This is a genomic window from Rhodoferax ferrireducens (assembly GCF_031458075.1).
Classification (GTDB): domain Bacteria; phylum Pseudomonadota; class Gammaproteobacteria; order Burkholderiales; family Burkholderiaceae_C; genus Rhodoferax_B; species Rhodoferax_B ferrireducens_A.
Genome location: NZ_JAVDXT010000002.1, coordinates 229,679 through 344,689, shown reverse-complemented (window position 1 = coordinate 344,689; position 115,011 = coordinate 229,679). Strand labels below are relative to the sequence as shown.

General features: G+C 62.5%; 103 protein-coding genes, 1 tRNA gene and 1 riboswitch (2 of these 105 only partly in view). Of the genes, 69 read left to right on the top strand and 35 right to left on the bottom strand.

What is annotated here, in order from left to right; translation table 11 throughout:
• Positions 1-851, bottom strand: partial view of an MFS transporter gene (locus J2X19_RS10620; protein ID WP_116604262.1) — the 5' portion only. The gene continues 442 nt to the left of window position 1, outside the view; 851 of the gene's 1,293 nt are visible here — the first part of the coding sequence; it begins with the start codon at positions 849-851; the stop codon falls past the left edge of the window.
• A gap of 212 nt (positions 852-1,063) precedes the next feature.
• On the opposite strand from J2X19_RS10620, the gene cyoA reads away from it, so the two are divergent.
• From cyoA to J2X19_RS10570, 10 genes are all read left to right on the top strand, one after another.
• A complete protein-coding gene (cyoA, locus tag J2X19_RS10615) occupies positions 1,064-2,134 on the top strand; it encodes a ubiquinol oxidase subunit II (protein ID WP_116603860.1) in 1,071 nt (356 codons plus the stop codon).
• An 85-nt stretch (positions 2,135-2,219) separates the two neighbouring features.
• Entirely contained in the window at positions 2,220-4,226 is a 2,007-nt protein-coding gene (gene cyoB, locus J2X19_RS10610) for a cytochrome o ubiquinol oxidase subunit I (RefSeq protein WP_116603861.1), read from the top strand.
• Positions 4,219-4,842 carry a cytochrome o ubiquinol oxidase subunit III gene (gene cyoC, locus J2X19_RS10605; protein WP_310373111.1) on the top strand — a complete coding sequence of 208 codons (624 nt, stop codon included), beginning with the start codon at positions 4,219-4,221 and terminating at the stop codon, positions 4,840-4,842. The genes cyoB and cyoC overlap by 8 nt, the downstream gene beginning before the upstream one ends.
• Positions 4,839-5,237: a cytochrome o ubiquinol oxidase subunit IV gene (cyoD, locus tag J2X19_RS10600; protein ID WP_310373110.1), complete on the top strand. Its 399-nt coding sequence runs from the start codon at positions 4,839-4,841 to the stop codon at positions 5,235-5,237. Before cyoC ends, cyoD begins: the two co-directional genes overlap by 4 nt.
• Positions 5,234-6,052, top strand: coding sequence for an SURF1 family protein (locus tag J2X19_RS10595; RefSeq protein WP_405048635.1), 819 nt, complete (start codon positions 5,234-5,236; stop codon positions 6,050-6,052). The genes cyoD and J2X19_RS10595 overlap by 4 nt, the downstream gene beginning before the upstream one ends.
• Complete coding sequence (locus J2X19_RS10590) at positions 6,036-7,379, top strand: ATP-binding protein (protein ID WP_310373109.1); 1,344 nt, start codon at positions 6,036-6,038, stop codon at positions 7,377-7,379. Before J2X19_RS10595 ends, J2X19_RS10590 begins: the two co-directional genes overlap by 17 nt.
• Positions 7,369-7,905: a response regulator transcription factor gene (locus J2X19_RS10585; protein WP_092756500.1), complete on the top strand. Its 537-nt coding sequence runs from the start codon at positions 7,369-7,371 to the stop codon at positions 7,903-7,905. Before J2X19_RS10590 ends, J2X19_RS10585 begins: the two co-directional genes overlap by 11 nt.
• 77 nt (positions 7,906-7,982) lie before the next feature.
• Positions 7,983-10,643 carry a DNA mismatch repair protein MutS gene (mutS, locus tag J2X19_RS10580; RefSeq protein WP_310373108.1) on the top strand — a complete coding sequence of 887 codons (2,661 nt, stop codon included), beginning with the start codon at positions 7,983-7,985 and terminating at the stop codon, positions 10,641-10,643.
• A gap of 30 nt (positions 10,644-10,673) precedes the next feature.
• Entirely contained in the window at positions 10,674-11,501 is an 828-nt protein-coding gene (locus J2X19_RS10575; protein WP_092756504.1) for a proteasome-type protease, read from the top strand.
• 85 nt (positions 11,502-11,586) lie between these two features.
• Positions 11,587-12,429, top strand: a complete 843-nt coding sequence (locus J2X19_RS10570; protein ID WP_310373107.1) for an alpha/beta hydrolase — start codon at positions 11,587-11,589, stop codon at positions 12,427-12,429.
• Here J2X19_RS10570 and J2X19_RS10565 read toward each other — a convergent pair.
• The 6 genes from J2X19_RS10565 to J2X19_RS10540 form a co-directional block, all read right to left on the bottom strand.
• Positions 12,383-13,039 carry an HAD family hydrolase gene (locus J2X19_RS10565; RefSeq protein WP_310373106.1) on the bottom strand — a complete coding sequence of 219 codons (657 nt, stop codon included), beginning with the start codon at positions 13,037-13,039 and terminating at the stop codon, positions 12,383-12,385. The two genes, J2X19_RS10570 and J2X19_RS10565, sit on opposite strands and share 47 nt — an antisense overlap.
• A 142-nt stretch (positions 13,040-13,181) precedes the next feature.
• Positions 13,182-14,006 (bottom strand): undecaprenyl-diphosphate phosphatase, encoded by an 825-nt coding sequence (locus tag J2X19_RS10560; protein WP_310373105.1) that lies wholly within the window; start codon positions 14,004-14,006, stop codon positions 13,182-13,184.
• Positions 14,007-14,189: 183 nt separating this feature from the next.
• Positions 14,190-15,710, bottom strand: coding sequence for a trypsin-like serine peptidase (locus tag J2X19_RS10555; protein ID WP_310373104.1), 1,521 nt, complete (start codon positions 15,708-15,710; stop codon positions 14,190-14,192).
• 154 nt (positions 15,711-15,864) lie between these two features.
• Positions 15,865-16,101: a hypothetical protein gene (locus J2X19_RS10550; protein WP_310373103.1), complete on the bottom strand. Its 237-nt coding sequence runs from the start codon at positions 16,099-16,101 to the stop codon at positions 15,865-15,867.
• A gap of 126 nt (positions 16,102-16,227) precedes the next feature.
• Positions 16,228-18,201, bottom strand: a complete 1,974-nt coding sequence (locus tag J2X19_RS10545) for an ABC transporter permease (protein ID WP_310373102.1) — start codon at positions 18,199-18,201, stop codon at positions 16,228-16,230.
• Positions 18,198-19,523 (bottom strand): efflux RND transporter periplasmic adaptor subunit, encoded by a 1,326-nt coding sequence (locus tag J2X19_RS10540; RefSeq protein ID WP_310373101.1) that lies wholly within the window; start codon positions 19,521-19,523, stop codon positions 18,198-18,200. The genes J2X19_RS10545 and J2X19_RS10540 overlap by 4 nt, the downstream gene beginning before the upstream one ends.
• Positions 19,524-20,568: 1,045 nt before the next feature.
• On the opposite strand from J2X19_RS10540, the gene J2X19_RS10535 reads away from it, so the two are divergent.
• The 4 genes from J2X19_RS10535 (at position 20,569) to J2X19_RS10520 (ending at position 23,349) form a co-directional block, all read left to right on the top strand.
• The gene (locus J2X19_RS10535) at positions 20,569-21,288 is read left to right on the top strand and encodes a hypothetical protein (RefSeq protein ID WP_310373100.1); all 720 of its coding nucleotides are present in this window, start codon (positions 20,569-20,571) and stop codon (positions 21,286-21,288) included.
• A 203-nt stretch (positions 21,289-21,491) separates the two neighbouring features.
• Complete coding sequence (locus J2X19_RS10530) at positions 21,492-21,914, top strand: MarR family transcriptional regulator (protein WP_310373099.1); 423 nt, start codon at positions 21,492-21,494, stop codon at positions 21,912-21,914.
• Positions 21,915-21,975: 61 nt separating this feature from the next.
• Positions 21,976-22,824, top strand: coding sequence for a DUF5677 domain-containing protein (locus tag J2X19_RS10525; RefSeq protein WP_310373098.1), 849 nt, complete (start codon positions 21,976-21,978; stop codon positions 22,822-22,824).
• A gap of 147 nt (positions 22,825-22,971) precedes the next feature.
• Complete coding sequence (locus J2X19_RS10520; RefSeq protein ID WP_092756522.1) at positions 22,972-23,349, top strand: PH domain-containing protein; 378 nt, start codon at positions 22,972-22,974, stop codon at positions 23,347-23,349.
• Between the two features lie 133 nt (positions 23,350-23,482).
• On the opposite strand, the gene J2X19_RS10515 is transcribed toward J2X19_RS10520, so the two are convergent.
• Positions 23,483-24,130: a response regulator gene (locus tag J2X19_RS10515; protein WP_310373097.1), complete on the bottom strand. Its 648-nt coding sequence runs from the start codon at positions 24,128-24,130 to the stop codon at positions 23,483-23,485.
• On the bottom strand, positions 24,127-26,088 hold the full coding sequence (locus J2X19_RS10510) for a PAS domain-containing sensor histidine kinase (protein ID WP_310373096.1): 1,962 nt from the start codon (positions 26,086-26,088) through the stop codon (positions 24,127-24,129). The genes J2X19_RS10515 and J2X19_RS10510 overlap by 4 nt, the downstream gene beginning before the upstream one ends.
• 150 nt (positions 26,089-26,238) lie before the next feature.
• Between J2X19_RS10510 and J2X19_RS10505 the strand changes: the two genes are divergently transcribed.
• From J2X19_RS10505 to J2X19_RS10475, 7 genes are all read left to right on the top strand, one after another.
• Positions 26,239-27,606 (top strand): GH1 family beta-glucosidase, encoded by a 1,368-nt coding sequence (locus tag J2X19_RS10505; RefSeq protein ID WP_310373095.1) that lies wholly within the window; start codon positions 26,239-26,241, stop codon positions 27,604-27,606.
• Positions 27,607-27,698: 92 nt separating this feature from the next.
• Positions 27,699-28,940 (top strand): ABC transporter substrate-binding protein, encoded by a 1,242-nt coding sequence (locus tag J2X19_RS10500; protein ID WP_116603881.1) that lies wholly within the window; start codon positions 27,699-27,701, stop codon positions 28,938-28,940.
• 90 nt (positions 28,941-29,030) lie between these two features.
• Positions 29,031-29,945: a carbohydrate ABC transporter permease gene (locus J2X19_RS10495; protein ID WP_310373094.1), complete on the top strand. Its 915-nt coding sequence runs from the start codon at positions 29,031-29,033 to the stop codon at positions 29,943-29,945.
• A gap of 2 nt (positions 29,946-29,947) precedes the next feature.
• A complete protein-coding gene (locus J2X19_RS10490; protein ID WP_310373093.1) occupies positions 29,948-30,847 on the top strand; it encodes a carbohydrate ABC transporter permease in 900 nt (299 codons plus the stop codon).
• Positions 30,848-30,856: 9 nt separating this feature from the next.
• The gene (locus J2X19_RS10485; RefSeq protein ID WP_310373092.1) at positions 30,857-31,936 is read left to right on the top strand and encodes an ABC transporter ATP-binding protein; all 1,080 of its coding nucleotides are present in this window, start codon (positions 30,857-30,859) and stop codon (positions 31,934-31,936) included.
• A 180-nt stretch (positions 31,937-32,116) separates the two neighbouring features.
• Positions 32,117-33,559: a sensor domain-containing diguanylate cyclase gene (locus tag J2X19_RS10480; protein ID WP_310373091.1), complete on the top strand. Its 1,443-nt coding sequence runs from the start codon at positions 32,117-32,119 to the stop codon at positions 33,557-33,559.
• 98 nt (positions 33,560-33,657) lie between these two features.
• Positions 33,658-34,287 carry a LysE family translocator gene (locus tag J2X19_RS10475; RefSeq protein ID WP_116603884.1) on the top strand — a complete coding sequence of 210 codons (630 nt, stop codon included), beginning with the start codon at positions 33,658-33,660 and terminating at the stop codon, positions 34,285-34,287.
• A gap of 73 nt (positions 34,288-34,360) precedes the next feature.
• Here the strand turns inward: J2X19_RS10475 and J2X19_RS10470 are convergent, their stop codons facing one another.
• Positions 34,361-35,935, bottom strand: a complete 1,575-nt coding sequence (locus J2X19_RS10470; RefSeq protein ID WP_310373090.1) for a methyl-accepting chemotaxis protein — start codon at positions 35,933-35,935, stop codon at positions 34,361-34,363.
• A 444-nt stretch (positions 35,936-36,379) separates the two neighbouring features.
• On the opposite strand from J2X19_RS10470, the gene J2X19_RS10465 reads away from it, so the two are divergent.
• The 9 genes from J2X19_RS10465 to J2X19_RS10425 all read left to right on the top strand — a co-directional run bounded on the left by J2X19_RS10465 (position 36,380) and on the right by J2X19_RS10425 (position 45,826).
• Positions 36,380-37,333 (top strand): sugar ABC transporter substrate-binding protein, encoded by a 954-nt coding sequence (locus J2X19_RS10465; protein ID WP_310373089.1) that lies wholly within the window; start codon positions 36,380-36,382, stop codon positions 37,331-37,333.
• Between the two features lie 54 nt (positions 37,334-37,387).
• Entirely contained in the window at positions 37,388-38,920 is a 1,533-nt protein-coding gene (locus J2X19_RS10460) for a sugar ABC transporter ATP-binding protein (RefSeq protein WP_310373088.1), read from the top strand.
• 16 nt (positions 38,921-38,936) lie between these two features.
• Entirely contained in the window at positions 38,937-39,902 is a 966-nt protein-coding gene (locus J2X19_RS10455; RefSeq protein WP_116603888.1) for an ABC transporter permease, read from the top strand.
• Positions 39,903-39,909: 7 nt separating this feature from the next.
• On the top strand, positions 39,910-40,914 hold the full coding sequence (locus J2X19_RS10450; RefSeq protein ID WP_310373087.1) for a LacI family DNA-binding transcriptional regulator: 1,005 nt from the start codon (positions 39,910-39,912) through the stop codon (positions 40,912-40,914).
• Positions 40,911-41,315 (top strand): D-ribose pyranase, encoded by a 405-nt coding sequence (gene rbsD, locus J2X19_RS10445; protein WP_116603890.1) that lies wholly within the window; start codon positions 40,911-40,913, stop codon positions 41,313-41,315. The genes J2X19_RS10450 and rbsD overlap by 4 nt, the downstream gene beginning before the upstream one ends.
• Positions 41,316-41,642: 327 nt before the next feature.
• Positions 41,643-42,344 carry a hypothetical protein gene (locus tag J2X19_RS10440; RefSeq protein ID WP_310373086.1) on the top strand — a complete coding sequence of 234 codons (702 nt, stop codon included), beginning with the start codon at positions 41,643-41,645 and terminating at the stop codon, positions 42,342-42,344.
• Complete coding sequence (locus tag J2X19_RS10435) at positions 42,341-43,258, top strand: hypothetical protein (protein ID WP_310373085.1); 918 nt, start codon at positions 42,341-42,343, stop codon at positions 43,256-43,258. The genes J2X19_RS10440 and J2X19_RS10435 overlap by 4 nt, the downstream gene beginning before the upstream one ends.
• Positions 43,259-43,438: 180 nt before the next feature.
• Positions 43,439-44,623: an MFS transporter gene (locus J2X19_RS10430; RefSeq protein ID WP_310373084.1), complete on the top strand. Its 1,185-nt coding sequence runs from the start codon at positions 43,439-43,441 to the stop codon at positions 44,621-44,623.
• Positions 44,624-44,713: 90 nt separating this feature from the next.
• Complete coding sequence (locus tag J2X19_RS10425; protein ID WP_310373083.1) at positions 44,714-45,826, top strand: endonuclease/exonuclease/phosphatase family protein; 1,113 nt, start codon at positions 44,714-44,716, stop codon at positions 45,824-45,826.
• Between the two features lie 72 nt (positions 45,827-45,898).
• Here the strand turns inward: J2X19_RS10425 and J2X19_RS10420 are convergent, their stop codons facing one another.
• Together J2X19_RS10420 and J2X19_RS10415 are read right to left on the bottom strand one after the other, a co-directional pair.
• The gene (locus J2X19_RS10420; protein WP_310373082.1) at positions 45,899-48,724 is read right to left on the bottom strand and encodes a DUF349 domain-containing protein; all 2,826 of its coding nucleotides are present in this window, start codon (positions 48,722-48,724) and stop codon (positions 45,899-45,901) included.
• A gap of 178 nt (positions 48,725-48,902) precedes the next feature.
• Positions 48,903-52,661 (bottom strand): DUF748 domain-containing protein, encoded by a 3,759-nt coding sequence (locus tag J2X19_RS10415; RefSeq protein WP_310373081.1) that lies wholly within the window; start codon positions 52,659-52,661, stop codon positions 48,903-48,905.
• Positions 52,662-53,639: 978 nt separating this feature from the next.
• Here J2X19_RS10415 and J2X19_RS10410 point away from each other — a divergent pair.
• From J2X19_RS10410 to J2X19_RS10310, 21 genes are all read left to right on the top strand, one after another.
• Positions 53,640-54,473, top strand: a complete 834-nt coding sequence (locus J2X19_RS10410) for a lytic transglycosylase domain-containing protein (RefSeq protein ID WP_092756560.1) — start codon at positions 53,640-53,642, stop codon at positions 54,471-54,473.
• A 14-nt stretch (positions 54,474-54,487) separates the two neighbouring features.
• Positions 54,488-54,653: riboswitch (ZMP/ZTP riboswitch) on the top strand.
• 36 nt (positions 54,654-54,689) lie between these two features.
• Positions 54,690-55,934 carry a serine hydroxymethyltransferase gene (gene glyA / locus J2X19_RS10405; RefSeq protein ID WP_310373080.1) on the top strand — a complete coding sequence of 415 codons (1,245 nt, stop codon included), beginning with the start codon at positions 54,690-54,692 and terminating at the stop codon, positions 55,932-55,934.
• A gap of 24 nt (positions 55,935-55,958) precedes the next feature.
• Positions 55,959-56,402, top strand: a complete 444-nt coding sequence (gene nrdR / locus J2X19_RS10400) for a transcriptional regulator NrdR (RefSeq protein ID WP_116603897.1) — start codon at positions 55,959-55,961, stop codon at positions 56,400-56,402.
• A gap of 94 nt (positions 56,403-56,496) precedes the next feature.
• Positions 56,497-57,123, top strand: coding sequence for a GspH/FimT family pseudopilin (locus J2X19_RS10395; protein WP_310373079.1), 627 nt, complete (start codon positions 56,497-56,499; stop codon positions 57,121-57,123).
• 11 nt (positions 57,124-57,134) lie between these two features.
• Positions 57,135-57,914: a prepilin-type N-terminal cleavage/methylation domain-containing protein gene (locus J2X19_RS10390; protein ID WP_310373078.1), complete on the top strand. Its 780-nt coding sequence runs from the start codon at positions 57,135-57,137 to the stop codon at positions 57,912-57,914.
• Positions 57,911-59,002 carry a PilW family protein gene (locus J2X19_RS10385; protein ID WP_310373077.1) on the top strand — a complete coding sequence of 364 codons (1,092 nt, stop codon included), beginning with the start codon at positions 57,911-57,913 and terminating at the stop codon, positions 59,000-59,002. Before J2X19_RS10390 ends, J2X19_RS10385 begins: the two co-directional genes overlap by 4 nt.
• Before the next feature lie 45 nt (positions 59,003-59,047).
• The gene (locus tag J2X19_RS10380; RefSeq protein WP_310373076.1) at positions 59,048-59,740 is read left to right on the top strand and encodes a pilus assembly PilX family protein; all 693 of its coding nucleotides are present in this window, start codon (positions 59,048-59,050) and stop codon (positions 59,738-59,740) included.
• A gap of 60 nt (positions 59,741-59,800) precedes the next feature.
• Positions 59,801-64,930 (top strand): pilus assembly protein, encoded by a 5,130-nt coding sequence (locus J2X19_RS10375; protein ID WP_310373075.1) that lies wholly within the window; start codon positions 59,801-59,803, stop codon positions 64,928-64,930.
• Positions 64,927-65,412, top strand: a complete 486-nt coding sequence (locus J2X19_RS10370; RefSeq protein WP_310373074.1) for a type IV pilin protein — start codon at positions 64,927-64,929, stop codon at positions 65,410-65,412. Before J2X19_RS10375 ends, J2X19_RS10370 begins: the two co-directional genes overlap by 4 nt.
• A 711-nt stretch (positions 65,413-66,123) precedes the next feature.
• The gene (gene ribD, locus J2X19_RS10365; RefSeq protein ID WP_405048665.1) at positions 66,124-67,209 is read left to right on the top strand and encodes a bifunctional diaminohydroxyphosphoribosylaminopyrimidine deaminase/5-amino-6-(5-phosphoribosylamino)uracil reductase RibD; all 1,086 of its coding nucleotides are present in this window, start codon (positions 66,124-66,126) and stop codon (positions 67,207-67,209) included.
• A 61-nt stretch (positions 67,210-67,270) separates the two neighbouring features.
• Positions 67,271-67,915, top strand: a complete 645-nt coding sequence (locus J2X19_RS10360) for a riboflavin synthase (RefSeq protein ID WP_116603903.1) — start codon at positions 67,271-67,273, stop codon at positions 67,913-67,915.
• A complete protein-coding gene (ribBA, locus tag J2X19_RS10355) occupies positions 67,912-69,051 on the top strand; it encodes a bifunctional 3,4-dihydroxy-2-butanone-4-phosphate synthase/GTP cyclohydrolase II (protein ID WP_310373072.1) in 1,140 nt (379 codons plus the stop codon). The genes J2X19_RS10360 and ribBA overlap by 4 nt, the downstream gene beginning before the upstream one ends.
• Positions 69,052-69,079: 28 nt before the next feature.
• Entirely contained in the window at positions 69,080-69,556 is a 477-nt protein-coding gene (gene ribH, locus J2X19_RS10350) for a 6,7-dimethyl-8-ribityllumazine synthase (protein ID WP_310373071.1), read from the top strand.
• Entirely contained in the window at positions 69,553-70,110 is a 558-nt protein-coding gene (gene nusB / locus J2X19_RS10345; protein WP_092756580.1) for a transcription antitermination factor NusB, read from the top strand. The genes ribH and nusB overlap by 4 nt, the downstream gene beginning before the upstream one ends.
• A 10-nt stretch (positions 70,111-70,120) precedes the next feature.
• Positions 70,121-71,305, top strand: coding sequence for a pyridoxal phosphate-dependent aminotransferase (locus J2X19_RS10340; RefSeq protein ID WP_310373070.1), 1,185 nt, complete (start codon positions 70,121-70,123; stop codon positions 71,303-71,305).
• A 5-nt stretch (positions 71,306-71,310) separates the two neighbouring features.
• On the top strand, positions 71,311-71,715 hold the full coding sequence (gene ybgC, locus J2X19_RS10335) for a tol-pal system-associated acyl-CoA thioesterase (RefSeq protein WP_116603907.1): 405 nt from the start codon (positions 71,311-71,313) through the stop codon (positions 71,713-71,715).
• Entirely contained in the window at positions 71,712-72,422 is a 711-nt protein-coding gene (tolQ, locus tag J2X19_RS10330) for a protein TolQ (protein WP_116603908.1), read from the top strand. Before ybgC ends, tolQ begins: the two co-directional genes overlap by 4 nt.
• 5 nt (positions 72,423-72,427) lie before the next feature.
• Positions 72,428-72,847, top strand: coding sequence for a biopolymer transporter ExbD (locus tag J2X19_RS10325; RefSeq protein WP_310373069.1), 420 nt, complete (start codon positions 72,428-72,430; stop codon positions 72,845-72,847).
• Positions 72,848-72,854: 7 nt separating this feature from the next.
• Positions 72,855-73,814 (top strand): cell envelope integrity protein TolA, encoded by a 960-nt coding sequence (tolA, locus tag J2X19_RS10320; protein ID WP_310373068.1) that lies wholly within the window; start codon positions 72,855-72,857, stop codon positions 73,812-73,814.
• A gap of 13 nt (positions 73,815-73,827) precedes the next feature.
• Positions 73,828-74,523 (top strand): fumarylacetoacetate hydrolase family protein, encoded by a 696-nt coding sequence (locus tag J2X19_RS10315; RefSeq protein WP_310373067.1) that lies wholly within the window; start codon positions 73,828-73,830, stop codon positions 74,521-74,523.
• 7 nt (positions 74,524-74,530) lie between these two features.
• Positions 74,531-75,079, top strand: coding sequence for an NUDIX hydrolase (locus J2X19_RS10310; RefSeq protein ID WP_116603912.1), 549 nt, complete (start codon positions 74,531-74,533; stop codon positions 75,077-75,079).
• Here the strand turns inward: J2X19_RS10310 and J2X19_RS10305 are convergent.
• Complete coding sequence (locus J2X19_RS10305) at positions 75,076-75,669, bottom strand: lytic transglycosylase domain-containing protein (protein WP_310374504.1); 594 nt, start codon at positions 75,667-75,669, stop codon at positions 75,076-75,078. The two genes, J2X19_RS10310 and J2X19_RS10305, sit on opposite strands and share 4 nt — an antisense overlap.
• Positions 75,670-75,709: 40 nt before the next feature.
• Positions 75,710-77,467 carry a proline--tRNA ligase gene (locus J2X19_RS10300; RefSeq protein ID WP_310373066.1) on the bottom strand — a complete coding sequence of 586 codons (1,758 nt, stop codon included), beginning with the start codon at positions 77,465-77,467 and terminating at the stop codon, positions 75,710-75,712.
• 102 nt (positions 77,468-77,569) lie between these two features.
• Between J2X19_RS10300 and J2X19_RS10295 the strand changes: the two genes are divergently transcribed.
• Complete coding sequence (locus J2X19_RS10295) at positions 77,570-78,199, top strand: RNA pyrophosphohydrolase (protein WP_310373065.1); 630 nt, start codon at positions 77,570-77,572, stop codon at positions 78,197-78,199.
• Between the two features lie 37 nt (positions 78,200-78,236).
• Here the strand turns inward: J2X19_RS10295 and proB are convergent, their stop codons facing one another.
• From proB to rplU, 4 genes are all read right to left on the bottom strand, one after another.
• The gene (gene proB / locus J2X19_RS10290) at positions 78,237-79,400 is read right to left on the bottom strand and encodes a glutamate 5-kinase (RefSeq protein WP_310373064.1); all 1,164 of its coding nucleotides are present in this window, start codon (positions 79,398-79,400) and stop codon (positions 78,237-78,239) included.
• A 53-nt stretch (positions 79,401-79,453) separates the two neighbouring features.
• A complete protein-coding gene (cgtA, locus tag J2X19_RS10285; protein WP_092756602.1) occupies positions 79,454-80,530 on the bottom strand; it encodes an Obg family GTPase CgtA in 1,077 nt (358 codons plus the stop codon).
• Between the two features lie 146 nt (positions 80,531-80,676).
• Positions 80,677-80,937 (bottom strand): 50S ribosomal protein L27, encoded by a 261-nt coding sequence (gene rpmA / locus J2X19_RS10280; RefSeq protein ID WP_092756604.1) that lies wholly within the window; start codon positions 80,935-80,937, stop codon positions 80,677-80,679.
• 12 nt (positions 80,938-80,949) lie between these two features.
• The gene (gene rplU, locus J2X19_RS10275) at positions 80,950-81,261 is read right to left on the bottom strand and encodes a 50S ribosomal protein L21 (RefSeq protein WP_092756606.1); all 312 of its coding nucleotides are present in this window, start codon (positions 81,259-81,261) and stop codon (positions 80,950-80,952) included.
• A 148-nt stretch (positions 81,262-81,409) separates the two neighbouring features.
• Here rplU and J2X19_RS10270 point away from each other — a divergent pair, with 148 nt between their 5' ends.
• A complete protein-coding gene (locus J2X19_RS10270) occupies positions 81,410-82,393 on the top strand; it encodes a polyprenyl synthetase family protein (RefSeq protein ID WP_310373063.1) in 984 nt (327 codons plus the stop codon).
• A gap of 16 nt (positions 82,394-82,409) precedes the next feature.
• Positions 82,410-82,486, top strand: a tRNA-Pro gene (locus J2X19_RS10265).
• A 43-nt stretch (positions 82,487-82,529) separates the two neighbouring features.
• On the opposite strand, the gene J2X19_RS10260 is transcribed toward J2X19_RS10265, so the two are convergent.
• From J2X19_RS10260 to J2X19_RS10245, 4 genes are all read right to left on the bottom strand, one after another.
• Positions 82,530-83,246 carry an LrgB family protein gene (locus J2X19_RS10260; protein WP_310373062.1) on the bottom strand — a complete coding sequence of 239 codons (717 nt, stop codon included), beginning with the start codon at positions 83,244-83,246 and terminating at the stop codon, positions 82,530-82,532.
• The gene (locus tag J2X19_RS10255; protein WP_310373061.1) at positions 83,239-83,604 is read right to left on the bottom strand and encodes a CidA/LrgA family protein; all 366 of its coding nucleotides are present in this window, start codon (positions 83,602-83,604) and stop codon (positions 83,239-83,241) included. Before J2X19_RS10255 ends, J2X19_RS10260 begins: the two co-directional genes overlap by 8 nt.
• Positions 83,605-83,685: 81 nt before the next feature.
• Positions 83,686-85,026 carry a sigma-54 dependent transcriptional regulator gene (locus tag J2X19_RS10250; protein ID WP_310373060.1) on the bottom strand — a complete coding sequence of 447 codons (1,341 nt, stop codon included), beginning with the start codon at positions 85,024-85,026 and terminating at the stop codon, positions 83,686-83,688.
• Between the two features lie 11 nt (positions 85,027-85,037).
• Positions 85,038-86,072, bottom strand: a complete 1,035-nt coding sequence (locus J2X19_RS10245) for an acetate kinase (RefSeq protein ID WP_310373059.1) — start codon at positions 86,070-86,072, stop codon at positions 85,038-85,040.
• On the opposite strand from J2X19_RS10245, the gene J2X19_RS10240 reads away from it, so the two are divergent.
• The 5 genes from J2X19_RS10240 (at position 86,058) to J2X19_RS10220 (ending at position 89,815) form a co-directional block, all read left to right on the top strand.
• Positions 86,058-86,453 carry a hypothetical protein gene (locus J2X19_RS10240; RefSeq protein WP_310373058.1) on the top strand — a complete coding sequence of 132 codons (396 nt, stop codon included), beginning with the start codon at positions 86,058-86,060 and terminating at the stop codon, positions 86,451-86,453. The two genes, J2X19_RS10245 and J2X19_RS10240, sit on opposite strands and share 15 nt — an antisense overlap.
• 482 nt (positions 86,454-86,935) lie before the next feature.
• Positions 86,936-88,132: a hypothetical protein gene (locus J2X19_RS10235; protein ID WP_116603936.1), complete on the top strand. Its 1,197-nt coding sequence runs from the start codon at positions 86,936-86,938 to the stop codon at positions 88,130-88,132.
• Positions 88,133-88,234: 102 nt separating this feature from the next.
• A complete protein-coding gene (locus tag J2X19_RS10230) occupies positions 88,235-88,588 on the top strand; it encodes a hypothetical protein (RefSeq protein WP_310373057.1) in 354 nt (117 codons plus the stop codon).
• A gap of 10 nt (positions 88,589-88,598) precedes the next feature.
• A complete protein-coding gene (locus J2X19_RS10225) occupies positions 88,599-89,279 on the top strand; it encodes a C39 family peptidase (protein WP_310373056.1) in 681 nt (226 codons plus the stop codon).
• Complete coding sequence (locus J2X19_RS10220) at positions 89,279-89,815, top strand: hypothetical protein (protein ID WP_310373055.1); 537 nt, start codon at positions 89,279-89,281, stop codon at positions 89,813-89,815. Before J2X19_RS10225 ends, J2X19_RS10220 begins: the two co-directional genes overlap by 1 nt.
• Positions 89,816-89,904: 89 nt before the next feature.
• Here the strand turns inward: J2X19_RS10220 and J2X19_RS10215 are convergent, their stop codons facing one another.
• Positions 89,905-90,822 (bottom strand): LysR family transcriptional regulator, encoded by a 918-nt coding sequence (locus J2X19_RS10215; protein ID WP_310373054.1) that lies wholly within the window; start codon positions 90,820-90,822, stop codon positions 89,905-89,907.
• A 128-nt stretch (positions 90,823-90,950) separates the two neighbouring features.
• Between J2X19_RS10215 and J2X19_RS10210 the strand changes: the two genes are divergently transcribed.
• The 5 genes from J2X19_RS10210 (at position 90,951) to hppD (ending at position 95,754) form a co-directional block, all read left to right on the top strand.
• On the top strand, positions 90,951-91,883 hold the full coding sequence (locus J2X19_RS10210) for a hydroxymethylglutaryl-CoA lyase (protein WP_310373053.1): 933 nt from the start codon (positions 90,951-90,953) through the stop codon (positions 91,881-91,883).
• The gene (locus J2X19_RS10205; RefSeq protein ID WP_310373052.1) at positions 91,880-93,013 is read left to right on the top strand and encodes a CaiB/BaiF CoA transferase family protein; all 1,134 of its coding nucleotides are present in this window, start codon (positions 91,880-91,882) and stop codon (positions 93,011-93,013) included. The genes J2X19_RS10210 and J2X19_RS10205 overlap by 4 nt, the downstream gene beginning before the upstream one ends.
• A gap of 35 nt (positions 93,014-93,048) precedes the next feature.
• Entirely contained in the window at positions 93,049-94,026 is a 978-nt protein-coding gene (locus tag J2X19_RS10200) for a Bug family tripartite tricarboxylate transporter substrate binding protein (RefSeq protein WP_310373051.1), read from the top strand.
• A gap of 17 nt (positions 94,027-94,043) precedes the next feature.
• Positions 94,044-94,568, top strand: a complete 525-nt coding sequence (locus J2X19_RS10195; protein ID WP_116603943.1) for a gamma carbonic anhydrase family protein — start codon at positions 94,044-94,046, stop codon at positions 94,566-94,568.
• A gap of 109 nt (positions 94,569-94,677) precedes the next feature.
• On the top strand, positions 94,678-95,754 hold the full coding sequence (gene hppD / locus J2X19_RS10190) for a 4-hydroxyphenylpyruvate dioxygenase (RefSeq protein ID WP_310373050.1): 1,077 nt from the start codon (positions 94,678-94,680) through the stop codon (positions 95,752-95,754).
• Positions 95,755-95,948: 194 nt separating this feature from the next.
• On the opposite strand, the gene J2X19_RS10185 is transcribed toward hppD, so the two are convergent.
• The gene (locus J2X19_RS10185) at positions 95,949-96,782 is read right to left on the bottom strand and encodes an IclR family transcriptional regulator (protein ID WP_310373049.1); all 834 of its coding nucleotides are present in this window, start codon (positions 96,780-96,782) and stop codon (positions 95,949-95,951) included.
• 163 nt (positions 96,783-96,945) lie between these two features.
• On the opposite strand from J2X19_RS10185, the gene J2X19_RS10180 reads away from it, so the two are divergent.
• The 4 genes from J2X19_RS10180 to maiA are packed head-to-tail and all read left to right on the top strand — an operon-like array spanning position 96,946 to position 101,152.
• Positions 96,946-97,926 (top strand): Bug family tripartite tricarboxylate transporter substrate binding protein, encoded by a 981-nt coding sequence (locus tag J2X19_RS10180; RefSeq protein WP_116603945.1) that lies wholly within the window; start codon positions 96,946-96,948, stop codon positions 97,924-97,926.
• A 10-nt stretch (positions 97,927-97,936) separates the two neighbouring features.
• Positions 97,937-99,232, top strand: a complete 1,296-nt coding sequence (hmgA, locus tag J2X19_RS10175) for a homogentisate 1,2-dioxygenase (RefSeq protein WP_310373048.1) — start codon at positions 97,937-97,939, stop codon at positions 99,230-99,232.
• A complete protein-coding gene (gene fahA, locus J2X19_RS10170; protein WP_310373047.1) occupies positions 99,229-100,503 on the top strand; it encodes a fumarylacetoacetase in 1,275 nt (424 codons plus the stop codon). The genes hmgA and fahA overlap by 4 nt, the downstream gene beginning before the upstream one ends.
• A gap of 7 nt (positions 100,504-100,510) precedes the next feature.
• Positions 100,511-101,152: a maleylacetoacetate isomerase gene (gene maiA / locus J2X19_RS10165; RefSeq protein WP_310373046.1), complete on the top strand. Its 642-nt coding sequence runs from the start codon at positions 100,511-100,513 to the stop codon at positions 101,150-101,152.
• On the opposite strand, the gene J2X19_RS10160 is transcribed toward maiA, so the two are convergent.
• Complete coding sequence (locus tag J2X19_RS10160; RefSeq protein WP_310373045.1) at positions 101,149-102,390, bottom strand: MFS transporter; 1,242 nt, start codon at positions 102,388-102,390, stop codon at positions 101,149-101,151. The genes maiA and J2X19_RS10160 overlap by 4 nt on opposite strands.
• A 78-nt stretch (positions 102,391-102,468) precedes the next feature.
• On the opposite strand from J2X19_RS10160, the gene J2X19_RS10155 reads away from it, so the two are divergent.
• Positions 102,469-103,305, top strand: coding sequence for an AraC family transcriptional regulator (locus J2X19_RS10155; protein ID WP_310373044.1), 837 nt, complete (start codon positions 102,469-102,471; stop codon positions 103,303-103,305).
• 87 nt (positions 103,306-103,392) lie between these two features.
• On the opposite strand, the gene aspS is transcribed toward J2X19_RS10155, so the two are convergent.
• The 10 genes from aspS to serA all read right to left on the bottom strand — a co-directional run.
• Complete coding sequence (gene aspS, locus J2X19_RS10150; RefSeq protein ID WP_310373043.1) at positions 103,393-105,201, bottom strand: aspartate--tRNA ligase; 1,809 nt, start codon at positions 105,199-105,201, stop codon at positions 103,393-103,395.
• 96 nt (positions 105,202-105,297) lie between these two features.
• A complete protein-coding gene (locus J2X19_RS10145) occupies positions 105,298-105,924 on the bottom strand; it encodes a DUF502 domain-containing protein (protein ID WP_116604271.1) in 627 nt (208 codons plus the stop codon).
• Between the two features lie 7 nt (positions 105,925-105,931).
• Positions 105,932-106,282, bottom strand: coding sequence for an FmdB family zinc ribbon protein (locus J2X19_RS10140; protein ID WP_310373042.1), 351 nt, complete (start codon positions 106,280-106,282; stop codon positions 105,932-105,934).
• Between the two features lie 71 nt (positions 106,283-106,353).
• Positions 106,354-107,934 (bottom strand): ubiquinone biosynthesis regulatory protein kinase UbiB, encoded by a 1,581-nt coding sequence (gene ubiB, locus J2X19_RS10135; RefSeq protein ID WP_310373041.1) that lies wholly within the window; start codon positions 107,932-107,934, stop codon positions 106,354-106,356.
• On the bottom strand, positions 107,931-108,473 hold the full coding sequence (locus tag J2X19_RS10130) for a ubiquinone biosynthesis accessory factor UbiJ (protein WP_310373040.1): 543 nt from the start codon (positions 108,471-108,473) through the stop codon (positions 107,931-107,933). The genes ubiB and J2X19_RS10130 overlap by 4 nt, the downstream gene beginning before the upstream one ends.
• 60 nt (positions 108,474-108,533) lie before the next feature.
• The gene (locus J2X19_RS10125; protein ID WP_116603954.1) at positions 108,534-109,514 is read right to left on the bottom strand and encodes a Tim44 domain-containing protein; all 981 of its coding nucleotides are present in this window, start codon (positions 109,512-109,514) and stop codon (positions 108,534-108,536) included.
• 41 nt (positions 109,515-109,555) lie between these two features.
• On the bottom strand, positions 109,556-110,287 hold the full coding sequence (gene ubiE, locus J2X19_RS10120; protein ID WP_310373039.1) for a bifunctional demethylmenaquinone methyltransferase/2-methoxy-6-polyprenyl-1,4-benzoquinol methylase UbiE: 732 nt from the start codon (positions 110,285-110,287) through the stop codon (positions 109,556-109,558).
• A gap of 133 nt (positions 110,288-110,420) precedes the next feature.
• The gene (locus tag J2X19_RS10115; RefSeq protein ID WP_310373037.1) at positions 110,421-110,834 is read right to left on the bottom strand and encodes a gamma-butyrobetaine hydroxylase family protein; all 414 of its coding nucleotides are present in this window, start codon (positions 110,832-110,834) and stop codon (positions 110,421-110,423) included.
• On the bottom strand, positions 110,834-114,724 hold the full coding sequence (locus J2X19_RS10110) for a DUF3683 domain-containing protein (protein ID WP_310373035.1): 3,891 nt from the start codon (positions 114,722-114,724) through the stop codon (positions 110,834-110,836). The genes J2X19_RS10115 and J2X19_RS10110 overlap by 1 nt, the downstream gene beginning before the upstream one ends.
• A gap of 121 nt (positions 114,725-114,845) precedes the next feature.
• On the bottom strand, positions 114,846-115,011 hold the final stretch of the coding sequence (gene serA / locus J2X19_RS10105) for a phosphoglycerate dehydrogenase (RefSeq protein ID WP_310373034.1). 1,064 nt of this gene lie beyond the right edge of the window; 166 of the gene's 1,230 nt are visible here — the last part of the coding sequence; the start codon falls outside the window, past its right edge — the gene reads right to left on this strand; it ends in the stop codon at positions 114,846-114,848.

The following is a 115,011-nucleotide window of genomic DNA, read 5'->3' as shown; positions in this document are numbered from 1 at the left end:
AGCACATCGTTGATCGGCTGGGTCGCATGGATGGCAATCCAGGACAAGGGGAACACGGTGATCACATGGAACAAGGCATAGCTGGCCAATGCCACGAACGCACCAATAAACACGTTGTAGCCCTGGCTGCGGACCAATTCGATGGTGCCGGTGGGCTCCAGTGCGCGGTCTTCCAGCAGCTTGGTGTATTCATCGGTCACCACCAGCTGCAAACGGGCAAACAGCGCCACCACGTTGATGGCGAAAGCCACGTAAAAAGGATAGCGCCAGCCCCATTCCAAGAAATCCGCCAGAGGCAAACTGGAATGCAAGAAGAGGAACAAGCCGCTGGCCACCATAAAACCAATCGGCGCCCCCAGCTGACCCAGCATCGCATACCAGCCACGCCGCCCCGGAGGTGCACTGAGCGCCAGCAAAGACGGCAGACCATCCCAAGACCCGCCCAAAGCAATACCTTGCAGGAAGCGCAGCACCGACAACAACACAATGGCCGTGAAGCCCAAGGTGGCGTAGCCTGGCAAAAAGGCCATGCCTGCCGTGGAGAAGCCCAACAAGAACAGTGCCGAGGTCAGCTTGACACCACGCCCCCAACGCCGCTGGATCGCCATGAACAATGCCGAACCCAGCGGACGGGCAATGAAAGCAAACGAGAAAACCACAAAGGCCAGCAGCGTTCCCTGCAGCCGTTCTTCAAACGGAAAGAACACCGAAGGGAACACCAGCACCGAAGCGATGCCATAGACGAAGAAGTCGAAGTATTCAGAGGTACGTCCAATAATCACCCCGACGGCGATATCGCCGGGAGCTACATTGGCGTGGTCGTCGTTGCCATCCGGAACATTGGACTCCATATTGCGTAACGGCGTGGAGGGATATTCCTGGGCGATGCTTTGCACCATACTGGCTCCTTGCTATATTGACACGGTGCGAATGAGGGATATCGCAGCTCACACCGTTGCAGATATGTTGCCACAGGGATAGGACAAAATGTCCAGCGTCCATGGCGCTTGTATCAGGGAAAATACTTAATTCTTTTTGTTTTCGCTTTTCATACTTGCCTGGCATGCCATCCTCTAAAACACTTCGCGGACTGCTTCTGTTGCCAGCTATCGCTCTACTGGCGGGCTGCAAAGCGGTACTACTGAGCCCGTCTGGCGATATCGCCACACAGCAACGTGATCTGATCATCATCTCAACGCTGTTGATGCTGCTGATCATCGTACCGGTGATCGTATTAACCTTGCTGTTCGCTTGGCGTTACCGCAAGTCCAACACCGCCGCCACTTACGACCCCGAGTGGAACCACTCCACCAAGCTGGAACTGATGATTTGGGGCGCACCGCTGCTGATCATCGTTGCATTGGGCGCACTGACCTGGATCAGCACGCATACCCTGGACCCCTACCGTCCCCTGCAACGCCTGGATTCCGAACGCGAGATCCCTGCCGGCGTCAAGCCTCTGGTGGTGGAAGTGGTCGCGCTCGACTGGAAATGGCTGTTCATCTACCCAGAGCAAGGGATTGCGGTAGTGAATGAGCTGGCTGCCCCCGTAGACCGCCCCATCACCTTCAAGATCACGGCTTCGTCGGTGATGAACTCGTTCTTCATTCCAGCTCTGGCGGGCCAAATCTACGCGATGCCTGGTATGGAAACAAAGCTGCACGCCGTGATCAACCAGCCTGGTGAATTCGAAGGTTTCTCGGCCAACTACAGCGGTGCGGGCTTCTCCGACATGCGCTTTAAGTTCCACGGCATGCCCGTGGCCGACTTTGACAACTGGGTCAAGACAGTCAAAACCGGTGGCGGCGAACTCGGCCGCGACCGTTACCTGCAACTGGAACGCCCCAGCGAGCGCGAACCCGTCAGCCGCTATGCCAGCGTTGCCGCCGATCTATACGATGCCATTCTCAACCGCTGCGTTGAGAGCAACAAGATGTGCATGAAAGAGATGATGGCCATCGATGCCAAAGGTGGTCTGGGCATGCCCGGCGCCTACAACCTGGCTTCGCTGGACCCCGCCACACGCAATCGACTGGGCCTCAATGGTGCCCCCGTCCGCACCTACGTGGGCGCGATGTGCACAGTAAACGACCCTAGCGGCACAAGCTCCTCGCCTGTCACCCAGCCGATGTAGGGCATGGCCCGGCATCTTTTAATCCAGCGCCGCTAATCACGGCATTTCGGCCTTCGCCGCATCACTTTTGGCATCCGGAATAACGATGTTCGACAACCTCGACCTTACTAAGCTCATATTTGGCCGTCTCACCTGGGACGCGATTCCATTCCACGAACCCATCCTGCTGGCCACCTTCATTGCGGTGGCATTGGGTGGTGCTGCCGTTCTTGGCGCTCTGACCTACTACCGCGCCTGGGGCTACCTGTGGCGCGAGTGGTTCACCAGCATCGACCACAAGAAGATCGGCATCATGTACATCATCCTCGGCCTGGTGATGCTGCTGCGCGGCTTCGCGGACGCGATCATGATGCGCCTGCAGCAGGCCATTTCCTTCGGCGATTCGACCGGTTTCCTGCCTCCGCACCACTATGACCAGGTGTTCACCGCCCACGGCGTGATCATGATCTTCTTCGTGGCCATGCCTCTGGTGACCGGGTTGATGAACTTTGCGGTGCCGCTGCAGATCGGCGCACGTGACGTGGCGTTTCCGTTCCTGAACAACTTCAGCTTCTGGATGACCACCAGCGGCGCCGTGTTGGTGATGATGTCGCTGTTCGTAGGCGAATTTGCGCGCACCGGCTGGTTGGCCTACCCGCCGCTGTCCGGTATTCTGCACAGCCCGGATGTCGGGGTCGACTACTACATCTGGTCGCTGCAGATTGCGGGGGTGGGTACGCTGCTCTCGGGCATCAACCTGATTGCCACCATCGTGAAGATGCGTGCACCCGGCATGACCATGATGAAGATGCCGGTGTTCACCTGGACCTCCTTGTGCACCAACGTCTTGATCGTGGCCGCCTTCCCGGTCCTGACCGCCGTGCTGGGCCTGCTGTCGCTGGACCGCTATGTCGGCACCAACTTCTTCACCAACGACTTCGGCGGCAACGCCATGATGTACGTGAACCTGATCTGGATCTGGGGCCACCCCGAGGTCTACATCCTGATCCTGCCGGTCTTTGGTGTGTTCTCTGAAGTGGTATCCACCTTCTGTACCAAACGCCTGTTCGGCTATGCGTCCATGGTGTACGCCACCGTGGTGATCACCATCCTGTCCTACCTGGTGTGGCTGCACCACTTCTTCACCATGGGCTCAGGGGCCAGCGTCAACTCGTTCTTCGGCATCACGACGATGATTATTTCGATCCCTACCGGGGCGAAGATCTTCAACTGGCTGTTCACCATGTACCGCGGCCGCATCCGCTTCGAAGTGCCCATGATGTGGACCATCGGCTTCATGGTGACCTTCGTCATCGGTGGCATGACCGGTGTGCTGCTGGCCGTGCCACCCGCCGACTTTGTGCTGCACAACAGCCTGTTCCTGATCGCCCACTTCCACAACGTGATCATTGGCGGCGTGCTGTTCGGCCTGCTGGCCGGCATCACCTACTGGTATCCCAAAGCCTTCGGCTACAAGCTGGATCCGTTCTGGGGCAAGTGCTCGTTCTGGTTCTGGCTGATCGGCTTCTACTTCGCGTTCATGCCGCTGTACGTGCTGGGCCTGATGGGCGTAACACGCCGGGTCAGCCACTTTGAAGACCAGTCCCTGCAGATCTGGTTCCAGATTGCCGCCTTTGGCGCCTTCCTGATCGCCATCGGCATCGCCTGCTTCCTGATCCAGCTGGTGGTCAGCTACATGCGCCGCGAGTCGTTGCGCGACGTCACCGGCGACCCATGGGATGGCCGGACTCTGGAATGGTCGACCTCGTCGCCACCTCCGGCCTACAACTTTGCATTCACACCCGTGGTGCACGACCTGGACGCATGGTGGGACATGAAGAAGCACGGCTATGTACGTCCGCTGGAAGGCTTTATCGCCATCCACATGCCCAAGAACACCTGGGCGGGCGTGGTCCTGGCCGGCCTCAGCACGGTTCTCGGCTTTGCCTTCATCTGGCACATGTGGCCGCTGGTCGTGCTGTCCTTTGTGGCACTCGTCGCCACCGCCATCTTCCATACCTTTAACTACAAACGCGATTACCACATCGATGCGCACGAAGTTGTTCGCACCGAAGGCGAGCGCACACGACTGCTGGCTACCAACCATGTCTAACACCACCACCCTCCCCTCGGCTGGCAGCGCGCGCTTCTATCTGCGCGACGAACACCATGTAGAAAACGGCACTCTGCTCGGGTTCTGGCTCTACCTGATGAGCGACTGCCTGATCTTTGCCTGCTTGTTTGCCGTGCACGGCGTGGTGGGCCGCAGCTATGCAGCAGGTCCAACAGGTGCCGATCTGTTTGACCTGCCCCTGGTAGCGCTCAATACGTCGATGCTGCTGCTGTCGTCCATCACCTACGGCTTTGCCATGCTGGAGATGCAGAAGAACAAAGTGCGCGCTACGTTGGCTTGGCTGGCCGTGACCGGTCTATTCGGCCTGGCCTTCATCAGCTTGGAACTGTACGAATTTGCCCACCTGCTCCATGAGGGTGCAGGCCCACAGCGCAGCGCCTTCTTGTCGTCCTTCTTCACGCTGGTCGGCACCCACGGCCTGCACGTGACCTTCGGCATCATCTGGCTGGTCACCCTGATGGTGCAGGTGAGTCGCCATGGCCTGGTCCCTGAAAACCGGCGCCGCCTGATGTGCCTGTCGATGTTCTGGCACTTCTTGGACGTGGTCTGGATCGGCGTATTTACCTTTGTCTACCTGATGGGAGTTTTGCCATGAGCGCACCTCACGAAACCCATGGCCATGCGGGCCATGGCGACCACCATGACCACCATGACGGCGCAGCCCACAGCAGCCTGAAGGGCTACACCATCGGTTTCATCCTGTCGGTGATCCTGACGGCCATCCCTTTCTGGCTGGTCATGGGCAAGGTGTTCGACAAGTCCAGCACCACCGCCATCGTCGTCCTGGCGTTTGCCGCGGTGCAGATCGTGGTGCACATGGTGTACTTCCTGCACATGAACACCAAGTCCGAAGGCGGTTGGAGCATGCTGGCGCTGATCTTTACTGTCGTGCTCGTCGTGATCATGCTGAGCGGTTCGCTGTGGGTGATGTACCACCTGAACCACAACATGATGCCGATGTCGGTGCACGAGATGAAGAACATGCCTTGAACCTCTCGGCCTCTACCGCAACGGCGGACCCGCATGGTCCATCGGGCCCGCGCTCCTTCGCCGTGCTGGCCGTATTGGCGGTCTGTACGGCGTTGGTATTTGTAGGCCTTGTGGCCCTGGGAACCTGGCAAGTCCAACGCCGGGCCTGGAAGCTGGATCTGATAGCCCAGGTGGCGCAGCGGGTCCATGCCACTGCAGTGGCGACACCAGCGCCCGCGCAATGGCCACAGGTCAACGCCGCAACCGATGCCTACCGCCACGTCTACCTCACCGGCACCTACCTGCACGCCCAGACTACCCTGGTACAGGCCACCACCGAGCGAGGCAGCGGCTTCTGGGTGGTAACGCCGCTGCAACAGGCCGACGGCAGCCTGGTGCTGGTCAACCGGGGTTTCCTGCCGCCCGAGGCACGGGCGCAGGCACAGGCCGGCCCAGCTAGCGCCACCGTGACCGGGCTGCTGCGCATGACCGAGCCCGGCGCGGCTTTTCCGCGCCGCAACGATCCCGCCGCCGACCGTTGGTATTCACGCGATATACAGGCCATCGCCAAAGCCCGCGGCCTGCACCAGGTGGCGCCCTATTTTGTCGATGCCGATGCGGCCGCCGATGGCGCTGCAGAGGCCTGGCCGTTGGGCGGCCTGACGGTAGTGCAGTTTCAAAACAACCACCTGGTCTACGCTATCACCTGGTACACCCTGGCCTTGATGGTCGCCGCTGCCGCCGGGTACCTGGTGCGCGACGAGCTGCGGCTGCGCCGCCTGGGTCGACTGACCGGCACCCTGGAGACTCCACCCCACGATGCCACCCCACACTGAAGCCACCGCCAGCCGGGTCGACCCGGCTCCCGCGCCCCTGGCGCGGGTAGACGATGCCACCGGCCTGAAGAACATGCAGCAGCTGATCCAGCTGCGCTGGATTGCTGTCGTGGGCCAGATCGTCACCATTGGCGTGGTGCATTTCGGCTTCAGCATTCACCTGCCGCTGGACCACATGCTGGCCGTGCTGGCGGGCCTGGTGGCCTTCAACGGCGCCAGCCTGCTGCGCCTGCGCATCCACCCGGAGGTTAGCAACAGCGAGCTGTTCTTCGCGCTATTGGTCGACGTCGCCATGCTGACGGCCCAGCTCTACCTGAGCGGCGGCGCTACCAATCCCTTCACCTTTCTCTACCTGCTGCAGGTCACGCTGGGCGCTGTGCTGCTAAAAGCCTGGTCCACCTGGACGATTGTGGCCATCACCGCCGTTTGTTTTGCGGGCCTGGCCTTGTTCGGGCGGCCACTCGCCCTGCCGCTGGACCACGACCGCGGCCTGTACAGCCCCTACATCTGGGGCATGCTGATCTGCTTTGCGCTGAATGCCGCACTGCTGGTGATCTTCATCACCCGCATCAGCCACAACCTGCGCGAACGCGACGACCACCTGGCCGACCTGCGCCAACGCGCCGCCGAAGAGGAACACATCGTCCGCATGGGCCTGCTGGCCTCGGGTGCGGCCCACGAACTGGGCACACCGCTGGCCACCCTGGCGGTGATCCTGGGCGACTGGCGCCACATGCCGGCGTTCCACAACGACCCCGAGCTGCTGCAGGAAATCGACGAGATGCAAACCCAGCTGCTGCGTTGCAAAGCCATCGTCAGCAACACCTTGCTATCGGCCGGCGAGGCGCGCGGGGAGTCGTCGGGCAAGACCTCCATCTGCGCGTTCCTGAACGATCTGGTGGAGGAGTGGCGCGCCACCCGACCGGTGTATGCGTTCGACTACACCAACCGGTTTGGCGAGGATCTGCCCATGGTGTCCGATACGGCGCTCAAGCAGATGGTCTGCAATGTGCTGGACAACGCCCTCGAAGCCTCGCCGCGCTGGCTGGGCCTGGATGCGACCCGCGATGCCAACACCTTCACACTGACCGTCACCGACGAAGGCCCGGGCTTTGCGCCCGCCATCCTCGCGCATTTCGGCAAGCCCTTCCAGTCCAGCAAAGGCAAATCGGGCGGTGGCCTGGGCCTGTACCTGGTGCTCAACGTGGCGCGTACCCTGGGCGGCAGCGTGACCGCACGCAACCGCCCCGAAGGCGGCGCCGTCGTCACCATCACCCTGCCCTTGGCCGCCGTGACCCTGAGCGAAAATGAAGCCTATGGACGCTGAACGCCTGTTGCTGATTGTGGAAGACGATGCGGCATTTGCCCGCACCCTCAGCCGCTCTTTCGAGCGCCGCGGCTATACCGTGCTGCTGGCCGCCAGCCTGGACGCGGTTACCACTCTGCTGCAGTCGCATACCCCCGGCTTTGCAGTGGTGGACCTGAAGTTGCATGGCGATGCCTCGGGCCTGGCCTGCGTGCAGGCCCTGCACAGCCACCACGCCGAGATGCTGATCGTGGTGCTGACCGGCTTTGCCAGCATTGCTACGGCTGTCGAGGCCATCAAGCTCGGCGCCTGCCACTACCTGGCCAAACCGTCCAACACCGACGACATCGAAGCCGCATTTGGCCGCGCCACCGGCAATGTAGAGGTAGAGCTGACGAACCGCTCGTCTTCCATCAAGACCCTGGAGTGGGAGCGCATCCACGAAACCCTGGCCGAAACCGGCTTCAACATTTCGGAGACCGCCCGGCGCCTGGGCATGCACCGGCGCACCCTCGCCCGCAAGCTGGAAAAGCAGCAGGTCAAATAGCCGCAGCCATCCCCGATAATGGCCGTCCCGGCTCCGCAGCCGGACAACAACGCCGCAGCCGCGTTTTCAATCGCCCCATGGAACCCGACATCTTGAGCGCAAAAGCCCCCTCGCCCGCCCAGCCCCCAGACGCCTCTGCCGCAGGCCACACGCCAATGATGACCCAGTACCTGGCCATCAAGGCCGAGCACCCGGAGACCCTGGTGTTCTACCGCATGGGCGATTTCTACGAGCTGTTCTTTGCCGACGCCGAAAAAGCCGCCGCCCTGCTCGACATCACCCTGACCAAGCGCGGCCAGTCGGCCGGCCAGCCGATTGCCATGTGCGGCGTGCCCTTCCACGCGATGGAAGGCTATCTGGCCAAGCTGATCAAGCTCGGCGAATCGGTGGCGATCTGCGAGCAGGTGGGCGAAGTCACCGGCAAGGGCCCGGTGGAGCGCAAGGTGATGCGCGTCGTCACCCCCGGTACGCTGACCGATGCCGAGCTGCTGTCCGACAAGACCGAATCCGTGCTGCTGGCCATCCACCAGGGCCCGCGCAATAGCTGCGGCCTGGCCTGGCTGAGCGTGACCCGCGCCGAAATCCACCTGGCCGAATGCCCTAGCGACGAGCTCGAAGCCTGGGTCACCCGCATCGCCCCCAGCGAGCTGCTGCACAGCACCGACACCAGCGCCAGCTTTGCCCAGCGCATCCAGGCGCTGAAGCGCGCCACCGCGCAGGGCGTGGCCATGTCCACCACCGCCCGCCCGGCCTGGCAGTTTGACGCCGCCCTGGGCCAGCGCAAGCTGCTGGAGCAGCTGCACGCCGCCACCCTGGCCGCCTGGCATGCCGACGATCTGCCCCAGGCCCATGCCGCCGCCGCCGCCCTGCTGGGCTTTGCCGAACACACCCAAGGCCGGGCGCTGTCGCATGTGCAGACCATCCGGGTGCAAAAAGGCGATGCCAGCATCAGCCTGCCGCTGTCGACCCGGCGCAACCTGGAGTTGACCCAAACCCTGCGCGGCGAGGACAAGCCCACGCTGTTCTCCCTGCTCGATACCTGTAGCACCAGCATGGGCAGCCGCGCCCTGAAGCGCTGGCTGCTGGAGCCGCAGCGCGACCGCAGCGAGGCCGCGCTGCGGCTCCAGGCCATCGGCGTGCTGCGCGACGCCGGCCAAGGCCAGCGCCTGCGCGACCAGCTCAAGGGCAGCGGCGACGTGGAGCGCATCAGCGCCCGCATCGCGCTGCGCCAGGTGCGGCCGCGCGAACTCGTGGCACTGCAGCTGACGCTACAAAAAACAGAGCTGCTCGTGCAAGCTTTACCTGCGCAAACGGCACTTTTGGCTCAAATTTCTGCGGCATTGCATCCGCCCGAAGGCTGCGCCGACCTGCTGCAGCGTGCAGTCTTCGACGAGCCCTCGGCCCTGGTGCGCGACGGCGGCGTGATCAACCGCGGCTTCGACGCCGAGCTGGACGAGCTGCGCGACATCCAGACCAATTGCGACGCCTTTCTGCTGGACCTGGAAACCCGCGAAAAAGCCCGCACCGGCATCGCCAACCTGCGCGTGCAGTTCAACAAGGTGCACGGCTTCTACATCGAAGTCACCCAGGGCCAGGTGGACAAAGTGCCCGACGACTACCGGCGCCGCCAGACCCTGAAGAACGCCGAGCGCTTCATCACCCCCGAGCTCAAGGCCTTTGAAGACAAGGCCTTAAGCGCCCAGGAGCGCGCGCTGTCGCGCGAGAAATGGCTGTTTGAGCATCTGCTGGACCAGTTGCAGGCCTTTGTGCCGCGCCTGGGCCAGCTGGCCTATGCGCTGGCCGCGCTGGACGTGCTGTGCACCCTGGCCGAACGCTCGCTGACACTCAACTGGTGCGCCCCGGTATTCGTCAAGGAACCCTGCATCGCCATCGAAGGCGGCCGGCATCCGGTGGTCGAGGCGCGCCTGGCCGAGGCCTCCAGCGCCAGCTTCATCGCCAACGACACCGCCATGGGCCACCGCCAGCGCATGCAAATCATCACCGGCCCCAACATGGGCGGTAAATCGACCTATATGCGCCAGGTGGCCATCATCGTGCTGCTGGCCAGCATGGGCAGCTATGTGCCGGCCAATGTCTGCCGGCTCGGGCCCATCGATGCCATCCACACCCGCATCGGCGCGGCCGACGATCTGGCGAATGCGCAATCGACCTTCATGGTCGAGATGACCGAGGCCGCGCAAATCCTGCACAGCGCCAGCGCCCACAGCCTGGTGCTGATGGACGAAATCGGCCGCGGCACTTCCACCTTTGACGGCCTGGCCCTGGCCAGCGGCATCGCCGCGCACCTGCACGACAAGACCCAGGCCTTTTGCCTGTTTGCCACACATTACTTTGAACTCACCGAGTTTCCGGCCCAGCACCATGGCGCCGTCAACATGCATGTGAGCGCGGCCGAATCCGGCCGCGACATCGTTTTTTTGCACGAGCTGCAGCCCGGCCCGGCCAGCCGCAGCTACGGTATCCAGGTGGCGCGCCTGGCTGGCATGCCGGCCGCGGTGCTGAACCACGCACGCCACACGCTGTCGGCGCTGGAAGAGCACGCACTCGGCAGCCAGGCCCAGGTGGACCTGTTTGCCGCGCCGCCGGAAAACCCTGCCGACGGACCCAGCCCTTTAGAATCGGCACTGGCCAGCATCCAGCCGGATGCGCTGTCGCCGCGCGAAGCGCTGGAAGCGCTGTACAGCCTCAAGAAATTAGCCCAACGCGAGCAGGGCTGACCTGCTGCTCCACTACCCCACCACTCCGCCATGACCTACTGCGTCGCCATCAAACTCAATGCCGGGCTGGTCTTCCTGTCCGATTCCCGCACCAATGCCGGGCTCGACCAGATCAGCACCTTCCGCAAGATGATCGTCTATGAGAAGCCGCAAGACCGCTTTATGGTGCTGCTGTCGGCCGGCAACCTGAGCATCTCGCAGTCCATCCGCGAGATCCTGCAAGTCGAGCAGCTCAAAGAGCACGAGGACAGCGAGCCCATCACCATCTGGAACGCCAAGAGCATGTTCGACGCCGCCCGCGTGCTGGGCGCTGCCGTGCGCCGGGTCTACGACCGCGACGCGGTGTCGCTGCGCCAGGCCGGCGTGGAGTTCAATGCCTCGATGATTTTCGGCGGCCAGATCAAGGGCGAAGGCATGCGCCTGTTCCAGGTCTATTCGGCCGGCAACTTCATCGAAGCCACGCCCGAGACCCAGTACTTCCAGATCGGCGAATCCAAGTACGGCAAGCCGGTGCTGGACCGCGTGATCTCTCCCGCCACCCCGCTGGACGAGGCCGCCAAATGCGCGCTGGTGTCCATGGACTCGACCCTCAAGTCGAACCTGTCGGTCGGCCTGCCGCTGGACCTGGTGGTCTACGAAGCCGATAGCTTCCAGACCGACAAGGTGGTCTGCATCGACGAGAACAACCCCTATATGCGCATGCTGCACAGCAGCTGGGGGCAAAAGCTGCGCGAAGTCTTCGACAGCATCGAAGACCCGATGTGGAACGGCGAGCAAACCGACATCCCGCTGATGGTGGAGTCGCAGCGTGGCAAGCCACTGCGCAAGATCACCACGCCCCAAGAGCGGCTGATCTAGCGCGGCGCACCCCCAGGCTGCGCGCACGGGGTGCGGTGAACCTGCGCGACTGCACCCTCGCGGCAAACAAACCACAATGCCTGCCATGCAGCCCATCGTCTTCTCGCACGCCAACAGCTTCCCGGCATCCACCTACGGCCTGCTGTTCAACAGCCTGCAGGCCCGCGGCTACAGAGTCGAAGCGATAGACAAGTTCGGCCATGACCCGCAATACCCGGTCAGCAACAACTGGCCGCATCTGGTGCAGCAGCTGGCCGACTTCGCCGGCCGGGTGGTGCAGCAACACGGTGAACCCGTGTTCCTGGTCGGCCATTCCCTGGGCGGATTCCTGAGCCTGATGGCCGCCGCCCTGCACCCGGAATTGGCGCGCGGCGTGTTGCTGCTGGACTCGCCCCTGGTCGGCGGCTGGCGGGCCACCACCCTGGGCGCTTTCAAGCGGGTGCGGATGGTGGAATCGGTCTCGCCCGGCAAAGTCAGCAAGCGCAGGCGCCAGCATTGGCCCAGCCAACAGGCGGCACTCGAACACTTTCAAAGCAAAAAAGCCTTTGCCCGCTGGAACCCACAGGTACTGCAGGACTACATCGCGCACGGCATGCTGGACGACGGAGACGGCAAGCGGGTGCTCGGCTTCGACCGCGCGGTGGAGACCGCCATCTACAACACCCTGCCCGACCATCTGGAGAGCCTGCTGCGCCGCCACCCGCTGAAATGCCCGGTGGCCTTCATCGGCGGCACGCATTCGGCAGAAATGCGGCAAGTCGGCATGGCCATGACCGACAAAATCACCCAGGGCCGCACCATGATGCTGGATGGCAGCCACTTGTTTCCCATGGAGAAACCGCTGGCCACCGCCGCGGCGATCGAGGCCGCGCTGCTCAATCTCAGCCCCGCGCCAGCAGCGGCGGCAGAGCGTCCAAGCCCTCGATAAAAGTCACGCGCTCGGCGATGTCCGCCGGCAAACCCTCGCGCGGGTGCAGGCAGAACACCTGCATGCCGGCCGCCAGCCCGGCCTGCACACCTGGCAGGCTGTCTTCCACCACCGCGCAGTGTTCGGGCGCGATGCCCAAGGCCTGGGCGGCATGCAGGAACAGCCCGGGGTCGGGCTTGAAATGGCCGACCTCGTAGGCGCAAAAAATCCGGTCGCCGAACAGCGGCCGCAGGCCGGTCAGGCCCAGGGTCAGCTCCACCTTCTCGCGCGGGCCGTTGGTGGCCACGCAGAACGGCAGCTGCAGGCTTTGCAGCAAGGCCAGCGCGCCCGGCAAGGGCAATAAGCCCTGGCGGAACCGGATGTCGGTATGCAGCCGCACCTGGGCCATGAAATCGGCCTCGAAGCCCGGCGGTACATGCGGCAGCTGGGCGGCAATCCAGGCGATGCAATCGGCCATTCGCACGCCGCGAAACTGCTGGTGTGCAGCCTCGCGGCTCAGTTGCAGGCCCTGGGCCTGGGCTAGTTCAAACAGCACATCCATGCCCGGCTCCTCGCTGTCGACCAGCGTGCCGTCGGCATCAAAAATAACCGCCTGGATAGACCTCAACATAACTTAACCAGATGCACATTGCAGACAGAACGCACGCGATCCAGAAACACCGTAGAACTGGCTTTGCCAGGCTGCCGCTGTTGCCCCCTGCAAGGGGGTTGGCGAAAGATGCGCAGCACTGCAGCCTGGGGGTGAGCCACAATTACTCGGCCCACACCACCAGGCCACTCCAGGCCGTGGCCAGCACCACGATGCCGAAAGCGATGCGGTACCAGGCGAACGGCACGAAGTTGTGGGTGGAGATGTAGCGCAGCAGCCAGCGCACGCACAGCCAGGCGCTGATGAACGAGAACAGCAGGCCGACCGCAAACATAGGCGCATCGGCCATGGACAGCAGCGCACGCTCTTTGTACAGGCTGTAGGCGCCAGCGCCGATCAGCGTGGGGATGGCCAGGAAGAACGAAAAATCGGTGGCCGCGGTGCGCGACAAGCCCATCAGCATGCCGCCGATGATGGTCGAGCCGCTGCGGCTGGTGCCGGGGATCATCGCAAAACACTGGACCAGGCCGACCTTGAGCGCATCCAGCACCGTCATGTCATCCACATGGTGGACGCGGGTGGCCGAGGGTGCGCGCCGCTCGGCCCACAGAATGATGAAGCCGCCAATGATGAAGGTGCTGGCCACCACCACCGGGGTGAACAGATGGGCCTTGATGGCCTTGCCGAACAGCAGGCCCAGCACCACCGCGGGCAAGAAGCCAATCAGCACATTCAGCACCAGGCGCCGGGCCTTGGGCTGGGTCGGCAAGGCGCTGACGGTGTCGCGGATCTTTTGCCAATACACCATGATTACCGCCAGAATGGCGCCGGTCTGGATGGCGATGTCGAAGACCTTGGCCTTGTCGTCGTCCATGCCCAGCAGCGCGCCGGCCAGAATCAGATGGCCGGTGGACGACACCGGCAGGAACTCGGTCAGGCCCTCGACGATGCCCATGACGGCAGCCTTGATCAGCAAAATGGTATCCACGCGCACTCCCTAAGAACAATTTGTCTAGGGATTATCCCTGTGTCGCAAGGCAGTCCGGCGGGACGGGCCTATCTTTACTCCGTCTCACACATGCGCCGTCGCAGCGGCCATCAACTTGCGAAACAAAAAAGGCTGCTGGCGCTTACCTCATAAGCGCCAGCAGCTCTCTATTCCATAGCAGACTCAGGGGCAGGTGCCGGCGGCTGCGGTCAGCCAGCGGCTCAAAGCCGCGGTGTAGGCCACGTCGAAGCGGCCATAGGCATTGCTGCCCGACAGGTTGCTACAGCTGGAGTTGCCGCCATACAGCTGGCCCACCAGGTAGTGGCTGGTGCCCACGGTTTCGAACAAGGGCGCGCCGCTGCTGCCCTCTTCGGTGGCGCCGCTGGTGAACTTGGCGTTGATGAAGTTGCCCCCGGACTGGGTTGAGTTGGTGCAGCTGAAGTTCAGCGTCGAGGCGCTGAGCAGCGTGCAGCTCAGGAACGAGGTGATGCTACCGGTGCTGACCTTCTGCAGGTCACCATCCGGGTGGTGCAGGCTGGCCGCCACCGACCCCACGGTCGCCGGATTGACCGACCAGCCGGAAAACACCGCGCCCGCCGGCGGCGTGCCGAGCAAGCGCATGAACGAGGTATCGGTGGTTTCGCTCTGGTACAGCAAGGTAGCGCCGCCAGGGAGACTGCGGGCACCGGCATTCATCACACCGCTGCCGCAGCTGGTTGCGCGGTAGAACCACCAGGTCTGCAGGGTAGACGCCGCCGCCTGGGTGGAAATGCAATGGTTGGCGCCCAGGAAATACGGTATGCCGCTGCCCCGGGTGTCGTTGAGCAGCGTACCGGTGCAGACAAAAGAGGCGCCGTCTTCTACAAAGCTCATGCGGGCGACAGAATTGCTCTCGCTGGTATAGCTGGTGTTGCAGACCGCATCCACCTCGCAGCTGCCCGCGGCCTTGGCCACATTCGTACCATCGGCCAGCGGCGTCATGAACAGGTGGGACAGGCGTGGAATGGCGATCTCCACCCCCGCGGTACTGATCGCGGCCGGCAGCTCGATCTCCAGCGTGGCCTCGGCGCCATCGACCACCGGCGTCCAGTACATGCGCGCGGCATCGCTGCTGTCACCGGCATCGCGGTTGCGCTGCAAGGTATCCAATACCTCCTGGGCTTGGACCGTATAGGCCGTTGTGCTGCCCTGGGCGTAGATACGCAGCGTGGCCTGTGCCGGCAGGCTGCGCACCAGCACGCCCAGGCGCACACCCTTGGCCTGGCCGGTGCTGATGCTGATGGCCGCCACCTGGCCGCCGCTGGCCGTGGCCTGCCACTGCAGCTGGGCCTGGGTAGCCGCCACGCTGGCAGTGGCCGCCACATCGCGCGCCAGGCCGATCTTGCGCGGCACGCCCACCTGGGTCAGCAAAGGTTTTTCAGCGGCCAGACGGGCCTGGCTGACATCGGCCAAGGCCACGCGGCTGGTGCGCACCGCCAACAGCAAACGCGGCTGCAAGGCCGAGGCCTCGGCACCCGACGCGGCCTGCATGGACTCGGCCCGGCTCACCGTGCCGGACGACAGCACATCGGTCGCCTTGGCCGTGGGCGACAAGCAGGTAGTGCCGCCACTGGTAGCCGTGCCGCCGCCTCCACCGCCGCCGCTGCAACCCACCACCAGGCCTACGGCCAACACCACACCACTGACTGCCAAGATCCGCGCCATAGCCTATTCCCTGCTGTAAAGATTTGTTCGCCCGTAGGCCTAACGCGTGAATATAACGCGTGGACCGTGACAAACCTGCGCAGCGCCGGGACTCTGGAAATTTAAATAAAACAGGGCTGCAGCGCAATCTGTTGTTGCGCAAGCAGCTATTCAATCAATAGCAGAACGATTTAACGGCGCTTGGCGACACATGGCTGACGCCGGTAAAGCGCATGGACTCGGCGCGCGTGGCCAGGCCCGGGTCCACGGTGGCGGCCAGGGCCGTCTGGTTGACCGCGCTGCTGGCCTCGGCCGAGACCGTGTCCGAAGTCGTGCAGTTGGTGGTGCTGGTGCTGCTGGCAGCGCTGTCGCTACCGCTGCCACCGCCGCAGCCGACCAGCACACTGGCCACCCCACACACCGCCCCCCACGCCATCCATCTGCGCGCCGCACCCACCATAGCCATCCCCGCGTCCGTGATTTTTGCGGATCATACGGAGGCCAGGTAAACGCCAGGTATCAAGAATTCGGTGCCCTATCAGGCATGCCGCAAGGCCTGGATGGGCTGCAGCAGCGAAGCCCGGCGCGCCGGGTAGAAGCCAAAGAAAACCCCCACCGCGGCCGAGAAACCCACGGCCAGCAAGATGGACGCGAACGTCATGCTGACCTGCCAGCCGGCCCACTGCCCCACCGCCCAGGTGGCCAGCGCGCCCAGCAGCACGCCGACCGCACCGCCCAGCAAGCTCAGGGACACGGCCTCGACCAGGAACTGCACCAGGATGTCGCGGCCGCGCGCGCCCACCGCCATGCGCAGGCCGATCTCGCGGGTGCGCTCGGTCACGCTGACCAGCATGATGTTCATGATGCCGATGCCGCCGATCAGCAGGCTGATGCCGGCCACCGCCGCCAGCAGCAGGGTCATGGTGCGGCTCGACGCCTCTTGCGCTTCCAGAATCTCGCTGAGGTTGCGCAGGGTGAAGGTATCGTCTGCGCTGGCCTCCACCTTGAAGCGCTGGCGCAGCAGCTCGCGGATGTTCTCCTCGGCCACCTGCATGCTCTGGCCTTCGCGCACTTTCACGTTGATGGCCCAGACCCGCTTCACATTGCCCGGCGAACCGCCCTGCAGGCGGTTGCGGTAGGTGGAGATCGGCAGCACCAGGATGTCGTCCTGGTCCTGGCCCATGGAGTTCTGGCCCTTGCGGCTGAGCACACCGACGATCTTCACCGGCACGGTGCGCACCCGCACCACCTGGTCGATCGGGTCGGCATCGCCAAACAGTTCCTGCGCCACGGTGATGCCGATCAGCGCCACCTTGGCCGAGCCCTGCAGCTCGGCGTCTTCAAAAGCCCGGCCCGCGGCCAGCGGCCATTCGCGCGCCTCCAGGTACTCGTTGGTGGTACCGAAGATGGTGGTGCTCCAGTTGGCGTTGTTGGCCACCACCTGGGCCGTGGTGCGCGATGAGGGCGCGGCCACCTGCACCTCGGGCACTTCCACCTGGATGGCGGTGGCGTCTTCCTCGGTCAGGCGGCTGCGGGTCTGCGCGCCCTGGCGCACGCCGGCCGCGGTGGCGCCGCCGGGCAGCACCAGCATGATGTTCGAACCGAGTCCCTTCATCTGCTCCTGCACCCGGTCGGTGGCGCCACGGCCCACCGCCACCATGGTGATCACCGCCGCCACACCGATGATGATGCCCAGCATGGTCAGCAGGCTGCGCAAGGCGTTGGACGCCAGGGCCCGCCAGGCGCTGCGCAAGGCGGCCAGGCCGTTCATCCGCGCCGCGCCGCGGGCCTCGGGCCGGCGCTGGGCCGGCAGTGTGTGCAAGGTGTCGGAGGCGCGCCGCAGGTCTTCGACGATCTGCCCGTCCTTGAAGACGATCTTGCGCCGCGCCCAGGCCGCGATGTCGGCCTCGTGGGTCACCAGCACCACCGTAATGCCCTGCGCGTTCAGGTCGGCCAGCAGCTGCATCACCTCCTCTGACGTCTGGCTGTCCAGCGCGCCCGTGGGCTCGTCGGCCAGTATCAGCTGCGGCCCATTGACCAGGGCCCGCGCAATCGCCACCCGCTGCTGCTGCCCGCCCGACAGCTCGGCCGGGGTGTGCAGCAGCCGCTCGCCCAGGCCTACGCGCTGCAGCGCCGCCAGTGCGCGCTCGCGCCGCTGCGCGGCCGGCACGCCGGCGTAAACCAGGGGCAGCTCTACGTTCTCCAGTGCGCTGGCCCGCGGCAACAGATTGAACTGCTGGAACACGAAGCCGATGCGCCGGTTCCGCACCAGGGCCAGCGCATCCGCGTCCATACCCTGCACCGCCTCGCCAGCCAGCGCATAACTGCCGCTGCTGGGCGTGTCCAGGCAGCCCAGAATGTTCATCAGCGTGGACTTGCCCGAGCCCGAGGTGCCCATGATGGCCACGAAGTCGCCCTCGGCGATCTGCAGCGACACGCCGCGCAGGGCGTGCACCACCTCAAAGCCCATGGCGTAGCTCTTACCCAGGTCGACGGACTGGACGAGGTTCAAAACGGCACCTTGGGTGCATTGGCGCGCGGGGCGCCGGCCAGCGGGTTGCCGGTAACGACTTGGGTGCCGTCCTTCAAGCCTGCATCCGGGTCCAGCAGCTCGGTGCTGCTGCCGTCGGTAATGCCCAGCCATACCGTGGTGGCCAGCGGCTTGCCGGCAGCATCCAGCAGGTAGATCCGGCCGCGGCGTGCGGGATTTACAGGTTTTGTGCCGCTGGCGCTGGCTGCATCTGCGGGAGCCGCTACGGTATTAGGAGCAGAAGTAGCAGCAGGGGCGGCATCGGCGATGCGCATGCGCAGCGCGGCGTTGGGCACCTTCAGCACCTCGTCGCGCTTGTCGGTGATGACGCGCACATTGGCCGTCATGCCTGGCAGCAGCCGGCCGTCGGCATTGGCAAAGCGCACGACCGCCACATAGGTCACCACGTTGGCCACGTTGGAGGCTGCCTTGCGCACCTGGCGCACCTCGCCTTCGAAGGTCTGGCCGGGGAAGGCGTCGACCGTGAAATTCGCCTTCTGGCCCAGGCGGATGCGGCCCACATCGCTTTCGTCGATGCTGGCCTCGACCTGCATGTCGCGCAGGTTCTGCGCAATCACGAACAGCTCGGGCGACTGCAGGCTGGCGGCCACGGTCTGGCCGCGCTCGATGGCCCGCTTGATGACGATGCCGTTCACCGGCGAGGTGATGCGGGTACGGCCCAGGTCGATGCGCGCCTGGCCCAGCACCGCCTCGCGCTGCGCCACATTGGCCTGCACGGTCTTGATCTGCGCCTCGGTCACGCTGAGCTGGGCCTGCGCCAGCTTCAGCAGCTCGCCGCTGGTATTGACCAGGGCCCGGGTGCGGTCCACCTCGCTCTGGGCAATGAACTGCTTGTCGGCCAGGTCGCGCTTGCGCTCGAAGTCGCGCTGGGCCTCGGCCAGATCGACCTGGGCCTTGGACAGCGCCGCCCGGCTGGCCGCCGCGTTGGCCTGCGCCGTCAGCACCGCAGCCCGCGCCGCATCCACATCGGCCTGGGCCGAGCGGACCCGGTATTCAAAGGTTTCCGGGTCGAGCATGGCGATCAGCTGGCCGGCCTTGACCTCGTCGTTGAAGTCGGCAAACAGCTCCTTGATCTGCCCCGACACCTGGGTGCCCACCGACACCTGGGTCACCGGGTTCACCGCCCCGCTGGCCGCCACCGTCGCCAGCAGCGGCCCGCGCTCCAGCGTGCCAGTGCGGTACACCGGCACATCGCTGCCGCCGCGCGAGGCCCACCACCAGCCCCCCGCCCCCACCGCCAGGACCACCGCCAGCCCCCATACCCATTTGGAATTTTTTCGCATGGGGCGATTGTAGGAATGGGGGGTGACGGGTCGTGGTGTGGGGGTTTCGGGGGGATTGTTTGGTTGGGGCTTTGCCTTTACGGCCTTTTGCGTCAATGGGCAAGCCGGGTCTCGCCCCGGCGGGCGAGGCACTTGTTCTTTGCTTCGCCAAAGAAAAGTACCCAAAAGAAAGGCGAACCGAAGTCGTCGTCCCTGCGCTGCGCTACGGGCACGCTGCGTTGCTCGGTCTGAGCGGGGTCTGGCTAAACTCGCTGCGCTCAAACAACGCCAGCCCTTATCCGCTCAGCCCTCCGCTACTCGCCGACGCCACACGGCGGGGGATCGGGAGCGGACATCCGGCCCGGCTACGCCGGGCAACCGGGCTCGCGCCCTAGGCGCGATGTGGCGCACAGCGCCACCGATCCCGATCCCCGGGGTCCCCCTCTGTATGCGCCGAGAAGCACAGCTTTGGGCGGATCAGGGCTGGCGTTGTTTGAGCCGCAGGCGAGTTTAGCCAGACCCGCCCAAAGCGAAGCACCGCAGGTTTTCCAGTGCGATAGCACTGGGACGCAGACAGTGGGGGTGGCCTTTTCTTTGGTTACTTTCTTTTGGCCACGCAAAAGAAAGTGACTGCGCCGCCGGGCGCACATCCCGGCCGGGGATCGCATGGACGCCAGTAGCGCATCACTCCACCCGAAGCCCGTTTGAACTCCTTGAAGATAATTTCCGCACCAGCGCCCATTCCTACTGCGCCAGCAGCTACAGAAAAATAGAGCAGAACAATCTCCATCTTTTGAAGGAAATCCAACGCTGCGCCCAGTCGCCATCCAGTTATGCCGGGCTATAGTGGCACACCACCTCAGGTCAAGTCTCTCCCTGTACAGACCGATGCCTGCAACAAAAAGCCGCCGGGTTTCACGGAAAATTTATACCTGATGTTTTGCACTGCAGCCACATCGCAAGCCCAAAGCCCCAGCGAGTTTGCGAATTTTTCTTCACCAGATGTATCGTCAAGCGCCGGATGTATCGACCGGCGTTTGCGGTCTATATTGCGTTAGGCCTCGGAATGATTGACATATCCCATGACGCGAAGACCGGGACCTTCCGGTTCTCCTACAAGCGTCACGTCTACATCGCACTAGGTTTGCTATTCGTGGCGAGCGGCCTAGCGACATTCACAGGCCCTTGGTGGCAGGGAATTCTCGAAGCGCTGCTGGGCAAAGTGCATGTCGTAGTCGAATCCAAGTACCAATGGGCAGTTGGAGGTATCCAAGTTGCAGTTGGGCTCACACTTCTGGCGTACAAGCATTTCGTGCTAGATGTAAGACAAGCGAAGCTTGACGCTGATAAGGCCATGATCAAGCACGCAGATCTAGGAATCGATCAAGTCCGGAACTATCTCAGTTGCCTGGTAGATGATCACTCGTACAAGTCGAGTTTGCACAGTCACTTTCACGAAGTCCATACGCGATATGTCCTCCCGGAGTTCTCATTTCAAGACAAGAAGACTGCCAGTCTTTACGGTCATTTCTCCTCACTCGGGAATGAGCTTGAAACTTTTGTCGGCACGTACTTCTGGGTCTTTCCGAAGGGGCGCCCGGTGGATGGTGACTTTCGCTACTGCCTCGCACCGCACTGGAACATGGATCGTGAAATGACCATCTACGATTCGATGAAGGTGGCTGAGTACGATGCGTTGAAGGTAAAGCTACATCAACTCGTTCAAGCAACGAGTTCTTCATTCTCAGCGTTCGTCGCGAGACTCAAGGAGCTTGGGCATGTGTAGCGCGCCGCGCGCCTAACCCTTCCATCGAGAGGGCATGTCCCGGCAAGCCGGGTCATGCCTCTCATGTCAAACGTTAGGCCTCATACCCACACGCCATGGACTGCCCTACATTCTTAATCAAGCTTCTTGAATTCGGTGCCTGGCCTCTTGCTGCACTGCTTATAGTCTCGCTACTACGGCGCGAGCTTCGAACCCTGATTCCCATGATCAAGAAGTTCAAGGCTGGCCCTGTCGAGATTGAGCTTGAACGCGTAGTCAAGGAGCTTGAGGAGACGAAGAAAGTCGCTGCATCCGCACAGGCAAGGGTACAAGTCGTAGCGGCAAAGCTGGACGAAGGTGAGGACAAGAGTGAGCCGGCAGGTCAGACGTCACACACGTCTGGTGTCATCGCGGCACTGCAAGTCACCGCAGTTGAAAAGCAAGTCTTGAAGGCCATTACCGAAAGTCGCTTCGCAACACGTTCGATTACGGGAGTGTCCAAAGACACTGGACTATCCAAAGCGGTAGTCCAAGTAACATATGGCAAGCTCATCGAAAAAGGGCTGCTTGAGCAAACAAAGAATGATGAAGACCGGCTTCGGTGGTATCCAACCGCGTTGGGTCGCATAGTAGCCAATGAGGCCTAACTATTCGCTCAACCGGACCCATTGCTGTTAGCTCAAACGTTGGACCTCATAGGAACCATTGATGCGCGCAAAAAGCGAGGAGCTACGAACGGCAGTCGCCGATACGCTTTCGGCCGTAGAGGACGTTGTCGCAGTCGCTTCCAAGATTGCTTGGAAGCAAAGCGATGGATTCATGCCGCTAATTCGGAGCGCGATTCTTCGCCGTCAATACGAATGCCTTTCGGTTGCAGTTGACCTCGTTGACAAAGGACAAGGCTTTGCAGCTGTTTCCCTGCTCAGACCTGCGTGCGAGGAATTTCTCTGGGCAAAGTACTTCGAAATGCTGGATGCAAAGGATGCGGAGCAGCTTGTTCTCCTGATGGCGAGCCGAGAACTGCGGGACAGTCTGCGCGCCCAGGACGGGTACGCCGGCAGAGGTGTGAGCGATAGCCTTGGTCTAACTCGCTATCTAAAGTCGCAAGAAGCCTCTTCGAAGCGAGCGAACGATCAAATCAAAGCACTAGGCACAAGACTCAAGTGGGAAAAGCGGACAGTCCAAAACAGCCAGCTGCCCTCAGTTTCTTTCATCGCGAAGGATGTTGGTGAAACCAATTTGTATCGATTCCTGTATCACGCAAGCTCGCGATATGTGCACTTCAGTCCCACTGAACTCCTGCGCCGCACGTGGGGTAGAACCGGATATGTGACCGTGAACTCGGACCACTTCACGGAATACTGGAGTTCATTTGTCATGTACTGGGGCACTGTCTTGTTGGCTTCTACGTTTCCTCATGTGATTCCGAAAATAGACGACGCCGACGTGGAATTGGATGCGGAGAAGCTGTTTGATGCTGCTCGCAGAATCTCCGCGCATGGCGCCATTCCAATAATCACTGCAGAAGAACTTGCATGGGAAACAGATACGCACTGAGGTCCAACTGAGCAGTCGACTCGGATGCCCAGCGGCGTCCGCTCCCTTCGGTCGCACCTTTGCCAGGTAGCCGGTCACTTCTACGTAGAGCGCACATGAACGCCTCATAGCCACCCACTTACGGAACACCCGAAACCAAGGAAACACATGGGACTATTTGACGGCATGCTGGGAAACGCGTCCAAGATCGACGCAGCGAAAATACAAGCCGAGTTCAGCCAGATACTTGCGCCGGGCGAGAAAGTGGAGCACGCCTACCAGCTGATCCGCGACTACTTTGTCTTCACCGACAAGCGTTTCGTTCTTGTCGACAAGCAAGGAATCACGGGAAGCAAGGTGGAGTACCACTCGATTCCGTACAAGAGCATCACACACTTCAGCATCGAAACCGCGGGCACCTTTGATCTGGATGCAGAGCTCAAGATCTGGATATCGGGGACAGCTGCCCCATTGCAGAAGCAGTTCAACAAGAAGCTGAGCATCTACGAGGTGCAGTCCGTCCTCGCAAGTTACGTCCTGCGGTAGCGCGCGGTGGGGCCTCACCTCTTCATCGAGCAAACCTCAAAGGGATCGCGACCCAGGGCACACCACACTACAAAATAAATAGCTACTCCCGCAGGCACCACCTGCGCCAGCGGCCATTTTTATTCAAACCCCCTCACTCCCCATCCAACAACCCCTCCTTCACCGCCAGCCGCACCAGCCCGGTGATATCACTCACCCCCAGCTTGCCCATCACCCGCGAGCGATAGGTCTCCACCGTCTTGGCCGACAGGTTCAGCGTGTGGGCGATGCTGCTGCTGGGCTGGCCGCGGACCACCAGGTTCAGCACCTGGCGCTCGCGCTGCGACAAGGTGTGCAGGGGCTCCAGCGGGGCATTGGGTTCGGGCGGTAGCAGGGCTTCCTGGGCGACGCGGGCGATGGCCGGGCTCCAGTAGTGCTGGCCGCCACAGGCATGGCGCAGCGCAGTGATCACCTCGGCGCCGGAGGCGCCTTTCAGCACATAGCCCATGGCGCCCATGCGCACCGCGTCCATCACCTGGCGCGGCTGGGCCATCATGCTCAGCACGACGACACGGCTGGGGGTTTTGCGGCGCTGCAGCTCGGCCAGCAGCTCGTGGCCGGACCGCTCGCCCAGCGACAAATCGAGCAGCACACAGACCGGCGGCGCCCGCACGATGTCGTGCAAGGCGGTGGGCAGGTCGCCGCTCTCGCCCACCACACAGAAGCCCGCGGGCTCCAGCAGCGCACGCAGGCCTTCGCGCAGGATGGCGTGGTCGTCGACCAGGTAAACGGTGTCGGTCATGGGGAGTAGTTCAGTTCGATGACAGTACCGCGCTCATCGTCGCCGGAGCGCGCGCCCAAGGAGGCGCCTATGGCCTGGGAGCGCTCGCGCATGCCCACCAGGCCCAGGTGGCCGGGTTTGAGGGCGCGGCTGATCGGGCCCAGGCCGATGCCGTCGTCCTGCACCAGCAGGCGCAGGCCTTGCGTGCCCAGGGGCTCGATGCCTACGCGCAGACGCCGGCATTGCGAATGGCAGAGTGCATTGGCGATGGCCTCGCGGGCCACCATGAAGACCGCGTATTCGACCTCGGGGCTCCAGCGCCTATCGGCCATGGCCGGGGGAATGTGCAGCCGGATGGCGACGGCGGCGTGGTTGGCGGTTTCGGCCTGGATTTCATTGTCCAGCGCCACGCCCAGGCCATGCTCCTGCAGCAGCGGCGGGCGCAGCTCGACCAGCACCTGGCGCACCTCGCGCATGCCGCGGTCGATCATGCTGGAGACGCGGGTCCAGCTCTGGTCGATAGCCGCCGTGGGGCTGGGCGGCAGCTGGGCGCGCAGCGCATCGACCGAGATGCGCAAGGTGGTCAGGGTCTGGCCGAGCTGGTCGTGCAGCAACTGGGCCAGGCGGCGGTTGGTTTGCTGCTCGGCCTCCATCAGCTGGCGCGACAGGGCCGACAACTGCTCGCGGTAGCGCAGCAAGGCCTGCTCGGATTCGACCCGCTCGGTCACGTCGCGGGCGGTCAGGGTGAACAGCACCTCGCCATTGACCCGGGTTTCCGAGGCCGAGGCTTCGAGGTGCAAGGTGGCGCCGTCGTGGCGCTTGCCCGACAGGGTGCGCACGGTGCCGATCAGCGTGGGCAGGTCCAGATGGGGCAGCACCTCGGCCAGCGGCAGGCCCAGCAGCAGCCCGGCGCTGCGGCCAAAGATGCGCTGTGCGGCGGGGTTGGAAAACACCACGCAGGCCTGCGCGTCCAGGCCCAGGATGGCGTCGCTGGTGGTGGAGACGATGGCCGACAGCAGGGCCTCGCTTTCGCGGATCTTCTGCTCGGCCTGGCGCCGGTCGCTGAGGTCGCGGGCCACCAGCACCACGGCCACGATGGCGTCGCTTTCATCGCGCTGCGGATACAGCAGCAGATTGCCCCAGAAGCGGCCACCGGGCTGGCGCGGCAGCCAGCCTTCGAACTCCATGCGCTGGCCGCCGGCGGCACCGTCCAGCAGCTGCTGCACCCGCGCCTGTTCAAACGGCAGCTGGGCCAGCAGCGGGCGCATGTCCTGGCCCAGGGCCTCGAGCGCGGGCACGCCAAACAGGGTTTCGGCATTGCGGTTCCAGCTCTGCACCCGGCCCGCGGGCGACAGCTGCAGCATGGCGATGTCCACTGCCGCATCGACCAGCAGGTCGACCTGCTGCTTGGCCGCGCGCACCGCGGTGTGGGCGCGCAGCTCTTCGCTGATGTCGGTATGCGTGCCCAGGTAGCCGATGAAGTCGTCGCCGTCGAACAGCGGCGTGGTGTACCACTGCACCCAGGCCACCCGGCCGTCGGGGCGCTGCTGGATGCCGCGGCCATGCAAGGCGATGCGCTCGGTGCGCATGCGGTGCAGCGATTTGCAGACGCTGTCGTACTGGTCGTGCAGTATCCACAGGCCGACGGGCGAGCGGCCCACGGCCACGTCGGCGGCAAAGCCGGTCATCAGTTCGCTGGCGCGGTTCTGGTAGACCACGTTGAAGTCCGCGTCGTACAGCACCAGGCCTACCGGCATCTCGCGCAGCAGCTGCCAGACGCGGCGGCTGTTGGTCACCACCACCGACTCGGCCTGCGCCTCGCCACGCTGGTCCAGCAGGTCGGCCTCGCCCATCCAGCGCCATACAGCACCCTGGCCGAAGCGCGGGTCGGTCTGCCGCTGCTGCTCGACGTTGATGGTCACGCCGGGCAGGCCATCGGCACCCAGGCGGTCGGTTAAGTGGGGCGGCTGGTCGGGCATAGATAAGCGCGGTTTTGGCGAAAGATTGTCGAGTGTGCCCCCAAACCCAACTCTCAGGGATTGCGATAGTACGAGTGTCAAACTTTCCCGACATACCAATAGCGCCGGTCTACCTAACATGGCGGCACTCACCCACCACACCGGAGCACCATGCCAGCCGTACCCGCATTGAACATCCCCGCCAACTCGGCGATTGCCCAGCCCGAATTCCTGATGGGTGTGGCCACGGCCTCGTACCAGATCGAAGGCGCTGCCGATGAAGACGGCCGCCTGCAGTCCATCTGGGACACCTATTGCGACGAACCCGGCCGCGTGCTGCATGGCGACACCGGCGACGTGGCCTGCGACCACTACCACCGCTGGGAAGCCGATGTCGACCTGATCGCCGGCCTGGGCGTGGACGCCTACCGTCTGTCCATCGCCTGGCCGCGCGTGATGGACGAGCAAGGCGTGCCCAACGCCAAGGGCATCAACTTCTACAAGAAGCTGCTGGACGCGCTCAAAGCCAAGGGCGTGCAAACCTATGTCACGCTGTACCACTGGGATCTGCCCCAGCACCTGCAAGACCGTGGCGGCTGGGCCAGCCGCGAAACCGCCTACGCGTTCGCTGCCTATGCCGATCTGATGAGCCGCGAACTGGCTGGCAAGGTCACGGCCTGGGCCACGCTGAACGAACCCTGGTGCTCGGCCTACCTGGGCTATGGCATCGGCCGCCACGCCCCCGGCGTGACCGACCTGCGCCAGACCACGCAAGCCCTGCACCACCTGCTGCTGGGCCACGGCCTGGCTCTGGCCAAGATCCGCGCCAACGACCCGGGCGCGCTGCGCGGCATCGTCTGCAATACTGGCGTGTTCGGCCCGCAGACCGACAGTGCGGCCGACAAAGATGCCGCGTACCTGGCCTATGTGCAGCAGAACTACTGGGTGTTCGACCCGCTGATGCTGGGCAGCTACCCGAAAGACATGTTCCGCCTGTGGCCAGGCACCGAGCCCCTGGTGCTGCCGGGCGACATGGAGACCATCTCCACCCCCATGGATTTCCTGGGCATCAACTACTACTTCCGCACCGTGGTCGAAACCGACGGCAAAGGCGGCTACAAAGAGGCACCGCATTCCGACAAGGTAGAGCGCACGCAGATGGGCTGGGAGGTCTATCCCAAGGGCCTGACCGAGATCCTGGTCGACTTCAACGCCCGCTACCCGGACCTGCCGCCGATCTACATCACCGAGAACGGCATGGCCAGCGACGACAGCGTGAGCGACGGCAGCGTGGCCGACCCGCAGCGCATCCGCTTCCTGGAAAACCACCTGATGGCGGTGAACGACGCGATCAAGGCCGGCGTGGATGTACGCGGCTACTTCATCTGGTCGCTGATGGACAACTTCGAATGGGCCTATGGCTACGAGCGCCGCTTCGGCATCACCCATGTGGACTACACCACCCAGGTGCGCACGCCCAAGCACAGCTCGCTGGCCGTGCAAGCCTTTCTGCAGCAACGCAAGCGCCCACAGCGCTAACCCGTCTGGCAAGATCGACCACCATGGCCGATCTGCCGGTTTCCCGCATGGGCCGCAAGCCCTGACCATTCCCTATAAAAACTGGAGACAACATGCAACAACACACCCGAACCGTACTGGCCCTGGCCGCGACTGCGCTGGCCGTCCTGGCCGGTGGCAGCGCCCATGCGCAAGCCAAGGCCGAGGTCATGCACTGGTGGACATCGGGCGGCGAATCGGCCGCCGTGCAAGAGCTGGCCGGCGCGTTCACCAAATCGGGTGGCGTGTGGGTGGACTCGGCCGTAGCCGGCGGTGAAAACGCCCGCGCCGCCGCCATCAACCGCATCGTCGGCGGCAACCCGCCCACCGCGGCCATGTTCAACACCTCGCAGCAGTACCTGGACATCATCAAGGAGGGCATGCTCAACGACATCGACGCCGTGGCCGCCAAGGAAGGCTGGGACAAGATGCTGCCCGCTCCCATCATCAACAGCATCAAGGTCAACGGCCACTACTACGCGGCGCCGGTCAACATCCACATGCCCAGCTGGTTCTGGTACTCCAAGGCCGCATTTGCCAAGGCCGGCATCGCCGCCGAACCCAAGACTCCGGACGAAATGTTTGCCGCGCTCGACAAGCTCAAGGCTGCGGGCCTGATCCCGCTGGCACTGGGCGGCCAGGGCTGGCAGGAAGTCATCACCTTCTACAGCTGGCTGGCCCAGGCCGGCGGTGCCGACCTGTACCTGAAGTTCTACAAGGACCGCGATGCCGCCACCGTCAACTCGCCGGCCTTCCGCAAGGTGCTGGCCGACTTCAAGCGCCTGAAGAGCTATACCGACGCCGGCTCTCCCGGCCGCAACTGGAACGACTCCACCTCGCTGGTGATCACCGGCAAGGCCGGCGTGCAGATCATGGGCGACTGGGCCAAGGGCGAGTTCGCCAATGCCAAGCAGGTCGCAGGCAAGGACTTCGGCTGCTTCCCCGGCTTTGGCGCCAAGTCGCCCTACATCCTGGCCGGTGACGTGTTCGTGTTCCCGCGCACCAAGGACCCGGCCGCCATCAAGGCCCAGCAGCAGTTGGCCACGTCGATGACCTCGGCCGCGACCCAGGTGGCGTTCAACAACAAGAAGGGTTCGATCCCCATCCGCACCGATGTCGACAGCTCGAAGATGGACCTCTGCGCCCAGACCGGCCTGGCCATCATGAAGGACACCAGCCGCCACTTGGCCAACCCCGACGCGCTGCTACCACCCGATGTGATGGGCTCGGTGCAGGACGTGATCTCCAAGTACTGGAACAACAACCAGTCGGTGGATGACGTGGTGAAGGCCCTGCAGAACGCTATCAAGAGCTAAGCGTTTTCTCCCGGTGCCGGCGTGCAAACACACGTCGGCACTGTTTTTTGATGTACAGATTGACCGCTTCCAGGACCCTCCAGAACCCCTATGGCTCCCGTTAAAAAAACTCCACCACGGCGCGGCCTGCGCCAGAACTGGGCTGTCAACTTTGCCCTGCTGCCGATGGCGGTGACGGTGCTGCTGTGCTACGTGGGCACGGTGCTGTGGTCCATCACCATTTCGCTGACCAGCTCCAAGACTTTTCCGACCACCAACTTCGTCGGCTTGGCGCAGTACGAGCGGCTGTTTACCACCGAGCGCTGGGCGCTGTCACTGCACAACATGGCGCTGTTTGGCGCGATCTTTGTAGTGTCTTGCCTGGTGCTCGGCTTTTTATTGGCGGTCTTCATCGACCAAAAGGTGCGCGGCGAAGGCGTGCTGCGCACCATCTTTTTGTACCCCTATGCCATGAGCTTTGTGGCCACCGGCCTGGTCTGGCAGTGGATGCTGAACCCCGGCCTGGGCCTGCAGCAGGCGGTGCGCCAGCTGGGTTTTCCCGGGTTTGAATTCGACTGGATCATCAGCCAGGACAAGGTGATGTACGCCATCGCCCTGGCCGCGGTCTGGCAGTCTGCCGGCCTGGTGATGGCGCTGATGCTGGCCGGGCTGCGCGGGGTCGACGAAGAAATCTGGAAGGCCGCGCGCATCGACGGCATCCCGGTATGGCGCGTCTATCTGAGCATCGTGCTGCCCATGATTGCGCCCAGCATCGCCACCGCCAGCGTGCTGCTGTCGCTGGCCGTGATCAAAGTGTTCGACGTGGTGGTCGCCATGACCGGCGGCGGCCCGGGCATTGCCAGCGAGGTGCCGGCCAAGTTCATCATGGACTATCTGTTCAACCGCGCCAACATCGGCCTGGCCTCGGCCGCCTCGGTGCTGCTGCTGCTGACCGTGCTGGCCCTGCTGCTGCCCTGGATGTACGCCAAGAACCGCATGGAACGTGCGCAAACCAAGGGACACTGAAGATGAGCACGACGACCCTCCCCCGGGTGCGCAACCAGCGCCCGCCCCAACCCTGGCTCACGCCGTCGCGGCTCGGCATCTACGCCTTTCTGCTGCTGAGCGCCGTGTTCTTTTTGCTGCCGCTGTATGTGATGGTGGTGACCTCGCTGAAGCCCATGAGCGAGATCCGCCTGGGCCAGATCTTTGCCCTGCCCAGCCAGCCGAACCTGGAGGCCTGGGCCATGGCCTGGTCCAGCGCCTGCACCGGCCTGAAGTGCGAAGGCATCCAGGTCGGCTTCTGGAACTCGCTGAAGATCGTGGTGCCCAGCGCGCTGCTGTCGATCTTCATCGGCGCGCTCAACGGCTACGCGCTGGCCTACTGGCGCCGGCCCTGGGCCGGCTGGCTATTCACCATCCTGCTGCTGGGCGCCTTCATCCCCTACCAGGTGCACATGTACCCGCTGGTGCGCGGCCTGTCGATGCTCGGCCTGTTCAGCACCCTGCCGGCCATCGTGCTGGTACACACCATCTTCGGCATGCCGGTGATGACCCTGCTGTTCCGCAACTACTACGCCTCGCTGCCCGAGGAGCTGGTGAAGGCCGCGCGCATCGACGGCGGTGGCTTCTGGCGCATCTTCTTCCAGCTGATGCTGCCCATGTCCACGCCCATCATCATCGTGGCGGTGATCATGCAGGTCACCAATATCTGGAACGACTTTCTGCTGGGCCTGGTGTTTGCGGGGCGCGAGAACCTGCCGATGACGGTGCAGCTGAACAACATCATCAACACCACCACCGGCGAGCGTTTGTACAACGTCAACATGGCGGCCACCATCCTCACGTCTTCGGTGCCGCTGTTCATCTATTTCATCTCGGGTCGCTGGTTTGTACGCGGTATCGCCGCTGGCGCAGTAAAGGGTTAAAAGAAAAATATGGCAAGCGTTTCCATCCAACAACTCCACATCCGCCTGGGCCATGTGGACATCCTGCAGAACATGGACCTGGAAGTCGTCGACGGCGAATTCCTGGTGCTACTCGGCCCCTCGGGCTGCGGCAAATCGACCCTGCTGCATAGCATCGCCGGCCTGATCGATGTGCATGACGGCGCCATCCATATCGGCGGCAACGACGTCACCTGGGCCGACCCCAAGGACCGGTCCATCGGCATGGTGTTCCAGAGCTATGCGCTCTACCCCACCATGACGGTAGAGCGCAATATGTCCTTCGGCCCGCGCATCACCGGCATCCCCAAGGACGAGATCGCCCGCCGCGTCGACCGCGCCGCCACCATGCTGCACCTGGGCCCACTGCTGCAGCGCAAGCCCTCTCAGCTGTCGGGCGGGCAGCGCCAGCGGGTGGCGATTGGCCGGGCCCTGGTGCGCGATGCCGGCGTCTATCTGTTCGACGAGCCGCTGTCGAACCTGGACGCCAAGCTGCGCAACGAGTTGCGCCGCGAGCTCAAGCAGCTGCACGTGGACATCGGCAAAACCATGGTCTACGTAACCCACGACCAGACCGAGGCCATGACCCTGGCCAGCCGCATCGCGGTGATGCTGGACGGCAAGATCCAGCAGATCGGCACGCCGGCCGAGGTCTACGACCGGCCGGTGAACCGCTTCGTCGCCGGCTTCCTGGGCTCGCCGACCATGAACTTCTTCGACGGCGTGCTGGCCGCCGACAACGGCCGGCTGCTGTGGCGTTCACCAGCGCTGAGCATCGACGTCAGCACCTACCCGTTTGCCGCCGAGCCGCACATCGGCCAGCCGGTGGTGCTGGGCATGCGGCCCGAGCACATCGAACTCGTGCCGCTGGAGCAAGCCGCACTCGGCCAGGCCACCGTCACCCTGGCCGAGCCCATGGGCGCCAGCGTGGTGCTGTGGCTGGACCTGGGCGGCACCGCCATGTCGGCCATCGCCGACAGCCACACCCCGCACCAGCGCGGCCATACCCTGGGCGTGCGCTGCGATGCGAAACGCATCTCGCTGTTTGGAGCGAATGGCCAGCGCCTATAGCCCTGACCCTGGCCCGCGCCCGCTGGCCGATATCATTTCAGTGCTGGGCGCCATCGCGTTCCAAACCAAGGCTGTCACCCATGCGGCGCTCCGTGGCCCGCTTCCTGCTTCGCCGGAGTAACAAAAGATAAACTCCAGCCTACCTCTGCAGAGAATCAGGCCAGCTTTAGCTCGCCAACCATGAAAACAAGCACTCCGTACCACCGGTCGTCTTGGACGTACCTCTCCAATGAACCCGCCAGCCGCCGCGAGATTTGGGCTGCCTGGGCAACCGTGTTGGTGTCAACGGTGATATTTGCGCTTGCTGCGTCCTATGCAAGAACCCCGCTCACCCAGTTCCCCGTCTTTATCCCGATCTACGTCACCTCCTTGGTGATCTGCGACCTCGTCACCGCCGTTCTGCTTTTCGGGCAATTCAGGGCATTGGGATCGGTTGCGTTGCTGGTGCTGGGGGGCGGCTATTTCTTCACGGCAATAGTAACCGCCGCCTACGCGCTGATCTTTCCCGGTATGTTTGCTCCAACGGGATTGCTTGGCTCGGGACCCCAAACCTCCTCGGCCATGTACATGCTATGGCATACAGGGATTCCTCTGGCCGTGATGGCCTATGCGAGGAGCAAGGCGCAGCGCCCCGACATACTCATGCTTCAGATGCTAAAACTCCAGAAAGCACGGTTCGGCATAAAGAGCACCGTCTTCCTAGTTCTACTCGCGGTGGCGGCGTTTACCTTGTTTGCTACATCGGGGCACGAGCTCCTGCCTACGTTTCTAGACGGAAATCGCACCACCGTGATCGGCAAGGTGTTCCTAGTGGGTATCTGGATGCTGAGTTTTGTAGCCCTGGGAATGCTATGGCGCAGCAAGCCCCACACAGTGCTGGACGTGTGGCTGCATGTGGTGATGTGCGTGTGGCTGTTCGACCTCGCCTTGGCTGCCGTGCTGAATACAGGTCGATACGATCTGGGCTGGTATGTAGGGCGCATCTACGGGCTGCTGGCTGCTGGTTTCCTGCTGATCGTGCTGCTCAGCGAGAACGCGCGCCACTATGCCCGGTTGGTCAAGGTATCGGCGGAGTTGCGAACTGCAAACGACACCCTCTGGCAAATCTCCATGAAGGATGGCCTGACCGAGCTCGCCAATCGGCGCTCTTTTGACACGCATCTGGCTGAACACATGGCAGTCGCGGTACGCTACAGCCGACCCCTTGCACTCGTATTGGTAGATGTCGACCATTTCAAGAATTACAACGATGCGTACGGTCATCTGGCAGGAGACGATTGCCTCAAGCTGATTGCCTCGGCGCTGGACTCTTGCTGTCAGCGTCCGACCGACATGGCTGCACGGTATGGTGGCGAAGAATTTGCCCTGGTGCTGCCTGACACCGACCGCGTCGGTGCTGCGCATATCGCCCAAGCCGTCCAGGCAGCAGTTGCCAACCTAAAACTTCCCCATCGCAAATCCTCCACTGGGCCTCATGTCAGCATCAGCAGCGGTGTGGCCGTCATGTCACCAGGCGTTGGCATGACGGCGGAGATGCTGATTGGCAGCGCAGACAAAGCGCTCTACCAAGCCAAAGACAGCGGACGCAACCAGGTTGCGCTGATCGAGGCTACGCCCGCCTAGTGTGGTGCGGCAGCCGCATCGCCAACGCAGGCGCGCACCCCGCCCGAACATAGACTTCTACAATATTCTCCCTGTTCTCTTTCCCCTGGAGTCCCTCCATGAGCCTGCATACCTGGTGGCTGTTTCTGATGATGACCTTTGTGGTGTCGGCCACGCCCGGCCCGAACATGCTGCTGGTGATGACATCCAGCGCGCGCTTCGGCTTTGCGGCGGCGCTGGCCACCATGGGCGGCTGCATGCTGGTGATGGTCCTGATGATGGGCGTCTCGGCCGCCGGCCTGGGCGCACTGCTGCAGAGCTTTCCGGCGGTGTTCAACACCTTGCGCTGGCTGGGCGCCGCCTACCTGGCCTATCTGGGCATCAAGTGCTGGCGCGAGCCGGTGGCCGAGGACGCGGGTGGCGCAGTCGCCAAGGCCGCGCCCATGCCCGGTTACGGCAGCCTGTTCCGCCAGGGCGTGCTGGTGGCGGGCAGCAACCCCAAGGCGATTCTGTTTGCCGTGGCCTTTTTGCCGCAGTTCATCGATGCGGCTGCGCCCCAGCTGCCGCAGTTTGCCATCCTGCTGCTGACCTTTGCGGTGATAGAAGCCGGCTGGTACCTGGTGTATGCGGGCAGCGGCAAGACCCTGGCGCGCTTTCTGCGCCGGGCTGCGGTGCTGAAGGCCTTCAACCGGGCCACCGGCGGTGTATTTGTAGGCTTTGCCGCGGTAATGGCCAGCGTGCGCCACTGAGCACACGCTATTGAATCCATAGCTGCTGGCGCTTATTCCATATGCACCAGCGGCCTGTTTGGCTAAAAACGGGCTAACGGCCCAGCGCCAGCTGCGTGCCGGCGCCCAGCTTGAACACCGCCACCGAATCCACCAGCGCCAGGGCCTGGCTCTTCAGGCTGCTGGCGGCAGCGGCCATTTCTTCCACCAGCGCGGCGTTCTGCTGCGTCGCATGGTCCATGTGGTTGACGGCTTCGCCCATCTGCGCCATGCCCGTGGCCTGCTCGGAGCTGGCCGCGCTGATCTGGCCCATGATCTGGGTCACCTGCTGGATGGACTGCACCACCTCGGCCATGGTGGTGCCGGCCTGGTCGACCAGCACCGTGCCCTGGCCCACGCGCTCCACGCTGGCGCCGATCAGCGCCTTGATCTCTTTGGCGGCCTGGGCGCTACGGCTGGCCAGGCTGCGCACCTCGCTGGCCACCACCGCAAAGCCGCGGCCCTGCTCGCCCGCACGGGCGGCTTCCACCGCCGCATTCAGCGCCAAGATATTGGTCTGGAACGCAATCCCGTCGATCACGCTGATGATGTCGGATATCTTGTTCGAGCTGTCGTTGATGCCGCGCATGGTTTCCACCACCTGGTTCACCACCTCGCCGCCGCGGGTCGCCACGCGGGAGGCGTTCAACGCCAGCTGGTTCGCGTGGCGGGCGTTGTCGGCGTTCATGGCCACGGTGGAGCTGAGTTCTTCCATCGAGGCCGCGGCCTGTTCCAGCGCGCTGGCCTGCTGCTCGGTGCGACTGGACAAATCCTGGTTGCCACCGGCAATCTCTGCACTCGCGTGGGACACGGTTTCGGACCCGATGCGCACCGTCCCGACCACCTGGAACAGGCTGGCCTGCATGGTCTGCAGCGCAGTCAGCAGCTGGCCGGTTTCGTCGCGCGACGTCACGTCGATGTGCGAGGTCAGGTCGCCCGACGCCACCGTCTGCGCCACCTGCACCGCCCGGCCTATGGGCTGCGTGATGGAGCGCGTCAAGCCGTACGCCAGGCCCACGGCCAGCAGCGTGGCAGCGGCGGTCAGCACCAGCATCAGCACGTTGGCGCTATGGGCCATGGCCGCCGCCTGGGCGCCAAACTCTTCCATGCTGTCCGTCTGGCTTTCCACAAAGCCCTCTATGGCGGCCAGATAGGCGGTCTGGGGTGGCAGCATCTCCTTGACCAGGTAGGCACGGCCTTCGTCGATCTTGCCGGCCTTGACCAGTTCGACCAGCTCGTGCTCGTGCTTCTTGAATTCAATGCGCGCAGCCAGCATGCTGGCCAGCGCTGCCTTGCCTTTGTCGCTGTGCACGATAAGCTGTAGCTCGTCCACCGCCTTGCCGAGCACGACCGCAGAGTCGTCAATCTTGGCCAGCTCGCTCTGCACTACTGTGGGCTCGCTCGCAATCAGGGCGGTACGCAGCGCCCGGGATTGGCGGTTCACCTCGTTCTCGATCTTCTGCGCCAGCGCTACTTTGTGGTAGCGGTCGTGCAGTATGGTTTCGGTGTTCTCATCGACCGCGTTAATGCGGCTGATGCCCACCGCCGCCATGGCAATGAGCAAACCGATGACGATGGCGAAGCCGGCCGCCAGGCGATGGCCAATTTTCAGGTTGTGGAGTAAATGCATGACGCCAACTTTCTATAGAGTGTTTCGGGTCCATGTACGCAGCGCTCACCAACCAACGCGCCCTGCACATACTGCCACGGCACGGCGCTACGTAGAAGAAATTTCTATAGCAATTACTGGTTAATGGTATTTGCCGCGGGGAGGGGTGCGTGATAGCCGATCCGCCGCATCCTGCGGCGCTCAGACTATACGCAAAATCAGCTACAACGCTTATAAATTCAGCACTTACAGCTACTGAAATAATAGCAGATATCGCCACCAATTCTGCGCATCACGGCGAAGCCGGCGACCAGCTTTACCCAATTCCTCGGGTTTCTCCGTAGATAGAAAACGTTTGCGCAAACGTTTGCTTTGTTATTATCCGCGCCACAGAAGCCCGCCCGGACCGGCCCCGCCGCCCTCGCCCGCCCGCTGTAACTTTCACAACACCTTGGAGACAAACCCATGAAATTCACCCGCCGCACCGTCCAAACCACCCTCGCCCTGAGCATCATGGCCGGCCTGTTCGCCGGCCCCAGCTTCGCCGCCGACAAGCCCAAGGTGGCGCTGGTGATGAAGTCGCTGGCCAACGAGTTCTTCCGCACCATGGAAGACGGCGCCAAGGCCCACAACAAGGCCAACGCCGCCAAGTACACCCTGGTGTCCAACGGCATCAAGAACGAAACCGACACCGCGGCCCAGATCCGCATGGTCGAGCAGATGATTGCCCAAAAGGCCGATGCCATCGTCATCGCCCCGGCCGATTCCAAAGCCCTGGTGCCGGTACTGAAGACCGCCATCGACAAGGGCATTCTGGTGGTCAACATCGACAACCAGCTCGACGCCGATGCGCAAAAAGAAAAGGGTATCCAGATCCCGTTCGCCGGCCCGGACAACCGCGCCGGCGCCAAGCTGGTCGGTGACTTCCTGGCCAAGAGCCTGAAGGCCGGCGACAAGGTCGGCATCATTGAAGGCGTGTCCACCACCTTCAATGCGCAGCAGCGCACCCTGGGCTACCAGGACGCGATGAAGGCCGCTGGCGCCACCGTGGTCGGCGTGCAGTCCGGCAACTGGGAAATCGACAAGGGCAATACCGTGGCCTCCGGCATGCTGCGCGAACACCCGGACCTGAAGGCCCTGCTGGCCGGTAACGACAGCATGGCTCTGGGTGCCGTCGCCGCCGTCAAGGCCGCCGGCAAGACCGGCCAGGTGCAGGTCGTCGGCTACGACAACATCGGCGCGGTCAAGCCCATGCTGAAAGACGGCCGCATGCTGGCCACCGCCGACCAGTACGGTGCCAAGCAAGCCGTGTTCGGCATCGAGATCGCCTTGAAGGCGATTGCCGAGAAGAAGAAGCAAGCCGAAATGCCTGCGGCCATCCAGACCGACGTGGTGCTGGTCACCAAAGACAGCAAGTAACTGCCTGACCCGTGGCGCGGGCCTGTGTCCGCGCCACCCCCATTTCTGAATTCCATGACCCCCTCCCCCGTTTTAACCATCCAGTCGGTCAGCAAAACCTACGGCAGCAACACCGTGCTGCACGGCGTGTCGCTGCCGCTGCACCCCGGCGAAGTACTGGCGCTGACGGGCGAGAACGGCGCGGGCAAAAGCACGCTGTCGAAAATCATCTCTGGCCTGGAGCGCGCCAGCCAGGGCTCGCTGCAGCTCGGTGGCCAGGCCTTCGCCCCTGCTTCGCGCCGCGACGCCGAAGCGCTGGGCGTGCGCATGGTGATGCAGGAACTCAGCCTGGTGCCGACGCTGACCGTGGCCGAAAATTTACTGCTCGGAGCCATACCGCACCGCGGCCGCTGGCGCGCGCACTGGATCGACCATGCGCAGCTGAACACCCGTGCCGTGGCCCAGCTGGCGAAGATGGGCATTGAGGACATCGACCCGCGCACACCGGTGTCGCAGCTGGGCATAGGCCAGCAGCAGATGGTGGAGATTGCCCGCAATCTGCAGGACAACACCCGGGTGCTGATCCTCGACGAGCCCACCGCCATGCTGACGCCGCGCGAGACCCGGCATCTGTTCGACCAGATCGCGCTGCTGAAAGCCCAGGGCGTGGCCATCGTTTACGTGTCGCACCGGCTCGAAGAACTGATCCAGATCGCCGACACCCTGGCCGTGCTGCGCGACGGCCGCCTGGTCAAAACCTGCGCCATGCGCAGCGTGACCGAGCCCGACATCGTGCAGCTGATGGTGGGCCATGCGGTGGACCAGGACATGGGCCGGCCGCGCCGCCCGCGCGGCCCGTTGCTGCTGAATGCGAAAAACTTAGGCCGCGGCACGGCGGTGCAGGACGTGAGCCTGCAAGTCCACGCCGGCGAGGTCTTCGGCATCGCCGGCCTGGTCGGCAGCGGCCGCACCGAGCTGCTGCGCCTGCTGTTTGGCGCCGACCGCACCGACACCGGCGAGATCACCATCCAGGGCACAGCCCACAAAGGCTGGCGCTCGCCCATCAAGGCGATTGCCGCCGGCATCGGCCTAGTCACCGAAGACCGCAAATCCCAGGGCCTGCTGCTCAGCCAGCCGATCCGCATCAATACCACCCTCAGCGACGTGGGCGCCGTATCGCACGCCGGTTGGCTGGACCGCGCCCGTGAAGACAGCATTGCCCAAAACATGGTGCAGCGCCTGTCGATACGCTGCAGCGGCCCCGAACAAGCGGTGGGCACGCTCAGCGGTGGCAACCAGCAAAAGGTGGTGTTCGCCCGCTGGCTGCACCGCGAATGCAATGTGCTGCTGCTGGACGAACCGACCCGCGGCGTCGACGTGGGTGCGCGCGCCGACATCTATGCCGAGCTGGAAAAAATGGCCGAGGCCGGCAAGGCCTTGCTGATGGTCTCCAGCGACTTGCGCGAGCTGATGCAGATGTGCGACCGCATCGGCGTCATGGCCCATGGCCGCCTGGTCACGGTGTTCGAGCGCGGCGAGTGGACCGAGAAATCCCTGCTGGCCGCCGCCTTTACCGACACCGCCGCCCTGAACGGCACCCACGGTTGAACCCCTAATTTTCACTATGTCTACCTCTACCAAATCCCCCACCAGCAGCCAGCTCGGCACCTACCTGGGCCTGAGCGCCGTGCTCATCGGCATGGTCGTGCTGTTCGGCAACCTCAGCGAATACTTCTTCAGTGCCGACACCTTTGTCGCCATCGCCAACGAGATCCCGGCCCTGCTGGTGATGGCCGTGGGCATGACCTTTGTGCTGATCATTGCCGGCATCGATTTGTCGGTCGGTTCGGTGCTGGCGCTGTCGGCCGCGGCCACCGCCAACGCCATCCTGCTCTGGCACTGGAGCGTGCTGCCAGCTGCCGCGCTGGGCCTGCTGGTCGGCCTGGCCTGCGGCGCCATCACCGGCAGCATTGCGGTGGTCTGGCGCCTGCCGTCCTTCATCGTCTCGCTGGGCATGCTGGAAGCCGTGCGCGGCGGCGCCTATGTGGCCACCGACTCGCGCACCCAGTATGTGGGCGACGCCATCTCCGGCCTGGCTGCGCCCTGGGTGGGCGGCGTGTCGTCGGCCTTCTTCATCGCCGTGGCCCTGGTCGTGGTCGGCCAGCTGGTACTGACCAAGACCGTGTTCGGCCGCTACGTGGTGGGCATAGGCACCAACGAGGAAGCCATGCGCCTGGCCGGCATCAACCCCAGCCCGATCCGCATCGCGGTATTTGCCGCCACCGGCCTGCTGGCTGGCTTTGCGGGCCTGATGCAGTCTGCCCGGTTGGAGGCCGCCGACCCGAACGCCGGCACCGGCATCGAGCTGCAGGTGATTGCCGCGGTGGTCATCGGCGGCACCAGCCTGATGGGTGGGCGCGGCTCGGTGGTCAACACCTTCTTTGGCGTGCTGATCATTGCCGTGCTGGAAGCCGGTCTGGCCCAGGTGGGCGTCAGCGACCCGAGCAAGCGCATCATCACCGGCTGCGTGATCGTGGTCGCCGTCATCATCGATACACTGCGGCAGCGCCGCGCCGCGCGCGCCCACTGAGCACCCCATGGCCTCCATCAAAGACGTTGCCCGCCACGCCAACGTATCCATTTCCACCGTTTCCCATGTGGTGAACCGCACGCGCTTTGTCAGCGACAAGGCGCGGCAAGACGTAGAGGCCGCCATCCGCGCACTCGGCTACGTGCCCAGCGCCGTGGCGCGCAGCCTGAAGAGCAATACCACCCGCACCCTGGGGATGCTGATCCCCAACTGCTCCAACCCCTACTTCGCGGAGATCGTGCGCAGCGTCGAAGACCACTGCTTTGCCAGCGGCTACACGCTGATCTTGTGCAACACCGACGACGAGCCGCTGCGCCAAAGCGTCTACCTCAAGGTGCTGGCCGAGAAGCGCGTCGACGGTCTGATCATCATCTCCACCGGCGAAGACAGCGATCTGCAGGATCTGCTGCAAGGCCTGACCACGCCCACCGTGCTACTGGACCGCGAGGTCACCCATGTGCACTGCGACCTGGTGGAAACCGCCAACGTGCAAGGCGGCCAGATGGCCACCGAACACCTGGTAGCGCTAGGCCACCGGCGCATCGCCTGCATAGGCGGCCCGGCCGAGCTCAGCCCCAGCGCCCAGCGCATCCAGGGCTGGCGCAATGCGCTGGCTGCGGCTGCATTGGACGCCAACGACTTGCTCTGGCACAGCGACTTCAGCAGCCAGGGCGGCTTTACCGCGATGCAGGCCATCCTGCAATCGCCCCAGCAGCCAACGGCGGTATTCGTCTGCAACGACCTGATGGGTATAGGCGCGCTCAGCGCCGCCCACGAGGCCGGGTTGCGCATACCGCAAGACCTGTCCATCATCGGCTTTGACGACATCGAACTGGCCCGCTTCACCAGCCCGCCGCTGACCACCATCGTCCAGCCCAAGCAACGCATCGGCAGGCTGGCGGTCGACATGCTGCTGGAACGCATACAGGGTGGGCGCACCGATACCAGACAAGTTTTATTGCAGCCCGAGCTGATCGTGCGCGCATCCACAGCCTCTCCCACCACACCATGAAACGCACCACCCTGCTCCACGCCGAACTCTCCCAGGTCATTGCCAGCATGGGCCATGGCGACATGCTGGTGCTGGGCGATGCCGGTCTGCCGATCCCGGTAGGCCCCGGCGCGCCACAGCGCATCGACCTGGCGCTCTGCCCCGGTACACCCGGTCTGCAGCAAGTCCTGCAAGCCGTGCTGACCGAGCTGCAGGTCGAAGCCAGCATCATCGCCACCGAAGCCCTGGTCGGCGACGAACGCCAGTTGCCCGCCTGGTGCGCCGACCAGCTGCCCGCCAAGCCGGCGAATATCGGCCATACCGAGTTCAAAAAGCTCTGCGGCCAGGCCCGCGCCATGGTCCGCACGGGAGAGTGCACGCCCTACGCCAACATCATCCTGGTGGCCGGTGTCAGCTTTTAAGAAACCGCTTGCAAACCTTCTCCCCAAAAAGAGGGATAAAAAAAACCATAGCTCGGGACTTGAATCAAGAAAAATTTGTGAAACGAGAGTCGCTTCTTGGCAATTGTTTTCTCTGCTTTGAGAGTGGGCCATCTATCTTGGCCTTGATTCTGTGAAGACCTAAACACGTTTTGAGACAAGCACGAGCGCGCGCAATGACTGCGAATGAGTGGCACATAGCCGTGGTTAGAATGCCGCGGCTGTTTACACATTGTTTACAGAAAATAACCATTCACAATCAATTCAGTACGCGCCATCCGTACCTGGGAGCTTTCAGTGCATTTTCTTTTGCAAATCAATCGCCTTTATACGGTGTTGGCGGTCTTCTTTGTATCCGCCTTTTTGACAGGCTGCGCAACACCTGTACAACCCAATATTCCATTTGCGAATTCCACGCTGAACTCCGGTTCAGGCAAGGTGGGGGTGGCCGTTGTAGTTGCGGCGAAGCCCAACACCCATTTTCCAGGAGCCAACTGCTTACTATGTATCGGCACGGCCAACCTGATACATACGTCACTCAATGCACACACTGCCAAGCTATCCAACCAAGAGGTCTACCAAATAGAGGCTGATTTGACCAAGGTATTGCAAAGCAAAGGTATTCCTTTCGTGGCATTGCCTGTCGATATGAAACTGAATGACCTGCCCAAGGCTGCAAAAATTGAAGCTGGGTTTACCACACTGGACTTCAAGGGATTGCAAGCCCAATACGGTATCGATCATCTTCTACTTGTACAAACCGGTGCAATGGGTTTCGAAAGGCCTTTCGCGTCTTATGTCCCTACAGCCGAACCACATGCCTGGGTTGCAGGCTCCGTGATGATGATCAAGCTCCCAGAAAACCGTCTAGAGTGGTTTGAACCCGTTCAAATCCGGAAGAATGCAGACGGCGCATGGGATGAACCGCCTTCGTTCCCCGGTTTGACGAGTGCGTATTACGAAGCAATTGAGGAATTCAAAGACCGTGTCCTGGTTGATCTGAAGAAATGAAGTTTCTGCAGACCAAAGCGATATGGCTGGGTTTGCTGTTTTTGAATGTTGTATTGACCACGCAATCGACGTTTGCGTCGGATGCCGGATTTCCGGCATTGGATGCACCTTTACCTGCTATGGGCACCGAATGGCGCTGGGTCATTCAAGGTGATGGTGCTGTAAGCGTACATGGATCCGTCGGCCGCGACGGGTCGACGGGAGCTGTACATCCTATGATGTATCCAGCTCCCGATGCCGTGTCATTTATAGCAGCAATACTCACACATGCCGTTATCAACTCGGGGATTCGCAGCGCGGAGCAAGAGAAGCGATTGAAGGAGGCAGATATTGTTTTGCAACCACTCCATCAGGCGTTGGTTAACCTGACTACGCAGCAACTGAGTGTGGATGTGGCGCGCCGATCAGCGCTTCTGGCCGACCACCAGATGCATCCTTTAGCGACGACGGAATGGTTGGCTGAAATCACGCCATCCTACCTGGTGTCATCTGACCTACGCTCACTGAGCCTGGATGCGGATATCGTCATTTGGCCCGCAAAAAAAGGCAAAGTACCAGCAGCCATTCGCAAAATACGCGTTCTGTCTGATCCGTTGGAGAAAGACAGTGGACTGCAACACTGGACTGACAACGACGGGGAGGCTCTGCAAAGGGTAGCGACAGGTTTATTGGTCGAGGCAATTGAATTGGCCATGCAGACATGGTCTGCACCAGACCCCGGCTCACAACGCACCCTAAGGTTCCGCGACGGCGCATATGTTCGAACGGAACGGGCCCAATTGCTGCAGACGCAATGTGGTCGTTTGCATGCACGAAATTTGCGCGGCTGGCTGATATCACTTCCTGCTGTGACGTCGATCACGAATGAAGAAAAAGACAATGCGTGCGAAATTTGGGGCACTCGATTTCGCTGAAGTCGGCTAAAGCAGACCGCCATACGCTATCAAATACGCAGCATATAGCGCACATTCCACCTATGCTGGTGACGCTTTCTACTTAAATACTCGGCGCAACAAGGTCATCATCGGCTGCCTACAATGGGTCAGGCCGGGCGCCGTGTGCGCGCCCTTTTTGTTGCCCTATTCCACCACTCTATGAATCTCCCGCTGCTGGCCCTGGCCATCGCCGCTTTTGGCATTGGCACCACCGAATTCGTCATCATGGGCCTGCTGCCCGAAGTGGCCGGCGACCTGGGGGTTTCCATTCCCTCGGCCGGCATGCTGGTCTCGGCCTATGCGCTGGGCGTGGCCGTCGGCGGTCCTATCCTGGCAGTGGCCACCGCGCGGCTGCCGCGCAAGACCACGCTGGCCTGGCTGATGGCCTTGTTCGTACTCGGCAATGTGGGCTGCGCGCTGGCGCCCGACTACGGCTGGCTGATGGTGGCGCGGGTGCTCACCTCGTTCTGCCACGCGGCCTTCTTCGGCATCGGCGCGGTGGTGGCCACCAGCGTGGTCGAGCCGCACAAGCGGGCCCAGGCCATGTCGCTGATGTTCGCCGGCCTGACCCTGGCCAATGTGCTGGGCGTGCCGCTGGGCACCCTGCTGGGCCAGCAGGCCGGCTGGAGATCGACCTTCTGGGTGGTGGCGGTGATCGGCGTGCTGGCCATGCTGGCCGTGCTGCGCTGGGTGCCGGCGCTGCGCCAGAACCTCAGCGGCAGCGTGCTGGGCGAGTTCCGGGTGCTGAAAGTCAAGCAGGTCTGGCTGGCCCTGGGTACCAGCGCGCTGGCCTCGGCTGCGCTGTTCACCGTGTTCACCTACATCACCCCCATCCTGCGCGACGTGACCGGCGTGGCGCCGCAGAACGTCAGCGGCGTGCTGCTGCTGTGCGGCGTCGGCCTGACCATCGGCAACCTGGTCGGCGGCCGCCTGGCCGATTGGAAGCTGATGCCCTCGCTGATGGGCATCTTCGCGGCGGTGGCGACGGTGCTGGTGGTCTTCTCGTTCACCAGCGCCTGGCTCTGGCCGGCCGTCATCACCTTGATGCTCTGGGGTATGGCCTCGTTCGCCACCGGTGCGCCGCTGCAGGTGCGGGTGGTGTCGCAGGCCGGCACTGCGCCCGGTCTGGCCTCCACGTTAAACATCGGCGCCTTCAACCTGGGCAATGCCGCCGGCGCCTGGCTGGGCGGCGCGGCCATCGACATCGGCTGGTCGCTGCAGGCCCTGCCCCTGGTGGCGGCCGGCGTGGCCGTGCTGGCGCTGGGCGTGACCGCCTACTCGGCCTGGCTGGAGCGCCGGGGCCCGCAGCTGCGCGGCGCGGTGCTGGGCTGCGAAACCGGTTAAGCGGGCACGCCGTTATCCCCCATTTGGGGGATTGCACACCGATGTGCGTCTGGTTAGGCTCTGGCACCCCCACCCGATTCGGAGCCCACCATGCGCCTCGCCAGCTTCAACGTTGAAAACATGTTCGACCGGGCCAAGGCCCTGAACGGCAGCGACTGGGCCGAAGGCAAGCCCGCGCTGGAAGCCCACAAGGAACTCAACGCCTTGTTCGAGAAACCGCGCTACAGCGCAGCCGACAAGCAGCGCATGCTCAAGCTGATGGCCGACAACGGCCTGCTGAAGACCGACGAAGGCCCGTTGCTGCTGCTGCGCAAAATCCGCGGCACGCTGATCAAGCGCCCGCGCGTTGGCGAAGCCAGCATCGTGGCCGCCGGCCGCAAGAGCTGGATCGGCTGGGTCGAGCTGAAGACCGAGCCAGTCAACGAGGTCGCCACCCTGAACACCGCGCGCGTGCTGCACGCCGTGGCCGCCGACCTGCAGGTGGTGATCGAAGCCGAAGACCGCACGGTGCTGCGCCTGTTCAACCAGCAGGTGCTGATCGAGGTGGCGGGCAAGCCCTTCGACCATGTGATGCTGGTCGATGGCAACGACGACCGCGGCATCGACGTCGGCCTGATGACCCGCGCCAAATACCCCATCCTGTCGATCCGCTCGCATGTGGACGACACCGACGCCAAGGGCACGATCTTCAGCCGCGACTGCGCCGAATACGAGATCGGCCTGCCCCAGGGCAAGCGCCTGTGGCTGCTGGCCAACCATTTCAAAAGCAAGGGCTATGGCACGCAGGCGGCCAACGATGCCAAGCGCAAGCGCCAGGCCCAGCGCGTGCGCGAACTGGTGGACGCCCACCTGCTGGCCGGCGAAACCCTGGTGGCCGTGGTGGGCGACCTGAACGAAATCCCGGCCAACGCCCCGATGGACCCGCTGCTGCGCCAGGGCTCGCCGCTGCAGGACATCAGCAGCCACCCCGCCTACGCCAGCGGCGGCAAGCCGGGCACGCACGGCAACTGCGGCGCCAGCGCCAAGCTGGATTACATCCTGCTGTCGCCCGATCTGTTCGCCAAGGTCACGGCCGCCGGGGTCGAGCGCCGCGGCATGTGGGGCGGCACCAACGGCACGCTGTGGCCGCATTTCCCCGAGCTGACGAATGCCGACGAAGCCGCCTCCGACCATGCGGCGCTGTGGGTCGACCTGGAGCTCTGACGCGACCCTGCGACCATGAAAAAAGGCTACCCCTGGTAGCCTTTTTCCGTTCTGGCCCGCAGGCCAAAGCTATCAGCGCTTCAGCAGCACCTTCAGCACGGTCTGCATGCGGCGCGCATTGCCGGCATCAAACGGGCTGGCCAGCACCTTGGCCGTGTCCTGCGCCCAGGTCTGGGCCGGCGACGGGTCGTTGCGCTTGGTCAGCAGCTGCAGTTGCAGCATGCGGCGGGCGCTGACCAGCTCGGCTGGCGTGGGCGCTTCGGCGGCGATTTCCAGGCGCAGCAGGGCTTCGCCCGCGGCCTTGTCGTCGGCCTTGGCCGGCGCGCTGATGCTTTGCGACCAGGCGCTGCGGGTGGCGGGGTTCACGCCATGGCCCAGAGCCTGGACGCTAGGCAGTTGCGCCACGTCGCGCTTTTCCCAGGCCGTCAGCAGGTCGGTCAAGACTTCGCCGTGGGCCTGCGCGGCCAGCTTCTTCAGCGCGTGCTGGGCGTTTTCCAGCGCATCGCGCTGGGCGCGGAAGGCGGCATCGCCCAGGCGCGGGCCACGGTCTTCAAACGCCGGGCGGTCGCCCCAACGTCCTGCATCACGGCCACCGTCACGTCCGCCATCGCGCGGGCCACGCTCATCGCGGCGCGGCTCGAACTTGTTGTCACCCGGGCGCGGTGTGCGTGGGCCGTCCTTGCGGTCGCCAAACTTGCCGCCACGGCCGGCTTGCACCGGCTCGGCCTTCTTCATGCCAGGGCGGTCATCGCCGCGCATCGCCACCACCGGCTTGCGCACGGGCTTGGGCGGCTCGACCGGAGCGGCTTCGGCTGCAGGTTCGGCATTTGCTACAGTTTCCGTAGCTTCTGGCGCAGACTCTGCCTGCGCTGGAGCCGGATTTTCTTCAGAAACTTCGGTCACCGGAGCAGCGGCTTGCGATTCGGCTTGCACAGCCGACTGGGCCACGGCTTCGGCCTTGTCGGCGTTGACGGCCGCCTGGGCCAGGGCCTGGCCGCGCAAGGCGGCTTCCAGGCCGGCCATGGCGGCGCGGATCTTCTGCGCGTCGCCGCTGGCATTGGCGGCGTCCAGGGCCTTGGCGGCTTCCAGCACCATGCGGTCGCGGTCGCTCAGGGCGGCGGCGGATTTCTCGCGCTCTTCGGTCTTGCGGTTGAAGGCGTCGTCCAGCGGCTTGCGGAAAGCGTCCCACAGCTTTTGCTCAAACTTGCGGTCCATGGGCACGCTTTGCGCCTCGGCCTGCCAGCGTTGCTGCAAGGCCTTGACGGCGTCGATGCGCAGCACCGGCGCGGCGCCCAGCACCTTGGCTTCTTCGATCATGGCGTGGCGGCGGTCGACGCTGGCCTTTTGCAGGTTTTCCAGCGGCGCGGCGGCCAGGCCGATGGCCTCTTTCCACAGCGGCTGCATTTCGGCAAAGGCTTTTTCGCCCAAGTGGCCAGCATCGCGCCAGCGGTCGCCGAACTGGTGCAGGATGCGCGAAAAGCCCTTCCAGTCGCCGTCCTTGGCCGTCACGTTCTCGGCCGCCCAGGCCTTGACTTCTTCGATCAGCGCCAGGCGCTGGGCCTTGTGCGCGACGGCGTCGGTCTTGACCTTGTCCAGCCAGGCTTCGACCACCTTGTAGGCCTCGTTGCAGGCGTCGTCGAAGCGCTTCCACAGCGCGTGGTTGGGCACGCCGCCTTGGTCGGTCTGCTTCCACTGCTCGCGCATCTGGCGCAAGGTGTCCTGCATCTTGCGGCCGCCCAGGGCGTGGCCGTCGGGGCGCTTGAGCAGGCCCTCCGCCTTGATCAGCAGTTCTTCGCGCAGCTGGTCGGCGCGCCAGCGTTGCCAGCCTTCGAGTTCGCCGGCAGCGGCTAGCGCGGCTTGCGCGGCATTGCCCAGCTTGTCGTCGACCAGGCGGTTGTGTTCTTTGAGCGCATTGCGCAGCGCGGCGGCAGCACCGGCGCTGGCCTTGCCATGGCCTTCGGCCACTTCTTGCTCGACCTTGGTCAGGGCTTCCTGCACGGCCTTGTTGGCAGCTTCGCGCAGGGCCGGATCGACCGGCGCCTTCGCCTGCTTGGCCGGCCGGTCGGATTTGGCGGCTTCCAGCGGCACGCCGCGGGCCACGCGCAATTCGTCGGCCCAGACATTGACGGGCGGCAGCGGTGCTGCTGCGTCGGCATCGGCGGCCACGGTCAGCGCCAGTGCGGCCTGGAACGCATCCCACACCACCAGCAGCTGGCCGCGCGAAGAGTCCAGCATGGTCGGGTACTTGCCGTCCACGCTGGTCCAGTTGGTATCGGAGGCCAACTCTGTGGCCTGGTCTTGCCAGTGTTTCACGTCGGCACCCAGCACCTCCAAGGCCGCCTGCGCATCGCGCCAGGGCTTGGTGGACAGCACTTCGATGCGCTGGGCCAGCAGCACAGCGGCTTCGCGCTGGACTTGCACGCGGTGCTGCAGGTCTTCAATACCTTTGACGCGGTCGGCCAGTTGCACCTTCAGCGCAGCCAATGGCTCCTTGCTCAGCGGCGCGCCGGCCTTGGCGGCATCGCGCTGCCAGGCCATAGCGTCGGCCATGTTCAGCTTGGGCAGGGCCAGCAAGGCCGTGGCTTTGCGCGCCCATTCGGCGGCGATGATTTCGGCGCCCTTGGTGCGCTTGAGTTCGTCGAGCTTTTCGCGCAGTGGCTTGGCAGCGCCGCGGTCGCGGCCGTTGAGTTCCTGGAACACCTCGTGCATCTGCTCGTAGCTGGGGTTGGTGACCAGCCAGTCGCGGATGCGCTGGGCCCGCTCACCGGCGGTGTGGGCCGAGAAGGCGCCACCGGTCAAAGCGTCAAGCGGATGTGGTTCGTTGGATTTGGGTGTGGTCACAGCAGGCTTTTCGGACGGAGTGGCGGGCGCGGTTTTGGGGTTGGAGAAACCAAACATGGATGAACTTATTCTTGGGGTAGACCGACGGGCATTTACACACCGGTAGATGCCCGCACAGGGTAAAAAAACAAGTGGCCAAAGCAGCCACCCGTGCCCTACGGCACATGGGTCCGGATCAGGGCTAGGGGGCTATTTTCGCCGCTTTTCGAACTGGCTTGTAAATCGAGGGTTACGGCTAGGGCGTTGCCAGCTGCAAGTCGGCCTGCGGACGCCAGTTGGCGTCGCCTTCGGTGGTTTTGGCAGCCCCCAGAAACAGCCGCTCCAGCGGTAGCTTCTGGGCCGCCAGGTAGTCGCGCACCGCCACGCCGCGCTGCACCGCCAGGCGCTGCACATTGTCTGCATCGACCGGCAGATTGGCCAGCAGCAGCTGCTCCATCTCGGGCTGCGGCAGGTCTTTCAACAGACCAATCGCGTTGCGCGGCTTGGGGAAGCTGGCGCGCTGGTAGACCGACTTGAGCAGCGCCGGGTATTCGGCGTCGCTGACCGCGATGCCCTCCAGCTCGGCGGCGTCGGCATTGGCGGCGGCCGCGCCACCGGCCACCAGATTGCGGCGCTTCTCGGCCAGCACCCGGCGCTGCAGGCGCTGGCGCTGCATGGCTTCGCGCTCGACCTCCAGGCTGGCATTGCCCACCACGGTCATCTTCAGCGCCGGCCGGTCGGTCAGCACCTTGGCCACCTTGTCCAGGCCTTGCCGGGCCTCGGCCGTCAGCACCGCGCTGCCGGGGGCGAAGGGCACGCTGCCCAGTTCCTCCCCACCGCCGCCAAACGCATGGGCCAGCAGGCTGAACGGCGAGGTGATGGCCTTGGCGATCAGGTTGCCGAGGATCTTCCAGATCACCGGGCCGATGCGGAACTGCGGGTCGTTCAGCGAGCCCGACAGCGGCAGGTTCAGGTCGATCACGCCATTGCTGTCGGCCAGCAGGGCCACGGCCAGCTTGACCGGCAGGCTGGCGGGCGCACCGGCCACCTCGTCGCCAAAGGTCAGCTGGTTCAAGATAATGCTGTTAGTAGCAGTCAGCTGGCCGTCGGGCTGGACGGTGTAGTGCACGTCCACGCTCATCTTGCCGCGCTCTATGCCGTGGCCTACGTAGCGGATGCTGTAAGGCGACAGCGCGGGCAGCTCCAGGTCGCGCACCTTGGCGCCGATGTCCAGCGCCAGCGGCTTGGCTAGCGGATTCAGCTTGCCCAGGATCTCCAACGAAGCCGTGCCCTCGGCGCGGCCACGCAGCTCCAGGTCGGCCAGCTGCACCTGGCCTTGCGCAGGCACGGACGAGAACGCACCCAGCTTGCCGGTCAGCTCGCTCAGATTTGCCGAGTAATTGGGTTTGACGAAGCGGTCGGAGAACAGCACCCGGCCGTTCACCAGGCTGATGCCGCCCATACGCACCACTGCGCCCGGCTCATTGGGAGCATTTGGGGCGCTGGCGCTGGTAGCGACTGCGGGAGCAGCTACTTTATTTGTAGCATCGGCAGCTGGCGTTGGAGGCGGGCTGCTGGACTTGACCAGATCCTGCAGGTTGATGCGGCCGGTTTCGTCGACCACGATGCGGGCGTAGAAGTCGCTGAGCGCGGTTTCCTTGATTTCAACCCGGGTGGCAGTACCGGGCTTGAGGGTCACGTCCAGGCCGCGCAGGTTCAGCAGCTTCCAGCTCAGCAACTCGCGCCCGGCCACCGGCGTCGGTGCGCCATCGGCCCCGCTGGAGACGGTAGACACGGCCATGGTGCTGTTGACCGAGCGGTTGGCGCGCAGGTCTTCGAGGGTGCCGTCGCCGCGCACCTGCAGCACCGGGCCGGCCGGGCTGGCGGTATAGGCCAGCTGGCCTTTGAAGCTGGTGTCGGCCCGCACCACGTCCACGTTCAGCGAAGCGCCGAAATACGGCTCGAAGGCATGCAGCGGCAGATGCACCAGGTCCAGCTGGCCCTGGGCTGCCAGCGGCTGCAGCGCCAGCGTGCCCTTGTAGGCCAGCCGGCCCGGCTCGGCATTGCCTGCGCCTATGCGCGCCGACACCGTCAAGGGCGAGGCCTTGGCGCTGCCGGGGGCCAGGTCTTTCATCTGCAACTGCAAGGCCGTCACCTCGAAGGCCACGGGGTCGGCATTCGCCTGGTCCAGGTACGACACGGCGCCGCCGTCCAGCTGCAGGTCCGCCACGCTAACGGCCCAGGGCTGGCCGGGTGCGGCCGGAGTCGGTGCGCTGCTGGGCTTGAGCCAGGCTTCAAACATCCAACGCTGGTCTTTGCCGCGCGCCACTTTGGCCCTTGGTTCGGTGAGGCTGAGCTTGCCGATCTGGACCCGGCGCTGGCCCAGGTCGACCTGGGCCTGGCTGATCTGCAGCTGGCGCAGACTGGCCAGGGCGGGTATTTCCACCTTCTCTGGCTTAGCGCCCTTGGCGTTACTGGGCTGGCTGCTCTTCTTATTAGTAGCAAGCGCTGCCGCCCCTAGGGCCAGGTTGTCCAGCGTGAGCTGTTTGGCGCTGAGCTGCAGTGCGTCCGGCGCCTTCCATTGCACTTGCAGATCGGCGCTGAGCTGGCCGGTCAGGCGCGGCTCCAGCACCGAGGCCAGATACGGTGCGGCGACCGCCAGCGGCAAACCGCCGAGCTGGGCATCGACCTGGGCTTGCTGGTCGGTCGCCGAACCACTAAAGCGCAGCTCGGACGACGTGGCGGCATCGCCGGCGATCTGCGCACTGCCCTTGAACTGCAGCGGCTGGGTAAACGGCCAGGCGATGGCGGACGCCTCCAGCGCCAGCTGCTTCAGCGCCACCTGGGCCGCGGGCTGGGTGCTGGCGTCGGTCCAGCGCAGGCTGCCGCTGTGCAAGGCCAGCTTGTCCACGCTGACTTTCCAGCCCGTGGGTTGAGGATCTTTTGTGCCGCTGGCGCTCGCAGCTGCTGCGGGAGCAGCTATTGTTTTACCAGCAACCGGGGCAGAGGCCACATTCAGCCGGCCAGCGGCATCGCGGCGCAGGTCAAGCGCGGGCGCGGCCAGCTCGACGGCGGACAGCTTGACGGTCTGCTCCAGCGGGCGCAACGCATCCAGCGTGAGCTTGAGCGAGTCCAGCGCCAGCCAGCCCGCGCCTTGCGGATTGGCCAGCTTGATCTGGTCGGCCTGCAGCACGCCGCTGATGCGCAGCGAAGGCTTGGGCGTCTGCTCGAACGCCAGTTTCAGGTCGGCGTTCAGCACCGCAGCCTGCAGCTTCACCGGCAGGCTGGCGGGCAGATACGGCAGGTACGGCGCCAGGTCCATACCCTTCAGCTGGAAGCTAGCGTCGGTCTTGCGCGAGGTGGCAAACGGCGTGGTCTGCGCGGCCGAATCGAAATGGCTGCCATTGAGGGTGAAGGCCAGGCGCGGCTCAGCCTTGATCTCGCGCTGCGAATCCAGGTTGCTGATAAACGGCAGGCTCAGGTGCAGATCGCGCAGGGCATGGGTGGCGCCGACTGGCTTGTCAACAAAGTCCACTGCGCCGCCGGTCAGGGTGATGTTGTAGAGCGCAAAAGCCGGCGTGGGGCTGGGCGTGGGCTCGGGCGGGCTGCTCAGGCGGGCCAGCACGTCGTCAAAATCGTAGTGGCCATCGCCCTGGTGGGTGATTTTGAGCACCGGCTGGTCGATCGCAATGCCATCGAGCACTGGCGCCAAGCGCCGCAGCGATTGCCACAGGGCTACATCGACCAGGATGCGCTGCATTTTCAGCTGGGGAACCGTGCCGCTGGCTGCGGCAATCGACACGTCGTCCAAAGTCAGCGCCAAGGTCCAGGGGTGGAAGTCCACATGGCCCACCTGCACCTGGCGGCCCAGCTTGTCGCTCCCCACCTTTTCGGCCTGGCTCTTCACTATATAGGGCACGGCCAGCCAGGCCAGGCCCCAGAGCAGCAGCCCGCCGACCAACACGTACAGCGCGCGGCGCAGCCATTTATTTCCAGAAAGCAGTTCGAATGTCATACCGGGCATTTTGCCGCCAGACCGCAGCGGTACAACACGGGAAAGCGCGCGCCCAAAAACATGAAAGCCCGGACGGTAGGTGTTGAGCCTGGCCGCCGGGCCTGACGGCGAACTTGCGGTTCATGCCGTCTGGGGTTGCAAGGGAGAGAGTGATGTCCCCCATTGCATTGGAAACAAGAGATTGCTTCCATATAGTTCCGGGGCTGCTGCACACCACCGTCGCAAAGTGTCGGGTGGCATTGGCTCCTACCGGAGAGCGCCCGTTTTGAGGCGGGCGCTGTCAATTTAGGCCATGGTGAGAGGGATTTCAAATCTGGTTTTCAATGCAAATCCCGCCGGCGATTGAGTCAATTTGATTGACAAGCCGCGCAGGCCCGGCGCATACGCGCAAGGGCCGGATGCCCCTCAACGCCCCCGTCTAGACACAAAAATCTACAAACTTGCACCCGGTTTTACCGGTCCAAAACTGTGGCGATTCAGGCGGTATACAAAGTAATTGTAAAAATTGTAAAAAGCACGCCACCTGCGCGCATTTCCGCGCTTTTATCGACTAGCCAATTTTTGCCCAGGCCTTTGTAAGAAGCTGTAAACAATGGATGGAGAGCTCTGCTTTGTGTAGCAGTAGCATTTTGTAAGCCCCATCACGACAGGACCGAATGCGCCACTTTTTCAGCGCCTGCAGCGCCCATCAACACACAAGAATATGTATATAAAAACAGTTAAAAATCAAAAAATTAGAATATAAAACCAATTTGATATGCTTGACTCGATATTAATAGTCCTCCTAGAATCCGCCGTCCCCCCGTAAACCGCTACGGACAAACCGACCCGCTGCCGACCCCCGGCTAAGTCAAATCGCTGCCAACGTCTCGAAGACACCGCAGGATTTTGATGGCGTACCAACCCAATCGAAGTGCCAAAGCGAATTGCTCTTACGCAATCTTGTCGCCCCCGGCCTTCGCGAGATGAGGAAGTGCTATGACAGCGTTACAGAAGTTAGGGAATGGGCTGCGAACCTTCGCATCCGACATTGCCCAAGGCTTTTTTGAGATTACCCACAACGGATTTGCTCTCTTGGGCTTGGTTGTGGCCTTTACCGTAGTGACCATGACCGCCCGGCCCGATTTGCGCCAGGTTGCCGAAGTCCAGCTGATGGGCTGGCTGCAAGAGCGCCAGGTCGAAGCCACCGGCATGGATACCATCGAAGCGGTAGCTGAACCCGAGGCGGTAGACCGTGCCACGGCCAGCAATCCGCAAGACCTGCCCAAGCAGCAGGCGGCTGTGGCCTACTGGCTGAGCAAGAAATACCATGTCGCGGCCGAACCGGTCAGCGCCCTGGTGGCCGAGGCGTATGAGCTGGGCCGGCGCGTCAAGCTCGACCCCACGCTGATCCTGGCGGTAATGGCCATCGAATCGGGCTTCAACCCGTTCGCCCAAAGTGCCGTTGGCGCCCAAGGCCTGATGCAGGTCATGACCCGTGTGCACACCGAGAAATACGACGTGTTTGGCGGCAAACTGGCCGCATTCGACCCGTTGACCAATCTGCGCGTAGGCGTCAAGGTGCTGCAAGAGTGCATTTCGCGTGCCGGCTCCGTCGAAGGCGGGCTGCGCTACTACGTGGGTGCCGCCAATATCGAAGACGACGGCGGCTACGCTGGCAAGGTGATGGCCGAACACGGCCGCCTGCAGCAAGTGGCCGCAGGCCGCCCTACTCCTGTGACCACCCCGCGCGCCATTCCGGTAGCCGCACCGGCTGTGAAGCCTCAAGCGCCTGCGGAAGCGGAAAAGGTCGCCGCTTTGATGGCTTACTAAGCCTCCGTTACACTAGCACCGTACGCAACTGGCGATAGGCGTGACCCCTGGATTTGATTCAGGGTGCTCACGCTGACGTGGACCACCGCAGCGGCCTTCTTAGCAAGGCCATGCGGGCAACCACTGGGAAGCGTGCCGCCGAATCCGTTTGGCGTTCAGCCGTTCGCCTGGGCAGCACTTGTTCCACCCCAAAGACTTTCGTCTGATAGGACTGCCATGTACGACCGCCAGATTCTGATCGAGCAAACCGACCCCGAGCTGTTTACAGCCATCCAGGCTGAAAACGCCCGCCAAGAGCACCACATCGAGCTCATCGCCAGCGAAAACTATGCCTCGCCCGCCGTCATGGCCGCGCAAGGCTCGCAGCTGACCAACAAATACGCCGAGGGCTACCCTGGCCGTCGCTACTACGGTGGCTGCGAATATGTAGACGTGGCCGAGCAACTGGCGATTGACCGCGTCAAACAAATTTTCGGCGCCGAAGCCGCCAACGTGCAGCCCCATTGCGGCGCATCGGCAAATGAAGCCGTGTTCCTGGCTTTCCTGAAGCCCGGCGACACCATCATGGGCATGAGCCTGGCCGAAGGCGGTCACCTGACCCACGGCATGGCACTGAACATGAGCGGCAAATGGTTCAACGTGGTCAGCTACGGCCTGAACGCCAAAGAAGAAATCGATTACGACGCGATGGAGCGCAAGGCCCACGAAACCAAGCCAAAACTGATTATTGCGGGCGCCAGTGCTTACTCTCTTGCTATTGATTTTGAACGCTTCGCGAAAGTCGCCAAGGCCGTGGGCGCGATCTTCATGGTCGACATGGCGCACTACGCCGGGCTGATCGCCGCAGGCATCTACCCGAACCCCGTGCCGCACGCCGACATCGTCACCTCGACCACCCACAAGAGCCTGCGCGGTCCACGCGGCGGCATCATCTTGATGAAGTCGGAGTTTGAGAAAGCCATCAACAGCGCCATCTTCCCCGGCCTGCAAGGCGGCCCGCTGATGCACGTGATTGCAGCCAAAGCTGTAGCTTTCAAGGAAGCGCTGGCGCCAGAATTCAAGGTATACCAACAGCAAGTCTTGCGCAACGCCCAGGTAGTTGCCGAAACCCTGACCCAGCGCGGCCTGCGCATCGTCAGCGGCGGCACCCAAAGCCACCTCATGCTGGTGGATTTGCGTGCCAAGGGCATTACCGGCAAGGAAGCGGAAGCCGTGCTGGGCAGCGCCCACATGACGATCAACAAGAACGCCATCCCCAACGACCCTGAAAAGCCCATGGTCACCAGCGGCGTGCGCATTGGCACCCCCGCCATGACCACCCGCGGCTTCAAGGACGAGGAAGCCCGTGCCACGGCCAACTTGGTAGCCGACGTGCTGGACAACCCGCGCGATGCCGCCAATCTGGACGTCGTGCGCGCCAAGGTCGCCGCGCTGACCAGCCGCTTCCCCGTCTACCGTTAAGCCGCCGTGGCTTAACGCTCTGCCATGAAATGCCCCTTCTGCGGCCACGGCGAGACCCAAGTGGTCGAAACCCGTGAATCCGATGACGGCGACCTAGTACGTCGCCGCCGCCGCTGCGGGGGCTGTGAGCAGCGCTTCACTACTTATGAGCGTGCAGAAGTAGCCATGCCTAGTGTGGTCAAAAAGGACGGCAGCCGAACCGACTTTGACCGCAGCAAACTACAGGCATCCATGCGCCTGGCCTTGCGCAAACGCCCGGTCGGCATTGAGCAAGTCGAAGCAGCGCTCGACCGAATCGAACGTACCCTCCTATCGAGCGGAACCAAGGAAATGCCCACAGCCAAGCTGGGCGAACTGGTGATGCGCGAACTCAAGAACCTCGACAAAGTCGCCTACGTGCGCTTTGCGTCGGTGTACCGCAGCTTTGAAGATGTGGACGAGTTCAGCCGGTTGATCCAGGATATTTGAAGCATTGCGCTAGGCTTCAAAAATTGGGCCAGCGGTCGGTTTTACACGACCAGCGGGGAGGTAGACGGCATGGCTTCCATGCACAATCTGATACATGTTTGTTTACATGACTTCAGCACGCCCTACCCCTCATCGGGGTTTTACCCTCATCGAATTAATGGTGACCGTGGCTCTGGCTGCCATTTTGGCAGCCCTGGCCGCTCCATCGTTGCGTGCATTCATCGTGCGCAACAATTTTTCAAGCATGGGCAATGAATTCAGCGGCAGCATTCTCCGAGCCCGGAATGAAGCAGTGAGTAAGAACATGTGCGTCACCATGTGCATGAGCAGCACGGTAGACACCACAACGGGCAATGGGCCTGTTTGTCTAACTACTGGCCAAGACTGGCAAGTCGGCTGGATTGTGTTTTTGAATCCAGAATGCAACACCACGATCAACCGCCCACAGGAAACCAATGCCAGCGGCACACTCGTCAACAAGCCTGAAAACATGCTACTAGTAAGAAGAACGGGAAATGCTGACTACACACTGATGTCTCAAAGTACCACTCGCAAAATCCAGTTCAACCCACGTGGAAATTCAAACCTTGGCGCAGCCGGCCGATTCGATCTTGTTTATACAGACAACCAGTTGTCAAATGCATATGGTTTTAGCATCTGCTTGGATGCTTTAGGGCGAACGCGGTCTGTTCCGTCTGCGGTCGTTTGCAATAGCTATTAGGAGTGAATGCTGTGCCGAAAATTCACTCCTATATCCGACAGCATTCAAGCCCAACTCGTGGTGTAACTTTGATTGAAGTGTTGGTCGCCATCGTCATACTATCTATAGGGCTTCTGGGCATAGCAGGTCTGCAGGTTGCAACCACCAAATTTAAACTCGGCAGCCAGTCCCGCGCAGCAACAGCCTCTCTGTATGCCGATTACGCAGACTTAGCCCGCCTAAACCCCGATATGTTGGGCAAAAGCTGGGTGTCCGGAGGTCGATTGACAGCAGTACCGGACCATGCTGGCTACAGCTCTTTATACGCATTCCCCGCCTTCTCTGACACTGCGGCATATGCCAGCAATCCAGATGCATTAGCCATAACCTTCCCGACGGGCAGTACTTGGGCGGCCCAGCAAGCCATCAGCGACACCACACTGCAAACCCAGATCAATGCCGTAGCCTGCGAAGGCAGCACAGCGGTTTGCATACCTGCTGACCGCGCTACGTACGACATGCTGACTTGGCGCCAGCGCGTGCGCAACAGCCTGCCACAGGGAGCCGTTTTTGTGACGGGTGACCGTAGTACAGGAGTGGTTGTCACGCTTATGTGGATGGACAAGGACAACACCGACCGAACGGCATCCACGAACGACGGCACCAGCGCAACCCAACCCAATTTAGTTCTGGCCACCCAATGCAGCACTGTTGCAAGCACCAACTTTGGTCTCGCACGGCAAACCTGCTGCCCTGATGCCGCAGCGGCACCTGCCGGCGTGCGTTGCAACCGCTTTTCCTTCATGCCATGAAACGCAACAAACTCTTTGTACGCCAGCGCGGCGTTACGCTGATTGAACTGATGGTGACAATTGCCATCACTTTGTTTTTAGTGGCGGCTGCAGCCTATGTTTACCTAGGTACCAGAGAAACCCAGCGCGCCATTGATCGCAACGGCAGCAATGCTGAAACCGGCGCGTTTGTGCTGCAGCTCATCGGCCGCGACATCATGAAAGCAGGCTATTACCCAGCCAATATCTCCCGCGTCACCCCCGACGAAGGTTTCCCAAAGTTGGCCGGCTTCCCTCCCACCAAGGACATCAACAATAACGCATTGGCAACCGACTGGACGCCCCCTGCACCGCAGTCAGTTTATCTATCCGGCCTGTTTGGCTGTGATGGCGCGCAATACGATCCAACGGCCACTCCTCCCTGCGGCACACCTTCTGCCAACGAGCCTGACTCGCTCGTGGTGAACTACTTCACCAACGACAACATGGGCGTTAACGTTGGGGACCAATTTGACTGTAGTGGAGCAGACGTTGCTAACAGTGCCAGCAACAGCAATCGGCTCAATACACTTCAACCACTTCAAGCACCACTCCAACCGCTATTTGTATCCAACCGCTATGCAATTTCTGCGGCCAAAAAAACCCAGATTGATCAGCAGGAAATAACCACCCGAAGCTTCGCATGCGTTGGCAACGGTAGCGGCGACAACGCCGGCAGTACCGGTATTCCCTACCAACCCATACTTGCTGGCATTGAGGATATGCAGATCACTTATGGGGTTTTTGCAGCGACGGCCAACCAAGATCGTCGAACACCAGATAAATACTTTACAGCGACCGAGGTCAGTAATTTGGGGACCGTATCTGTGGAGTTCGGGGCACTGGGCGTAACACCGCTGTCACCATGGTCGCGAGTTGTTTCAGTTCGCGTTTGCGTCATGACCAAAAGCGTGGGAGCTTCCCCCAAAATTGCCGACAAAGCCGGCGTTGAGCGGAAATACCTGGACTGTAAGGGCGTAGAGCAAACCCAAGCAGCAAATGACAACAGTTTGCGCAAGCGCTTTGTTCAAGAGTTTGCTGTACGCAACCGATTGAACCAGACCTACTAGCTCCAAACTATGACAAGGCCAAAAAAATTGACGCTCATGCGGTGCATGCAACCCGCCAAATCTCAACAAGGCGTCGCACTAGTCATGGTGCTGCTTTTCTTACTAGCCATTACAGGTTTAACAGTCTGGGCTGCTCGCCAATCTATGCTTGGCGAAGGTATGGCCCGCAATCAGCAAGATATGGAGATAGCCAGACAGGCTGCAGAATCCGCTTTACGCGATGCTGAACGGGATATTGAAAATGCAGGATTAAATGTAGCTAATTGGGCCGTCAATCCTAGCCTCCTGGCCGGAAGGTCTTGCTCCCGAATTGCTCGCAGATTGATTGCTATTGACTTTACAAGCAATTGTGCAAAAGGCCTTTGCCAGCGCACCGATGCGCAATATGCGAGTTACCAGTGGAGCACAGCCGATATAACAACCGGTGGTGAACCTTGGTGGCCCAGCACCAGAGGTGGGCAATGGGTCAATGACTTTAACGGAAGCACTGTTACCAAACCCGGCAGAACCCCGGTAGATAGCAATAACTGCGAAACATTCACAGGGGGCGTACCTTTGGGCACATATACCGGTGCAGCCCCAATTAAAGGTGTCGCCGTCCAACCAGAATACCTGATCGAATATTTCAAGCGTTCAGTGCCCGGGCAGCAGGAAAAAGATATCTACCGAATCACTGCACGAGGATTTGGTTACACCTCTCGCACTCAAGTGGTCGTGCAGTCTATTTTCTTGCCTTAATCGATACAGACCTACGAGGCTGCGCTTTTGCCTACAAAAATGATTTCCCTGGAGTTTCCCATGCTAAAAGTTCGTAATTTCTGCAAAAGCCTGTTTATAACTATAGCAATGTGGGGAATTTTGCCTGCGCAAGCAACACCGGTAGATGTATCTGCCCCACGCCCCTTAGTTCCTCCAAACGTCACGACCAGCTCCAATCGACCAATGATTATGTTGGCGGCCTCAAAAGACCATAGCATGTTTGGTCCCGTGTACACAGATTTTGAAGATCTTGATGACGACGGAACAATTGATACAACGTTCAAGCCTACATTCAAATACTACGGTTATTTTGACCCCACAAAATGCTATGCATACGACAATACTAGCAAGCAATTCAATCCTGCGGCATCCTCTATTATTATTACATCCACTGTAACAACGAATGGTGTTACCAGAACACTGGAAAGATATACGTGTACTTCGGCGCAAAGTTATTGGAGTGGAAACTTCCTAAATTGGTCAACCATGACCCGTTTGGATGTTGTTCGAAAAATGCTTTATGGAGGAACACGCAGTACAGATGCAACTGGAAATACAGTTCTTGAACGAGCAAAGCTTAATTGGGATGCGCATTCATTCGTTAAATATTATCGCGGAACCGATATAAGAGATTACACACCATTCACAACAGCGGCATTGACAAAAACCACGGGTAGCAATCCAAACGTTTATGCCGGTTTAAGTATATGCAACTTAGGCACAAACGATAGCACTACTGCATCACCCAATCCACCCATAATGCGAATGGTGAAGGGGAACGTTCGCTTTTGGGCAACAGTAGAATATGAAGTATGTCAATGGAGAGACACCTATAATTCCGGAACCTTTGGACCCAAACTAGCTCGATACTACAGAAACTCCGATATTGACGGAATTTCCCACGAAGTCACCATTCCATCTATTGCTAGAGATGGAGCAACTTATAGCAGCATCGGTCCAGAATTAACTGTTCGAGTGAAGGTATGCGACCCCGCATTTATTGGAGAGGAGCGTTGCCAAGCATTTCCATCCAATTCAACGACCAATTTGAAACCATACGGTTTATTTCAAGAGTTTGGATACGCCGCGGCAGGCACGGCTGCACGAGCGGAATTTGGAGTCATTACAGGTAACTATAGTGAAAACTATACAGCGGGTACTCTGCGAAAAAATATGGGGGATTTTGCAGACGAGATCAACCCAAGTACCGGCATTTTTTGTCATAGCGCATCTTCTGGTTGTGCAACCACATTAGCGGCCCCTGATGGCCGCACGACCGGCATAGGTGCCATCAAGACATTTGACTCAATATTATTGAATGATAGAACCTCTCGCAGTTATGGTTCATCAGGCACGCCGAGTTCTGTATCACAAGGCTCTTTATCCTCTTGGGGGAATCCAATTGGAGAAATGCTGGTACAAGCGCTTCAATATTACTCTTACGATGGCTCTACGCCATCGCCTACAAATCCAAGTACAACCACAAAAGATACGGCACTAGGGCTTCCAACCAGAGCTTGGAGTGACCCACTGTCAAACACCAATACAACACGAAACAGTTTATATGGAAACTCTATTTGCCGCCCTTTAAATACATTACTACTATCCAGCAGTAGCTTAAGTTTTGATGGTCAAGCCGCCACTCCTTTTGCGACCTTACCCAATAGAACAGGGGATATCGCCAGCTACACAAATACGGTGGGAGCAACGGAAGGCATAAACAATAGCCTACGTTCGATTGGGTCGGTCACAGGTGGTTATGGCGATTCCTGCTCGGCCAAAAACGTGGTGAATTTATCTGATGTTTCCGGAATTTGCCCTGAAACACCTGCCATGGGAGGTACTTACCAGGTAGCAGGAGCAGCACTATATGGCAACACTTCCAAAATCCGCACAGTAGCTACCCCACCAAGCGACCTGCAATACGTGAAGAATGCTTTAAAAGTCAAAACCTTGGCGGCCTCGCTCACCGGTGGTGCCCCACGCATTGACGTACTAGTACCAGGAACCGGAACTAGTGCATCAAATCCAGCTAAATATGTCTATATTACCCCAGAAAGCCTACAGGGTGGTGGTGGCATCAGTGCGCCACTCACATTTGCGTCTATCAGTGCTAGTGCAACGCACGGTGCATTTATTGTGACTTGGAACGATATTTTAATGGGCGGCGACTATGATATGGATATCGTTGGTTATTTGCGATACGATATTATCACTAATTCAACCACACCCGTAAGTTATGACATAAAGATCACAACGGACATACCAGGTGTTTGCGGTGGTGGAGCAGGAACCCATGGATTTAGTATTATTGGAGTGAAGAATTTACTAAATGCAGATGCAAATGGCCGTTACCTAACACACCAGCATTACAACTCTGGAACTTTATCAGGAATGCCAGCGACTTCACAGTATTTATGCGGAGACAATACTTACAGAAATTTAACCAGCCCAGCCAATACAACCTATAGAAATTTAACCTTAACCAGCCCAGCCTTTGCTGGCGCATACAGCGCAACAGTTTGCAATGTTACAGGCACAGGAGCGACAGGTGATCCAGATATTCCAACAGCTGCCGCATACTGCACGGTCAAAGATGTTGATTATCCAGTTTCTCTAACTTTTCACATGGATGGTGCATCCGATGCTTTAATTAAAGATCCTTTGTTTTATGCAGCCAAATATGGTTCATTTGACTCCAGCACAAAAAATAATAACAACACCTATACCGATTTAGCACTTCCTCCATCTGTAGATTCATGGGATAAAGTCAAAAGCGATGGATCTCTAGGAGCAGACGGCGTGCCCGATAATTATTTCTTGGCCCGTCGTCCGGATTTGCTTGAGGCACAGTTGCGCAAAGCTCTGGATAGCTTGGCCAAGAATGCCAACTCCGCCCCTGCGACAACGTCGGGACAGCTGGCTGAAGGCAGCTATAAATATGTCGCAAAGTTTGACTCTACGACTGTTACAGGTGATGTTGCAGCCTACAAGTTGCTAAGCAGTGGCGCATTCGACAGCAATCCCACCTGGGAGGCGGGGGAATCATTGAAAATCCGCGCCAGCACGGACTATGTATCCCCAAATCGTCCAGGCAACTCGCGTCAAATCATCACCAATTTCGGAAATAAGAGCACTACAAACACCGCAGCAGCAATGCGCTTTCGTTGGGCCGATTTACCTGCCGGATATGTCACCCAGATGACTACATCCAGCACCAACACCCTCAGCACCACCAATGCTGCGCTGGTTCTGAATTACATGCGCGGCGATCAATCACTAGAAAGCGCCTCTACTGGACTGCGGGAACGGGGCGATAATTTATTGGGCCCTATCGTGAATGCCACACCGTGGGTACAAGCACCTCCTTCCGCCAACTTTCTTGAATACCAATCGCCTGGTTACACGGCCTTCGCCAATAACTCCGTTAACGTAGCCCGCGAAAAACTTCTCTGGGTTTCGGCTAACGATGGGATGCTGCACGCATTCTGCGCAGAAGGTGGAGGCACGGTATGTCCTACAGGGGGTAGCGAATTGTTCGCCTACGTCCCAGGCATGTTGGCCAATCGATTGGCCGAAATCCCTCTACAACGAGGAATCGTAGGCCGAACCCGCTTGCAAGGTGCAAACTTCACTTTGGATGCAACCGAAACCCAACCCGACAGCACAGTATGGGCTTATGTGGATGGCAGCCCATTTACTGCGGATGTAAAAACTAATATCGTCGCTGCAACTTCGACTACTGTCGAAACTGGCACCTGGAAGACCATGGCCTTCAGTTCGTTGGGACGAGGGGGGCGCGGAATATTTGCCTTGGACGTCACCAATATAAGCACACTTGCTGCAGCAGAAAGTAACCCGAACAGCATCTTTCAATGGCAATTCACCCGTGATGATGACGATGACCTCGGATACCTAGTGGGCGACATCGGAACCAATACAAATACGCGACAGGCCAATCCGGTGGTTAAGCTGAATAACGGTAAGTTCGGGCTGCTACTAGGAAATGGTTACCGATCAGCCAATGGAAAAGCTGCTTTGTTCATTTTGTTTGTAGATGGACCAAGCATCACCAGTGGTTGGACAGGCCAATACGTAAAAATAGTGGCAGATGCTGGTCCCAACAATGGGCTGATGGGCGTCACCTGGCTAGATCGGGACAACAACGGTACAGCAGACGCAGTTTATGCAGGTGATTTGAAGGGGAATCTGTGGAAGTTCGACATCAGCAGCACAGTTAGTACAGCAAACTGGGATGTCGCTTACAAAGGGACCGGTACGCCAGCGGTCAACCGTCCACTATTCACCGCTCAAAATAGTGTCACGACCGGCAATGTGACTACGGTGACGCCCTTGCCCATCGTTGCAGCCCCAGAGTACGTTTATCCTGCTTTCGATGGCCTCATCATCAACTTTGGCACAGGCAATGCGTTGGAAACAGGTGACTTTCCAAAGACCTCGGTACCTCAACGTATCTTTGGCCTATGGGATCGTCCAGCATTTAGCTCTACAGACCAAAACGGTACGGGACCGATGATTCAACCCGACCTATCCACACTGGTTACTAGAGCCTATGCGCGAAGCAGTACTGGTGTAGTGACAGCGACACCGAACTCCACGACTGGCGGTGTTTCTACCTATACGGCTATAGACTGGACCAGCAAAGATGGTTGGTACTTCAATTTCCCAGGTGCGAGTCCTCCGCCAAATACGCCAAACCTGTCGGAAATGCTCTTAGCCGATCCAGATGTGCAAGCTGGGTATTTATTGTTCCCTACTGTTCGTCAAAAGGTAGGCACCGAAAGCTGTAACAACACACCAGATGTCACGCTCTACATCATTGATCCGATAGCAGGCATTCCCACACGCAAAGCTCAGGGCTTAGCCAGTGATGGGACGTTGATTGCAGGAACCCCTGTGATAAGCCAGAAGTGGGTGACTGTCACCAACCGCTCCACGGCAACCTATAAGCCACAGACCTGCGTTGCGGGAGAAGCTGGCTGCAACAATGTCAACGCAACCACTGGCATTGGTGAAAAGGATGCTACTTGTCCTCCGGGAAGCAAGGCCCTGTCATCGGAGAGCGGATCTGAAAGCCGTACTCTGTGTTACAACCCTTTGGGTCGCGTGCAATGGCGTGAAATTCCTGGACTGAGGACGGACCAATGAAGAACATGAAGCGCCAACACGGATTTACGCTGATAGAGTTAATGATCACGGTGGCCGTGATTGGCATATTGGCAGCGATTGCCTTCCCCAGCTATACAGAGCAAATAGCCCGCGGTCGCCGCACTGAGGCGCAAACAGTTTTGTTGAGCGGTCAACAATGGATGGAGCGGTTTTACTCGGAAAACTATCGCTACGACCAGAATAGTGCGGGAATTGCGGTGACAGATGCCAGTCAATTTCCCGCGCGGGTGGCCTCTACTCCCGCAGCAGCGTACTACGCCATCACAGTAAGCAATTCAGCATCCAGCCCCCGCACAAGCTATACCATCACAGCCACACGCAAAACAGGTACCAGCATGGCTGCAGACCGCTGCGGCGATATGACAGTAGACCACCTGGGGAGGCGCAGCATCGTGGCAGGCACGTACACAGCCAAGGCTGGGTCAAATCTCGCCACGGCAATCGCCTACTGCTGGAAATAGCGACAGGCACCGTACCCGAGGGAATGCGCATCGCCACCGTTGTATGGGCAGCTATAGGCTCATTGGCTATCCATGCGGCAATCCTTGGGCTACTTTGGCCAACCACTCCGCCACAACGCATATCCGACCGTCCCCCTGCATACGTCGTTCAAGCACGTTTGCTCCCCGAAACTAGCGTCCAAAAGGAGGAGGAATCACAAACCTCTGGACAGCTTCAAGCAGCCATCATTGCGCCTACGCCACCTCTGATCACTCTACACAAAGCACAAACTCAATCCGACTACCATACACCCAACCCGATATCTGTAGCGACTCCGGCAGAGCAATCCATACCAACCGCTCCAAGCATCGAAGGCTATTTGCCCATTGAAAAAGTAGACCAACCTGCAACACCGCTAGGCGACTGGGAGATCGATCCCGAAATGTTGCCACGCAATACAACTCTACGGGTAGCAATACAACTCTGGATATCCGCGCAAGGGACAATTGACCATTGGGATCTGCTAGACACATCCATATCCGATCCCGATTTAGTTCAAAAAGCTCTCTCCACAATCGAACAGACCCGCTTGCAACCAGCCTTGCTAAACCATACCGAGGTGCCTAGCGTACGAAGGTTAGAGCTTGTCATTAGCCGCGAATAGTATTTGCCAAGGCTCTCTTAGTCCCTATGTAGAAAATCGTCCCGTGACTGACTTCGATCTCGATTTGATGCAGCAAGCGCTGGCCCAAGCAACCCAAGCCCGCCTGCTCGCCCCCCCCAACCCCGCTGTCGGCTGCGTAATCGTCGCGCCAGATAGCCAAATTCTGGGCGCGGGCCACACCCAGCGCGTAGGCAGCCCGCACGCCGAGGTCATGGCGTTGCGCGACGCCGCCGCCCGCGGCCACAACGTGCAGGGCGCTACAGCCTATGTCACGCTGGAGCCCTGCGCCCACCACGGCCGCACCGGTCCCTGCTGCGATGCGTTGGTACACGCGGGGATCGGGCGGGTCGTGGCGTCCATCGCCGACCCCAACCCTCAAGTTGCTGGCAACGGTTTTGCCCGGCTGCGCGCTGCTGGCGTCGAAGTCGAAGTAGGTCCGGGTGCCGCCGAGTCCCGCGAACTCAACCTCGGCTTCTTCAGCCGCATGGTGCGTAAGACGCCCTGGGTGCGCATGAAGATCGCTGCCTCTCTGGATGGCAGCACAGCCTTGGCCAATGGCGACAGCCAATGGATCACATCACCAGAGGCCCGCGCGGATGGCCATGCCTCCCGCGCCCGCGCTTGTGCAGTGTTGACGGGTATCGGCACCATCCTCAAGGACAACCCTACACTGGATGCACGCTTGGTCGATACGCCGCGGCAACCACATCTGGTGGTGGTGGACAGCCGGCTGGACACTCCACCTGACGCTCATATTTTTATAGCTGGTCGCACAGTCTATATATGCGCCAGCGAGCAAAATGACATAAAAAAGGCAGCCTTGGAGGCGGCAGGAGCCACCGTGCTTTACCTGCCCGATGCGGCAGGTCGGGTCGATCTGGCGGAAATGCTGCGCGAACTGGCGCGGCGCGAGATCAACGAAGTACATGTGGAAGCCGGTCACACCCTCAATGGCGCCCTGGTCCAGGCCGGTTTGGTCGATGAATTCCTGGTCTACCTGGCGCCCAAGCTGATAGGCCCGGGCCTGGATATGGCCAGCCTGCTGCCGCTGGCCCAGCTGTCCGGCGCAGTACCTTTGGTATTCACATCGGTCAGCCAGGTCGGCCCCGATATCCGCATCGCCGCACGCATTCCGGGCCGCGACCAGTTCTGAGCAACTGCGCGGAATTTGCCCCCGCGCCAGTATCCATCCGAAACCCTGCGAAAATAGCCGGATGTTTACCGGAATCATCACCGGCGTGGGGCGCATCGTCGCCGTGCACGACCTGGGCAGCTCTTCATCGCATGGCAAACGTCTCACCATAGAGACGCCCGCCGGGTATCTGGACGACGTGGGTTTGGGGGACAGCATCGCGCTCAACGGCGCCTGCATGACCGCCACCACTCTCAGCCCCAGCCAGCGCCAATTCACCATCGACATTTCTGCCGAGTCGCTCGACAAGACGACCGGGCTGGACACACCGGGCCCGGTCAACCTGGAGAAAGCCTTGCGCGCCCACGACCGCTTGGGCGGCCACATTGTCTCCGGCCATGTGGACGGCATTGGCAGCGTGACCCAGTTCAGCCAGATCGGCGAAAGCTGGTTGCTGGTCATCCTGGCGCCGCCCAGCCTGGCCAAATACCTGGCCTACAAGGGCTCGATCACGGTCAACGGGGTCAGCCTCACCGTCAACCAGATCAGCGACACGACCGCGGGATGCGAGATGCGCATCAACCTGATCCCGCACACCGTGGACAACACCGCACTCGGCAACCTGCACGTCGGCTCCAGCGTCAATCTGGAGATTGACCTGATCGCGCGCTATGTGGAGCGCATGCTCCAGGCCGACCCACAGCAACCTGTAAAACCCGCACCATGACAGCACCCTCCCCCGTCGCCATCTCTCCGGTCGAAGACATCGTTGCCGACATACGCGCAGGCCGCATGGTGATCCTGGTCGACGAAGAAGACCGCGAAAACGAAGGCGACTTGATCCTGGCCGCAGACCATGTAAGCGCCGAAGCCATCAACTTCATGGCCCGCCATGCGCGCGGCCTGATCTGCCTGACCCTGTCGCGCGAAATGTGCGAACGCCTGCAGCTACCGCCCATGGTGGCGCGCAACGGTACCAAGCAAGGTACGGCATTCACCATATCCATCGAAGCCGCCGAGGGCGTCACCACCGGCATCTCTGCGGCCGACCGCGCCCGCACCGTACAAGCCGCCGTGGCCCGCAATGCCAGCGCCAGCGATTTGGTGCAGCCCGGCCACATCTTCCCGCTGCAGGCCGTGGATGGCGGCGTACTGATGCGCGCCGGCCATACCGAAGCCGGTTGCGACCTGTCGGTGATGGCCGGCTGCAGCCCGGCATCGGTGATCTGTGAAGTCATGAACGACGACGGCACCATGGCGCGCCTGCCGGACCTGCAAGTCTTCGCCGCCCTGCACGGTCTGAAGATCGGCACCATTGCCGACCTGATCGAGTACCGCAGCCGGAATGAATCCCTGATCGAACAAGTCGGTAGCCGGCAGATTGAAACCGCCTTTGGCAGCTTCACCGCCCGGGCCTTCCGCGACAAACCCAGCGGCGGCGTACACCTGGCCTTGGTCAAGGGCAACTGGACCGCCGATGAATCCATCCCAGCACGGGTGCACGAGCCGCTGTCGGTACTCGACGTACTGGAAGTAAATCGCAGTCTGCACTCCTGGAGCCTGGACGCCAGCTTGCACCACATCGCAGCCGAGGGCAAAGGCGTCGCCGTGCTGCTCAACTGCGGCGAAAGCGCGGCCGAGCTGCTGGCCCAGTTTGACGGCACCGCCCGCCCGGCCCAGGCCCCTGAACGCGGCCAGATGGACCTGCGCACCTACGGCATTGGCGCGCAGATTCTGCTGGCCTGCGGCGTACACAAGATGCAGCTCATGGGCAGCCCGCGGCGCAGCCCCGGCCTGGTCGGCTACGGGCTGGAAACCACCGGCTACCTGGCTCCCGAACAACCCGGCTCAGGCACAGTCTGAGCCCCCCACAAGCACTCAAGGAACCAACATGCTGGAAGCTGACAAAGGCGGCCTCGCGCCCCAGGATGCCCGCTGGAACGGCAGCAAGCTGCGTATCGCCATCGTGCAAGCCCGCTTCAACGAAGCCATCACCAATGCCCTGGCCGACGCCTGCAAGGGCGAACTGAAAGCCCTGGGCGTGCTGGCCAGCAACATCGACCACGTGCAAGTCCCCGGCGCCCTCGAAGTGCCACTGGCACTGCAGGCGCTGGCCGAAACCGAGCAGTACGACGCGCTGGTGGCCCTGGGCTGCATCATCCGCGGCGAGACTTACCACTTCGAACTGGTGGCCAACGAATCCGGTAGCGCCGTCACCCGTATCGGGCTGGACTACCAAATCCCGATTGCCAACGCAATCATCACCACCGAAAACCTGGCGCAAGCCGTGGCCCGCCAAACCGACAAGGGCGTTGATGCGGCCCGTGTTGCTGTGGAAATGGCCAACCTGCTGGAACAATTGGCATGAGCACCCCTGACAACACCACCCCACCCGCCTCTGCCACCAAGCGCCCGCGCCAATCGCGCAGCGGCCTGACCGACACCGGCGTGCGCAAAGCTGCCGCCAAATCCGACCGCAGCCGGGCCCGCGAATTTGCCTTGCAGGCGCTGTACCAGCACCTGGTGGGCCGCAATGACGCGGCGGCCATCGATGTATTCACCCGCGACCTGGCCGGCTTCCACAAGGCCGACTCGGTGCACTACGACGCCCTGCTGCATGGCTGCATCGAGCAAGCCGCCGAGTTGGACGCGCTGATCCTGCCGCTGCTGGACCGCAAGCTGGAAGAAATCTCGCCCGTCGAACGCTCCGTCATGTGGATCGGCGTGTACGAGATGCGCAACTGCCTGGATGTGCCCTGGCGCGTGGTGCTGAACGAATGCATCGAGCTGGCCAAGGAATTTGGCGGTACCGACGGCCACAAATATGTGAACGGCATCTTGAATGGCTTGGCACCCAGCTTGCGCGCCGCCGAGGTCCAGGCCGACAAGGCCGGCAAAGTTGGAAAAACCAATACCGACTAAGGCAAAACGCATGCGGATATCCCGGCGGGCCCAGGCCATCGAGCCGTTTTACGTGATGGAAGTGGCCAAGGCCGCCTCCGAACTGGCCCAGAAAGTCGCCCATACCGACCGGCCGATGGTGTTCTTGAACATCGGCGAACCCGACTTCACCGCGCCCCCGCTGGTGCAGCAGGCTGCCACCCAGGCCATCCGCGACGGCGCCACCCAGTACACCCAGGCCACGGGCATGCTCGCCTTGCGCGAACGCATCAGCGCCTGGTATGCGAGCCGCTTTGGCGTGCAGGTCGCCGCCAGCCGCATCGTGGTCACCGCCGGCGCCTCGGCTGCGCTGCAGCTGGCCTGCCTGGCCTTGATAGACGCGGGCAACGAAATCCTAATGCCCGACCCCAGCTACCCCTGCAACCGGCATTTCGTGTCGGCTGCCGATGGCAAGGCGGTGCTGCTGCCCGCCAGTGCCGCTGACCGCTTCCAGCTGAGCGCAGCCCAGGTCGCCGCCGCCTGGACCGACAAGACCCGCGGCGTGCTGCTGGCATCGCCATCCAACCCCACCGGCACCTCCATCGCTCCGGACGAGCTGCGCAGCATCCACAGTGTGGTGCAGCAGCATGGCGGCATCACCCTGGTGGACGAAATCTACCTGGGCCTGAGCCATGACGCCCGCTTTGGCCAGACCGCGCTGGCGCTGGACGACCAGATCATCAGCATCAACAGCTTCAGCAAATACTTCCACATGACCGGATGGCGACTGGGCTGGCTGGTCGTGCCCGAGGCCCTGGTGCCGGTGGTGGAGCGGATTGCGCAAAACCTGTTCATCTGCCCGAGCACCGTGGCACAGCATGCGGCGCTGGCCTGCTTCGAAGACGCCAGCATTGCCGAATTCGAACGCCGCCGCGCCGAATTCAAAGCCCGGCGCGACTACTTTATTCCGGCCCTGAACGCGCTTGGATTCCTAGTACCCGAAATGCCCGATGGAGCCTTCTACGCCTGGGCAGATTGCTCTCAAATATGCAGCAAATTGGGGATCAAGGACAGCTGGGATCTGGCCTATGAAATCATGCACCGGGCCCACGTCGCGGTAACGCCGGGACGCGATTTCGGCAGTACCGACACGCACAAATACCTGCGCTTCTCCACCGCCAGCTCGATGGACAACCTGCACACCGCCATCGCCCGCTTGCGGGACATGCTGGGCTGAACGCCATGGAAGCCAACACCATCTTCACCCTACCCGTCCGCGTCTACTGGGAAGACACCGACGCGGGCGGCATCGTCTTCTACGCCAACTACCTGAAGTTTTTCGAACGCGCCCGCACCGAATGGCTGCGCTCGCTGGGCATACAGCAGCGCAACCTGAAGGAAACCAGTGGCGGCATGTTCGTGGTGGCCGAAACCACCGTCAAGTACCTGCGCTCGGCCCGGCTGGACGACCAACTTCTGGTTACCGCCCAACTGGAACAAATCGGCCGTTCCACACTCACAATCAAGCAGCAAGCCCTGTGCGGCGATACCGTGCTGTGCGAAGGCAGCATCCGCATCTGCTGGGTGCAGGCCGAGACCCTCAAGTCCAGCCGCATCCCGTCCAACCTTTTAGAAATTTTGCAATGACACAAGACTTGTCGATCTGGACCATGGTGTTGAACGCCAGCATCGTGGTGCAACTGGTGATGCTACTGCTGGTCACTGTCTCCATCGCCAGCTGGGCGGCGATCTTCCGCAAGCTGTTCGCCCTCGGCAAGGTCAAGGCGCTGAACGAGACCTTCGAGCGCGATTTCTGGTCGGGCACCAGCCTGAACGACTTGTACCTTGGCGCCGCCAAGAATGCCCACGACGCCGGCCCGATGGAGCGCATTTTTGCCAGCGGCATGCGCGAATACCAGAAACTGCGCGAGCGCCGCATCGCCGACACCAGCACCCTGATGGACGGCGCCCGCCGCGCCATGCGCGCCAGCTACCAGCGCGAAATGGACGTGATCGAGTCCAGCCTGTCCTTCCTGGCGTCGGTCGGCTCGGTATCGCCCTATGTAGGCCTGTTCGGCACGGTCTGGGGCATCATGCATGCGTTTACCGGCCTGGCCAGCATGACGCAGGTGACGCTGGCCACCGTGGCCCCCGGCATTGCCGAGGCGCTGGTGGCCACCGCCATCGGCCTGTTCTCGGCCATCCCCGCGGTGGTGGCCTACAACCGCTTTGCGCGCGACATCGACCGCACGGCCATCCGCCTGGAAACCTTCATCGAAGAGTTTTCCAATATCTTGCAGCGTAACGTGGCAGCGCAGTCTCCGGCTGGGCCCGCTACGGCCGCAGCCCGGTAAGCGCCATGCCAGGCATGGTTTCCCGGGGCCGCGGACGGCGCACCATCAACGAGATCAACATGGTGCCTTTCATCGACGTGATGCTGGTGCTGCTGATCATCTTCATGGTGACTGCGCCCATGATCAGCCCCAGCGTGGTCGATCTGCCCAGCGTCGGCAAGGCCGGCAAGCAACCCGACAAGGTGATACAGATCGTCATCGCCAAAGACGAGACGCTGGAGCTCAAACTGCAAAGCAAAACCACCAAGCTCGGCAACCGCGACGTGGCCAGCGCCGTCAAAACCGCGCAGGACGGCGACGCGGCGATGCCCGTGGTCATCAGTGCCGACCGCACGGTCAAGTACGAGTCGGTGGTGAAGGTGATGGACACCCTGCAGCGCGCCGGCATACAGCGCGTCGGCCTGTCGGTCCAGCTGGGCAACTAGAACCACCATGCACGCCGCCCCCGACAGCATCAGCCTCGCCCCGCCCCAGCCGCCCGGCATGGTGCGGGCGTTTGGCCTGGCCTTGCTGGCGCACGCGCTGCTGCTGGTCGCACTGACCTGGAGCGTCAACTGGAAGCAGACCGAGAGCGCCACGGTAGAGGCCGAGATCTGGTCGTCGATTCCGCAGCAAGCCGCCCCCAAAGCCGTGGAAGCGCCGCCACCGCCGCCCCCACCGCCCGCGGAAGAAACCCGCCCACCTCCGAAGCCAGTCGAAAAAGTCCAGCCGCCGCCCGCCCCCGAAGTCAAAGACGCCGACATCGCCCTGGAGCGCGCCAAGAAGAAGCGCGAAGCCGAGAAGCTCGAACAAGCCCAGCAGGAAAAGCTGGACAAAGCCAAGCGTGAGAAAGCCAAGATCGAGAAGGACAAACAGGATGCCCTGAAGGCGCAGAAAGCCGAGGAAGAGGCCGACAAGAAACGCGCCGAAGACAAGCGCGCCAAAGAAAAGAAGGCCGCGCAAGAGAAGCAGGCGGCTCTGGACGCCCAGCGGGATGAAACCCGCCGCGACGAAACCCGCAAAGCCCAGGCCGAAGCCAAGGCCCTGGCGGCCCAGCGCGAAGCCAACCTAAAGCGCATGGCTGGCCTGGCAGGCGCCACCGGGGGTGCGAACGCGACCGGTAGCGCGCTGCAATCCGCGGGTCCATCCAGCGGCTATGGCGGTCGGGTCACCGCCAAGGTCCGGCCGAATATCGTGTTTCCGGACAGCATTGACGGCAACCCAATGGCGGATGTAGAAGTACGTTCGGCACCCGACGGCACCATCCTCAGCCGGAAACTGGTCAAATCGAGTGGCAACAAGGCCTGGGACGATGCGGTGCTCAAGGCCATCGACAAAACCGAAACCATGCCGCGTGATACCGATGGCCGCGTGCCCTCGCCGTTGACGATTGGCTTCAGACCCAAAGACTAACCTTAGGAAACCCATGCAATACGTGATCGCGCCCCCTGCAGTTGTCTCCGTACCCGTGGTCGGCCAAGCCGCCCGCTTCCCGGTACACCGCATCTACTGTGTGGGCCGCAATTACGCCGAGCATGCCAAGGAAATGGGCTTCACCGGCCGCGAACCTCCGTTCTTCTTCATGAAGCCAGCCGACGCAGTGGTCGCGGTGGAGGCCGGCCATACCGGCAGCGTGGCCTACCCATCCCTGACCGGCAACCTGCACCACGAGGTCGAGCTGGTGGTGGCCATCGGCACCGGCGGTAAAAACATCTCTGCCGCCAACGCCCACCAGCACATCTACGGCTTTGCCGTCGGCCTGGACATGACGCGCCGCGACCTGCAAAACGAGATGAAGAAGCAAGGCCGGCCCTGGTGCATAGGCAAGGGTTTCGAGCAATCGGCCCCCATCGGTCCCATCACCCCCCTCGCCCAGGCCGCTGGCGTAGAACAGGCCGAGATCGCCTTGCAGGTCAACGGCCAGGACCGCCAGCGCAGCACGGTGGCCCAGCTGATCTGGAGCATTGCCGAAACCATCGAGCATCTGTCGGCCGCCTGGGAATTGCAGCCCGGCGACCTGATTTACTCAGGCACGCCCGAAGGCGTAGGCGCCGTAGTACCGGGCGACACCCTGGTGGGCAGCGTGGAGGGCCTGGTTCCCTTGTCGATCCGCATCGCCTGAACCGCGTATGAATTTGCGCACCCCGATCAAGCACTGCAGAAACTGTGGCACAGCCGTGGCCTACCGGATACCGGACGACGGCGACACCAAGCTACGCGCCATCTGCCCCGCCTGCCACACCGTCCACTACGAGAACCCGATCAATGTGGTCGGCACCGTGCCCTACTGGGGCGACCGGGTGCTGCTGTGCAAGCGCAATATCGAGCCGCGTTTTGGCAAATGGACGCTGCCGGCCGGCTTCATGGAATTGGGCGAAAGCACGGCCGAAGGAGCAGCCCGCGAGACCGTCGAGGAAGCCGGTGCCCAGTTCGAGATGGAAGAGCTGTTCACTGTGATGAGCGTTCTGCACGTGGGCCAGGTGCATTTGTACTACCGCGCCCGGCTGCTCAGCGAGGTGTTCGACCCGGGCTTTGAAACCATCGAGGCCCGGCTGTTCACCGAAGCCGAAATCCCCTGGGACGAAATCGCCTTTCGCACCGTCTCACAGACCCTCCAGCACTATTTTGCCGACCGCCGCACCGGTCAGTTTGGCGTGCACCACGCCAGCATCGTCTAGGTAGGCACTATCCAGTTCTTGCGCGCGGCCAGCACTGCGTCAGGGTACGGCGCCTTGCCGCGCGAACCGTTGTAGCGGCCCAGGCCCAAGAACAGGTCGCCGTTCTCGCGGTCCAGGTAGTGGCGCAAGATCACGCAGCCAAAGCGCAAATTCGTCTGCATATGGAACAGCTTGCCAGGATCACCGTCGCCCAGCACCCGGGTCCAGAACGGCATGACCTGGGTATAGCCGCGCGCACCTACGCTACTCACGGCAAATTTACGAAAGTTGCTCTCCACCTGGATCAAGCCCAGCACCAGCGAGGTGTCCAGGCCCGCGCGCTTGCTCTCGTACCAGACGGTTTCCAGGAATTCCTTGCGCACCGGCCATTCGGGTTTTTTGGGCCGCAGGCGGTCGCTCATGGCACCCAGCCAGCGCAAATACGCCAGCCGCGCCTCGGTAGAGGAAAACTCGGGCACCGGCGGCGCCGCGTTGTGCACCGCCGAACTCAGGGCACCGCGTACCGCATCGGCCAGCGGCTCCTCCACTTGGCCGCCGGCATGGGAATACTCTACTTTTGATAGCACCCCCAGCAGACCAGCAGTGCGCAGAAGGGCTTTTCTTCTTGTAAAACTGCGCACCTCCACGGCATCAGACTCCGGTGCTGGCCCCAAGACGGGACTGTACAAAGGCAAACACCTCGGCCACCGCTACCTTGGTTGCGGCCGCATCGCGGCGGTGCTGGTATTCCACCTGGCCGTCCTTCAGACCCTTGTCACCCACGGTCACGCGGTGCGGCACGCCAATCAGCTCCCAGTCGGCAAACATGGCGCCCGGGCGCTCGCCCCGGTCGTCCAGGATCACGTCCACGCCGGCTGCCAGCAGCTCGGCGTACAACTTGTCCGCCGCTGCCTTGACATCCGGGCTGCGGTCCGGACTGATGGGGCAGACCACCACCGTGAACGGCGCCAGCGCATCCGGCCAGATGATGCCGCGCGCGTCGTGGTTCTGTTCGATCGCGGCAGCCGGCAAACGGGTGATGCCGATACCGTAGCAGCCCATTTCCATGAACTGCGGCTTGCCGTTCACGTCCAGGAAGGTGGCGTTCATCGCCCGGCTGTACTTGGTGCCCAGGTAGAACACGTGGCCGATCTCGATACCGCGCTCTATGGCCAGCAGGCCTTTGCCGTCGGGCGAGGGGTCGCCTTCAACGATGTTGCGCAGATCGGCAATCAGGTCCGGTTCAGGCAAGTCCCGGCCCCAGTTGGCGCCGGTGTAGTGGTAGTCGGCTTCGTTGGCACCGCAGACCCAGTCGGACATGACCGCGACTTCGCGGTCCACCACCAGCTTGACCGGCAGCTTGGTCTGCACCGGGCCCAGGTAGCCGGGCAGGCAGCCAAAATGCGCATCGATTTCTTCCAGCGTGGCAAAACGAAAGCCGTTGTCCAGACCAGGCACCTTGCCGACCTTGATTTCGTTCATCGAGTGGTCGCCGCGCAGCAGCAACAGCCAGACTTGCGTCTTGACGATTTCGCCCTGCTCGTTGGTCTGCTCGGTGGCCAATACCAGCGACTTCACCGAATTCTGCAGCGGCAGCTGCAGGTATTCGGCCACATCGGCGCAGGTGCTTTTGCCCGGCGTCAAGGTCTTGACCAGGGCCAGGCTGGCGTCTTTGCGCGGAGCCTGGGGCGCCAGCGCTTCGGCTTTTTCCATGTTCGCCGCATAGTCGCTGTCCGGGCAGTAGACGATGGCGTCTTCGCCGGTGGCCGCAATCACCTGGAACTCTTCGCTCAGGTCGCCGCCAATCGCGCCGCTGTCGGCCGCCACGGCGCGGTAGGTCAGGCCAAAGCGGTCAAAAATCTTGCGATAGGCCTGGGCCATCACCTGGTAGCTGGCCTTGGCCGCATCCTGGTCGCGGTCGAAGCTGTAAGCGTCCTTCATGGTGAACTCGCGTCCGCGCATCAGGCCGAAGCGCGGGCGGCGCTCGTCGCGGAACTTGGTCTGGATCTGGTACAGGTTCTTCGGCAACTGCTTGTAGCTGCGGAATTCCTGCCGCGCAATGTCAGTAACCACTTCTTCGCTGGTAGGCTGTACCACGTAGTCGCGCTCGTGCCGGTCCTTGATGCGCAGCAGTTCGGGGCCCATCTTGTCAAAGCGGCCGGTTTCCTGCCACAGCTCGGCCGGTTGCACGACGGGCATGGCCACTTCGATAGCGCCTGCGCGGTTCATCTCCTCGCGCACGATGGCTTCGACCTTGCGGATCACGCGCAGCCCCATCGGCATATAACTATAGATGCCGGCACCCAGCTTCTTGATCATGCCCGCCCGCGTCATGAGCTGGTGACTGACCACCTCGGCATCGGATGGCGCTTCTTTGAGCGTGGAGATGAGGAACTGGGAGGCTTTCATGGGCTAATTTATGTACAAGTGGGTTCGGGAAACAGGCTGCGCCGCTTGATACACAGGCCACGCTGTGCATAATGGACTCAGTTTAAAAATTGGGGTTTGATTATGCTTGACCGCGAAGGCTTTAGGCCTAACGTCGGCATCATCTTGCTCAACCAGAGAAATCAGGTATTTTGGGGCAAACGCATTCGTACCCATTCCTGGCAGTTTCCACAAGGTGGCATTGACCGCGGCGAAACGCCCGAGCAAGCCATGTTCCGGGAGCTGCACGAGGAAGTAGGTCTACATCCTGAGCATGTACGCGTTGTGGCCCGCACCCGTGACTGGTTGCGCTACGAGGTGCCAGACCGCTTCATCCGCAGGGATGCACGCGGTCACTACAAGGGCCAGAAACAGATCTGGTACTTGCTGCAACTGGTCGGTCACGACTGGGATTTGAATCTGCGCGCCACTACCCACCCGGAGTTCGACGCCTGGCGTTGGAACGACTATTGGGTGCCGCTAGACGTAGTGGTGGAATTCAAGCGCGGCGTCTATGAAATGGCACTCACCGAATTGGCCCGCTTTCTGCCGCGCCAGGATTACCGCAACCGTTTCTTGCGCAGCAGCATGCGCGGGCGCGAAGGCGAGCACTCGGACGGAAATTGTGATGCCGCACAGGGCGCGCATTTTGAGCTGCCGCCCGGTGCCACGTTTGATCCCGACCCCCAGCTCAGCCACCCGGCTGCGAATTGAGCATAGTGGGCGCCCTGTGCGCCCGCCCTAAGCCCTGCTACCGCGACAAGACCAGATTGTCGCGGTGCACCATCTCCGCTTCGGCCACGTAACCCAGCAGGTTTTCGATCTCGCTGGATGGCTTGCGGCACAGCAAGCGGGCTTCTGCGCTCGCGTAGTTCGCCAGACCCCGGCCAATGGCCACGCCGTTGGCATCGCGGATGGCGATCACGTCGCCGCGCGAAAAGTCGCCCTCGACCTGGGTCATGCCAATCGGCAGCAGGCTTTTTCCGCCATCGCGCACCTTGGCGGCGGCACCGGCGTCCACCGTCACGGCGCCGCGCAGTTGCAGATGGTCGGCCATCCATTGTTTGCGGGCCTGGGTTTTCTGGGTTTGCGCCACCAGCAAGGTCCCGATAGCTTCGCCGCGGGACAAGCGCACCAGGGCGTCAGGCTCGCGGCCCCACGCGATCACGGTAGAAGCACCCGAGCCCGCAGCCCGTTTGGCGGCCAGGATCTTGGTGATCATGCCACCGCGCCCCAGGCTGGAGCCCGCGCCGCCGGCCATGGCCTCCAGCGCCGGATCGCCTGCATGGGCTTCGTGCACGAAGGTCGCCGTCGCATCCTTGCGCGGGTCGGCGGTGAACAATCCCTTCTGGTCGGTCAGGATCACCAGCGCATCGGCTTCGACCAGGTTGGCTACCAGCGCCCCCAGGGTGTCGTTGTCGCCGAACTTGATTTCGTCGTTGACGACGGTATCGTTCTCGTTGATCACCGGCACCACGCCGTGCTGCAGCAAGGTCAGCAAGGTGGAGCGGGCGTTGAGATAGCGTTCGCGGTCGGCCAGGTCGGCATGGGTGAGCAACACCTGGGCGCTGCCCAGGCCGTTTTCCCGCAGCTTGGTTTCGTACATCTGCGCCAAACCCATTTGGCCGACAGCAGCGGCGGCCTGCAACTCGTGCACGGCGCGTGGCCGGGTAGTCCAGCCCAGGCGCTTCATGCCTTCGGCGATGGCGCCGCTGGACACCATGATGACCTCGCGGGGACGCAAAGCCTGGCTGGAAGCCTCCAGACCTTTGACCAGCACCGCCAGCTGGCGACACCACTCGCCTATGGCCTCTTCGTCCAGCCCACGGCCCTCGTTGGTCACCAAGCTAGAACCTACTTTGACCACGATGCGCCGGGCATCCCGCAATACCGTTGAAGCAAAAATTTGAGTCATTTAGGCCTGTGGCGCTTATTCAACAAGCGCAAGCAGCTATTATTTATGTAGCACTATGCAGCAGATGGATCTACCGGAAGAAAACGGGGATCGACTTCCACCGGCGTCTGCTCGGCCAGTTGTTCGGCCTTCACATGCTGGTAAATCGCCTTCACCAGCGGTTCGCAGCCTTCGCGGGTCAGCGCCGAAATTTCAAACACCGGGCCCTTGAACTTGAAGCGTTTGATGAAATCCTTCACCAAGGCCGCCCGCTTGTCGGTCTCCGCCATATCGAGCTTGTTCAGCACCAACCAGCGCGGCTTTTTATACAGCGCATCGTCGTACTTCTTCAGTTCGCCGACGATGGCCTTGGCCTGCGCCACGGGATCGATGGAATCGTCAAACGGCACCATGTCCACTACGTGCAGCAGCAAACGGGTGCGCTGCAAATGGCGCAGGAACAGATGCCCGAGACCGGCGCCTTCGGCCGCGCCTTCGATCAAACCCGGCAGGTCGGCCACCACAAAGCTCTGCTCGGGGCCGACACGCACCACGCCCAAATTCGGGTGCAAGGTGGTGAACGGGTAATCAGCAATACGTGGCCGGGCGTTAGAGATCGCCGTGATAAAGGTGGATTTGCCGGCGTTGGGCATGCCCAGCAAGCCGACGTCGGCCAGCACCCGCAGCTCCAGCTTCAGGCTGCGCTTTTCGCCAGGCCAGCCCGGCGTCTTCTGGCGCGGTGCACGGTTCACTGCGCTCTTGAAGCGCATATTGCCAAAGCCGCCATCGCCGCCCTTGGCAATGGTGATGACCTCACCGGGCACCAGCAGTTCGAACAGTTTTTCGCCAGTTTCGGCATCGGAAATGATGGTGCCGACGGGCATCTTCAACGTGATGTCGTCGCCGGCGGCGCCAAACATGTCCGAACCCATGCCGTGTTCGCCGCGCTTGGCATCGTGCCGGCGCGAGAAACGAAAATCGACCAAGGTGTTCAGGTTGATGTCGGCTACCGCAAACACATGGCCGCCACGGCCACCGTCGCCACCGTTAGGGCCGCCGAATTCCTTGTACTTTTCATGACGAAACGACACGCACCCGGCTCCGCCATCGCCTGCGGAGATGTCAATGTAGGCTTCGTCAACGAACTTCATACCGATTCCAGTTCCAAAATTATCCCGAAATAGCTTTTCAGGTTTGGGAGCAAAGCCTCCAAACCTGAAAAGCCCGGTCCCTAAAACACCGAAGCCCCGACGACGCGGGGCTTCGGGGGGATCAAAGCGATCTATCCAACCAGGGCTTAGGCCGCTGGCGTGATAACCACTTGGTGCTTGTTCATCGAACCCTTGATAGCGAACGACACGTGGCCGTCAACCAAGGCGAACAAGGTGTGGTCTTTGCCCACGCCGACATTGGTGCCGGGATGGAACTTGGTGCCACGTTGGCGAACAATGATGGAGCCTGCGCTCACCAGTTCACCACCAAACGCTTTCACGCCAAGCATTTTTGGCTTGGAGTCACGTCCATTTCGCGTAGAGCCGCCGCCTTTTTTCTGTGCCATGACCTGTGCCCGTTATGCTGCAATAGCGCCGATTTGCAGTTCGGTGAACTGCTGACGGTGCCCTTGGCGTTTCATGTAGTGCTTACGACGGCGCATTTTGAAAATGCCCACTTTGTCGTGCTTGCCGTGAGCCACTACCGTGACCGTAACCGTTGCGCCGGAAACCAAGGGGGTGCCGACCTTGATCTCGCTGCCGTTGCCGACTGCCAGAACTTGATCAAACACGATCTCTTGGCCTACGTCCGCAGCAATCTGTTCTACTTTAATTTTTTCACCGGAAGCAACACGATACTGTTTGCCACCGGTTTTTATGACCGCGTACATACTTGACCTCTTCACTTAATCTGCAGACGAATTTCCACAGAGCCCTAGATTCTAGCATTGTCTTGCGCGCACCGCCAGCCACCTGGTTTTAAGCCAGCAAGGTGGGGTGGCGAACTTCTTATAATTACGCAACTACCTGCTATCTATTTTGTCCGCCAACTCTTCCCGCACCGCTGCCGCCCTCGCCCTCATTGCCGATGACATGCGCGAGGTTGACCTTGTTATTGCACAGCGACTGGCATCCGGCGTGCCCCTGGTCGGCACCGTGTCGCAGTACATCATTTCCGCTGGCGGCAAGCGCTTGCGGCCCGCAATCCTGCTACTGATGTGTGGTGCATTGGGCTACCGCGACGCGCAGCGCTTCAATATGGCGGCCGTGGTGGAGTTCATCCACACAGCTACCCTATTGCATGATGATGTGGTGGACGAATCCACGCTGCGCCGCGGCCGTGCCACAGCCAACGAAGCATTTGGCAATCCGGCCAGCGTGCTGGTGGGCGACTTCTTGTACTCGCGCGCGTTCCAGATGATGGTGGACGCCAAAGACATGCGCATCATGCAGATCCTGGCCGATGCGACCAACGTGATCGCCGAAGGCGAAGTCATGCAGCTGGTCAATATGCACGACGCATCTCTCGATGAGGCCGCCTATCTGCGCGTGATCCGCTCCAAGACCGCCAAGCTGTTTGAAGCCAGCGCCCGGCTGGCCGCCATCCTGTCCCACAGTTCCCCCGAAATCGAGCAAGCCTGCGCCGACTACGGCCAGGCACTGGGCACGGCCTTCCAGGTGATTGACGATGTGCTCGATTACGACGGCGACGCCGCCGAAATGGGCAAAAACCTGGGCGATGACCTGCGCGAAGGCAAAGCCACCTTGCCCTTGATTGCCGCCATGCAGCGAGGCACCCCGGAGCAGTGCGCGCTGATCCGCAATGCCATTGAAAACGGCGAGACCGAGCGCCTGGACGAAATCATTGCCATCGTCAAAAGCACAGGTGCCTTGGATGTGACCCGACAGGCGGCTGCCGTGGAAGCGCAACGCGCAGTGGCTGCCACGCAGCACTTTCAGTCCAATCCCTACACCGAGGGATTGCTACAATTGGCCGCCCAATTATTGGAGCGCCGTTCTTGAGCTAACGGCATTCGAGCGGGGTGTAGCTTAGTCAGGTAAAGCGCTACGTTCGGGACGTAGAGACCGGAGGTTCGAATCCTCTCACCCCGACCAAATTTCGACGGTGAGCACTTTATGTGCTGCCTTCAAGAAGCGGTCACCCCCACCATTGAAACAGGAGCGGCATCAGCACGGATGACAGCACCGCCTGCATCCCCAGTGCGATACCTGCATAAGCCCCGGCATCTGGATGTACCTGCAAGGCTCTGGCCGCGCCAATGCCGTGCGAAGCTGTGCCCAGCGCAAAACCGCGTACCGCCCAGGAGTCGATCTTCAGCACATTGAACAGGTACTTGCCCGACAAGGCACCGACCAAACCCGTGAGAACGGCAAACACGGCGGCCAGTGCGGGCACCCCGCCCACGCGCTCGGCGATGCCCATGGCGACGGGTGCGGTGACAGACTTGGGCGCCAGCGACCGCAGCACTTCGTCCGGCAGACCCAGCACCCAAGCGATGGCCACCGCGCTAACGGCTGCAGCCAAGCCACCCGCCAACACGGCCAAGGTCAGCGCCACCCCACGTTGGCGCACTTCGGCACGCCGTAACCAGAGCGGCCAAGCCAACGCCACCACCGCCGGCCCCAGCAGCACGTGTACAAACTGGGCCCCTGCAAAATACGACGGATACGGCGTGCGGGTCCACACCAGCAAGCCACCCAGCACGACCACCGACCAGAGCACCGGGTTCGCCCAAGGCGCGCGCTGGACCCGCTCGTACACCGCCTGCGCGGCCACATAGGTCAGCAAGGTAGCCGTCAGGCCAAACAACGGCGTGGCCGACAGATAGACCCAGAGCTGCACAAAATCAGTCATGCGGATCCTTTTGCAAAGCGGGCTTACGCAGTAGCGCCTGCAGCACCAAGGCAGTGACCGCCAAGCCGATCCAGGTGGACAACACAATCACCACCAACAACTGCAGTCCGTATTGCGACACCAGTTGCAGATGGATGACGACGCCTACGCCTACCGGCACAAAAAGCAAGGATAAATGGGCCAACAACAATTCAGCCATTGCCGCCACCGGCTCGCGCACCCAGGCCCAATGCAAAGCGGGCAGCAACAAAACCAAGCCCACCACCGGGCCCGGAAACGGCAATCCAAACAGCCGCGTCAGACTCTCGCCCGCTGCCTGCAACATCAGCAGAAACGCCAAGCCACGCAATGCCATCATGGATATCCTTCCCGGGGTGTTGCCACAGTCCGCCCAGCATAGCGGCAAAGCAGCGGCCCGAACCACAGGCCAGGGAGGGCGCTATTCAGCGCACTGGACGATGCTGTGCTTGTCCATCAGGCGGTACAAGGTCATGCGGGATATGCCCAGCTCGCGTGCGGCCAAAGTCACGTTGCGGCCTACGCGGGTCAGGGTGAGGCAGATTGCATCGCGCTCGGCCAGGGTGCGGGCGGCGTCCAGCCCCAATACTTCGATTCTCTCTGCTGCCTGCAAGCCCAGATCTGCAGGGCCGATCAGGCGCTGGTCGGCCATCACCACCGCGCGCCGCACCCGGTTGTGCAGCTCGCGCACATTGCCTGGCCAGTTGTGCGCCAACATCGCCGCAATCGCCTGCCGGCGGAAGCCTTCGACCCGGGTATTGCCCTCGCCAATGCAGCAGCGCAGAAAGTGCTCGGCCAGCACCGGCACATCCTCCATCCGGCTGCGCAGCGGCGGTACCTCGATGGGCAGCACGTTCAGCCGGTAGTAAAGGTCTTCGCGGAAACGCCCTTTGGCCACGGCTTCTGCCAGGTCAACGTGGGACGCAGCCACCACCCGCACGTCCACCGCCAGGCTGCGCACGGCCCCGACACGCGTGATGGTTTTTTCCTGCAGAAAGCGCAGCAGGCTGGTTTGCAACTCCAGCGGCAAGTCGCCAATCTCGTCCAGAAAGATGGTGCCATTGTTGGCTGCTTCGATGAAGCCGTTGCGCTGCGACGAGGCGCCGGTAAAAGCACCACGCTCATGGCCGAATAGTTCCGAATAGATGAGCGAAGGCGAAATAGCGCCGCAATTGACCGCAATGAACGGCCCGTCCGACCGGCGTGAATAGCGGTGGATGGCTTGCGCCGCCAGCTCCTTGCCACTGCCGCTTTCTCCGGCGATCAATACGGGGGCGGCGGTGGCAGCCACTTTGCGAATCTGCTGGCGCAAACGCTTGATGGCAGAACCACGCCCGACCATGCCCAGAGCGCCCGCTTCATGCTCCTGGGCGTAGTAGCGCTGCCGCAGTGTGGCGCGCCGCGCCGCATGCTCCAGGAACAGCGCCAGAGCCGGCCAATCCAGCGGCAAGGTCTGGTACCCAAAAAAGAAGCCCAGGATCAGCTCCCGGAACTCCGACGTCTCCAGGGCCTGGCTATCGCATACAGCCACCCATTCCGACCCCTTGGACGCCTTGACACAAGCCTCCAACGCTCCGTCGGGCACGGCGTGCCCAGCTCCCAGCACCAGCAGGCTCACCGGAAAATGTCGATGGGCCTGGATGCGCCCGGCCGCTGGCAGATCCGAGGCCTGCTCGACCTCCCAGCCAGCGGCCAGCAGATGGGACGCGACTACGCCTGCATCGTCACCCAGCCCCACGCACAGGATGTTTCGAACCGCCATGGTGAGACCTGTCAAAACGATACCGGAATCCTGACGGTCAGCGTCAAATTGGGTGTGTCCGGGGTCAGACCTGCGGCTACCGATACGTTCACGGTCGTCTTGGGGTCCAACCGGTACGAGTAGCCGAGCAACAATGAAGCCAGCTGCGTGCGTACCGAGCTCTGCACCGGAGCACCGTTTTGCCGGGTTCGGGCAATTGAGTTCAGGTCCACCCCCATGCTGAAGGTGGAGCGCTCATTCAACGCCAGGCCCATGCCGAAATTGACGCCCAGCACACCGCCAGGTTTGATGGTGCCGATCAGTTCGCTTTGCCCCCCCAAGACCATGCGATGCACGTTGTCGCGTCCAAAATTATGGGTATAGCTGAAGCTGCCAAAAAACACCGCAGGGTCCGAGGGAAGCAGCCAGGTCAGGCCGGTCTGCAACGAATAGAAACCGGAGCCAGTGGGCAGCTCCAGCGGCAGGCCGGTGCCGGTGGTGTTGCCGATGCAACGGGTCACGCAATCGGTTACCACCTCGAATGGATCTTTACCCGTGCGCGACTTGAAGCGCAACGAACCGATCATGAAGGGGAAGTTACCCTTGGGCTGGTTCAACTGGTAGCGTGCTGCGAACTCGATATCGCCCACCGACATGCCGCTGCTGTTGAAAGCGCGGTCGGACGCGGCTCCGGTAAATATCTCGCGGCTGACGGTGGAGTCCGAGCGGTAGACATAAGGCACCTTGACCTCCGCCTCCAGCCGGTTCGTCAGTCCCCAGCGCGCGGCGAGTGCGGCGGTCGTCACATTGCGTTTGACTTCGCGCACGTCGATCAGGCCAATCAGCAGCGCCGGGATCACGGTGTACCCCACCAAGGCCACCCGGTTACTCGACGAATAACCGTACTGCACCGACGGCTCCAGCACATAGTGGCCGGGCGGCGTCAGAATGCCGGGCTGGTCGAACAACTGGGCGACTTTGGGTGGCTGCACCTCCGCGCTGGGAGCCACGCCCACGCGTACCGACTGGGTACCGTCAGAGCCCTCGGCAGGTTGTTCGTTCGCCATCGCCGGATTCTCGGTGCGTTCATTGGCGGGGGCCTCCGGCTTGGCCCCGCCCGGCTGTCGGCCCGCCTGTTCCGCCACCTGCTGGCGCAATGCCTCTATCTGTCGGCCCTGCTCAGCGACCAACCGCTGCAGTGCCTCAATCCGCTGGTCCACCGTGCTGGACAGTGGTGTCTCCTGTGCATACGCACCAGCACAGAGCAACGCTACGGAAGAACAGGCCAGCTGCAAAACTGGCCGATTCTGGCGAAATACTCTCATGGACTTGCTCCTTGTAGTCAAGGCATCGCCTTGCTTTTTCTTCTGGGCTTGATTTTGTATTGCCACATACAAATTGTGTACAAACTTCACATTCAAATTGAAACTGTACGTAAACCACTTTAAATGAATGACTGTCACACAATTGAGGCAGTCCCTTTGTTTGGTTTATCACCCCTCCACAAAACAGCGAACCCAAGCCCAGGCCTTGCTGGCGGCACTGGTCGACACTTTCTACCGGGGTGTTGGGGTGGCAACCATGTCTCATGCATGTGACAGTGGCGGCAACCGCCTCTGCCAGCGCATACAAAAAAGGCCTGGAAACAGGCTGGTTTACACCGCTCGGCGCTACAGCCAGCCACCCTGCCAGTCACGGAATCGTTACAAACCAGGCCCGCCAACGGCAGGTGCGGTGCCGCCATTGGGCCCATTTCGACTGCAATCCGCTTCAAAAACAGTGTTTACCCGCAGAAATCGCATACAAAACTAAAGAAAAAAATGTAGGCACACAAAATGCAAATGCTGATTTGGAGTTGTGGCGCTATGGCTCGGAGCTGTGCACCGTGGCTCGATTTAGGACCTTTCTACTTTCAACGTTTGGAGGATTTATGAAAACAACGCTTCTAGCTACTGCGCTCACAGCGATATTCGGGTTAAGCAATGTGGCCCTGGCCAGTGACATCGACACGGACGTGACCCAGCGGGCCCGCACCGGCGACAACACCAGTACCGTCACCACCACCAACACGGATACGCGGACGGATTCCAGTACAAACACCAAAACCTATACGGATACAGATACCAAGACCATCACCAAGACAAACTCCAGCACCAACTCCAAGAGCTATGCGAACAGCAGCACCAACTACCGCGACACAGGCGCTGCCCGTGCCACAGACCGGTCTGCCGCACTGAACAACGGCTCCACCGGCACCTTTACCAATGCCTTCAATGTGGCAACCGCCACCGCCACCAGCAAGCTGGAAGGATCCGTCTCCGGCAACCGCATCTACGGCATTGGCAACGATGCCTACAACACCGGCAATGCCAATGGCGGCCGGGCCTATGGCGGCGACGGCGGCAATGCCAAGGGCGGCTATGCAACCGGCCGGGGCAATGGCGGTAGCGGTGGCGAAGGCTATGGTGACGATGGTGGCAACGGCGGCAAGGCCTCCACCGGCGGCGTCAGCACCAAGACCATCAATGGCAGTGCCGACGGCGGCAGAGGCGGCAGCGGTTCGGGCGGCGGCGCCAACGGCGGTGACCGGTCAGGCCGGGCCATTGCCAATGGCGATGACGGCGGTAACAGCGGCCGAGCCAATGCAAATGCCAACGGCAGGGGCGCTGACACTGGCGGCACCAGCACAACCGGCGCCGGTGGCGCAGGCGGCGCAGGCGGCACCGCATCGGCCAATGCAGGCGGCAGCACCCGTACCGCAGGAGCCGGCTCTGGCGGCGCAGGCGGTGCAGCCACCAATGGCAGCGCCACCGGCGGTGCAGCCACCAGCGGCACGGCGACAGCAGGTGCGGGCGGCGCAGGTGGCGCGGGCACAGGCGGAGCCGGTGGCGCAGGCAACGGTGGCACCAACACCGCAGCCGGCGGCACAGGCGGTGCAGGCTCTGGCGGCGTAGGCGGCGCAGGCGGCACCAACACCGTCAATGCAGGCACGTTCGACATGTCCAACACGATGACCAGCGTTGGCCAGTCGGCCGCCGGCATCATGGTGGCCAGCCAAAACAGTGGCATCGCTTCGCTCGTTCAGCAAAGTGTGAACGTACAAGCCAACCTGAACGTGGGTCAGTAACGCGTAGCCGGTAAGGCCATGCTGTCTGCGCCCCTGGGCGTGGGCAGCATGGCGGATACCGGTACCCCACCCACTCCACCGAGAGACCGAGGGGACAATGCCATGCAATCAACCATATTCCGCGGGCCGGGCGGCCTGGCGCTGGCCTGCGCACTGCTAGCGCCAGCTCTGGCGCAAACCCAGGACCCCGGCAGCACTGCGGCCCGCGCGGGTTTCAGCAAACCGGTAGCCGTGGTCGAGCTGGGCAATTACCGCGGCGGCAGCCAGTTCGTCCACAACGACATCACCCTGGCCGGCACCACGGCGGACAACTCCGCACAGCAGGTAACTACCGGCAACAACGCCATCAGCTCCGGCGCCTTTGCCAATATGAGCGGCATACCGGTGGTGATCCAGAACTCTGGCGCCAACGTGCTGATACAGAACGCAGTCATCCTGCATCTGCAGATCGATTGACGGCGGCACCATGCGCAGCCTGCTGCTTTCCTTAGCGCTGCTCGCCGGCACCGGCGTAGCACCGGCGCAGACTGCGCATCTGCCGTCCATGGGCGCGGGCGACTTCCGCGTACCCGTCACCAGCATCCGCGAAGCCCGCTGGGCCGGCACCCTGCTGCAGCAGTACGACTTCAGCTGCGGCTCCGCAGCCCTCGCCACCCTGCTGACCCACCACTACGGCTATCCGGTCAGCGAACAAGCGGTGTTCGAAGAGATGTACGCGCAAGGCGACCAGCAGAAAATCCAGCGCGAAGGCTTCTCCCTGCTCGACATGAAACGCCTGCTGGCCAAGCTCGGCTTCGAAGCCGACGGCTTTGAGCAGCCGCTGGAAAAGCTCAACGAGGCCAATGTGCCAGCCATCGTGCTGATCAACGAGAAGGGCTACCACCATTTCGTGGTGGTCAAAGGCGTGCAGCCCGACCGGGTGCTGATCGGCGACCCGGCACAAGGCACGCGGGCCGTGGCGCGCCAGGCGTTCGACGCCAGCTGGCAAAACCGCGTGCTGTTCGTCGTACACAACCGGATGGACACCGCCCGCTTCAACCTGCAGGCCGACTGGCGCGTGGCACAGCGCGCGCCCGTCAGCGATGGGCTGAACCGTATCGGCGCTGCGGGCATCACCCTGCCCCGGCTCGGGCCTGGAGACTTCTGATGCGTGCCCCTCGTCCCATGATCTTGAGCAAGCGCGGACGCAACCTGTGCCTGTTCGCCATCCTGGCGATCTTGGCTTATTTTTCCGACCGGGCCGATGCAGGACAACCAGCCGACAACAACCTGTGGCGCACCGTCAGCAACAGCACCCTGGACAAGCTGCGGGGCGGCTTTGATATCGGCGGTGGGCTGCAGGTCAGCTTCGGCATCACCCGCACGGTCTACATCAATGGCGCGCTGATCACGGAGACCACCCTGAGCCTGGGCGAGCTGTCCCAGCTGACACCCGCACAGGCTTCGCAACTCAACGGCCAGCTCGCCGGCCTGAACCTGGTGCAGGTCGGCCCGGGCAATAGCGCGCCCAGCGCGGTAGCGAACATGGGGGCGGGCACCGTCATCCAGAACACGCTGAGCAACCAGCAAATCAATGTGCAGACCTTGATCAACGCCAGCTCCAATGGCCTGGGCATGGTGCGGAACATGAACGTGCAGGGCACCATCGACGATGCCCTGGCCCGCGCGATTGCGCCACGCTGAAACCTGCGGCAGCGTCGCCTTATTGCTATTATTTATATAGCTACTCGCGCTGATTGAATAAGCGCTACAGGCCTTTTTTCTTTAAATCATCAGGCCGGGCTGACACTGTGCGCAGCGCGCTCCACCAGATGGTCGACCATGCGCCGCACCGCCGGCTGCAACCCATCCAGGTTCTGGAAGCACACGGCAAACCTGCGCTGGGCCCAGCCATCGGTCAGCGGAATCACCCGTATGCCCAGCAAGGCGGCAACCGGGCCACCCACTTCCACCGGCACCACGCTGACCCCCAGGTTCGCCGCCACCACCCGAAAGGCCGCGTCGAAGTTGGACACCACCACCCGGTACGACACGGTGCGCCCGGCCCGCGCCGCCGCCCGCTGCAGCATGGTGTGGACCGCCGTGGAAGGCGGCAAGCCCACGTGCTCGTAGTCCAGCGTCTGCTCGAAGCGCAGGGACTTGCGCTGCGCCAGCGGATGCCCGGGGTGCACGGCCAGCGCCAGCCGGTCTGTACGGTAGGGCCGGTGCTGCAGCCCGTCCAGGTCCACGCTGTCCCAGCACACGCCTACCGAGGCACTGCCCTCGCGTACCAGGCGCACCAGGTCGCGCGACAGCCGCTCTTCAATGTCCACCTTGATGTTGCGATTGGCGGGCTCGCGCATGAACACTGCAATATCGTCCAGCAAGGACTCGGCAATCGCCGAGGCACTGGCGACCAGGCGCACATGGCCCTTCACCCCGCTGCCGAACGCCGCCACGTCGGTGGCGATGCGCTCCATGGTGAACAGCACGTTGCGCGCATGCTCCAGTAGCGTCACGCCGGCCGCCGTGGGCTGTACGCCACGCCGGGCGCGCAGCAGCAGGGGCGTGCCCAGGTCGACCTCCAGCTGGCTGATGCGCTTGCTCACCGCCGAGGGTTCTATGTGTTCGTGCTCGGCCGCGCGGGCCATATTCTGGTGGTCGCACACCGACACAAACAGCCGCAGGGTCTTCAGGTCCAGGTCACGCATGGCGCCATGATGGCATGTTTTTGACATTCCAGTTTGGACACTCCAGTATTCCAAAATGCCACTGGATAGTTTGAATGGCATGTCTAAAAATACGCCACAGCCAGCCCACTGGCCCTTAGGAGACAACCATGCCCACCTTCCCATCCAGCGCCGTGGTCCGCGAAGTAGGTTTGCGCGATGGCCTGCAAAGCATACAAACCATCCTGCCCACGCCCCTCAAGCAGGAATGGATACGCCTGGCCTACGCTGCCGGCCAGCGCGAGATCGAGGTCGGCTCCTTCGTGCCCGCCCGGCTGTTGCCGCAGCTGGCCGACACCGCCGAGCTACTGGCCTATGCCCAGACCCTGCCCGGCCTGCGCGCTTCGGTACTGGTGCCGAACCTGCGCGGCGCCGAAAGCGCCATCGCCCAGGCTGCGCACCTGATGATCGTGCCACTGTCCGCCAGCCACGCCCACAGCCTGGCGAACCTGCGCCAGACCCCCGACGAGGTGGTAGCCGAGGTGGCCCGCATCCGAGCCGCCCGCGATGCGGCGGGCTCCAAAACCTTGATCGAAGGCGGCGTGGGCACGGCCTTTGGTTGCACCCTGCAAGGCCGGGTCGAACCGGCCGAAGTGCTCCGCCTGATGCAGGCCCTGCTGGACGCCGGCGCTGACCGCGTGAGCATCGCCGACACCGTAGGCTATGCCGACCCGCGCCAGGTCAGCGAACTGTTCGAGCAAGCGCTGAAGATCGCCGGCGACCGCTTCTGCTGCGGCCACTTCCACGACACCCGTGGCCTGGCGCTGGCCAATGTCTATGCCGCGCTGTCGCTGGGCGTGCAGCGCTTCGATGCCTCGCTGGCCGGTATCGGCGGCTGCCCGCACGCCCCCGGCGCCAGCGGCAATGCGGCCACCGAAGACCTGGCCTACATGCTGGCCAGCATGCGCGTGGACACCGGCATCGACCTGCGGCAGCTGTTGAAACTGCGCGCCCAGGTCAGCGAGTGGCTGGCCGGCGAAACCACCCACGGTGCGCTGTGGCGCGCCGGCCTTCCCAAAACTTTTTCCGAGACAACTGCATGAACACCCTCCCCCTCGCGGGCATCCGCGTCATCGAATTCACCCACATGGTGATGGGCCCGACCTGCGGGATGATCCTGGCCGACCTGGGTGCCGAGGTCATCAAGATCGAGCCCCCGGGCGGCGACAAAACCCGCAATCTGCCGGGCCTGGGCATAGGCTTCTTCCGCAGCTTCAACCGCAACAAGAAAAGCGTGGTGCTGGACATCACCACGCCCGAGGGCCAAGCCACGGCCAAAGAGCTGGCAGCCCAATGCGATGTGGTGCTGGAGAACTTCCGCCCCGGCCTGATGGACAAGCTGGGCCTGAACTACGCCAGCCTGTCGGCCTTGAATCCGCGGCTGGTCTACGCCTCGCACAAGGGCTTTTTGCCCGGCCCCTACGAGAACCGGTTGGCGCTGGACGAGGTGGTGCAGATGATGGGTGGCCTGTCGTACATGACCGGCCCCGAGGGCCGGCCGCTGCGCGCCGGTACCTCGGTCAACGACATCATGGGCGGCATGTTTGGCGCCATCGGCATCCTGGCCGCGCTGCGTGAACGCGACCGCACCGGCCAAGGCCAGGAGATCCAGAGCGCGCTGTTCGAGAACTGCGTATTCCTCAGCGCCCAGCACATGCAGCAGTTCATGATGACCCAGGAACCGCCGCCGCCCATGCCCTCGCGCGTGTCGGCCTGGAGCGTCTACGACGTGTTCACCCTGGCCCAGGGCGAGCAGCTGTTCATCGGTGCGGTCAGCGAAAAGCAGTGGCTGACCCTGTGCGATGTGCTCGAACGTCCCGATCTGGCCAAAGAGCCGGCCTTCCTGACCAACGCCCAGCGGGTTGCCGTACGCCCGGCCCTGCTGCAGCGGCTGGGCGAAATCCTGCAGCACCACGTCGCCGCCGAGCTGTCACCCAAGCTGGAGGCGGCCGGCATTCCCTACGCGCCCATCATGCGGCCCGACCAGCTGGTCAACGACCCCCACCTCAAGGCCAGCGGCGGCCTGGTGCCCATGCAGACCGACGACGGCGGCAGCACCGAGGTGGTCTTGCTACCGCTGACCCTGGGCGGCCGGCGCCCCGGCGTGCGCATGCCGCTGGCGGCCGTCGGCGAGCACACCGATGAAGTGCTGGGCCAACTGCACAGTCGATGAACCCATAAAAACACATTCCAAAGGAGACAAACCCCATGAACCCCATCCTGTCCCGCCGCGCCACCCTGGCGCTGATCGCCGCGTCCTGCAGCCTGCCCACATGGTCGCAAAACGTGCCCGACAAGCCCCTGCGCGTGATCCTGCCCATAGGCGCGGGCTCCGGTGTGGACACCATTGCCCGGGCCGGCACGCAGGCACTGACGAAGGCCCTGGGCGGCCAGCCGGTGGTGATCGAAAACCTGCCCGGCGCCGGTGGCATCACGGGCGCCTCGGCGCTGGCCAAGGCCGCGCCCGACGGCCTGACCATCGGCCTGGTATCCAACAACCATGTGATCAACCCCAGCGTGTTCAAGAAGCTGCCCTACGACACCCTGGGCGACTTCACGCCCATCAGCGTGATGGGCGCCACGCCCTTTGTGCTGGTGGTGAACCCGAACAAGGTGGCGGCGCACAACGTGAAGGAGCTGATCGCCCTGCTGAAAGCCAAGCCCGATGCCTACAACTACGCCTCTTCCGGCAACGGCACGGTGATCCATCTGGCCGGCGAGATGTTTGTTGACGAAGCCCAGGTGAAGATCCGCCACATCCCCTACAAGGGCACGGGCCCGATGGTGACCGACCTGATCGGCGGCCAGGTCGAAATGGGCGTGGTGGCCCTGCCGGCCGTGCAAGCCCACCTGAAAAGCGGTGCGCTGCGGGCGATTGGCCTGTGCGGTAACGTGCGCACGCCGGCCGCCCCCGACATCCCGACGATTGCCGAGCAGGGCCTGCCCAACTACAACATAGAAGGCTGGTTCGCCGTGATCGGCCCGGCCAAGCTGCCCGCCGACCAGGTGAAGCGCATCCACGACGCCTTTGTGGCCGCCTATGCCTCGCCCGAGGTCAAGGAGGCCATGGCCAAGCAGGGCAATGTGATCAACCCGACCACACCCGAAGCCGCGGTCCAGTATTTCCGCACGGAGATGGCGCGCTATGCGGTGCTGGCCAAAAAATCTGGTATCACCCTGGACTGAACTACCAGGAAACCACCATGCCCATCTACAGCCTAGGCTCCCACATCCCCGACATTGCCGCCAGCGCCTTCGTAGCCGCGGAAGCCACCCTCGTCGGCCAGGTCCGCCTGGGCGAGCACAGCAGCGTGTGGTTTGGCGCGGTGATCCGGGCCGACAACGAGCCCATCCGCATAGGCGCCTCCAGCAATGTGCAGGAAGGCGCCGTGCTGCACGCCGACCCCAGCTTTCCGCTGACCGTGGGTGAGCGCGTCACCGTGGGCCACCAGGCCATGCTGCACGGCTGCACCATCGGCGATGGTTCGCTGATCGGCATCCAGGCCGTGGTGCTGAATGGCGCCATCATCGGCAAGCACTGCCTGGTCGGCGCCGGTGCGGTGGTCACCGAGCGCAAGGAGTTCCCCGACCGTTCGCTGATCCTGGGCGCGCCAGCCAAGGTGGTGCGCACGCTGAGCGACGAAGACGTTGCGAACCTGGAGCGCAGCGCCGCCGGGTATGTGCAGCGCGCGGCCACATTCCGCACAGAGCTGAAACGGCTTGCCTAGCCAGCGCTGAAAACCTGCGCAGACACAAAAAGCAGCGCAGCAACTTGCATTAAAACTGCGCACTCTTTGCGAAATGATTGCGCCATCTATTTCTACAAGGACACACACCGTGGCAGACCTCTTCGACAATCCCATGGGCCTGATGGGCTTTGAATTCGTGGAATTCGCGTCGCCCACCCCGGGCGTGCTGGAGCCGGTGTTCGAGCGCATGGGCTTCACTCTGGTGGCCAAGCACCGCTCCAAGGACGTGGTGCTGTACCGCCAGGGCGAGATCAACTTCATCGTCAACCGTGAGCCGAAAAGCGTGGCCGGTTACTTTGCCGCCGAGCATGGACCCAGCGCCTGCGGCATGGCCTTCCGCGTCAAGGATTCACACCACGCCTACCGCCGCGCGCTGGAGCTCGGTGCCCAGCCGATCGAGCTGCACCCCGGCCCGATGGAACTGAACCTGCCGGCCATCAAGGGCATTGGCGGCGCGCCGCTGTACCTGATCGACCGGTTTGAAGACGGCAAATCCATCTACGACATCGACTTCGACTTCATCGAAGGCGTGGACCGGCACCCGGTAGGCCATGGCCTGCAGCTGATCGACCACCTGACCCACAACGTCTACCGCGGCCGCATGGCCTTCTGGGCCGACTTTTACGAGCGCCTGTTCAACTTCCGCGAGATCCGCTTCTTCGACATCAAGGGCGAATACACCGGCCTAACCTCCAAAGCCCTGACCGCGCCCGACGGCAAGATCCGCATTCCGCTCAACGAAGAATCGCGCCAGGGCGGTGGCCAGATCGAAGAGTATTTGATGAAGTTCAACGGCGAAGGCATACAGCACATCGCCTTGATCTGCGACGACCTGCTGGGCACGGTGGACAAGCTGGCCCTGGCCGGCGTGCCGCTGATGACGGCGCCGAACGAGGTGTATTACGAGATGCTCGACGGCCGCCTGCCCGGCCACGGCCAGCCGGTGGCCGAGCTGCAGACCCGCGGCATCCTGATGGACGGTTCCACCGACGGCGGTACGCCGCGCCTGCTGCTGCAGATCTTCTCGCAAACCCAGCTGGGGCCGGTGTTCTTCGAGTTCATCCAGCGCAAGGGCGACGAAGGCTTTGGCGAGGGCAACTTCAAGGCGCTGTTCGAATCCATAGAGCGCGACCAGGTGCAGCGCGGCGTACTGCAAACCGCATGAATGTGGAACACCCCCAGGCTCCACGCTGCGCGTTTCCGCCCCCCCTTGCAGGGGACGAACCCAGTGGCCCGGCGGAGCCGGTTCCACGGGTTCCCTGGGATAAGGGCCGTTGTGCCCGCCGTTGGGTTGTGAGCAACTGCTAATTCAGCATGAAATCGGCCGCTGGCGCATACAAAACCTGCGCTAGCAGCTATTCAAACAATAGCAAAACCCAGCCGCCGCGATATGTCGGCGGCGGCCTGGCGCACCGCCACCGCCATGGGCGAATCCCAGTCCGCATCGAAATGGTCCGCATGGCCCAGCGCGGTGATGACCAGGGCTACATGGCCTTCGTGGTCAAAAGCGGCGGCGCCAAAGGCATTGACGCTGGGCACAGGCCGGCCCAACGCGCGGGTTACGCCATGCGCTTGCACCTCCTGGCTGGCCGTGCGCAACTCTTGTTCCAGGTGCTGGGCGCCCCGCAGGTCCGCCGGGCTGAACTGCCCCATCGGCCCGGCCAGCGCTTCCTCCAGCATCTTGCGCGGCAAAGCTGCCGCGAACGCGCGGCCGGTAGCCGTGCCCAGCACCGACATCACAGTGCCGGCCCGCATGTTCACGTGCAGCGGCTGGCGTGCCTCGATCATGCGCACCACGGTCGGTCCCATATTGCCCCACAGCGCAATGATCACGCTCTGGTCGGTGCTGGCGGCCAGCCGCTCGGCCACTGGCACCGCCACCTTGATCGGGTCCAACTGGTGCAGGCAGGTCAGCCCCAGCTGCAGCGCGGCGGGCCCCAGCGCATAGCGGCCAGTGCCCAGGTCTTGCTCGATCAGGCCCAGCTTGCCAAAGCTGACCAGGTAGGGATGCGCACGCGCGGCCGGCAGGCCAGCGCCGGCAGCCAGGTCTTTCAAAGTCATGGCCGTGGGATGCCCGGCCAGCGTCAACAGCAGGCGCCCACCCACCTCGACCGACTGCACGGCGCGCTGGGCCTTGGCATCGGGTGCGTCTGTGGCAGGATCTGCGGGCGGGCTGGACAAGGTTTTTTTCATGCGGAGCTAGGGGATCAAAGTCTGTGGCTGGGCGGCATTGTGACTGGATTTTGCAACGTCCATATGCCGATACGCAAATGACAAATGCATTTGACAAAGACAAATTTAAAAATAAAATTGCAAACCGATTTGCTCTAAGCAAACTTTAACCACCGGAGACACCATGGCAAGCCTTTCCTTCGTATCCCGCGCCAGCCGCGTTCTGGGCGCTGCAGCGCTGACTTTATGCACCCTGGGCGCCCTGGCCCAGGACGGCAAACCCGTCGAATGGGTACTCGGCTATGCGCCCGGCGGCGGGTCCGACGTGCTGGCCCGCTCGCTGGCCGAAACCATGGGCAAGAGCCTGGGACAGCCCATCGTCATCACCAACAAGCCCGGTGCCGCCACCAATATCGCCGCCGACTACGCGGCCAAGGCCCGCGATACCGAGCACACGCTGTTGACCGCCGACTTCGCCACCCTGGCTGCGAATCCCGCGCTGTTCAGCAAGCTCAGCTACAACGCCGAACGCGACTTTGTGCCGGTGGGACTGCTCGGGCGCTTTCCGATGATTCTGGTGGTCGGCCCGAACGTGCCGGTGCGCAATTGGAAGGAATTCCAGGCCTGGGCCCAGGCCAACCCAGGCGGCACCAGCTATGCCTCGGCCGGCATGGGCAGCCCGCACCATCTGGCGGTGGAGATGCTGGGCGACGCCGCCAAGCTCAAGCTCACCCATGTGGCTTACCGGGGCGCAGCGCCGGCCGTGCAGGACGTGATGGGCGGCCAGGTGCCGTTCATGTTCATCGACTCGGCCGTCGGCTACCCGTTCATCGCCGCCGGCAAGCTCAAGGCGATTGGCGTGGCCAGCCCGGCGCGCATCAAGACCATGGCCGAGATCCCCACCCTGGCCGAGCAAGGCCTGCCCAAGTTCGAGGCCTGGGCCTGGCAAGGCCTGGTGGCTCCGGTGGCGGCCAAGCCCGAGACCGTGGCCCGCTACAGCCGCGCCTTGCAGGAGGCCCTGGCCAGCACGCCGATCAAGGCCCGCTTCCAGGCCCTGGGCGTGGAAGCCATGCCCGGCACGCCGGCCCAAATGGCCAGCTACACCCAGACCGAACGTGAGCGCTGGGGCCGCCTGATCCGCGACAACGGCATCAAACTGGACTAAGGAAACTCTGATGGACACCGCTTTGCAGTACCAAGCCGGCTTCGGCAACAGCTTCGCCACCGAAGCCCTGCCCGGGGCCTTGCCGGTGGGCCGCAACTCGCCCCAGCGCTGCGCCTACGGCCTGTATGCCGAACAGCTGACCGGCTCGGCATTTACCGCGCCGCGCGCCGAGAACCGCCGCTCCTGGCTGTACCGCATCCGCCCCTCGGCCATGCACACCCCCTTCCAGCCCCTGGTCGCCAGCGCCATGCGCAGCGACTTCGGCGCTACCCCGCCGAACCAGCTCCGCTGGAACCCCCTGCCCGCGCTGCAGCAGCCCACCGACTTCGTCGACGGCCTGGTCTGCATGGCTGGCAATGGCGACCCGCATGCGCAAGCCGGCAGCGCCATCTACCTGTATGCGGCCAACCGCTCCATGCAGCAGCGGGTGTTCTACAGCGCCGATGGCGAGCTGCTCATCGTGCTGCAGCAGGGCCGGCAGCGCTTCATTACCGAACTCGGCGTGATCGAGGCCGAGCCGCAGGAAATCGTGGTGATTCCGCGCGGCGTGCGCTTCAAAGTGGAACTGCTGGACGCCGAGGCGCGTGGCTACATCTGCGAGAACTTTGGCGCCAATTTCCGCCTGCCGGATCTGGGCCCGATAGGCTCGAACGGCCTGGCGAATGCCCGCGACTTTCTGACACCGGTGGCCGCCTATGAGGACGTAGAAGGCCCGCATGAACTGGTAGCCAAGTTCATGGGCCAGCTGTGGACCGCGCAGATGGCGCATTCGCCGCTGGACGTGGTGGCCTGGCACGGCAATTACGCACCCTACAAATACGACCTGCGGCGCTTCAACGCCATAGGCTCGATCAGCTACGACCACCCGGACCCGTCGATCTTCCTGGTGCTGCACTCGGCCAGCGACACGCCGGGCGTGAGCAACATCGACTTTGTGATCTTCCCGCCGCGCATCCTGGCGATGCAGGACACCTTCCGCCCGCCCTGGTTCCACCGCAACATCGCCAGCGAATTCATGGGCCTGGTGCACGGCGCCTACGACGCCAAGGCCGATGGCTTTGTGCCCGGCGGCAGCAGCCTGCACAACTGCATGACCGGCCACGGCCCGGATGCCGAGACCTTCGAGAAAGCCAGCACCGCCGACATCTCGCAGCCGCACGTGATCACCGACACCATGGCCTTCATGTTCGAAACCCGCTGCGTGCTGCGCCCCACCCTGCAGGCCCTGGCCTCGCCGCAGCTGCAAACCGACTACCACCAATGCTGGCAAGGCCTGCAAAAACACTTTCACCCGGAAAAGCCATGACGACCATCGACGCCACCCACGCCCCCGACCTGCAAAGCTGGGTCAGCTCCGCCAACGACCCGGCCAGCGACTTTCCGCTGCAAAACCTGCCCTTCGGCCGCTTCCGGCTGGAAGCCGATGCCGACTGGCGCATCGGCGTGGCCATTGGCGACCAGGTGCTGGACCTGCGCGCCGCCGGCCTGATCGACAGCAACGACATGAACCGGCTGATGCGCCTGCTGCCCGAAGCCCGGCGCAGCCTGCGCCACGCCATGGTCGAGGGTTTGCGTGCCGGCAGCCCGCAGCAGGCCAAGTTCCAGGCCGCGCTGCATGTGCAGGCCGAGGTAGAGCTGGGCCTGCCCTGCGAGATCGGCGACTACACCGACTTCTACACCAGCATCCACCACGCCACGACCATCGGCAAGCAGCTGCGCCCGGACAACCCGCTGCTGCCCAACTACAAATGGGTGCCCATCGGCTACCACGGCCGGGCCTCCAGCATCCAGCCCAGCGGTGCCAGCTTCCACCGCCCGAACGGCCAGACCAAGGCGCCCGACCAGGACGTGCCCAGCTTCGGCCCGTGCCGCCGGCTCGACTACGAGCTGGAGCTGGGCCTGGTGGTGGGTCGGCCGAATCCGCTGGGCCAGCCAATTGCCATGGCCCAGGCCGAGGACCATGTGTTCGGCGTGGCCTTGTTCAACGACTGGAGCGCACGCGATGTACAGGGCTGGGAATACCAGCCGCTGGGGCCGTTTTTGTCGAAGAACTTCGCCAGCACGCTGTCGCCCTGGGTGGTGACCCTGGATGCACTGGCGCCGTTCCGCGCGCCGTTCAGCCGGCCCGAGGGCGATCCAGAACCCTTGGATTACCTGGTATCGCCCGCCAATACGGCGCAAGGTGCTATCGATATTGAACTAGAGGTGTGGCTGCAAACGGCGCAGATGCGGGCCGCAGGCCATGCGGGCGACAAGCTGTCGCAGTCCAACTACCGCGACGCCTACTGGACCGTGGCCCAGCTGGTGGCGCACCACACGGTGAACGGCTGCAATCTGCGCGCCGGCGATTTGTTCGGCACCGGCACGCTGTCCGGCCCCAAGCCCGAGCAAGGCGGCTCGTTGATGGAACTCAGCACCGGCGGCAAAAAGCCCTTCACCCTGTCCAGCGGCGAAACCCGCACCTACCTGGAGGACGGCGACACGGTGATTCTGCGCGGCTACTGCGTGCGCGATGGTTTCCGGCGCATCGGCTTTGGCGAATGCCGGGGCACGGTACTGCCCGCGGTACGGTTCTGAGGCCGCCATGCTGGTCCTGCACACCTACTTCCGCAGCTCGGCCGCCTACCGGGTGCGGATTGCGCTGGAGCTGAAAGGCCTGGCCTACCAGTCCGTGCCGGTGCACCTGCTGCGCGACGGCGGTGAGCAACATGCCGCCGCCTTTGCCGCGCTGAACCCGGCCGAACTGGTGCCGGTGCTGGTCGATGGCGATGTCACCCTGAGCCAGTCGCTGCCCATCATCGAGTACCTGGACGAGCGGCATCCAGCACCGCCGCTGCTGCCTGCCGATGCGACTGGCCGGGCCCGGGTGCGGGCCCTCGCCCAGGCCATCGCCTGCGAAATCCATCCGCTGAACAATCTGCGCGTGATGCAGTACCTGGAGACCACGCTGGGCGTGGCGGTCGAGGCCCGACGCGCCTGGTACGCGCACTGGATCAGCTTGGGCTTCAAGACGGTGGAGGCGATGCTGCAGCAGAGCAGCGGCCAGTACTGCCATGGCGATACGCCGACCCTGGCCGACTGCTGCCTGGTGCCGCAGCTGTACAACGCCGAGCGCTTCCACGTGGCGCTGGACGCCTATCCACTGGTACGGCGCATAGGCGAGGCCTGTCGGCAGCTGCCGGCCTTCCAGCGCGCTGCACCGGAGGTGCAGGCCGACGCGGCTTAGGCAGTTGCCAGCACCGTACGACGGACCTTGCGCACGTTGAAGGCGCTGGCGATCAGCACCGCCTGCACTAGGGCCAGGCCGACTAACACACCCGCGTACTGATGGCGGTCCATCAAGGTGCCGAACACCAGGGGCGACAGCGCCTGGCCAATGTCCAGCCCCGAATACACCACGCCGTAGACGCGGCCGGTGGAATTGGCCGGCGTGGCGCGCTTGACGATCAGGTCGCGCGACGGGCCGCCGGTGCCGGCCGAGAAACCCATCAGGCCGAAGAACACTGGCACCGCCCAGGCTGGGACATCGGCCAGCGCCAGCACCAGGGCCAGCGATGCCGCTATGCCGAAACCGATGCCGACGATACGCTCGCAGCGCGTCGGGTCGGACGCCAGAAAACCGCCCAGTACCATGCCGCCCGAGCTGCAGACCATGTAGATGGTCAGACACATGGCCACCATGGCCAGCGGTACGTTGTGCAGCTGGCGCGCGGCCTCGGGCGCAAAAGCCTGCACCACGCTCAGCGCGATGGCGTAGAAAAAGAAGAAGCCAAAGCACATCCACACTGCCGGGATGCGCATGAAGCCGAAGCTGCCACCCTCCATCACCGGCGCGCCGGCTTTGGCTACCGGCATGGCCGGCAGAGCCAGCTTGTCGCGGTTGATCCACAGCACCGCCAGCACCGCAAACGCCAAGGTGCCGGCCGAGGCCAGCGCGGTGCGCCAGGAGAACGCCAGCGCAATCGGCACCAGCATGGCCGGCGCCAGCGCCCAGCCCAGGCTGCCGGTGATGCCGTGCACGCTGTAGGCATGGCCTAAGCGCGGCGCGCTGATCTTGCGGTTCAACAAGGTGTAGTCCACCGGGTGGAACACGCCGTTGCCTATGCCCGCCACCACCGAGAACGCCGCCAGCATCGCGTAGCTATGGCTGGCCGAGAAGCCGAACGCCGCCAGCCCCAGCAGCGCCAGGCCACCGAACAAAATCGGCCGCGGGCCGAACTTGTCGACCACAAAGCCCGAGGCCATCTGCACCGCGCAGGACACCACGAAGAAGATCGACATCAGAAAGCCGAGTTCGGCGTAGCTGGCGTTGAAGTCGTCCTTCAGCCAGGGGAACAGCGGCGCCAGCAGCAGCTGGCTGAAATGGCTGATCATGTGCGCGCCGCCGACCAGGCCGATCACGCCGGCCTCCTGGCGCAGACTGGCCGGATTGGCCGTAGGGAGAGGGATGCTTGATGTGCTCATGCAGCTATCGTAGTATCTGCCGGTACTTTCTGAAATACGGCAAAAAGACAGTTTTCAGCGAATTTCAGCCAAACCAGCATGCTACGCACATCCGTCCTCAAATTCACCGAACTGGAGAGCGTCGACAACTTCGCGCCTACGCCGCAGCGCCCGCTGCGTTGCCGCGCGCGTTCGCTGCCGGTGGACACCCATTTCGAGCCGCACCAGCATGCCTGGGCGCAGCTGGCCTACTGCGACCGCGGCCTGATGCAGGTCACCGCCATCGACCAGGGCCAGCACAGCAGCTTCATCGTGCCGCCGTCGCGCGCGGTGTGGATTCCGGCGAATCTGCCGCATGCCGTGACCCTGCTGGAAAACGCCCATCTGCGCACCTTGTACATGGACGTGTCGGCCACGCCGCCCGGCTGGACCGGCTGCCGCACCCTGGTGGTGTCGAGCTTTCTGCGCGAACTGATCCACGCGCTGGAAGACACCCAGCCCGGCCCGCGCGAGAACGCCTTGATCCTGCTGACCCTGGACGAAATCACCCACGCCGACACCTACAACCTGCGCATCGCCCTGCCGCAGGACAAGCGCCTGCGCGCGCTGTGCGACGCGGTGCTGCGCGAGCCGTCCCGCCAGGCGACCTTGGCCGAATGGGCGGCCGACTTCGGCGCCAGCGAGCGCACGGTGGCGCGGCTGTTCCGCGACCAGCTGGGCACCAGCTATCTGCAATGGCGCCAGCAGGCGGTGCTGGCCCACGCCCTGCCCTTGCTGGCGCGCGGCGTGCCGGTGAGCCAGGTGGCGACCGGCTGCGGCTATGCCAGCGACAGCGCGTTTGCCGCCATGTTCAAAGCCGCCATGGGCCAGTCGCCCAGCCAGTTCCAGGGTGCGGCCCTGAAATTTATGAAAAACAAGGCTCCAGCGCTTGTTTAATCTGCGCAAGCAGCTATCAAATCTATAGTAAACCAGACGTAAAAAAGCCCGCACGCAGCGGGCTTTTTTGCACAGGCAAAACCCGGATCAGGCGACGGGGTTGCGCAAACGGATGTGCAGTTCGCGCAGCTGCTTCTCGTCCACGGTCGAAGGCGCTTGCGTCAGCAAGTCCTGGGCGCGCTGGGTCTTGGGGAAGGCGATCACGTCGCGGATCGACTCGGCGCCGGTCATCAAGGTCACGATACGGTCCAGGCCGAAGGCCAGGCCGCCGTGCGGAGGCGCGCCGTACTGCAGCGCGTCCAGCAGGAAGCCGAACTTGTCTTGCGCTTCTTCGGGCGTGATCTTCAGTGCATCGAAGACTTTCTGCTGCACGTCGGCACGGTGGATACGGACCGAGCCGCCACCCATTTCCCAGCCGTTCAGCACCATGTCGTAGCCCTTGGAGATGCACTTCTCGGGCGCGGTGACCATCCAGTCTTCGTGGCCGTCTTTGGGCGCGGTGAACGGGTGGTGCGTAGCGGTGTAGCGCTGTGCGTCTTCGTCGAACTCGAACATCGGGAAGTCGACCACCCACATCGGGCGCCAGCCTTTTTCGAACAGGCCGTTCTTCTTGCCGAATTCGCTGTGGCCGATCTTGATGCGCAGAGCGCCGATGGCGTCGTTGACAATCTTGGCCTTGTCGGCGCCAAAGAAGATCAGGTCGCCGTCTTGCGCGCCGGTGCGGGCCAACACTTCGGCCAGGGCCTTGTCGTGGATGTTCTTGACGATCGGGCTTTGCAGGCCGTCGCGGCCCTTGGCCAGCTCGTTGACCTTGATGTAGGCCAGGCCCTTGGCGCCGTAGATCTTGACGAACTCGGTGTAGCCATCGATGTCGCTGCGGCTCAGGCCGCCGACTTCCTTGGCGCCGCCGGGCACGCGCAGGCCGACTACACGGCCGTTCTTCATCGTCGCGGCACCCGAGAACACCTTGAAGTCCACGTCGGCCATCACGTCGGTGAGCTCGGTGAATTCCAGCTTGACGCGCAGATCGGGCTTGTCGGAGCCATAGCGGTGGGCGGCTTCCTGGAAGGTCATGACCGGGAACTCGCCCAGGTCCACGCCCAGGGTGTTCTTGAACACGGTGATGATCATGCCCTGGAACATGTCGCGGATTTCCTGTTCGGTGAGGAACGAGGTTTCGATATCGATCTGGGTGAATTCAGGCTGGCGGTCGGCGCGCAGATCTTCGTCGCGGAAGCACTTGGTGATCTGGTAGTAGCGGTCGTAGCCTGCCACCATCAGCAGCTGCTTGAACAGCTGCGGGCTCTGCGGCAACGCGAAGAACATGCCTTCGTGCACGCGGCTGGGCACCAGGTAGTCGCGCGCGCCTTCGGGCGTGGACTTGCCGAGCATAGGCGTTTCGATGTCGATGAAACCATGCGAATCCAGGAACTTGCGCACTTCCATCGACACGCGGTAGCGCAGCATCAGGTTGTTCTGCATGTAGGGGCGGCGCAGGTCCAGCACGCGATGCGTCAAACGGGTGGTTTCCGACAGGTTGTCGTCGTCCAGCTGGAACGGTGGGGTGACCGAAGGGTTCAGCACCACCAGTTCGTGGCAGAGGATTTCGATCTTGCCGCTTTTCAGGTTGTCGTTGACCGTACCTTCAGGGCGCGCGCGCACCAGGCCCTTGATCTGCACGCAGAACTCGTTGCGCAGGGTTTCGGAGACGGCGAACATCTCGGCGCGGTCCGGGTCGCACACCACTTGCACATAACCTTCGCGGTCGCGCAGGTCAACGAAGATCACGCCACCGTGGTCACGGCGGCGGTTCACCCAGCCGCACAGGGTGACGGTTTGGCCCAGCAGGGCTTCGGTCACGAGACCGCAGTAGGTGGTACGCATTTGAGATTGCATGGCTATCGATTTCTGGCGCCGCTAAGGGGCGCAAAGGTTAACAAAGACGGCGGCACCGGGGCGGCCCGCCATTACACAGCGGTTTTACAGGCGTATTTAAGGCAGCTTGGCGGGGTGCGGTGCAACGCCATTAGGCACTACCACGCCCATGGAGACGATGTACTTCAGCGCCTCGTCCACACTCATCCGCAGTTCCACGCACTCGCTGGCGCGCAGCATGACGAAGTAGCCGCCGGTCGGGTTCGGCGTGGTGGGCACATAGACCGTCAGGTAGTCGCCCTGCAGATAGTTGGCGGTATCGCCACCGGGCACGCCGGTCACGAAAGCAATCGTCCAGACGCCTTCGCGCGGCCACTGCACCAGCACCGCTTTGCGAAAAGCATTGCCATTCTCGGAAAACAAGGTGTCGGACACCTGCTTCACACCCGAGTAGATCGAGCTGACGATAGGAATACGGTGCAACAGCAGATTCCACCAGTCGACCAGCTTGCGGCCTACAAAATTGCTGGCCACCGCGCCCACGATCAGCAGCGAGCCGAAAGCCAACAACACGCCGAAGCCAGGGATGTGGAAACCCAGCAGCTTGTCGGGGTGCCAGCTGGAGGGCAGGATCAATAGGGTTTGGTCCAGCGTGCTGATCACCCATTCCAGCACCCAGACGGTGATGGCCACGGGAACAATCACCAACAGGCCGGACAACAGCCATTTGCGGATAGCAGCCATCATGGAATCAGGTCGCCGAGCCGGTGCCGCTGGAAGGAGCCGGTGCGGGCGCCGGGGCAGCCACGGCCGGCGCAGGCGCCGCAGCGCTGTCGGCAGACTTGGCGGCGCCATCGGTGGATGCCGCGGGCTTGCCGTCGTCCACCTTGGGCGCGGGGGTGGTGGTAGCGGCTGCGCCGCCACCCTTGAAGTCGGTCACATACCAGCCCGAGCCCTTGAGCTGAAAACCGGCGGCGGTGACTTGTTTCTTGAATGCGGCTGCACCGCAAACGGGGCAATCGGTCAGCGGCGCATCAGACATTTTCTGCAATACGTCTTTGCTGTGCCCGCAAGACTCGCATTTATAAGCGTAGATAGGCATGGCGTGGAAGGCTCGGGTTGAAGTCGCAAAACTCTTGATTATAGTTTGACCGGGTGAAAACCCGGCTGGCCCTAGAACAGGAACGGGGATAAGAAAAGCAGGCGCATCACCAACAGCCCCAGGCCGAAACCAATCACACCGAACACCAGGCCATGCAGCAGCCGGTTGGTACGCCGGTGTTCGACCAGCAGTTCTTCCAGCAGCTTGCGCTGGTCGCCGCCGCGGTCGGTCGCGCCCTGCTTCAAGAAGTCGACCAGCAGGCGCGGCAGCTCGGGCAGCAGCTTGGCATAGCGCGGCGCCTCGTTTTTCAGCTGCTCGATGAAGGCCTTGGGGCCGATCTGCTCCAGCATCCACTTTTCCAGGAAGGGTTTGGCGGTGTTCCACAGGTCCAGTTCGGGATCGAGTTCGCGGCCCAGGCCCTCGATATTCAGCAGGGTTTTCTGCAGCAGCACCAGCTGCGGCTGAATTTCGACCTGGAAGCGGCGCGAGGTCTGGAACAAGCGCATCAGGATGATGCCCAGCGAAATTTCCTTCAGCGGACGGTCGAAAACCGGCTCGCAGCAGGCACGGATGGCGGCTTCCAGCTCGTCGACACGGGTATTGGCGGGCACCCAGCCCGACTCGATGTGCAACTCGGCCACGCGCTTGTAGTCGCGCCGGAAGAAGGCGGTGAAGTTCTGCGCCAGATATTCTTTGTCGAACTCGGTCAGGGTGCCGACGATACCGAAGTCCAGCGAGATGTAGCGGCCAAAGGTGGCCGGCTCCACCGACACCTGGATATTGCCAGGGTGCATGTCGGCATGGAAAAAGCCGTCGCGGAACACCTGGGTGAAGAAGATGGTCACGCCATCGCGGGCCAGCTTCTGAAAGTCCACGCCTGCAGCCCGCAGCCGCTCGGTCTGGCTGATGGGAATGCCGGTCATGCGCTCCATCACGATGACCTCGGTGGCGCAGTAATCCCAGAACATCTCGGGGATCAGCACCAGGTTCAGCCCGTCCATATTGCGGCGCAGCTGCGCCGCACTGGAGGCCTCGCGCACCAGGTCCAGCTCGTCGTGCAGGTACTTGTCGAACTCGGCCACCACTTCCATAGGCTTCAGGCGCTTGCCGTCGGCCGACAGGCCTTGGACCCAGCCGGCCATGGTGCGCATCAGCCCCAGGTCGCTTTCGATAGCCGGCAGCATGCCCGGGCGCAGTACCTTGACCGCCACTTCGCGCAGCCGGCCATTGCGGTCTTTCAGCACCGCAAAGTGGACCTGGGCGATGGACGCGCTGGCCACCGGCGTGTGGTCAAAGCTTTCAAAAATGTCGCTCACCGATTTGCGGAACGCGCGCTCGATGGTGGCGACCGCCACGGCCGAGGGGAACGGTGGCACGCGGTCCTGCAAACGCGCCAACTCATCTGCGATGTCGGGCGGCAGCAGATCGCGCCGGGTCGACAGCACCTGGCCGAACTTGACGAAGATCGGCCCCAGCCGCTCCAGCGCCTCGCGCAGGCGCACACCGCGCGGCGCATCCAGTTTGCGGCCTACCGACAGCACGCGGGCCAGCACCCCCAACCAGGGCTTCTGGAAGCTGGTCAGTACCAGCTCATCCAGCCCGTAGCGCAGTACGATCCAAACGATGTAGGCGCCGCGAAAAATCCGGCTCATGCGGGTGCCTTGTCGGCACCGGGACGCTGGCCTATGAACTGGCGCAGGGTCGCCGCGGCGCTGCGGACCACATTGCCCACGGTATGGGCTGCCGTGTCGCCCACCAGCTTAGACAGGTCTTCTTCCAGATCCCAGCGCACATGGTCGACCAGCCAGTTGACCTCGGCCGCCAACTGCACATCGCCTTCTATGCGCACGCCGGGCTTGTCGGATCGCAGAGCTTGCTGGGCCAAGGCCAAAGGCGAGGTTTCGGTGATGGTCAAGGTCAGGTCGGCGCGCATGCCGGGGGTGGCGCGGTCCAGCAGGCCGGCGGGTGTAGCCACCAGGGACATATGGAAGCTGCGCCACTGCACCAGCACCACACTGCCCTTTTGCCGGGCCAGGCGGGCCATGGCTTCGGGTTCTTGCTGCAGCACATGGTTCAGCAGCAGCACGACGCGGTTCTGCACCTCGTCCACCACCCAGGGCGGCGGCTGCAGCGTGGCGCTGGCGCGGTTAAAAAGGTCTTCGAGCAAAGAAAAGGGGGACTGTGTTGCCATAGTCCCCCATTATCCGGGATAGTTTCTCGGGCTCAGGACGCAAGCGTCCTTGACCAATCGCTATTGCAGGGCTTGGACTCCAGCGACCAGCCAGCCGCTGCCGCCGTTCTTCGGCTTGGTCATGTTCCAGACTTCGCGGAACGGGCTCGGTCCTGCCGAAGGCTCTTCGCGGATCATGCCGGAGAACTCGACGCTGGCCATGTAGTCATTGCCCAGGTCTTCAATGCCCAGCAGCTTGGCTTCCAGCATCACCACGTCGGTCTTGTTGACCTGGCCGCCGGTATGGGTTTCGCGTTCGTTCAGCTGGGACTGGATCTCGCCCAGCATGGTGTCGGTCATCATGGCGCGCAGCGAGGAAATGTCCGAGCGGTCCCAGGCCGACTGCAAGGTGATGAAGTTGTTCTTCGCGGCTTTCAGGAAACCTTCGGAGTCGAAGCCCGCGGGCACGCCCCAGCCTTGCGCACCGGCCAGTGCCGAGCCGATCATCGAACCCGATACGGCGCCGTCCAAAGGCAGGGAGTTGCTGCGTTCGAACGGACGGGCCGACGCATCATTGCCCACGTTTTCCACCCGGTAGGCAGGTGCGGTGGCCGGCGCTGCGGGACTTGCGCCCTGGAAGGCGAACGGGCTATTGCCGGACGACGGTGCGCCGGCATTCCTGCGCGAACGCATGAACCAGCTGAACAAAACCATACCCACCAGCACCACCAGGGCAATCAGCATGAACTGGCCCATGGCCGCGCCCAGGCCCAGGGAGTTGGCCAACCAGGCCAGGCCCAGACCGGCCGCCAGCCCGCCGAGCATCGCGCCCCAGGGACGCTTGGGAGCCGCCGCAGCAGGTGCGGCCGTCGCCGGCTTGGGGGCTGTGTTGTTGGCGTTTTGGGCCGGTGCGGCAGGTGCTGCGGGAGCCGCCTGGCGCTGCGTCACATTGCTGGACTGCTGCCCGATTGACTTGCCGCCCCCCATGCGGCGCGCCGCTTCGGCATCGAAGCCCGCGCCCAAGGCGATGGTGGCGGCCAAAACTATTGCCCAGAATTTCATGGTATCTCCGTGTATTTATAAAGTATTAGACGCCAAGGCCATCAGCACTTGATACCTACGTGCAGCGCCACCATGCCACCGGTAAGGTTGTGGTAGTCCACATGGCCGAAGCCCGCAGCCTGCATCATGGTCTTGAGTTCCTTCTGGCCGGGGTGCATGCGGATCGACTCGGCCAGGTAGCGGTAGCTGGCGTCGTCGCCGGCCACCAGCTTGCCCAGCTGCGGCAATACCTTGAACGAATACCAGTCGTACGCCTTCTCCAGCGGCTGGGCCACCTTGGAGAACTCCAGCACCAGCAGCTTGCCGCCGGGCTTGAGTACGCGGCCCATCTCGGCCAGGGCCACGTCCTTGTGCGTCATGTTGCGCAGGCCAAAAGCCACGCTGACGCGGTCAAACGACGCGTCTTCAAACGGCAGTTTCTCGGCATCGCAGACCATGGTTGGCAGCACCACGCCAGCGTCCAGCAGGCGGTCCCGGCCGGTGCGCAGCATGGCTTCGTTGATGTCGGTATGCACCACGCGGCCGCTGGCGCCGACCTTCTTGGCGAAGGCCATGGACAGGTCGCCGGTGCCGCCGGCAATGTCCAGCACCTGGTGGCCTTCGCGGATATCGGCGACCAGCACGGTATAGGCCTTCCAGGCGCGGTGCAGACCTGCCGACATCAGGTCGTTCATCAAATCGTATTTGCTGGCCACCGAGTCGAACACGCCGCGCACATGGCGGGCTTTCTCGCTCTCGTCGACCGACTGGAAACCAAAATGGGTAGTGCTCATGTTTTTATACTAAGTCAGAAAGGTGACGCCGGGCACCGACAACCCTGCACAGCCATGGGGGATTTAAAGAAAAAAAGCCTCTGGCGCACATTCCACCTGCGCCAGCAGCTATTTTATCTATAGCAGACAGGCCTTAGTGGCTGCCGCAGCCGTGCGCGGCCTTGCCCGGCATGGGGGCGTCGCGGTCGACACCGGCAGCCGCCAGGCGGGCTTCGTAGTCCGCCCACAGCTTCGGCTCCTGCGAACCCAGGAAGTACAGGTAGTCCCAGGTGAAGATGCCCGTGCTGTGGCCGTCGGAGAACGTGGGCTGCACGCCGTAGTTACCCACCGGCTCCAGCCCCACCAGGGTGACTTCGCGCATGCCGGTCTGCAGGGTTTCCTGGCCCGGGCCGTGGCCTTGCACCTCGGCCGAGGGCGAATACACGCGCATCAGCTCGAACGGAATACGGAAACTGGCACCGTCCGAAAACGTGACTTCCAGCACCTTGGACTGGCCATGTACCGTGATGTCTTCAGGCGTCGGCGCGCCTTTGGTCAAGCCGGCCATTACACCAACACCCGCTCAATGCCGCCATTGTTGGCTTGCGCCACATAGGTCGGCAGCCACTGGTCGCCCAGGATCTGGTTGGCCATTTCGACCACGATGTAGTCGGCTTCCAGCAGGCCGTTCTGCAGGTCGTTGCCGTAGCGGCTCAGGCCTTGCAGGCAGCTGGGGCAGCTGGTCAATATCTTCAGATTGTCTTGCGGACCGACTTGGCCGGATTCGCGCAGCGCGGTCTCGGACTTGCGCAGCTCTTCTTCCTTGCGGAAGCGGATCTGCGTCGAGATGTCGGGCCGGGTTACGCCCAGGGTGCCGGACTCGCCGCAGCAACGCTTGCTCTCGGTGACCTGGTCGCCCAGCAGCGCCTTCACCGTCCTCATCGGCTCCTGCAGCTTCATCGGCGTGTGGCAGGGGTCGTGGTACAGGTAGGTGCCGCCGTTGTTCAGGGTGATGCCTTTTTCCAGCAGGTATTCGTGGATGTCGATGATGCGGCAGCCGGGGAAGATTTTGTCGAACTCGTAGCCCTGCAGCTGGTCGTAGCAGGTGCCGCATGACACCACCACGGTCTTGATGTCCAGGTAGTTCAGCGTATTCGCCACGCGGTGGAACAGCACCCGGTTGTCGGTGATGATCTTGTCGGCCTTGTCGAACTGGCCGCTGCCCTTTTGCGGGTAGCCACAGCACAGGTAGCCAGGCGGCAGCACGGTCTGCACACCCGCATGCCAGAGCATGGCCTGCGTCGCCAAACCGACCTGGCTGAACAGTCGCTCCGAGCCGCAGCCGGGAAAGTAGAACACCGCTTCCGACTCGCTGGTGGTCGCCACCGGATTGCGGATGATGGGCACGTAGTCCTTGTCCTCGATATCCAGCAACGCGCGCGCGGTCTTCTTCGGCAGATTGCCCGGCATCTTCTTGTTGATGAAGTGGATCACCTGCTCTTTGATCGGCGCGGTGCCCAGGCTGGCGCGGGGGGCCGCGGTCTGCTTCTTGGCCGCAGGACGCAGCAAGTCATTGGCCAGGCGCTGGACCTTGAAGCCCACGTCGACCATGGCCGAGCGCACGAACTTGATGGTCTCGGGGTTGGTCGCGTTCAGGAAGAACATGGCCGCGGCATTGCCGGGGCGGAAGCTCTTCTTGCCCATCTTGCGCAGCAGGTTGCGCATGTTCATGGTCACATCGCCGAAGTCGATCTTCACCGGGCAGGGCGACAGGCATTTGTGGCACACCGTGCAGTGGTCGGCCACGTCTTCGAACTGCTCCCAATGCTTGATGCTGACGCCGCGCCGGGTCTGCTCTTCGTACAAGAAGGCCTCGACCAGCAGCGAGGTCGCCAGGATCTTGTTGCGCGGGCTGTACAGCAGGTTCGCGCGCGGCACGTGGGTGGCGCAGACGGGCTTGCATTTGCCGCAGCGCAGGCAGTCCTTCATGCTGTCGGCAATGGCGCCGATATCGCTCTGCTGCATGATCAGCGACTCGTGGCCCATCAGCCCGAAGCTCGGGGTGTAGGCATTGGTCAAATCAGCGTCCAGCGCAATACCCTCCTGCGCGTGAAGCTGCGAATTTCGTAGCAGCTTGCCTTTGTTGAAGCGGCCTTCGGGGTCCACGCGCTGCTTGTAGTCGGTGAACGGCTGCATCTCGGCGTCGCTCAGAAACTCCAGCTTGGTGATGCCAATGCCGTGCTCGCCCGAGATCACGCCGTCCAGGCTGCGGGCCAGCGCCATGATGCGTTTCACCGCCTCGTGCGCGGTCTGCAGCATCTCGTAGTTGTCGCTGTTGACCGGCAGATTGGTGTGCACATTGCCGTCGCCGGCGTGCATGTGCAACGCCACCCAGACCCGGCCCTTGAGCACGGTCTTGTGGATGGCGGTGCATTCGTCCAGGATGCCCTTGAAGCCAGCGCCGGTGAAGATGTTTTGCAGCTGGGCGCGGATCTGCGTCTTCCAGCTGGCGCGCAGGCTGTGGTCTTGCAGCTGCGGAAACAGGGTTTCCACGCCGTCCAGCCAGCCCTGCCACAGGGCACGGGTCTCGGCCACCAGGCTCTGGGCCTGCACCACGCGTTCTTCCAGCAGCTCGGGGGACGGCACATCGCCATCCTCGTCGCCCTTGCTCAGGGGCAAATTGCCGCGGCTGAAGAACTCCTGCAACGCATCGCACAGCTCCAGCTTGTTCTTCAGGCTGAGCTCGATGTTGATGCGCTCTATGCCGTCGGTGTACTCGGCCATGCGCGGCAGCGGGATCACCACGTCTTCGTTGATCTTGAAGGCGTTGGTGTGCCGGCTGATGGCGGCGGTCTTTTTGCGGTCCAGCCAGAATTTCTTGCGTGCCTCGGGGCTGATGGCGATGAAGCCTTCGCCGCTGCGCGAATTGGCGATGCGCACCACTTCGCTGGTCGCGCGCGCCACGTCGTCGGCGTTGTCGCCGGCAATGTCGCCAAACAAGGCCATCTTCGGCAGGCCACCGCGCTTGGATTTGGTGGTGTAGCCCACGGCCTTCAGGTAGCGGTCGTCCAGATGCTCGAGCCCGGCCAGCAGCACGCCGGTGCGCTTTTGCTCGGCGAACATGAAGTCCTTGATCTCGACGATGCTGGGCACGGCGTTCTTGGCGTCGCCAAAGAACTCCAGGCAGACGGTGCGGGTGTGCGCCGGCATGCGGTGCACCACCCAGCGGCCGCTGGTGATCAGTCCGTCGCAGCCTTCTTTCTGGATACCCGGCAGGCCGCTGAGGAACTTGTCGGTCACGTCTTTGCCCAGGCCTTCCTTGCGGAAGGTGCGGCCCGGGATGTCGAGCCGCTCGGTACGTATCTTGGTCTTGCCATCGGCTTCGAAGTACTGCAGCTCGAAGCTGGCGACTTCCACATCGTGGATCTTGCCCAGGTTGTGGTTCAGGCGGGTGACTTCCAGCCACTGGGCGTCGGGCGTCACCATGCGCCAGGAGGCCAGGTTGTCTAGCGCCGTGCCCCAGAGCACGGCCTTCTTGCCGCCGGCGTTCATGGCGATATTGCCGCCTATGCAGGAGGCCTCGGCGGACGTGGGATCGACCGCAAACACATAGCCGCCGCGCTCGGCCGCATCGGCCACGCGCTGGGTGACGACGCCGGCTTCGCTGTAGATGGTGGCCACCGGGTGGTCGACGCCGGGCAGCATGCGCATCTCCACCTCGGTCATGGCTTCGAGCTTTTCGGTGTTGATCACCGCGCTGTTCCAGGTCAGCGGGATCGCGCCGCCGGTGTAGCCGGTGCCGCCGCCGCGCGGAATGATGGTCAGGCCGAGCTCGATGCAGCCCTTGACCAGGCCGGCCATTTCGGCCTCGGTATCTGGGGTCAGCACCACGAACGGGTATTCGACACGCCAGTCGGTGGCGTCGGTTACGTGGCTGACGCGGCTCAGGCCGTCGAACTTGATGTTGTCCTTGGCGGTCAGCTTGCCCAGCACGCGTGCGGTCTTGCGGCGCAGCTCCGCCACCTGGGTGAAGGTCTTGCCGAACTGGTCGACCGCGGCGGTAGCGGCCACCAGCAGCTCGCCGACCAGCGCATCGCGCTGGCTGTCGCGGTCATTGCCGTTGTTGGGCTTGCGGCGCTTGCCGACTTCGTCCAGGCGGTGGTGCAAGGCGTCCACCAACTGCTTGCGGCGTTTCGGGTTGTCCAGCAGGTCGTCCTGCAGATAGGGGTTGCGCTGCACCACCCAGATATCGCCCAGTACCTCGTACAGCATGCGCGCGGATCGGCCGGTACGGCGCTCCTGGCGCAATCCATTCAAAACATCCCAGGCACGCGCGCCTAGCAGGCGGATGACGATCTCACGGTCGGAAAACGAGGTGTAGTTGTACGGAATTTCGCGCAGGCGCACGGCTTCAGGGGCCTGCGCCAGCAAGGTGGACAACGCGGTGGGAGCATTCATGGAGAAATAACCTGGGGTGGGCAGCTGCGCCCATGGGCCTGGGAAGACAGATCGGGTAGCAATTTTAGGGCAGCGCTCTATCACCCTGCCGACAGCGGGTTGTCGATAAGCGACAGACTGGTTAGAAGAGCACGCGGCTGCGGATGGTGCCGGGCACGTGGGCCAGCTTTTCCAAGGCCAAATCACTGGACTCCGCGTCTATATCGATCACCACATAACCAATCTTCTCGTTGGTCTGCAGGAACTGGGCGGCAATATTGATGCGGTTGTCGGTAAACACCTGGTTC

Excerpts from the sequence above, each read along its gene's own strand:
- cyoA (WP_116603860.1), top strand. The coding sequence starts at position 1,064 with ATGCCATCCTCTAAAACACTTCGCGGACTGCTTCTGTTGCCAGCTATC.
- cyoB (WP_116603861.1), top strand. The coding sequence starts at position 2,220 with ATGTTCGACAACCTCGACCTTACTAAGCTCATATTTGGCCGTCTCACC.
- cyoC (WP_310373111.1), top strand. The coding sequence starts at position 4,219 with ATGTCTAACACCACCACCCTCCCCTCGGCTGGCAGCGCGCGCTTCTAT.
- cyoD (WP_310373110.1), top strand. The coding sequence starts at position 4,839 with ATGAGCGCACCTCACGAAACCCATGGCCATGCGGGCCATGGCGACCAC.
- J2X19_RS10590 (WP_310373109.1), top strand. The coding sequence starts at position 6,036 with ATGCCACCCCACACTGAAGCCACCGCCAGCCGGGTCGACCCGGCTCCC.
- J2X19_RS10585 (WP_092756500.1), top strand. The coding sequence starts at position 7,369 with ATGGACGCTGAACGCCTGTTGCTGATTGTGGAAGACGATGCGGCATTT.
- mutS (WP_310373108.1), top strand. The coding sequence starts at position 7,983 with ATGGAACCCGACATCTTGAGCGCAAAAGCCCCCTCGCCCGCCCAGCCC.
- J2X19_RS10575 (WP_092756504.1), top strand. The coding sequence starts at position 10,674 with ATGACCTACTGCGTCGCCATCAAACTCAATGCCGGGCTGGTCTTCCTG.
- J2X19_RS10570 (WP_310373107.1), top strand. The coding sequence starts at position 11,587 with ATGCAGCCCATCGTCTTCTCGCACGCCAACAGCTTCCCGGCATCCACC.
- J2X19_RS10565 (WP_310373106.1), bottom strand. The coding sequence starts at position 13,039 with ATGTTGAGGTCTATCCAGGCGGTTATTTTTGATGCCGACGGCACGCTG.
- J2X19_RS10555 (WP_310373104.1), bottom strand. The coding sequence starts at position 15,710 with ATGGCGCGGATCTTGGCAGTCAGTGGTGTGGTGTTGGCCGTAGGCCTG.
- J2X19_RS10540 (WP_310373101.1), bottom strand. The coding sequence starts at position 19,523 with ATGCGAAAAAATTCCAAATGGGTATGGGGGCTGGCGGTGGTCCTGGCG.
- J2X19_RS10535 (WP_310373100.1), top strand. The coding sequence starts at position 20,569 with ATGATTGACATATCCCATGACGCGAAGACCGGGACCTTCCGGTTCTCC.
- J2X19_RS10530 (WP_310373099.1), top strand. The coding sequence starts at position 21,492 with ATGATCAAGAAGTTCAAGGCTGGCCCTGTCGAGATTGAGCTTGAACGC.
- J2X19_RS10525 (WP_310373098.1), top strand. The coding sequence starts at position 21,976 with ATGCGCGCAAAAAGCGAGGAGCTACGAACGGCAGTCGCCGATACGCTT.
- J2X19_RS10520 (WP_092756522.1), top strand. The coding sequence starts at position 22,972 with ATGGGACTATTTGACGGCATGCTGGGAAACGCGTCCAAGATCGACGCA.
- J2X19_RS10515 (WP_310373097.1), bottom strand. The coding sequence starts at position 24,130 with ATGACCGACACCGTTTACCTGGTCGACGACCACGCCATCCTGCGCGAA.
- J2X19_RS10510 (WP_310373096.1), bottom strand. The coding sequence starts at position 26,088 with ATGCCCGACCAGCCGCCCCACTTAACCGACCGCCTGGGTGCCGATGGC.
- J2X19_RS10505 (WP_310373095.1), top strand. The coding sequence starts at position 26,239 with ATGCCAGCCGTACCCGCATTGAACATCCCCGCCAACTCGGCGATTGCC.
- J2X19_RS10500 (WP_116603881.1), top strand. The coding sequence starts at position 27,699 with ATGCAACAACACACCCGAACCGTACTGGCCCTGGCCGCGACTGCGCTG.
- J2X19_RS10495 (WP_310373094.1), top strand. The coding sequence starts at position 29,031 with ATGGCTCCCGTTAAAAAAACTCCACCACGGCGCGGCCTGCGCCAGAAC.
- J2X19_RS10490 (WP_310373093.1), top strand. The coding sequence starts at position 29,948 with ATGAGCACGACGACCCTCCCCCGGGTGCGCAACCAGCGCCCGCCCCAA.
- J2X19_RS10485 (WP_310373092.1), top strand. The coding sequence starts at position 30,857 with ATGGCAAGCGTTTCCATCCAACAACTCCACATCCGCCTGGGCCATGTG.
- J2X19_RS10480 (WP_310373091.1), top strand. The coding sequence starts at position 32,117 with ATGAAAACAAGCACTCCGTACCACCGGTCGTCTTGGACGTACCTCTCC.
- J2X19_RS10475 (WP_116603884.1), top strand. The coding sequence starts at position 33,658 with ATGAGCCTGCATACCTGGTGGCTGTTTCTGATGATGACCTTTGTGGTG.
- J2X19_RS10470 (WP_310373090.1), bottom strand. The coding sequence starts at position 35,935 with ATGCATTTACTCCACAACCTGAAAATTGGCCATCGCCTGGCGGCCGGC.
- J2X19_RS10465 (WP_310373089.1), top strand. The coding sequence starts at position 36,380 with ATGAAATTCACCCGCCGCACCGTCCAAACCACCCTCGCCCTGAGCATC.
- J2X19_RS10460 (WP_310373088.1), top strand. The coding sequence starts at position 37,388 with ATGACCCCCTCCCCCGTTTTAACCATCCAGTCGGTCAGCAAAACCTAC.
- J2X19_RS10455 (WP_116603888.1), top strand. The coding sequence starts at position 38,937 with ATGTCTACCTCTACCAAATCCCCCACCAGCAGCCAGCTCGGCACCTAC.
- J2X19_RS10450 (WP_310373087.1), top strand. The coding sequence starts at position 39,910 with ATGGCCTCCATCAAAGACGTTGCCCGCCACGCCAACGTATCCATTTCC.
- rbsD (WP_116603890.1), top strand. The coding sequence starts at position 40,911 with ATGAAACGCACCACCCTGCTCCACGCCGAACTCTCCCAGGTCATTGCC.
- J2X19_RS10435 (WP_310373085.1), top strand. The coding sequence starts at position 42,341 with ATGAAGTTTCTGCAGACCAAAGCGATATGGCTGGGTTTGCTGTTTTTG.
- J2X19_RS10430 (WP_310373084.1), top strand. The coding sequence starts at position 43,439 with ATGAATCTCCCGCTGCTGGCCCTGGCCATCGCCGCTTTTGGCATTGGC.
- J2X19_RS10425 (WP_310373083.1), top strand. The coding sequence starts at position 44,714 with ATGCGCCTCGCCAGCTTCAACGTTGAAAACATGTTCGACCGGGCCAAG.
- J2X19_RS10420 (WP_310373082.1), bottom strand. The coding sequence starts at position 48,724 with ATGTTTGGTTTCTCCAACCCCAAAACCGCGCCCGCCACTCCGTCCGAA.
- J2X19_RS10415 (WP_310373081.1), bottom strand. The coding sequence starts at position 52,661 with ATGACATTCGAACTGCTTTCTGGAAATAAATGGCTGCGCCGCGCGCTG.
- J2X19_RS10410 (WP_092756560.1), top strand. The coding sequence starts at position 53,640 with ATGACAGCGTTACAGAAGTTAGGGAATGGGCTGCGAACCTTCGCATCC.
- glyA (WP_310373080.1), top strand. The coding sequence starts at position 54,690 with ATGTACGACCGCCAGATTCTGATCGAGCAAACCGACCCCGAGCTGTTT.
- nrdR (WP_116603897.1), top strand. The coding sequence starts at position 55,959 with ATGAAATGCCCCTTCTGCGGCCACGGCGAGACCCAAGTGGTCGAAACC.
- J2X19_RS10395 (WP_310373079.1), top strand. The coding sequence starts at position 56,497 with ATGTTTGTTTACATGACTTCAGCACGCCCTACCCCTCATCGGGGTTTT.
- J2X19_RS10385 (WP_310373077.1), top strand. The coding sequence starts at position 57,911 with ATGAAACGCAACAAACTCTTTGTACGCCAGCGCGGCGTTACGCTGATT.
- J2X19_RS10380 (WP_310373076.1), top strand. The coding sequence starts at position 59,048 with ATGCAACCCGCCAAATCTCAACAAGGCGTCGCACTAGTCATGGTGCTG.
- J2X19_RS10375 (WP_310373075.1), top strand. The coding sequence starts at position 59,801 with ATGCTAAAAGTTCGTAATTTCTGCAAAAGCCTGTTTATAACTATAGCA.
- J2X19_RS10370 (WP_310373074.1), top strand. The coding sequence starts at position 64,927 with ATGAAGAACATGAAGCGCCAACACGGATTTACGCTGATAGAGTTAATG.
- ribD (WP_405048665.1), top strand. The coding sequence starts at position 66,124 with ATGCAGCAAGCGCTGGCCCAAGCAACCCAAGCCCGCCTGCTCGCCCCC.
- J2X19_RS10360 (WP_116603903.1), top strand. The coding sequence starts at position 67,271 with ATGTTTACCGGAATCATCACCGGCGTGGGGCGCATCGTCGCCGTGCAC.
- ribBA (WP_310373072.1), top strand. The coding sequence starts at position 67,912 with ATGACAGCACCCTCCCCCGTCGCCATCTCTCCGGTCGAAGACATCGTT.
- ribH (WP_310373071.1), top strand. The coding sequence starts at position 69,080 with ATGCTGGAAGCTGACAAAGGCGGCCTCGCGCCCCAGGATGCCCGCTGG.
- nusB (WP_092756580.1), top strand. The coding sequence starts at position 69,553 with ATGAGCACCCCTGACAACACCACCCCACCCGCCTCTGCCACCAAGCGC.
- J2X19_RS10340 (WP_310373070.1), top strand. The coding sequence starts at position 70,121 with ATGCGGATATCCCGGCGGGCCCAGGCCATCGAGCCGTTTTACGTGATG.
- ybgC (WP_116603907.1), top strand. The coding sequence starts at position 71,311 with ATGGAAGCCAACACCATCTTCACCCTACCCGTCCGCGTCTACTGGGAA.
- tolQ (WP_116603908.1), top strand. The coding sequence starts at position 71,712 with ATGACACAAGACTTGTCGATCTGGACCATGGTGTTGAACGCCAGCATC.
- J2X19_RS10325 (WP_310373069.1), top strand. The coding sequence starts at position 72,428 with ATGCCAGGCATGGTTTCCCGGGGCCGCGGACGGCGCACCATCAACGAG.
- tolA (WP_310373068.1), top strand. The coding sequence starts at position 72,855 with ATGCACGCCGCCCCCGACAGCATCAGCCTCGCCCCGCCCCAGCCGCCC.
- J2X19_RS10315 (WP_310373067.1), top strand. The coding sequence starts at position 73,828 with ATGCAATACGTGATCGCGCCCCCTGCAGTTGTCTCCGTACCCGTGGTC.
- J2X19_RS10310 (WP_116603912.1), top strand. The coding sequence starts at position 74,531 with ATGAATTTGCGCACCCCGATCAAGCACTGCAGAAACTGTGGCACAGCC.
- J2X19_RS10300 (WP_310373066.1), bottom strand. The coding sequence starts at position 77,467 with ATGAAAGCCTCCCAGTTCCTCATCTCCACGCTCAAAGAAGCGCCATCC.
- J2X19_RS10295 (WP_310373065.1), top strand. The coding sequence starts at position 77,570 with ATGCTTGACCGCGAAGGCTTTAGGCCTAACGTCGGCATCATCTTGCTC.
- proB (WP_310373064.1), bottom strand. The coding sequence starts at position 79,400 with ATGACTCAAATTTTTGCTTCAACGGTATTGCGGGATGCCCGGCGCATC.
- cgtA (WP_092756602.1), bottom strand. The coding sequence starts at position 80,530 with ATGAAGTTCGTTGACGAAGCCTACATTGACATCTCCGCAGGCGATGGC.
- rpmA (WP_092756604.1), bottom strand. The coding sequence starts at position 80,937 with ATGGCACAGAAAAAAGGCGGCGGCTCTACGCGAAATGGACGTGACTCC.
- rplU (WP_092756606.1), bottom strand. The coding sequence starts at position 81,261 with ATGTACGCGGTCATAAAAACCGGTGGCAAACAGTATCGTGTTGCTTCC.
- J2X19_RS10260 (WP_310373062.1), bottom strand. The coding sequence starts at position 83,246 with ATGACTGATTTTGTGCAGCTCTGGGTCTATCTGTCGGCCACGCCGTTG.
- J2X19_RS10255 (WP_310373061.1), bottom strand. The coding sequence starts at position 83,604 with ATGATGGCATTGCGTGGCTTGGCGTTTCTGCTGATGTTGCAGGCAGCG.
- J2X19_RS10250 (WP_310373060.1), bottom strand. The coding sequence starts at position 85,026 with ATGGCGGTTCGAAACATCCTGTGCGTGGGGCTGGGTGACGATGCAGGC.
- J2X19_RS10245 (WP_310373059.1), bottom strand. The coding sequence starts at position 86,072 with ATGGCGAACGAACAACCTGCCGAGGGCTCTGACGGTACCCAGTCGGTA.
- J2X19_RS10235 (WP_116603936.1), top strand. The coding sequence starts at position 86,936 with ATGAAAACAACGCTTCTAGCTACTGCGCTCACAGCGATATTCGGGTTA.
- J2X19_RS10230 (WP_310373057.1), top strand. The coding sequence starts at position 88,235 with ATGCAATCAACCATATTCCGCGGGCCGGGCGGCCTGGCGCTGGCCTGC.
- J2X19_RS10225 (WP_310373056.1), top strand. The coding sequence starts at position 88,599 with ATGCGCAGCCTGCTGCTTTCCTTAGCGCTGCTCGCCGGCACCGGCGTA.
- J2X19_RS10220 (WP_310373055.1), top strand. The coding sequence starts at position 89,279 with ATGCGTGCCCCTCGTCCCATGATCTTGAGCAAGCGCGGACGCAACCTG.
- J2X19_RS10215 (WP_310373054.1), bottom strand. The coding sequence starts at position 90,822 with ATGCGTGACCTGGACCTGAAGACCCTGCGGCTGTTTGTGTCGGTGTGC.
- J2X19_RS10210 (WP_310373053.1), top strand. The coding sequence starts at position 90,951 with ATGCCCACCTTCCCATCCAGCGCCGTGGTCCGCGAAGTAGGTTTGCGC.
- J2X19_RS10205 (WP_310373052.1), top strand. The coding sequence starts at position 91,880 with ATGAACACCCTCCCCCTCGCGGGCATCCGCGTCATCGAATTCACCCAC.
- J2X19_RS10200 (WP_310373051.1), top strand. The coding sequence starts at position 93,049 with ATGAACCCCATCCTGTCCCGCCGCGCCACCCTGGCGCTGATCGCCGCG.
- J2X19_RS10195 (WP_116603943.1), top strand. The coding sequence starts at position 94,044 with ATGCCCATCTACAGCCTAGGCTCCCACATCCCCGACATTGCCGCCAGC.
- J2X19_RS10185 (WP_310373049.1), bottom strand. The coding sequence starts at position 96,782 with ATGAAAAAAACCTTGTCCAGCCCGCCCGCAGATCCTGCCACAGACGCA.
- J2X19_RS10180 (WP_116603945.1), top strand. The coding sequence starts at position 96,946 with ATGGCAAGCCTTTCCTTCGTATCCCGCGCCAGCCGCGTTCTGGGCGCT.
- hmgA (WP_310373048.1), top strand. The coding sequence starts at position 97,937 with ATGGACACCGCTTTGCAGTACCAAGCCGGCTTCGGCAACAGCTTCGCC.
- fahA (WP_310373047.1), top strand. The coding sequence starts at position 99,229 with ATGACGACCATCGACGCCACCCACGCCCCCGACCTGCAAAGCTGGGTC.
- maiA (WP_310373046.1), top strand. The coding sequence starts at position 100,511 with ATGCTGGTCCTGCACACCTACTTCCGCAGCTCGGCCGCCTACCGGGTG.
- J2X19_RS10160 (WP_310373045.1), bottom strand. The coding sequence starts at position 102,390 with ATGAGCACATCAAGCATCCCTCTCCCTACGGCCAATCCGGCCAGTCTG.
- J2X19_RS10155 (WP_310373044.1), top strand. The coding sequence starts at position 102,469 with ATGCTACGCACATCCGTCCTCAAATTCACCGAACTGGAGAGCGTCGAC.
- aspS (WP_310373043.1), bottom strand. The coding sequence starts at position 105,201 with ATGCAATCTCAAATGCGTACCACCTACTGCGGTCTCGTGACCGAAGCC.
- J2X19_RS10145 (WP_116604271.1), bottom strand. The coding sequence starts at position 105,924 with ATGGCTGCTATCCGCAAATGGCTGTTGTCCGGCCTGTTGGTGATTGTT.
- J2X19_RS10140 (WP_310373042.1), bottom strand. The coding sequence starts at position 106,282 with ATGCCTATCTACGCTTATAAATGCGAGTCTTGCGGGCACAGCAAAGAC.
- ubiB (WP_310373041.1), bottom strand. The coding sequence starts at position 107,934 with ATGAGCCGGATTTTTCGCGGCGCCTACATCGTTTGGATCGTACTGCGC.
- J2X19_RS10130 (WP_310373040.1), bottom strand. The coding sequence starts at position 108,473 with ATGGCAACACAGTCCCCCTTTTCTTTGCTCGAAGACCTTTTTAACCGC.
- J2X19_RS10125 (WP_116603954.1), bottom strand. The coding sequence starts at position 109,514 with ATGAAATTCTGGGCAATAGTTTTGGCCGCCACCATCGCCTTGGGCGCG.
- ubiE (WP_310373039.1), bottom strand. The coding sequence starts at position 110,287 with ATGAGCACTACCCATTTTGGTTTCCAGTCGGTCGACGAGAGCGAGAAA.
- J2X19_RS10115 (WP_310373037.1), bottom strand. The coding sequence starts at position 110,834 with ATGGCCGGCTTGACCAAAGGCGCGCCGACGCCTGAAGACATCACGGTA.
- J2X19_RS10110 (WP_310373035.1), bottom strand. The coding sequence starts at position 114,724 with ATGAATGCTCCCACCGCGTTGTCCACCTTGCTGGCGCAGGCCCCTGAA.